This window comes from Pusillimonas noertemannii, assembly GCF_003096595.1.
Classification (GTDB): Bacteria; Pseudomonadota; Gammaproteobacteria; order Burkholderiales; family Burkholderiaceae_B; genus Pusillimonas; species Pusillimonas noertemannii.
In genome coordinates this window covers 120,735-236,077 of record NZ_QEKO01000002.1, presented here as the reverse complement: position 1 = coordinate 236,077, position 115,343 = coordinate 120,735, and the positions used below count along the sequence as shown (strand labels likewise).

Genomic DNA, 115,343 nt, shown 5'->3' with positions numbered 1-115,343 from the left:
GCGCATGGTCATCCGCGCCGGCGCGAATTTGATTGATGAGTCGAACAACACGGCGTGGGCAGCGGTGGTTAAGCCTCTTCTCAGGCGTCGCCCAGTCTTGCGGTATGTCTGTTTCTATCCGCTCCTTGCCGTCTGGGTAAATGCGCTGCATCGTGTCGCCGATCAGGCCAAGGCAGAAGCGATCCGCATGCGTCTTTTGCACCGCGAGTAGGGCATCGATCAGCGCGCGGCTAGTGTCCTGACTTTCGTCAATCAATAGAAATGGAAACTTTTCAACGAACATGCGCTGCATGAGTGGCTTCGTTAGCAGGAACGTCGAGAATATTTTAATAACTTCGCTGTGATTCAACGAATTACGTTCTCGGTTGTCGCCATTGGGGTTGTATGTGAAGGTTCTGATGTCGGCGAGCCTGTCCAACCGGCGGTGCTTGGAATCGATTTGGACCTGGCGAGCCGCCGAGGCCTTGGTGCCCGCTCGACCCTTTGCCTCTTCCGCTCGAAGATCGGTGATCTCTTGCTGTAGGTTTTCTCTTAGCCAATCGCGTATGTCGGAATTGAACCCCTGGAATTGCGACCAAGCGAAACTGTGGATGGTGCGCACAACGAATAACGGGTCATACTCCGTCCGGCGGATGATCTCGTCGCAAGCGGCGTTGGTGTAGGTGATGACGGCGACTTTGCGGCCGCGCAGATGGAGAGTGTCGCGATACGTGTTCGCCACGTGGTTCAGCGCATTCACCAGCGAGCGTGTTTTTCCCGATCCGGCGCCGGCAAAGAGAAAGAAGCTGGTTGGTTTCTCCAAGTTCAGGAATTCAGCCAGCTCACATTCAACATGATCGTCAAGCGTGATATTCGATGCCGTCATAGAATCGTTCACGCCACGGCCTCCACGGGCATGTCCCTCTCCGGTTGACCGTCATCGTTTCCGGCGGACTGGACGAGGCCAAGCTCGGACTGCTTTTGTTCAAGCTGGTCGGCCAACCAGACCAGTCCGTCCTTGATATAGTTTGGCGGCCTTAGGGAAAGCGGGTTCTCAATTTCGAGCAAATCCAATGCGAACTCGGCTTTGCCACCTCCCTGGAGAGCCGCCTTGAGCGCTTCGCTCAAGGCGGCCAAATTGGCGCTATCTGCAATGGCGGTGCGAAATTTGGCGATTAGCCCGGTTCCAGCCATGGTTGCGAACAAGTCCAGGTTCGCCATCACTATCGCGTCTTCGAGGGTGTAGGAGAGCGCTTCGGCGGCTTCCCCTTTGAACGTCGCCTGGATGGGCGACTGGTAGGCAACACGCACCGAGAAATTCTCATCCGCATAGGTTTTGACCTTTTCGTTCTCGGGTTTGTCGAGCAGTGGATCAAGTTCATTGATGAGGGGCCACCACGTTCGCAGAGTGGCGTTGCGAGTTGTATAGTTCGCCCCTCTGACCGGAGGGGCGCTGGCTCCTTCGGCATTGCACGAGTCGATGTCGGTGATGACTAGTGTGGTGAGGCCAATTTTCTCGACCAGGCTGCGCAGCTTGTGCGCGTGGCTACCTCCAATCTCAAGCCAGGTGATGTAGCTTTCCGAGAGCTTTTGGAATTCCGCATGACTGTTTACAAAATTGGGTATGAGAATACGTTCGGCCGGCCCTTCTATTAGGACCGCAGCGTCGGCGAAGAACAGGTCACAATGCGTGACACGCAGGTAGCGCGTCACGAAGCGCTTGGTGTCCAGATCTGCGCCGAACGCGTTTTCGAGATTGACGACGCAGGAGGTTGGAATAGCCTTGTCGCCACCCGGCAGGCGCCGGAAATAACGGAGGGAATCAAACTCACACTCATGCGCGATGTGGCTGGAGTGGGTGCTGACCACCATTTGGGTCACAAAGTTTGGACCGTTTCCGAGATTGGGGTGGTTGCGTAGAATTTTATGGGCCTGCCGAATGAAGACCTGCTGAACTTGAGTGTGAAGATGCACCTCTGGCTCTTCGATGAGAACCAAATGCAAAGGGGGGATGATGGTGTCATCGGAAGCTTTATGTTTCGCTTTGCCAACACGCATCCAACTGTCACGAAAGGCCATGAGGCGGAACACCATGGAGATGAGGTTCTGGTAACCCAACCCGTTGGAATCCTCGGGTAAATATAGGTTCGCGGTATTGCCGCCGTCACGTATGGGGACAATAAATTGCACGGCGGCGTCGTGGTTTAATCCTTCGACGGGGCGCAGCCGCGTCGAGATGTTCAATTTCGGGTCGGTGACACCTGGATACCCAAGTTTGTGCATCTCCATGAGCGGTCCCTTGAAGCCGTCGCTAAGCCGCAAATTGAAGGCTTGCTGGGCCTCTTCAATCGCCTTCAGAGCAAGAAGATCCTGCGCATCCGGATTCTCGTAAGGGTCGAGGTGGCGGGTGTAGTATTGCCGGAGTTGAACAGATAGTTTTCTCGACCCGCTTCTGCCGGCGGTGATGTCGTCGCTTTCGTCGTCGCGTTCTCCCTCCATGCCAAAACCGCGTTGAGCGCTGATCTCGTCGATACGGATAAGGCCATAGAACGGGTCACCGTCGATGGGCTCGCTTCCGTCCAGTGCTTGTGGCCTGGCTCTGCCGTGCTCAGGGGCGACACAGGCGGCCGGGTCGAGAATGTAGGCCCTGACAGTAAAAAGCGTCTTTAATCTACGCTGTAGAAAATCAATGAGGTTTTGAGGCCAGATCGCAACTTGAAACTCATCGACCGCTTTGCCTTGTTCGGCGGCGAGCGCGGCCCCCGCCGCTTGCAATGCCACGGCTTGGGCACGCGCATTCAGATATTCCTGTTGCAGCTGTTCCGCGTCCCTGGGCTCCAGGCGCATCCTCACGCCCAGCCGTCCGCCGTCCCAGTCCAGGGTGGGCAGGATTTTCTGCACGTAGTGCACTTCATTCACGGCAACCTGGAGCCACACGTCAAGCAGCGGTAATACCGGATCCCAGTTCGGCGCTGGCAATACCTCATTATTGGTATGCGCCTCTTCCCACGTGGTGCCCATGGCATTGATGATCGGCCAATGAGCAAGGGTGAGGTCATTAAGGCAGAACCTGGAGTGCCCGCGGTCCACGAGAAAATAACGCAACGCGGTGATCGCCGACGTCTTGCCGCTGTTATTTGCTCCGACGAAGACGGTCTTGTTGGATGAAAGACCGACCCTTGTCGAAAGTAGTTTTCGAAAATTCGCTATCTCGACGAACTCAATTCGCATAAACGCCTCCAACACCGCGTATAAGATTGGATTTCAGAGACTTGCCCAGATCCAGCGAGGAGAGCCTCTTGTTGCCCGCAGTCGTGCATTGTTTTCTTTGAATGTATCAAAAATAAACAAATGTGTGGTGCAGGCCCATTCCATGCAGCGGAAGTGGGTTCTTGCGTCTTCGCTTTGCGAACCGCGCTGCTCCAGGTTCGCTAATCGCTCATCCCCGTGGGGACGGGCATGGCCCGCCTTGCATATCACTGACGCCTGGCGCGTGCCTTGGGCACTTGCCTACCCAAGGACATATGCTGTCGGGGAAGCGGGGGCGTCCTTTGCTTTCCTGTCACGTTCCCACGCCGTTCTCGCCGTCAAGGGCGGCGCGCACGTGTGCGCTGGCGTCCTGCGGCCGTCGTTGACCCTATGACGGCTTGCGCTGCGGCGTGAGCCCTTCGGTTCCAGGCAATTTCCGCCTGATTCCGAACCGGAGGCAGTCATGCAGCAATATTCCCTTTCTCTCGATCTTGATGCGAACAACGCCGGCGCGCTGCTGATGCGCGATGCGGGCGGCGCGATGCGCCCGGCCAGCCGCCGCGAAATCCTGCGCGTGGCGCGCGAACTGGTCCAAGCGGACGAGCTGCGCGGGCAGTCGTTGACGGGGCCGGACGCGGTGCGCGATTTTCTGCGACTGCGCTTTAACACGGCGCTGGAGCATGAAGTGTGCGGCCTGATGCTGATCGACACCCAACACCGGCTGATTGACTACCTGGAGCCGTTTCGCGGCACGCTCGACCAGGCGGCCGTTTACCCTCGCGAGATCGTCAAGCTTGCGCTTTGGCATAACGCCAAGGCGGTGTTCCTGGTCCACAATCATCCCAGCGGGGCAGCCGAAGCCAGCGCGGCGGACATTCGCTTGACCCAACATCTGAAGCAGGCGCTGGCGCTCATCGACGTGCAACTGCTCGATCACTTCATCGTCGCCGGGCCGACCATCGTGTCGATGGCCGAAAAAGAGCTGGTATAGCCCGGCGTCCTCGGGAGGCTACTTGCCTCCCTTTTTTATTTGCCCTTGCTCGAACGACATGGCGTAAACGGCGTGAAGCGATGAACACCCGCCAGCGAGCCGCCTTGCGGTAAACCACAGCGGACAGTGACTCTCTGGCATCCAAAAGAAAAGCCGTGGGGCGGACGCCTGCGCGCGCCGGGCGGCGCTTGCCGTGGCATGTCCGGGGCGCTCGGTCCGTCAAGGGCCGCGACCGCCCCCCGTGTCCTCGCCTGTCGGCTACGGGCCGCGCCAGGGCCGTCCGCTTTTCCCCTTGACGGCGCACCCCCGCCGTGCCGGGTGGTTTTCATGGGCACGAAGGGCCACCCGGCCCTTCGTGCCCAGTTACCACTTCAAGGAGCATCATCATGAATACCGTCACCCCTTCCGAAATCGCCGCTGTGCAAACCGTGGCCGACCAGACCCTGAGCGATGAGGCCACGCAACAGGCGCAAGCCGTACTCGACAAGGCGCAGACCACGGCTGCCGAGGATGCCCCCGCCGTGCTGCGCTTTATCCCACTGTCGCGGCTGCGTATCTCCCGGCGCAACGTGCGCAAGACCCGCACCGACTCGCCGGAACAATTGGCCGAGAGCATTGCGCGGGTCGGTCTGCTGCAAAACCTGATCGTCATCGTGGACGGCGAGGATTACGGCGTCGTCGGCGGTCGCCGTCGCCTGCAAGCCTTGCGGCTGCTGGTCAAGCAAAAGCGCCTTTCCATGGATCAGATTATCCCTTGCTTGGAAGTGCCGGACGATAGCGCCGTCACCGTGAGCCTCACCGAAAACGTGCAGCGCGAAGCCATGCACCCGGCCGACCAGTTCGAAGCGTTTAAGGCGCTGGTAAACGAAGGCCGGCCCATCGAGGACATTGCCGCCGATTTCGGCGTGACACCCTTGGTGGTGCAGCGCCGCTTGAAGCTTGCCCGCGTCTCGCCGCGCCTGCTGGCCGATTACCGGGCCGATCAGGTTACGCTTGAGCAGTTGATGGCGCTCGCGATCACCGACGACCACACGGCCCAAGAAGCCGCCTACTACGAAGCGCCGCAGTGGGAGCGCGACGCCATCGCCTTGCGCCGCCGCCTGACCGATACCGAGGTGGACGCCTCGCGCAGCGCACTGACGCGGTTCGTCGGGATCGAGAACTACACGGCGGCAGGCGGCGGCCTTCGGCGCGACCTGTTTGCGGAGCAGGACAGCGGCGTGTACCTGACCGATGCGGGGTTGCTCAACCGGCTGGCCATGGCCAAGCTGGAAACCGTCACGGCCCAGATCAAGACCGAAGGATGGAAGTGGGTCGATGCCATGCCGACGCTGGGCTACAGCGAACTGTCTGCGTTTCGGCGGGCCGCGCAAGGTGAGCGTGAACCCACTGCGCGGGAGCGCAAGCGCATCGCCAAGCTCGAAGCCGAGCAGGCCCGCATCGAGGAGGCCTTGTTCGCCGCCGAAGAAGCCGAGGACGCCGCCGCCGCACCCCTCTACGAGCAAGGCGAACAAGTGGGGCAAGCCTTGGAAGCCCTCTATGCGTCCTTGCTGGCCTACGCGCCTGAAACGATGGCGCAGGCCGGAGCCATCGTGACGCTGGACCGCGACGGCGATCTGGTGGTGCATCGTGGACTGGTGCGCCCCGAGGACGCCAAGGCGGCGACGCAGGCGCAAAAAGCCGTCGCAGGCGGTGAGCACGACGGCACGGATGGCAATGCCGACGATGACAGCGCCGAGGGCAACGGCACCAAACCGGGCAAGACCGTCTCGGAAAAGCTGGCGCGTAACTTGAGCGCGCACCGCAGCGCCGCCTTGCAGCTTGAACTGGCGCGCAAACCCGATGTGACCTTGGTGGCGCTGACCCACCGGCTGGCCTTGCAGGTGTTTTATCGCGGGTACGGCGTTCAGAGTTTGGTGCAGATCGAAGCGCGGCAACAAGGCGATCTGTCGCGCCATGCGGCCAATCTGGAAGGCGGCAAAAGCGTGATCGAGTTCGATGCGCTGCGCAGCGCATGGCGTGAACGCCTGCCCGCCGAGGCCGAGGAATTGTTCGAGTCCTTGCTGGCCTACAAGCGGGCCGATCTGCTGGCGCTCCTGGCGGTATGCACGGCGGCGACCTTGGATGCCGTGACCAGCAGCGAGCACGACCGCCGCGCCGACCCACTGTCGCGGGCCGTCAAGCTGGACATGTCGGCGTATTGGGCAGCCAGCGCCGAGAACTACTTCGATCATGTCTCCAAGGGCCAGATACTGGATGCCTTCAAAGTGTTCAAACCGGGCGAGGTCAACCGGGTGGCCGGATACAAAAAAGCCGCGATGGCGGCCGAAGCCGGACAGTATGCCGTGGCCGCCAAATGGCTGCCTGCCATGTTGACCGTGGCGGATTGACGTATTCGGCGTAAGGCACCGCTCCCCACCTTACGCCGTGCTGCGCCCGTTGTTCTGGCAGACATGCCGGGCGGCGGGCGCTTTGCATGGCCCATCGAGGGCCAGTGCAAAACGCCGCGCCTCGGTTTGATCCGCAGCGGGTCAAAAAAGCGTACGATTAAATCCTATTTAATCATTTCGGAGCTGGTCATGCGATCCACACAACAGTTCAGCATTACCTTGCCCAACGAGATGGCGCAATTGGTGCGGGGCAAGGTCACGTCCGGCGAATACGCGACCGAGAGCGAAGTCATCCGCGATGGCCTGCGCACGCTGCTGGCCCGTGACAAGGCGGTCGAGGCATGGCTCAAAAACGAGGTCGCGCCTGCTTACGATGCCATCAAGGCGAATCCGAGCAGCGCGATCGCCGCGCCGGACGTGCGCAAGGCGCTGGCCGCCGAACAGAAAAAGGCGCTCAAGGCGCTCAAGGCGCGTTAATGGCCTACGTCCCGTCCGGGTCTGCGCATCACTCATCACAAGAAACGCACCATGATCGCGTTTGAGGTCAGCGGCGACGCCGTAGCCATATTGAACATTTTCTATGGCGACCAGGATGTGGAAGACGCCGTGCACGAAGACGAATAACCCGCGACGCCAAACGGCGGGCGCTTTGGGCTGATTATCGAGACCCTCCCAAAACGCCGCGCCCCGCCCCGATTACCCGAGGGCGTGGCGCGGAAACAATCTAAAAACCAGAGTGATTGCAGCCGCTGGCGCGAATCGCGCCATCAGGGTGTATCGCGGTCCTTCAATACGGCCTCCAGCTCCCGGCGTACCTGCGCCAGAAGCTGGTCTGTGTCGGCGGTGCGGGCGCCGGCATACGCCAGCGTCAGCAGCGTGAGCGGGTGAACGTCCATCACCTGGCACAGTTCGGCCAGTTTATTGAGCGTCGGGCTTTTCAGGTCTCGCTCCAGGGAACTCAGATAGGTGCGGCTGGACACGTCGGAGAACGCTTCCTGGCTCAGGCCGCGTGCCTTGCGAAGGGTCCGTAATGCTGCTGCGAGCGAAATCTGTTCCGACACCGAGGGTTTCCCTTGAGAAACCAAAATAACAACCGATTGCGCTCTATAGGGCTACAACCTATAGTGTTCATTTTTCTTTGATGAGATTTCTCTGCGTAATGTTGTCTTGCGCCTGGGTACGACGCAATGGGTTGCCGCGCCGCGCCTTCTCACCGACTCTGGCCCTTTGCGGCACGACGCCGAAGCGGAACGCCAATGGATGTGCCACCCCGGACCGTTGAACCTTTGGGCCAGCGCGCCGATTCGCCTCTTCATGATGCATCGGCGCCTTGTCGCTACGCGCGAACAGGCATTGACCTTGCCCTGCGACAGCGAACCAGCATAGGCCGAAATGCCGATATCGCGTCGAACGCACCCATGCCATGTTCCTTTGCGCATCGTCCCGCCCATCGCGGCCTTGTTTGGTGTGAATCCTGTCTTTGGCACGGCGGCTGGCGACCGCCTCGGGCTGATGCGGTGCAACCGTTCGGCGCAACGATTTTCCCCTGCGCGCGGCGCATTCCTCGCGAGGCAAAATCGCCGCGCCTGCCGGTCGTCCACGTTCGTTTCCGCCCCTGCGGGGTGCGCCGCGCCCGGCCTGCGACGATCGGATCACGACAAGGACGCGATGGGCGCGGACTTGCAACCTCAAAGGAGTTTCATCATGGCACTGATTGGCACATTCACCGCGCAAGACAACGGCTTTGCGGGCACGGTCCGCACCCTGACGCTCAACGTCAAGGTCAAGATCGTTGCTTCCGAGAAGGAAAGCGACAAGGCCCCAGACTACCGCATCGTGGCGGGCGCCTTCGAGATCGGCGCGGCATGGAAAAAGGTTTCCAGCAACGACCGGCCGTACCTGTCGGTCACGCTGGACGATCCGTCGTTTCCGGCGACGATCTACGCGCGCCTGGTCGAAAACGACGACGGCACGTACAGCCTGATCTGGTCGCGGCCCAAGGGCAGCTAAGCCCGCATCCTCGATGCGCCCGGTTAGCCGGGCGCTAGCACCAGCCCCGGCTTTCGTTTTCTATTGCGGGCCGGTTTTCGTGTGCCGGGCTAAAGGTCGTCAAGCCGTAAATCCGCAAATCCGTAGACCCGTAAATCCTTAGTTCCGCAGAATCGCCGATCCGTATCGGCGTAAAAGCGCTATTGCGTAAAGGCGTGAATACGCCTCTACGACAGCATGTCAATCCGTAAAAACGTATCGGCGGTTTTACGACGAGCAGGTGCTGCATCCGATGCATAAGCTATTCGCGTTCTCCCCGCATCCCCACGGACAGTGGCATACGTTGGCACGCGCCGCGCCGCCGTCAACCCCCGGCCCGCACCGGACCGTGTTGGGGGTGTGACCGCGTCGCCCGATGGCGCGCGCCCGGTTCGCCTCGCTCCGATGGGGAGCGTATTCAAGGAGAACCGTGATGCATGACTTTCTGCCCGACCATTTGCGCGAACAGCTGCTGGCCAATGGCCGCATTAGCCGCGAACGAGATCACGATCCGTATCCGGTCGTCAAATTCTTTACGCCCGACGCGGGCGCCACATGGCTGCTGACCGAGATCGATCCGGACAATCCGGAGCTGGCTTTCGGTTTATGCGATTTGGGCCTGGGTAGCCCGGAGCTGGGCTATGTGAGCCTGACCGAGCTGCAAGGCGTGCGGGGCCGTCTGGGCCTAGCGGTCGAGCGCGACGCGCATTTCGTGGCCGGGTATCCCTTAAGCCACTACGCGCGGCTGGCCCGCGCCGCGCAGCGCATCGTGACTTGATCGCGTGTGTTTTGCGCCGCCCACGCGGGCGGCGCTTATCCCATCTCTTCCCACACGAGGCGATCTATGAATCGTGCGTTGCGGATATTGTCTTGGACGGCATCTTGATCCGGCCGATATTCTAGAAAGTTGACGTCTTGCCGGCACGCCGTCGTTGACGGGTCGGTTTGCTCCATGTGCTCGGGGCCGCGTCAGCCGTTTTTAGGCAAACGCCTCGCAGGCGCGTTGCCTCGCTCTCTCCACTCTCCCGCACGCCAGCCGGGTAACCGCTCGTATCTGGCGTGACGAAGCCTTGCGCACCATGCGGGGTCGGGGGTGTTGTAACTTCCACGAGGAGCGAGGTAATGCAATCTCACAATGCGGCCGGCCTGTGGCGCGTCACGGCGGCCTATTTATACGTTGCGCATCTGGACGGGCCAGGATTGGCCTGGGAGTATTTGCGCCGCCATCCCGAGTACCGCAGGGATTGGTGTGCGCGCCATAGTTCGTCGGCGGGCGATCTCACGTGTTGGGGGCTCATGCAGTGGGAGGACCCCGCTCATAACGCCGGCTGCGCGCAGCCGGTCTGGATGCCGCAATGGCTGCCGACGCCTTGCATCGTGGGGGCCGAGGACACCGCGACGCCGCAGGGGCGTGCGTTTCGTCTCTGGGATATTCCGGGCCGCAAAGCGCTGATCGCAACCGGCAAAGGTTTTGCCCTGCAGGTCAGGCAAGGCCAGCGACGGCTGCACGCACGGCTGGATGCCGGCGCATTGGCCGGGCGGCCCTGCACTTGCATCGTGCCGTTCGATGTTGAACAGCGTGGCCGGTGGCGGGAGCTTCACGCGTTGACGCTGAGTTTGGCGGGGCAGGAAGCGCGATCGTCCGATGCGCTGCGATCACGGCTGCGCGCGGATCGCGCCAGGGCCTATCGCGCCGCCACGCTGCATCTGCGCGCTATTCAGGCGTTAGATGGTTTGCATGCGGGCGCATCGCAGCGCCAGATCGGCGAGGCGTTGTTCGGCGAGCGGGCCGTGCGCGAACACTGGCATGCCGACAGCCTGCTGCGCGCCCGAGTGCGACACACGCTTTTGCGCGGACAATTCTTCATGCGCGGCGGTTACCGGCAGTTGCTTGGCCTGCGCCACGCTTAGATGACGCTCACGGAGACGAAGGGCGCGGCCCGTTCGCCTCCCTTCCCGAGTATCCCGGGTTTGCGCAGACTGTCCCCAATCGGCCCCGCTTTGGCGGCCGACGCCACTCATCGAAGGAGACCGTCATGGCACTCGCTTACGCAACGCATCCGACGCTGGCCGCACAGGAGCGCACCGCGCCCACCCAGATTGCCGCACCGTCGGCGCGCTATCTTACCAATGACGAGGCCGGCGCGTACCTGCGGCTGTCGCCGCGCACGCTGGAGAAAATGCGCGTCATCGGCGGCGGGCCGCGCTTTCGCAAATTCGGGCGCCGCGTGATGTACGCCATCGTGGATCTGGATGCTTGGGCGGACAGCCAGGCCTACGGCATGACCTCCGATCCGGACTATCTCGATCGCCGCGCGCACCGCTGAACCGTTGCCGTTGAATCGGATAGGGTACCAGTATGGTGCGGCGCGACCCGGCATCGAGCGAACGCGAGCAGCTCGCGCTATTTCGCGCACTGCCCGGCGATATGCGTCCGCGCGATGCGCAGGACCTGATGGCGTATCCGTTTTTCTCGCTGGCCAAGACGCGGCGCACGCGGCCCATCGCCTTCGAGGCCGGTGCCGTGCGTATCCAGGTCGAAGGCGTGCCCGAACACGGCATCGCCACGATCTGGGATGCCGACGTGCTGATCTGGGCCGCTAGCCAAATCGTCGCCGCGCGCGACCAGGGCCTGCCGACTTCACGCCTCATGGCCGTGGCGCCGCGCGAAATCCTCACCTTCACGGGCCGCGGGACCGCGCAGGACGACTACCGGCGCCTGCGTGCCGCGCTGGACCGGCTGCAGTCGACCACCGTGGCCACCACCTTGCGCCAGGGCGCGAGCAAACGCCAGCACCGCTTCTCGTGGATCAACGAATGGAAGGAGACGGTGCGGCCCGATGGCCGCGCGGCCGGTCTCGAGCTCATTCTGCCCGATTGGTTTTATGGCGGCGTGCTCTCGGACGCCCTAGTGCTGGGCATCGACCCTCGGTATTTCCAGCTCACGGGCGGCATCGAGCGTTGGCTGTACCGGCTGGTGCGCAAGCACGGCGGGCGCCAGCGTGCCGGCTGGCGGTTCGAGCTGCGCCACTTGTACGCCAAATCCGGCAGCCTGGCACGCTACTCCGACTTTGCGCTGGACGTGCGCCGTCTCGCGCTGCGCCAGGCGCTGCCCGGCTATCAGTTGCGCGTCGCGCGTACGGGCGGCGGCGAGTGGCTGCAATTTCATCGGCAACCCGGCGCACCGCCATGTTAGTGAGGCCAAGATGTGGATAACTTGTGGACAAAGCTGTGAATATCCTGTGGATGGGCACGGGGTTTCGGGCGCGTGCGATACGGGGTTTCAGGCGCAAAATGCACGGGGTTTTAGGCGCAAGAACCCCTGGAAAGCCGCGCCAATATTGGCCGTGCGGGGCGCTTCTAACTCTTTAACTAAAAGACTAACTAAGATTAAAGGCGCGCACGGTCCTGGTCAAAAAATGTCCAGCGGCATTTGCGAGACCGAAAAAAGCGGTCGGCAAGCGGACCGTTTTGCCGCCTCGCTCGGCGTGCTTGACGCCGGCCTCGATGAACCCCGATCCGGCAAGGTGATCGCCGTGTTGAACCAGAAGGGCGGCGTGGGAAAAACCACGCTGGCTACGCATCTGGCGGCGGAGCTGGCCTTGGATGGCCGTCGCGTGGTGCTCATCGATGCGGACCCGCAGGGTTCAGCCTCGGACTGGGCGCAGCGCCGCGCCGAGAACGGCCACAATCGGCTGTACGGAATCTTTGGGCTGGCGCGCGAGTCCTTGCATGTCGAGATCCCCGACATCGCGCTGGCGGCCGATTTCGTGGTGATCGACGGGCCGCCACGCGTGGCCTCGATTGCCCGTTCGGCCATGCTGGCGGCGGACCTGGCGCTGGTTCCGGTGCAGCCCTCGGCGTATGACGTGTGGGCCAGCCAGGAAATGGTCAAGCTCATCGAAGAGGCGCGTATCTACAAGCCGCAGTTGCGCGCCGCGTTCGTGGTCAATCGCCGTGTCGTGGGCACCGTGATCGGGCGCGAGGCACGCGCTGCCCTGGCCGACCAGCCGCTGCCCACGCTGGCTGCCGAGGTGTCGCAGCGCATCGCGTTTGCCGACAGCGTGGCGGCCGGCTCGCTGGTGCGCGAGCGCGACGCCGATGGGTCGGCCGCACGCGAGATCGCGCGGCTGGCCGCTCAAGTGTGCGAGGCATTGCGATGAGCGCCGCGCGGCCCCGTCCCGCCATTGGCCGGCGTCCGTCGGGCGGCGCGGCTGCGTCCTGGGTGCGTCAGGGAAGCGCCCAAACGGACGCATCGCCGTTTACGGCGCGGCTCACCATCGACGTGACGCCGGCGCTGCGCGGGCGCATTAAAGTGGCCGCTTTCCGGCGGGGCGTCACGGCTGTCGCCATGCTGCGCGAGCTGTTGGAGCGCGAGTTTCCGAAGGATGCGCCATGAATCCATTTATCGGCGCCGCCGATAGCGCATTGCGCGCTGCGCCCATGCGCGTGACGCTCGCTACGATCGGCAGGCGCGTGAACATCTGGCTGCGCTTTGGCGCACCGCAGCGCATCGTCCGCCAGGACGCGTACCGGCGCGTGGCCGTGTTCCAGCCCGGCGCGGTGTGCTGCCGCGTGCGCTGGGCCGCCAACGAGTACGGCACGGTCATGTGGCAGCTCATGGTGATGCAGGCGGGCTTGCCCGGTGAAGGTATTCAGCGCGTCGCGGGCGTGTCGCCCGGCGCGCGCATTTTGCTGCGCGCCGAGGGCGAGCGCCGCATCAAGGCCGTGCTTTCGGCCATTGATGCGATCGAGGCCGCCGGCATACCGCCCGTGCGGGTGTCCACCGCCTATTGGCGCACCGTCGATAACCGGCTCGCGGCGCGGCTGGCGCTGCCGGCTTACACGGCCGAGCGTCATGCCGCGCATTGTGCGCGCAGCGCCTTAGGAGCATGACGCCATGACGACATCTTTGCTAAATCCGGGGCGATCGTGTTTCATTCTGGGCGGCATGGCGCTCGGCCTGGCCGCGCTCTTTGCGCCAGTCTTGGCAATGGCTCCGTTGCGTGTCGTCTTCAATGTCAGCGACAGCGCCCCGCGCGGCTTTTATGCGGTTTCCGCGCAGCCGATTCGGCGCGGCGATTACATCGTCACGCGCCTGCCGGCCGACATTGTGGCGTTCGCCGCCGAGCGGCGCTACCTGCCAGGCAATGTGCCGCTGTTAAAGCGCGTGGCCGCCGCATATGGGGATCATGTCTGCGTGCGAAGCGGCGCAGTCGGAATTAACGGGCGAGTCGTGGCAAGCACGCTCGCGCGCGACAGCCGAGGCCGTCCGCTTGCCGCATGGCCGGGCTGCCGGCTGCTCAGGGAAAACGAATTGTTCTTGCTGGCCGGCGAGCATCGGGCGTCGTTCGACAGCCGCTACTTTGGGCCGATCGTTCGCGCGGCGGCCTACGGCCGGGCCGCGCCGTTATGGGTGTGGGGTCCGTCATGAGATTGGTGTGCCACCACGCACGGAACCTGCTGGTTGCTTTGCCGTCCGCTGAGCATACCCAATGCGCGTTGTCCGCCATTGGCGTGACCTCGGTTTTGCCGTCAACCGTGCAGATTGCTTGTCCGGCGCCTGGCGTGCCGGCGACGCCAGGCTTGCCCGGTCTTCGACCTTTGCGCCGGCGTGTCGGCCTGGGCAGCCCACGGCCAGCTGGCGAACGAGTAGCCCGTTTGAGGCGAATCGAAAGCGGGGGCAAGATAAAAGGACCAGCACGGGGTGGATCGCAAAGCCTCGTCTGCACGGGTGGGGAGACGGCACCGCGTGAAAGCGCGCCTGTGCCGTCCGTTGGCGAGATTGCGCATGGCGGCTATGTTTGCCGGGTGCCGTCTGCGCCGTGCTGCGCTGAGCTTGTCGGAGACCTTCGTCATGGCGCGAGGTGAGGAAGATCGTTTCCGGCCGCGTCCTGCGCCGCCAAAGCATGACCGCAGCGCCGGCGGTGAGCGCTACGTTGCCAAGGTGCTGCGCCAGGTGTCGCGCTCAGGGCCGACCTGGGCCGGGGCCGCGTCTCCGCGGAGCGGCGCGAACTTTGGGCGCGGGCGGGTCGCGGCGCGGTTTGCGCCGGCTGAGCCTTCGCCACGCATGCGGCGCGTGGTCATCAAATCCCGATTTGTGAAGGTCATGCCAGGCGGCGACGGTATTGGCCGCCACTTGCGCTACATATGCCGCGATGGCGTCACGCGTGAAGGCCAGGCGGGCCGCGCTTACGGCGCGGACACGGAGGACGCCGATACGCGGGCGTTCGAGGCGCGCAGCCGGAATGATCGGCATCAATTCCGCTTCATCGTCTCGCCCGAGGATGCGCAGGAACTGGGCGACCTGAAAGCCTACACCCGCGCCTTGATGGCGCGGATGGCGGTGGACCTGGAAACACGGCTAGATTGGGTGGCCGTCGATCACTGGGACACCGACAATCCGCACACCCATATCGTGCTGCGCGGTCGGGCCGACAACGGGCAGGACCTGGTGATCGCGCCCGACTACATGAGCCACGGGATGCGTGTACGTGCCGCCGACATCGCGACCGAATGGCTCGGGCCCAGGACGCAGCGCGAAATTGCACACAGCCTGACCCGCGAGATCGAGCAGAAGCGCTATACCACCCTGGATAGAAACTTGATGCGCCAAGCCGTCGTCGATGTGGTCGATGCCCGCGAGCTGCGCGGTGATCTGCCGTATCAGGCCATGTTGCGCGCTCGGTTGCAACGCTTATCGGGTCTGGGGCTGGCGACCCGGCTAGATCCCAACCGCTGGCAACTTGATGGGCGGCTGGAAGCGACGCTGCGCGGCCTGGGCGATCGGAGCGACATTATCCGCACGCTGCACCGGGCGATGCGCGGCCAGGCACGCGAATTCGTGATTCATGCACCCGAGCGCGAATCAGCGTCCGTCATCGGCAGAATTGCCGCTAAAGGGCTGGCCGACGAACTGCACGATACCGGCTACCTGATCGTCGATGGTGTGGACGGGCGGGCGCACTATATAGGGCTGCCGTTCCAAACGGATATCGCCGACTATCCCGCCGGCGGCATCGTGGAGATTCGACCGATCCAGGACAGCGCTGCGGATTGCAACATCGCGGCGGTTGCACGCGATGGCCTGTACCGGACGACCGATCATCTGACGAGCGTCAAAGGCCGCGACAGCGACCCCGAACGCATCGTCCAGTCCCACGTCAGAAGGCTGGAAGCCTTGCGGCGCGCCGGTATCGTGCAGCGGGTGGCCGAGGGGGCTTGGAAAATTCCCGATGACTTGCGTGAGCGCGGACGCGCCTTTGACTTGCAGCGCACAGGCGGCGTGGCTGTGGCCTTGCGCACACATCTGCCGCTCGCGCGGCAAACGCGGGCTTTGGGGGCGACATGGCTGGATACGCAGTTGATCGGCGAGGGACGGGATCTGGCGGCAACAGGCTTTGGTGCGCAGGTGCGCGAGGCGATGCAGGCACGCGGTGCGTATCTTGAAACGCAAGGGCTCGCTCAGCGTCGGGGTGAGCGGTTCGTATTGGCTAGGGACCTGTTGCGCACCCTGCGCACGCGCGAGCTCGATGCGGCCGCAAAGACCATCACATCCGACACCGGGCTGGTTTATCGACCTTTGGGCGAGCGCGGCACGGCATCGGGCATCTACCGGCGCTCGATCATGGTGGCCAGTGGCCGCTATGCCGTGCTTGAGCAGGGCCCGAGCTTTACGCTCGTGCCGTGGCGTCCCGTGATTGAGCAGCGCCTGGGACAATCTCTGGCGGTGTCGATTCAGGCGGGGCGGGCGACATGGAGCATCGGGCGTTCACGGTCTTTATCCCGGTGATTCCAGTGCCCGGCACGAAACAATTTGCCTCGGCCAGGAAAGTTAAAGGATAATGGAACGATTCCCATTTAGATTATCGATTCGTTCGCATGTCCCGCCGCTCCTCACCGCCCAAAGGATGGCTCGCGCATTACCGCGAGCTGATGGGCGTGTGGGCGCAGCGTAATTCCGCGCCCCGCGACGCGGAGGATGCGGCGCATGATGTCGTGGTCAATCTGCTCAAGAATGGCGATGCGGCCGTATTGGATCAAAAAGCCTACCTGTATGGGGCCAGCCAGAACCGCTTGGCCGGCGAGTTCCGGCGCCAGCGCAGGAACGAGACAGTCAGCCTGGATGCGCTGGCCGAAGAAGACCATCCTTTGCTTCACGATCCCGAGTCGGCCATTCGCACGGCGCAATTGATGCAGGCGCTTAAACTTGCTTTGTCGGAGTTGCCTTTGAAGAGCCAGCAGGTGTTTCTGTGGAATAAAATCGAAGGCTATACCCAGGAGGAAATCGCGCAGAAACTGGGCCTGACGCAAAGCATGGTCGAGAAACACATGAAGCGCGCCTTGCGCCATATACAAGATAAGTTACAAAGTTATGCCCCACATTGATTCCGGTATTTTTGCGTGCCAAGCGTCTTATAGATGAGGGATATTGTTTTTATCACCCTTTAAGCTGGACACACGCCACGCGCAATGACCGAACTTGACGACCTGAACCCTCCTACGACACCGCGCGACCAGGCCCTGCATTGGTTTACGAAGTCGCGCCTGGGGACGCTCTCTTCCCAGGAGCAGCGCGAGTGCGAGGCGTGGCGGGCGGCTAGTCCCGAGAACGACCGCGAATACCGCTCGCTGGAAAGCCTTTGGAGGATCGCCGACCAGCTGCCCCAGGAGGAAATGCGGGCGATCATGGACCAGACGCGGGAAGACGCTCCTGCCTTTTATCGGCGCCGGCGTTTCATGATCGGCGCGGGCGCCGCCTGTAGCGCGGCGCTGGTGGCTGGCGTCGTCGGAAACCACCTCTGGCAGGGCACGCCGGAATTTACGAGGCAGTTTCTCACCGCCCGAGGCGAGCGCAGGCAATTCGACTTGCCGGACGGCTCCGTTCTGGACTTGAACACTGCTACGCAGGTTACGGTCGCCTTTTTTGAGAACCGTCGCGTGGTCGAGCTTGCCTCAGGCGAAGCGCTGTTCTCGGTCAGCCCGGACGCCAGCCGGCCGTTTACGGTAGGCGCTGGCCGCGCTGAAGTGCTGGTTACCGGTACACGATTCAATGTGCGCCGCGATGACGATGCCGTGACGGTGGCCGTCGAGGAGGGCACGGTGGAGTTTTCGGCCGGCCCTTGGTGGAGGCGTCAAACGGCGCGCCTGACGGCGGGCTACGTGTCCGGAACCTCGACGGATCATGCCTTGGTGACGCCATATCAGGATGACGTTGCGGCCTTGGTCGCTTGGCAGCGTGGGCGTTTGGTGTTTAGGGATCAGCCGCTCTCCGAAGTGGTTTCCGAATTGAACCGCTATCTTGCTCGACCGCTGCAGCTGAATGATGGGCGGGTTGGCCGGATACGCATATCGGGCACGGTTGGCATTGATGTGCCCGAATCGGTCCTGGACGTATTGCCCGAAATCGCGCCTGTTGTGGTGCTGCGCCGTGAGGACGGTGGCGCGATGCTTGCGGCCTCTCGCTAATACTGTTTCTGTATTCCTCTGAATAGTGATTTGGACGGCTCTCAATGGGCGGTTGAAACGCGTCCTTAATTAATGTTGTTTAGTCTAAGATACATTTAGTATCAATTTAATAATGAAAATCATTCCGGAAAATTTCTGTCCCTGGCGTCGTTATTAGTGAAGGGGAAGGTTTTAGCGCGGTACAGCGTAGTCCCCGGGAAGCAACCTTTGGCCAAGGTATCGGGCGCGGGACGCCTAAAACTATTTTCTGGAACATTAATTCATGATGGACAAGCAGAAGACACGAGGAGTGTCCAAGGCGGCTGGTGCCGGACTCTTTGGCCGAGGAGCATTGAAAACGTTGACGGTTTCAATCGCACTTGCGTTTGGCATCGTGCCGGCTCAGGCGTTGGCGCAGGAAGCGCCTGTGCAGATCAGCATTCCTGCGCAATCGCTAGGCAATGCTTTGATTCAGTTGGGCGAGCAAGCCTCGCTGCAGATCTTCTACTTGCCCGAGACTGTGAGTGGGTTGAATGCGCCAGCGGTTGCTGGGAATCTGACCTCCGATCAAGCATTGCAGCGCTTGCTGGCCGGTACGGGGATTGAGGTCAAGCGGAATGGCAATACCGTTTCATTATCGAAGCCTGCTTCAGGCACCACAACTCAGTTGGCTCCCATTATGGTGCACGGAACGTTAGATCCGACATCGGAGGGCTCGGGCTCATATGCAGCTGAAGCTGTGACTATAGGAAAAAGTGTATTGACTCTAAAGGAGATTCCACAATCCGTCAGTGTCGTTACGCAACAGCAAATTCAGGATCAAGGCTTTACTTCTGTCACTGAGGCACTTCATCAAGCTCCGGGTGTCATCACAGGAGGGAGAGACAATGGCGAGATCGCCATAATTCGCGGATTCGGAAGCTCAAAACAATATGACGGCATGGTTCTCCAAGAAGGGTCCGACCGTATGGGTTTGCACCAGGACTTAGCTATGTTTGATCGTGTAGAGGTTCTGCGAGGGCCAGCTGGATTGCTAACAGGGAGCGGCTCGCTTGGTGGAACGATCAACTATGTTGCCAAGCGTCCACGTCATGAGCTTGGTATATCCGGAACGGTTTCAGCAGGATCTTGGAACCATTACCGCGGCGAACTGGACATAACAGGCCCCTTGAATAAGTCTGGCACATTAAGAGGGCGTGCCGTAATGGCCCTACAGGATGAGGACAAATTCTATGATGTTGACCATAGCAGGCATGAGTTTTTCTACGGAATATTAGAGTACGACTTAACGCCTAAGACAACGGTGGGCCTTGCCTTTGATTACATCCACCGAAAATACACCTCTAGCTTTTATGGCATCCCTCTATATTCTGATGGTAGCAAGCCACCACGTACTTCCTTTGCTGGAACAGAGACTCCCTCAAGTTATGAAAGCACTGGGATATCCGTAGACCTCAATCATCGTTTTGACAACGACTGGAACCTTAAAGCCGCCTATCGGCACAGAAAAGCTGACGGGGATACTTACGACTACTACGTGACTAGCAATGGAGTGGACCCTATAACAGGACTAGCAAATATTAATGCTCAAAACACAGTCGCATGGACGAAGTGGGAAAATTTTGATATCTCTGCATCTGGACCTATTGAACTACTTGGAAAAAAACATCACTTCACATTCGGCTACGATAGATCAACGCAGAATGTTGGACTGAAACGTGCTGGTCAAGCGGTAAGCAATTGGGATGTCTTTAATAATCACGATTTAAGAGAGTATTTTGATAAGCTAAATGCTAATAATGTCCCAACAGAAAATCAAAACGCCTATATTCAATCTGGGATATACGCCTCAGGACGCATTAAGCTAGCCGATCCATTAACTCTTGTCGTTGGTGGAAGATGGACAAGCTTTGAAAGTCGAAGCCGTACGGTACCGACGGCTCAAGAATGGAGTGTAAGCGAGGCAAAAGCAAGCCGTGAATTTACGCCGTACGGTGGGCTTATCTGGGATGTGAACGATCAACTATCGTTATACACAAGCTATACCGATACCTTTGTTCCCCAAAGCCAAGTCGACTATTCGGGCAAAACACTTGACCCCCGTGTGGGCTGGCAAGCAGAAGCTGGTGCTAAAGCAACCTTTTTTGATGGCCGCCTGAATGCATCGTTGGCTGTATTTCGGATTCGAGATACAAACCGAGCAATTCCCGATCCCGATCATGTTGGGTGCGGAGGAACCGCAACTGGGCGTTGCTATGTGGGGTCTGGTTTAATTCAAAGTGAGGGATGGGAAGCGGAAATTAGCGGAAGCCCGGTTCCAGGTTGGGATATAGCGGCAAGCTATACATATACCCGTGCCAAGTATTTGAGAGATTCAAATCCAGAAAATGATGGCACTCGCTACAACACTTTCTACACACCGGTCCATCTTTTTAAGTTGTGGTCTCAGTATCGGTTCGGAAGGGATGATATGGGCGGGGCGCTACAAGGATGGACCGTTGGAGCCGGGGTATACGCACAAAGCGGCGTTTATGGATCACGCACTCTCACTGAGGCCCGGCAGAGCGGCTACGCCACCGTTGATTTCAAACTCGGCTACAAAATTAATAAAAATTGGGATGCCAATTTATATGTAGAGAATGTATTTGATCGTGAATACTTAAGCACACTTAGCAATAGCTTGATGTTCAATAATTTCTATGGGCGGCCACGAAGTGCAATGCTTTCATTACGTGGAACTTTTTAGCCAGGATGACAAGCAAGTGCCAGAATTTCGATCAAGGAGGCGGTTCTTATCACAGATTGGATGCGCGGCTATATTTCCTTTCGCAGCTATTGCAGGAAAACCCGCTGCAAATGGGGGGGAAATTATTGCGCTCAACTCTGCGATCGCACAGAGCCTATTGGCGCTCGGAATTACGAGATTTGGTATGCCAGGCGTAGCCACTTATGCCAACACAATTATCGAGCCCGCGCTTCCTTCATCTGTATTTGATATTGGCTCAAGCACCGAGCCAAATTTGGAACTATTGGCGGCTTCTCGCCCAAGCATGATCTTGTATTCCCCCGGGAGCGGACCTGAGCCTAAACGTCTGCGAGAAATTGCTCCAATCGTCGCCGTTCCTTACTATCAACCTGGAATGGATCATCTTGATATTGCCAAGAACATGCTTCATTCCATTGCCCACATAACAGGCACCCAAACCGCAGAGGCAAGATATTTAGAACACTTGGAGTGGATTTTTGAACAGGCACGTAAGCGTACAACCTTATTCCAAGGTCGGCCTCTACTCGGCATCGATATGGCGTGGGCGAGGATATTTGCCGTTTGGGGTAAAGGAAGTCCGTTCGACGGTGTCCTGCGTGAACTCGGCCTCAGCAATGCGATTACGGATCGTGATAAGGCAATCGGATGGAAGTACATGTCGTTTCAGCAGCTATTGGCAATGGACGACGCATGGGGCATAAACATCGGACCACTATCGAAAAGAACGCTCAACAGTCCCATCTGGCCAATGCTGCCTTTTGTACGGAACAATAGGCTGATCAGCGTACCTCCTAGCAATCAATATATCGCAGGGCTACCCACTATCGAGCGCTTGGCTCGCACTCTCGGTGAGGCTCTGGAGGCTCAGTCGTGAGCCCGCCTCTTGCGTTGCCAATAGCGAGGATACGATTGCCTCGCTATTCATGGCCTGTGGTCGTTATTCTACTGAGCGCGTTAATTGCTCTGTGTTTGAGCCTCCGGTCCATTGTGTTGGAAATACCGCTCGCTCAATGGTTGGCAGCTCTGACCTTGTCTAATCCGCTTGATCTTCAACAGCTTGTGGTACGCGAAATACTGTTGCCCCGCATCGCTATTAGTATTCTAGCTGGTGCGGCCTTGGCGTTATCCGGTGTGATCTTCCAGCAGATGCTGCGCAATCCCTTGGCTGAAGCCACTACCCTTGGCGTGGCGTCTGGTGCTGGTTTGGCACTGAAGATTGGGATATTGTGGTTTCCCAATTTGGTGGATACTGCACAGGAAGGGTTGACGTTTACCGGCGCGGCGCTAGCACTAGGCCTTACCTTTTTCCTTGCGTGGCGGGATGCGGCCTCGCCATTAAGGCTCATCCTGGCTGGTTTGATCGTCAGCCTGTTTCTCGGCGTGGTCAGTTCTGTCCTTGCGTTGTTCTTTCATGAGCAATTGCGCGGCATGTTCCTCTGGAGTTCGGGCACCCTGCAGAACGTCGGATGGGATGCGTCCATCTATTTGGCGCCGCGTTTCGCTCTGTGTTTTGGGCTGGCTCTGTTATTGGTACGGCCATTTTCTTTGCTGGCGCTGGCTGATGAGAATGCAAGAAGCCTGGGTATTCCCCTGGCAGCCTTTCGGATTCTCGGCATGCTTTTGGCGGTGGCCTTAGCAGCCTTTGTCGTCAGCGCGGTGGGGATGATCGGTTTTTTGGGTATTGCTGCGCCAGCCTTGGTGCGGCTGGCTGGCGTGCGTACCTATCGCGCCCGTATGCTGGCGTCGATTGCGCTGGGCGGCGTATTGCTCTGGCTGGCCGACCAACTGACGCAGGTCAATCCATTCTTTCGCAACGAGCTGCCTACCGGCATTGTCACCGCTATCCTGGGCGGCCCGCTGATGCTATGGATGCTGCCTAAGTTGCGGGGTATGCAAGGCGCCTCGGGGAACGAGTTGGGAAAATCGGTGCGCCGCTTGGCGGCACCTTGGCTAGTCGTCACGGCCGCAGTGCCAGTGCTATGCCTTGCGGCGTGGGCTGCCTTGGCATTGGGTCAAAATCTGGCAGGATGGAACTGGAGTAGTGGCGCGCAGCTTGACGCGCTGTTACCGTGGCGATGGCCTCGTGTGACGGCGGCTTTAGCAGCTGGTGCCATGATGGCCATGTCGGGCACGTTGGTTCAGCGCATGACCGGTAACGCCATGGCCAGCCCCGAAATACTGGGCATCAGTTCGGGGGCGACCTTGGGCGTGGTGATGCTCTTCTTTTTTGAGCCGGTGCCCAACCATGCGCTCAAGATCGGTGTCGCGGGCCTGAGCGCATTCGTCACCCTGGTTGTCATGCTTTCTTTGGCGCGTCGTTCGGCCTACTCGCCCGAGCGCATGATTCTTACCGGAGTGGCGCTGGGCACGGTGCTGGGTGCTTTGCTGTCGCTAGCCATGATCAGCGGCGATCCTCGTCTGGGGACGTTGCTGGCGTGGATGGGCGGCTCCACCTACGCGATTGCGCCGGTTGATGCGTTGATCGCCTGTGGGCTTGCCGTGTTCTTGGGCTTGCTGATTCCTTTGACGGTCCGATGGCTGGACGTACTGCCATTGGGTGAGGTTACCGCACGGGCGCTCGGCGTGAGTCTGGCCGGCAGCCGCCTCGCCATACTCGTCATGACCGCCATCTTGACCGGCGGGGCCGTGCTGATCGTGGGCCCATTGAGTTTTGTCGGATTGATGGGACCGCACATCGCCCGCATGGCGGGCTTTCAGCGTGCATTGTCGCAATTGGTGGCGTCCGCGATGATTGGCGCTTTGATTATGGTCGTGGCCGATTGGCTGGGACGTAATCTGCTGTTTCCCTATCAGATTCCCGCAGGCATTTTGGCCACGCTCATCGGCGGGCCGTATTTTATGTGGCTGATGTGGCGGAAAACACCATGATGATCTCCGCTGCGCCGCTTGAGTCCGCCTTCGTCGGAAGACTAAGCCGCTTGGCTGGCGGCTTGGTAGTCGGCAATGCGGATGGCAATGCCGTGCGCTGCGACCACCTCATTCTGCCAAACGCTATTGCGAATAGGCTGCAGCGGTTGACTTTAGCGCTGCCCGATGCATCCCGCCAGTCGCTGGTGGTGCTGTGGGTGCGCTTGCATGTGGCCCGTCTGTTGGCTGCCGTGATGGTGCCTGCGCTGATCCTAGATCGGTGGATTCCCGTCGGGCTCGATCAGTGCCGAGCGATCTTCAGCGTGGAGACTGGGTATCCGCAAGCGATTCAGGTCATGGATACGGCTGCCGAGTTTACGACCGACGATCCGTTTGAGCGTTTCGCTTCACTGGTCTGGCAGCACTTGGCGCCTTTCATTGCCGCATTGGCGCTCCATGGCAGAACTTCCCCCAAACTGCTTTGGAGTAATGCGGGTTTTGAACTGTACTCGCTGGTGCGGCGTACTGTTCAGGAGGCGGAGAGCCTGGATCTGCCTGTTCATTGCGACGCCCAAGCCTTGTTTCGGCAACGCTTGTGGCCAGACGGTAGGCGGAATCCGCTATTTGAGCCATGGCATCCGGAGCCTGCTGCTGATGGCGGTCCGCGCCGGCGCAAAGCCTGTTGCCTCTACTACAAGCTCAAGCCGGACAACAAGCTGTGCGGCAATTGCCCCATCGGTATCAAGCAGGAGAAAGTCCAAGCATGACGCAAGCAACACAAGCCACAGGTCTGATCGCGGAAAGCCTGCGACTGATCCGGCCTTTCTGGCCCATTGCCGCGTTTGCAACGGCGATGGGTACCGTCAGCGGGCTGGCGACCGCCTGGCTGCTGGCCAACATCAACCAGTCGCTTTATGCCGATGGCGGCATCACGAGCGCGGCAATGTGGGCGTTCTTCGGCCTGGTGGTATTGACGCTGTCGGGCGAGATCATTTCCGACCTGGGCAACAGCTTCATCGGCCAGCAGATCATCGCGGGGCTGCGCACCGACCTGGTGGGCAAGATCGTGGCCGCGCCGCTGGAGCAGATCGAGCGCTACAAGGAGCACCGCCTGCTTTCAGCGCTAGGCCAGGACGTCGATACCATATCGTCTTTTACCTACAGCTTTTCTTCCTACGCGATCGCGTTTGCGGTGTGCCTGGGCTGCATGGCCTATCTGGTGTTTCTCTCACCGCTCCTGTTTGCCTTGGCGGCTGTGGCAATCGGGTTGGGCGTCTGGATCACTAGGCTCGCGCGCAATCGCGGGCGCGTCTATCAAAAGAAGGCCCGGGCGGAGCAGGATACGCTCTACAAGTTTTATCGCGCCATCATCGAAGGTGCCAAGGAGCTGCGCATCAACCGCCAGCGGCGCGAGCAAGTGCATGGACGTCACCTGGTAGGCACGATCGAACGTGTCCGCGATCTGCGTTTTTCGGCCTTTAGGATTTTCATGTCGGCCAATGCCCTGGATTCGGCGCTGTACTTTGCGCTGATCGGCGTGATTCTCGCCTGGCAAGGTGCGTTTGGCGTAGAGCGCACGGTAGTCTCGGGCTTTATCCTGGTGCTGCTGTATATGCGCGGGCCACTGAACCACGTGCTGGGCGCCTACGGCAGCTTCGTCAATGCGCAGATATCCTTTAGTCGCATCGCCAGGCTGTCGAAGGATTTTGCCAACTCGGAACGATATCAGGAACTGGATCTCGGCCGGAACTCCGCAGATGAAAAGGATGCGCAGCCGGCGCTTATTGAGGTAATTCAGCTTGAATCGCTGACCTACACTTTTCCCACGCAACAAGGCGTTGCGCCTTTCACGCTCGGCCCCCTCGATCTGACCATCCATGGCGGGGAGCTGCTTTTCATTGTCGGCGAGAACGGCTGCGGCAAGACCACGCTGATCAAGCTTATTCTGGGTCTGTATGAAGCCGGTTCGGGGACGCTCAAGTGTAATGGCGAGCTAGTCGAGGCCCATGACCGGGATACCTATCGTCAGCACTTCTCCGCCGTATTTTTTGATTATTTTCTATTCGACGAGCTTGCCTTGCCTGAAGGGGCTGCCCACGATAGGGCAGAGCGCCATATGCAGGCGCTGGAGATTGCGCACAAGGTCTCCATCGACAACGATGGCCGGTTCTCTACCATCGATTTGTCAGCTGGCCAGAGAAAGCGCCTGGCGCTGGTGCAGGTCTATCTGGAGGGACGTCCGATCATTGTCTTTGATGAATGGGCCGCTGAACAGGACCCGACGTTTCGGCGCATCTTCTATACCGAGGTGTTGCCGGACCTCAAGCGTCAGGGCAAGACCTTGATCGTGATATCGCACGATGACCGTTATTTCAATGTGGCCGACCGGGTGGTGTATATGAAGGCGGGCAAGATATCCCGGATCGTGGTCAATGAGCCGGAGGAACGCTCCCGCGATGCGCAATTTGCTCTGGGCACGGCTTCCGCGCAGGTGGCGCCATGAGGCAGGCTGCGGAACTTATCGCCTTTCCATCAACGGCACCTGTCGCGCAGAACGACCCGGAGGTTCGGCCCGCCTTCGAGTTGGAGCAGATTACTTTTGCCGCGGGCGAGCGCACTTTGCTGCATCCGCTGTCGCTGACGCTGTTCTCCAACCGGGTCATCGGCCTGATCGGGCACAATGGTTCGGGCAAATCTACGCTGGTGAAGATGCTGGCGCGCCAGCAGCCGCCCAGCAGCGGACGGATTCTATTTGAGGGCGTGGCGCTGCCCGAGTGGGGCAACCGGCCTTTCGCGCGCAAGCTTGCTTATCTGCCGCAATCGACGGCGCCGGCCTCGGCCATGCTGGTCAAGGAGCTGGTGGCCATGGGCCGCTATCCCTGGCATGGGCCTTTGGGGCGTTTTGGCGTCACGGACCGGCGCAAGGTGGACGAGGCAATGGCGCTGACCAATACCGATGTGTTTGCCGATCGCCTGGTGGAGACGCTGTCGGGTGGCGAGCGCCAGCGTGTTTGGCTGGCCATGCTGGTGGCGCAGGACGCCGAGTATCTGCTGCTGGACGAGCCGATCTCGGCGCTGGACGTGGCACACCAGATCGAAGTGCTGTCGCTGGTGCGCAAACTCTCGCGGGACAAGGGCCTGGGCGTGGTGGTCGTGCTGCACGATGTGAACATGGCCGCCCGCTACTGCGACGATATCATTGCGCTGCACAGCGGTCGGCTGATCGCGCGCGGCACGCCCGATCAAATACTTACCAAGGCTTGTTTACAGGATATTTACGGTATCGCGATGGAGGTGGTCAGGCATCCGGTGTCCGGGCATCCGGTCGCATTGCCCGGGTAGGTAGAAGCGATACCGCACAAAGATGGAGGGGGCGTTTGCGTATCCGGAACCTTCGTTATTTTGTTGTGCTGGCCGAAGAACGGAATTTCCATAGGGCGGCGTCGCGCCTGCATATTGAGCAGTCGCCGTTGTCGCGTGCGATCAAGACGCTGGAGGATGATTTGGGTGCGCGCCTGTTCGAACGCACCCAGCGCGGCAGCTGCTTGACCGAGGCGGGCCAGGCGCTCCTTGGCGAAGCGCAGCGTGTCCTGGCCGCTTACGATCTGGCTCGCCGCAGTGTGGCTGAGGCGGTGCGGGACTATCAGTATCGCGTGCGCCTGGGACTGTCGGGCATGACGGCGGGGTTGGCGCACCCGAAGCTGGCGCGGCTGCTCGGTAACTATCGCCGGACGTCGCCCGAGGTGGACCTGATCGTATGTGAGTACGACTATGGGGCCATGCTGCGGGATCTGCGCGATGGCTTGCTTGATGTGGGGGTGACGTTGGGCGGGATACACGCCGACGACCTGGTGATTCGCCGGTTATGGGAGGACCCGATCATGGCGGCGGTATCCCACAGTCACGTGCTGGCTGCGCGCCGTGTGGTGTCGCTTGACGAGGTGCAGACTTACCCTTTAGTAGTGTGCCATCCGCGCAGTGATGCGGCATGCAGCGCGCAACTGCGCGCGCTGGTTCAGCAGAGCGATCCTGCCCCGGTAATCGGTCATTACGCCATAAGCATTTCCGGCATGCTGACGCTGGTGGCGGCCAATTTCGGCGTGGGCTTTATCGCGCGCTCGCAAGCGCGGATGATTCTTCGTGATGATGTCCGCTTCCTGGAGCTTGCCGATGCGCGGGCGGTATTCGCCACGTCGGCGATACGTCGGCCCGGTGCGGCGCGCGAACCCGTGGCGCGCTTGCTCGATCAAGCTCGGCTTTTGCGCGATGCGACCTATGAATAAGCAGGCTGGAAGCGCATTGCGGTCTCATGTGATGCGGGTTTTGTCTTTGACTTGCCATGCGTTGGTCACCAAGATGGTCTGTGAACGCGTTCGTCCTTGATGTCCTCAAGCCCGCGTGTGGACACTGCTCTTGCGCGGCAGAGGGCTTTGGCTGACTACGCGGGACTGCGCTCTTGTGGGTTTTGATTTCGGCGCTGGGAGACCAGACTGATGACGTGTTCAGACGGCACGCGCCCAGGCGCGCTGCCGGCACGACTTCGGGAAGGAGGCCAGGGTGGCTGATAAGGTGCGGGCGCATACGGGTGTGCTGATCGGGCAGGTGGCGGTGGTCTGCTCGGTGGCCGTTCTGTGCGTCTGGGGCGGCACGCAGTGGACGGCTGCTACGCTCGGCTTTTCGCCTCGCCTTGGGGCACCGTGGATGATGTGGGGCGATACCCCCATCTACAGGCCCTGGCAGCTTTTCGTTTGGTGGTACGTGTACGAGGCTTATGCGCCGCAGGTGTTCATGCGCGGCGGTGCGATTGCCTCGATGGGCGGCGTGCTATCGGCAGGGGTGGCCGTCGGCCTGTCGGTGCATCGGGCGCGCCAGGCCAAGCGGGTCACGACTTATGGCTCGGCGCGCTGGGCGAGTTTCAAGGAAGTCCAGCGGGCGGGACTGCTGCGTTCGGCAGGCGTGTTCCTTGGCCGGCTCGAGCGCAAGCGCAGGGGATACTACCTGCGCCACGACGGACCGGAGCATGTCATGGCGTTTGCGCCGACGCGATCGGGCAAAGGCGTGGGCTTGGTGGTGCCGACCTTGCTCGCCTGGCCGGGCTCGACCGTCGTGCACGACATCAAGGGTGAAAATTGGCAGCTTACCGCCGGCTGGCGCGCGCGGTTTTCGCACTGCCTGCTGTTCAATCCCACCGATCCGCGCTCGGCGGCCAATAATCCATTGCTGGAAGTGCGCCGCGGCGCGCACGAGGTGCGCGATGTGCAAAACATCGCCGACATCCTGGTGGACCCGGAAGGCGCGCTCGAGCGGCGCAACCATTGGGAAAAGACCAGCCACGCGCTACTGGTCGGGGCGATCCTGCATGTGCTCTATGCCGGGCCGGACAAGACCTTGCGCGGGGTGGCCGGCTTTCTGTCCGATCCGGCCCGGCCGTTCGAGACGACCTTGCGCGCCATGATGGCCACCCGGCATCTGGACGACGGGCCGCATCCGGTGGTGGCTTCTGCCGCGCGCGAGGTGCTGAACAAATCCGAGAACGAGCGCTCGGGCGTGCTGTCCACCGCCATGTCGTTTCTCGGGCTATACCGCGACCCGACCGTGGCCGCCGTCACCTCGCGCTGCGACTGGCGCATTGCCGATCTGATCGACGCCGAACACCCCGTTTCGCTTTACCTGGTCGTGCCGCCCTCGGACATCAGCCGCACCAAACCCTTGATCCGGTTGCTGCTTAACCAGATAGGCAGGCGCTTGACCGAATCGCTGGACGGTTCGGACGGTATCGCCCGGCGTCACAAGCTGCTCTTGATGCTCGATGAGTTTCCGGCGCTGGGCCGCCTGGATTTCTTTGAATCGACGCTCGCCTTCATGGCCGGTTACGGCTTGCGGGCCTTTCTTATTGCGCAGTCCTTGAATCAGATCGAGAAGGCCTATGGGCCGAACAACTCGATTCTGGACAATTGCCATGTGCGTGTGGCGTTCGCTTCGAACGACGAGCGCACCGCCAAGCGGATCTCCGACGCGCTGGGCACGAGCACGGAGCTGCGCGCCCAGCGCAACTACGCTGGGCATCGCCTGGCGCCCTGGCTTGGCCATCTGATGGTCTCGCGCCAGGAGACGGCTCGCGCGCTGCGCACGCCGGGCGAGATCATGCAGCTGCCGCCCGACGAGGAGATCGTCATGGTGTCCGGCCAGCCGCCCATCCAGGCCAGGAAGCTGCGCTACTACGAGGATGCGCACTTTGCCCGGCGGGTGCTGGCGCCGCCCGTGTTGGACTCGGCGGGTTATGCCGACCGGCCCGCCATGCGCGATGAGGATTGGACGGCGCTGGCGCCACTGCCTGCACCGGACGTGTATGCGGACGATGCCGGACTGGAGGAGGATGGCGGCTTGCAGGTTCGGCCGGAATTGGAGGGCGATGCTGCCGTGTCATTGGCGGCAATGCCCGATGACCTGGACGTGCTCGACGACGAGGATGACACGCCGCTGCCGTGCGAGCCCGACCGGCGGTTGCAGCGCGCGGCGCGCCTGGCCTCGCTTGACCCGGACGATGGGATCGCACTATGAGCCGCACGCGCTTGAACCTTTTTATCCAGCCCGACCATGCCCGGCGCCTAGACGATCTGTCCGCCCAGCGCGGCGTGTCCAAGTCGTCCATCGTGGCCGCCGCCTTGGCTTCTTTTCTGTCGCCGGACGCGGGCGACCAGCGCGAGGCGGCCTTCGCTCGGCGCCTGGACCGGCTCTCGCGCCAGTTCGACAAGCTGGAGCGCGACCAGAACATCCTGATTGAGACGGTTTCACTCTATATCCGCTACTTTCTGACCGTCTCGCCCGCTGTGCCGGGCGAGCATCAGGACGCCGCGCGCGCCCAGGGCAAGCTGCGCTTTACGCAATTCATCGACCAGTTGGCCCGGCGCCTTCAGCGCGGGCGCAGCCTGGTGCGGGAGGTGCACGAAGAGATTTACCCCGATCGGCAGGCGCTTTTCGGCATGGCCGATCCGCCCGTTCAAGAGACGAGCCAGGCGCAGGCCGATTGTGCCGAACCAACGGGAGACGAGGCATGACCACGACGAATCCAGATGCCGATGACGTGGCGCGATCGCGCAGCGTGCAGATGCTGCGCACGGCGATGGGGCCGGCCATTGCCGCCGCCCTGGACGATCCCCAGGTGATCGAAATCATGGTGAACCCGGACGGCAGGCTGTGGCTCGACCGGCTGGGCAGCGGTCGGGAGTTTTCAGGGTTGACGATCACAGCGGCGGACGCCGAGCGCATCGTGCGCCTGGTGGCCGCCAGCGTGCGCCAGGAAGCCCATCATGCGCTGCCGCTGCTGTCGGCCGAACTGCCGGGAAATGGTGAGCGCTTCGAGGGCGTACTGCCGCCCGTGGTGTATGCGCCGGCGTTTTGCATCCGCAAGCATGCGGCGGCTATTTTCTCGCTGGATGACTATGTGGCCGATGGCATTTTGCAGGCCGGCCAGGCGCGGTTTCTGCGCCGGGCGGTGGCCGAGCGGTGGAACATCCTGATCGCGGGCGGCACGAGTTCGGGCAAGACCACCTTTGCCAATGCATTGTTGAGCGAGATTGCCAAAGGCGGGGACCGGGTGCTGATCCTGGAGGACACGGTGGAGCTGCAATGCCTGAATGACGACCATGTGCAGTTGCGCACCAAGCCCGGCGCCGCCTCCATGGCCGATTTGGTGCGCTCGACGCTGCGCCAGCGCCCGGACCGCATCATCGTGGGCGAGGTGCGCGGCGCCGAGGCTCTGGACCTGCTCAAGGCTTGGGGAACTGGCCACCCGGGCGGCATCGCCACGCTGCATGCCAATTCCGCCTACGGCGCCTTGATGCGCCTGGAGCAGCTCACGTTGGAGGCGGCCAGCGTGCCGCCGCGCGTCCTGATTGCCGAAACCGTCAATGTCATCGTCTTTCTGGCTGGCCGAGGCCATACCCGCCGGGTCAAGGAGATCGTGCGCGTTGTCGGTTTGGAGGCAGACCGCTACCGGCTGGAGCCGGCCGACACAACGACGGGAGAGACCGTATGAAAGCGCCAAGAATGAATGAGCCATCGAATTATGCGCAGGCATTGGCTTTTCTGCGCCGGTGCGGCGGGCTGTTTGTATTGGCCTTGCTGACCGCGCAGGTGCAGGCGGCGGGCTCCAGCATGCCGTGGGAGGCGCCGCTGGAGTCGATTCTGGAGTCCGTGCAGGGGCCGGTGGCGCGCATCGTGGCTGTCATCATCATTATCATCACGGGGCTGACGCTGGCATTTGGCGATACCTCGGGGGGCTTTCGCAGGCTGATCCAGATCGTGTTCGGCTTGAGCATCGCCTTTGCCGCCTCGTCGTTTTTCCTGTCGTTTTTCTCGTTCTCCGGCGGAGCCTTGGTATGACGGCCGCACCCGACGGGTTCGAGGCGCCGCTGCATCGCTCACTCACCGAGCCGATTCTGCTGGGCGGTGCGCCGCGCACGGTGGCGATCGCGAGCGGGACGCTGGCCGCCGCCATCGGCCTGGGACTGCAGCTTTGGCTGCCCGGCGTGGTTTGCGCGCTGGTGGGCCACGCGCTGGCGGTGTGGGGCGCTCGCCTGGACGTGCAGTTCATGCCCGTGTTCGCCCGGCACGTCAAGCATCCCGCGCTCTTGGATGCCTAGGAGCGGCGTCATGATGAACCTGGCCGAATACCGCAAGCGACCCGCCCAACTGGCGGACCGGCTGCCCTGGGCGGGCTTGGTCGCGCCAGGCGTCGTGCTCAATAAGGATGGCAGCTTTCAGCGCACGGCGCGGTTTCGCGGGCCGGACCTGGACAGCGCGACCGACGCCGAGCTGGTGGCGGTGACGGCCCGGCTCAATAATGCGCTCAAGCGCTTCGGCTCGGGCTGGGGCTTGTTTGTCGAAGCGGGTCGCCGCGAGGCGGCCGGCTACCCCGTATCGCGTTTTCCCGATGGCGTGTCCTGGCTGATCGACGAGGAGCGTCGGGCCGGGTTCGAGCAGGCGGGCTCGCATTTCGAAAGCGACTACCACGCGACCGTGGTGTGGCTGCCGCCGCAGGAATCGCGGGCGCACGCGGCCAAGCTGCTGTACGAGAATCAAACCCGCAAGGGCGTGGACTGGCGCGAGCGCCTGCAGGGTTTCATCGTTGAGACGCAGCGGTTCTTGGATTTGCTCGATGGCGTCATGCCAGAAATTGCCTGGCTGGATGACGCCGCCACGCTGACCTATCTGCACGCGGCGGTGTCCACCCGCCGCCATCCGGTGGCGGTGCCCGAGGCGCCGTTTCATCTGGACAGCCTGCTGGCCGATGCGCCACTGGTCGGCGGCCTGGCGCCCAGGTTGGGGCAGTGCCATGTGCGGGTGCTGTCGGTGCGCGGGTTTCCGGCCTCGACCTGGCCGGGCCTGCTCGACGACCTGAACCGGCTGGGGTTTGCCTATCGCTGGACAACCCGGTATCTGTTCCTAGACAAAGGCGAAGCGCAGGCCGAGTTGACGCGGCTGCGCCGCCAATGGTTCGCCAAGCGCAAGAGTGTCGTGGCGATGCTGCGCGAAACGCTCTCCCAGCAGGAAAGTCCACTGGTGGACACCGACGCGGACAACAAGGCGGTTGACGCCGACGCCGCCTTGCAGGCGCTGGGCTCGGATGACGTGGCCTATGGCTACTTGACCGCGACAGTCGTGGTGATGGATGCGGAGGCTGCCGTGGCGGATGAAAAGCTGCGCCTGGCCGAGCGCGCCATCCAGGGCCGGGGATTTGTGACCATGCCCGAGACTTTAAACGCGGTGGACGCGTGGCTGTCCTCGGTGCCGGGCCATTGCTACGCGAATGTGCGCCAGTTCCTCGTATCCACGCTGAACCTGGCGCACCTCACGCCTGTGTCGGCCGTCTGGGCCGGGCAGGAGAAGAACCATCATCTGGATGCACCGCCGCTCATCCTGACGCGCACCGACGGCGCGACGCCCTTCAGACTAGTCACGCATATCGGCGACGTGGGCCATACGCTGGTGGTCGGCCCCACGGGTTCGGGCAAGTCGGTGCTGCTGGCCATGCTCGCGCTGCAGTTCCGGCGCTATGCGGATTCGCGGATTTACGTCTTTGAGATGGGCCGTTCGCTGCGGGCCTCGATCCTGGGCTTGGGCGGTGAGTATTACGACCTGGGTACGGACGGCGACATGGCGTTCCAGCCTCTGGCGCGCATAGACCAGCCCGGCTACCGCAGTTGGGCGTCCGAATGGATCGAGGGCCGGCTCGCGCACGAAGGCGTCGCGGTCGGGCCGGACGAGAAGGCCGCGATCTGGTCGGCCCTGGGAAGCCTTGCCAGCGCGCCCGTGGGCCAGCGCACGATGACGGGCCTGTCGGCGCTCTTGCAATCGAACCGGCTGCGCCAGGCGCTGGCGCCCTATGTATTGGGCGGTGCGCACGGCCGCCTGCTCGATGCCGACCAGGACCGCTTGGGTGAGGCCGCTGTCCAGGGCTTTGAAATGGAGGAGCTGATGGCGAGCCGCGCGGCGGCGACCGCGGTGCTGCGCTACCTATTTGCCCGGCTGGAGGAACGGTTCGACGGCGCGCCCACGCTGCTGATTCTGGATGAGGCCTGGCTGTTCCTGGACGATCCGGTGTTTGCCGCCCGCATCCGCGAGTGGCTCAAGACCTTGCGCAAGAAGAACGTCTCGGTGGTGTTTGCCACGCAGTCCCTGGCCGATATCCGCGATTCGAGCATTGCGCCGGCCATCGTCGAAAGCTGCGCCAGCCGCATTTTTCTGTCCAACCCACAGGCGCTCGAGCCGCAAATCCGCTCGATCTACGAGGGCTTTGGACTGAACGCCCGGCAGATCCAGCTGGTGGCGCGCGCCACGCCCAAGCCCGACTACTACTACCAGTCGCGGCTGGGCAACCGCGTCTTCGATCTGGATTTGGGGCCTGCAGCGCTGGCCTTTGCCGGCGCCGCCACGCCGCGGGACCAGCGCGCCATCGACGGGATGCTGGCCGAGGCCGGGCGCGAGGGGTTTGCCGCCGGCTGGCTGCGCCATTGCGGCCTGGACTGGGCGGCCGACATGGTTGAAGAATTTGTTCCGCAGCCTGCGGCATTGTCATTGCTTCATTCTCAGGAGGATGTGTCATGAAACGCTTGTTATTCCTGATGGTGCTGGGGGCGGCCTTGTTGAGCTCAACCCCCGCGTCCGCCCTGACGGTGTTCGATCCGTCCAACTACTCGCAGAATGTCATGACGGCGGCGCGCACGCTCGAGCAGATCAACAACCAGATACTGCAGCTTCAAAACCAGGCCAGGATGCTCACGAACCAGGCCTTGAACATGGCAGGGCTGGACTTTAACGCGATCGGGCGGCTGCGCACGGCGCTGGCCTCGACCAATCGGCTGATGGAGCAGGCGCGCGGACTCACATTCGACGTGGCGCGCGCCGATGCCGAGTTCGCGCGGCTCTATCCCGAACAGTACAGCGCGACGGTCAGCGGCGACGCGATGGCGGTGGACGCCCGCGCGCGCTGGCGCCAGTCGCTCGATGCGCTGCGCACCACAACGGCGGTTCAGTCGCAGGCTGTGCAAAACTTGGCCGACGATGAAGGCGTGCTTGCCGACCTGGTGGCGCAAAGCCAGTCGGCCGTGGGCGCCATGCAGGCCGCGCAGGCCACGAACCAGTTGCTGGCCTTGCAGGCCAAGCAATCGATTCAGCAGCAGCAATTGCAGATCGCCCAGGATCGGGCCATCGCGCTGGACCGCGCCCGGCTGGCGGCCGAAACCGCGCGCGCCCAGGAAGTGCGCCGGCGCTTCTTTCACGACAGGGCGACCTATACCCCGCAGCCCGTGCGGTTCTATCAGTAAGGAGATCGATATGAGCAATCGTTGGTTGATGGCGGCGTTGTTTGGCCTGGTGCTGGCTGGCTGCGGCAGGGAGTCGGAGCCGCCCGCCGCGTCGAACACGCCGGCCGTGGCCGAGGAGGCGGCGGCGATGAAGGACGCCCAGGAAAGGCGCGAGCGCTTTGTGGGCGACGGCAAGGCCAAGTACACGCCGCAAGAGGTCGGGGGCTTCTGAGCATGAACGACCTGGCCGTCATCGACCGCTTCACAGAGGTGTTCGCCCGCTACATCGACAGCGGCTTTGGACTCCTGGGCGGCGAAGTCGGTTTTCTGACAGCCACGCTGGTCGTCATCGATATGACGCTGGCGGGCCTGTTCTGGGCGATGGGCGGGCATGAAGACATTCTGGGCAAGCTCCTCAAGAAAACGCTTTACGTCGGCGCCTTTGCCTACATCATCGGCAACTTCAACGCGCTGGCCGGCATCATCTTCCGCTCGTTCGCGGGCTTGGGCCTGGTCGCCTCGGGCTCCACGATCACGTCGGCGCAACTGCTTCAGCCGGGCCGGCTCGCGCAGGTCGGTGTGGACACGGCCGCGCCGCTGCTGGCCGAGGTTGGCCGGCTGTCGGGCTTTACGGCGATCTTTGCCAATTTCGAGACCATCGTGGTGATGCTGCTGGCTTGGGTGATCGTGGTCCTGAGCTTTTTCGTGCTGGCGGTGCAGCTTTTCATCACGCTCATCGAATTCAAGCTGACCACCTTGGCCGGCTTTATTCTCGTGCCGTTCGCGCTTTGGAACAAGACCGCGTTTCTGGCCGAAAAAGTGCTGGGCAATGTGGTGGCCGCCGGGATCAAGGTCTTGGTGCTGGCCGTCATCGTGGGGATCGGCACGCTCGTCTTCAATGATTTCAGAACGGGTATCAGCCCCGAGCCAACGCTGGACGAGGCGGTGGCCGTGGTGCTCGCCTCACTGGCCATGTTGGGCTTGGGTATCTTCGGTCCGGGCATTGCGACCGGGCTGGTGTCTGGCGCCCCGCAATTGGGCGCGGGAGCGGCGGCCGGCACGGCGCTGGGGGTGGCCGGGGCCGCTACGGCCGGCGTGGCAGTGGCGGGCATGGCCGGACGGGCAGGTGCGGCAGGGCTGCGCGCGGGCGCGTCGATGGCCGGTGGCGCGCGCCAGGCCTATACGCAGGCAGCCAGCGCATCCGGCCAATCCGGCTTGAAAGCCGCATCCGCCGGGTTGGGTGGTGCGGCCCGCGCCGGTGTGTCCGCCGCAGGTGACACGCTGCGGGCGCGACTGGGGACCGCAGCCGGGGCGGGCGGTACGGCTGCAGCAAAGACAGGTGCCGCCTTGCCGGCCACTGATTCCAAGGGGCAGCCACAATGGGCTAAGCAGGCGCAGAGTCGGCAGCGGGCGATGCACGGCGCCGCGTTGGGCGCGCATGCGTTGCGTGCGGGCGACGCCGGCGGTGGCGGCAGTCCCAGCCCCAGCTTGCGCGACGATTCGGACTGACAGGAGGCAGGATGCGATTTAGGCGACCTTCGGTGAAGTATTCGGCTACGCCCGAACCCGTGACGCCCTACCAGAAGGCGGCGCAGGTCTGGGACGAACGGCTGGGCAGCGCCCGCGTTCAGGCCAGGAACTGGCGGATGATGGCCTTTGGCTGCCTGCTGCTGTCCATTGGCTTGGCCGGCGCTTATGTCTGGCGCGCCACCCAGTCCTTGGTTACACCCTTTGTGATCGAGGTGGAGCATCTTGGGAAAGTGAGGGCGGTGGGCAAAGCGGCCACGCCGTATCAGCCCACCGACGCGCAGACGGCGTATCACCTGGCCCGCTTCATCGGCAATGTGCGCACCATTTCCCTGGACCCCTTGGTGGTGCGCCAGAACTGGCTCGATGCGTACGACTACACCACGGATCGGGGCGCGGCATTCCTGAACGACTACGCACGGGCCAACGATCCTTTTACAAAGATCGGCAAGCAGACCGTGACGGTGGAGGTGTCGAGCATCGTGCGCGCCAGCGACCGTTCGTTTCAGGCCCAGTGGACCGAGCGCCGCTACGTCAATGGTTCGCTGGCTGAGACTGAACAGTGGACCGCGATCCTGACCGTGGCGCTGCAGCCGCCGAACACGGAGGCCAAGCTGCGCACCAATCCGCTGGGCATCTACGTCGACGGCATCAACTGGAGCCGGCAACTTTCGGGAGGCAATCGGCCATGAGTATCCTCAAAGCGTTTCCGTTGTTGATGGTGATTTTGGCGGGCTGCGCCTCGCGCGGCACGCCGCCGCCCGTAATCGCGCTCGACGATCCGCCGGGGGTGGCCGAAGCCATTCCCGTGGAGCCCGCCAAGCCGGTGGAAGTGGTGGCCGTGCCCAAACCCTTGCCGCTGCCGGGCCAGCTCAAGGCCATCGAAGACAGCAAGGCCAAGCCCGAGCCGGCCAATCCCGCCCAGCGCATCGCCCAAGCCAACCGTGAAGCGCGCATGGCGCCCAGCCGCGACGGCTTCATCAACGCCATCCAGGTCTGGCCCTACTCGCAGGGTGCGCTGTATCAGGTCTACGCAAGCCCCGGCAGGGTCACGCTGGTCCTGCTGCAGCCCGGTGAAAAGCTGATCGATATTTCGGCCGGCGACACGGTGCGCTGGATTGTGGGGGATTCGACCAGCGGCAGCGACAAAGGGATGCGGGCCAATATCCAGATCAAGCCCGTGCGCGCCGGCCTGAAAACCAATCTAGTCGTGACGACCAACAAGCGCATCTATCTGCTGGAGCTGACTTCCACCGATTCGGCATGGATGGCCTCGGTGTCGTGGGATTATCCGCAGGACCGTTTGGCGGAACTGAAGGCCCAGGCCGAGCAGGCGCGAACCGTAACGCCTTTGGCCTCGGGTGTGTCGCTGGATCAATTGCGGTTTCGCTATGCCATCACTGGGGATGCCGCTCCCTGGCGGCCGCTGCGGGCGTTTGATGATGGCAGCAAGGTGTATATCCAGTTTCCGGCTGGCATCGCGCAGGGCGATTTGCCGCCGCTCTTTCTGATAGGACCGAAAGGAGAGCTGCAGCTGGTCAATCACCGCTACCAAGCGCCGTACTACATCGTGGACCGGCTTTTTGGCGCGGTCGAACTGCGCCTGGGCGGTGATGGTGCGCAAGTTGTGCGCATCAGCCGCAACGACGTGAAGGCTGTGCGAGGCGGGTCATGATAGGCGAGCGTACTGACGATGCGAGCGACGTACCGCCCAAGGCGCCGCCCGAGTCCATGGAGTTGCGCGCCGCCGCGCCTTCTGTTACGCGGCTAAACCGGCGCACCCTGGCGGTGCTGGCAGGTTCGGTCGCCGCCGTTGTGCTGGGCGCGACCATGTGGTCATTGCAGCCCCATAAGCGGGCCTCCGGTCCCGCCGAAGAACTCTATAACGTCGATCGCATATCCCGAGCCGAAGGGTTGGCATCCCTGCCGCGCGACTACAGCCAGGTGGTGAAGCCTCCCGCAGATCCCGTTCCGGCTCCCGTCCTGGGCGATCCGCTGCCAGGCGATCTGGGCAGGCCGATGCTGCGTGCTGAGCGCGAGGCTAGCCTGCAGCCGCACGGCGGACCGGATGCGGCGGAAGTCGAACGGCAGGCCCGCCTAAAGGAGGCGCAGGATGCGGCCCGCGCGCCGCTCTTCTATAAATCCGGCCCGCGCGCCGATGCACAAGCCAGTGCATCGGCGCCAGCCTCCGGGATGTTTGGTATGAGGATGGCAGGCGTGCCAGGTGAATCCGAACGCGTCGATCCGGTGCAGACACAGAACATGCAGGACAACAAGGCAGCATTTGCGAACCAGAGTGCGGCCGCGACGCAAAGCCTGCATGGCCTGCAGGCGCCCCGTGCCCCCGACACGCTGATGGCCGGCACCATTATTCCGGGCGCGCTCGTGACCGGCATCAAGTCCGATTTGCCAGGCGACATCATCGCCACGGTGACCGAACCCGTTTATGACAGCGCGACCGGCCGGCATGTCCTGATTCCGCAGGGATCGCGCTTGATGGGACGCTACAACAGCCAGGTGGCCTACGGGCAAAGCCGGGTACAGGCCGTGTGGGATCGTATTATTTTGCCCGACACATCATCAGTGGCATTGGATAACCTGGCCGCCGCCGACCCGACCGGATACGCCGGGCTGGAGGACCAGGTGGACTGGCATTGGGATCGCATTCTGGCGGGCGCGGCGCTGACCACTTTGCTAGGCGTGGGCGCCGAGTTGGCCGCGCCGGAAAATCGCAGCGATGGCGATCGCATCATTATTGCGGGCCGCGACAGTCTGCAAGATAACGTGAATCAGGCAGGGCAGGAGATGACCCGGCGCAGCATGAATATTCAGCCGACGCTGACGGCTCGGCCTGGCCTGCCGGTGCGGGTGATCGTCAATCGGGATATCGCGCTGCGGCCGTACCGCCCGCTTTTTATCAACAGGTGATGCCATGGTGACGAAATTACGTTTAGGCCCGTTGCCCAGACAACGAATCGTGAAGATGACGATCAGTCTGCCGGTGTCGCTTAATGAAGAGCTGGATCGGTATGCCGCTGCGCATAGCCAGTTGTATGGGGAGAAGGTCGATGCAGTGACGCTCGTCCCGTACATGCTGGAACGGTTTATAACGACGGACCGGGGGTTTAGGAGAGCGCGAGCTTGATTGTATTTTCTTAGATGCCATGCGCGTTACATACTGGTTTGCACTGACGAATTGGACGATTTGCCGACGAATTGAGCCGGCTACAAAAGTGGATGCGGGACGGTTGCCAGCCCTTGCCGAAGAAGACCGACTCCCATGAAGCCTATCGCTGTGCCGCCCACCAGGCCCAGAACTTCAAAAACAATGCCCGTGTGACGCGAAGAGATGCGGCCACGCTGAAAAAAGCGCATTGCTACATGCCGAAATGACACGGCAAGGGTGGCCAGCAGGCTGACGGTTGCCGCCGTGCCGAGCGACATGGCCAGCACAGCGGCAATGCCGACCCAGCGCAAGCCGAGCGAATAGGCGACTAGCAGAATAAGGATGGCCCCCGTGCAGGGCCGCATCCCGATCGCCAGGATGATCGGCAGTGCGGTCCGCCAGCTCAGCGGTTGATTCAGATGCTGGCCCGTCAATTGATGCGGGCCGCCGCAATCGGCACAATACGGCTGTAATCTGCCGCTGTTTGAAAACAGGGAACCCGAACTGCGTTTCGGTTCACGCCACCTGCGATAGAGTCCTTTTGCGCTGCGAAGGGCCAGCACCGCGCCCAGCAGCGCAACCAGAGCGAAACTGGCGTTCTCCAACTGCCCGGCGGCGCCCTGGGTGCGTCGCAGCGAATAACCCAGCAGGTTTGCCACCACTTCGACAAGAACCACCGCCACCAGACCCTGGACGATGGCTGACGATATTGACAAGAACAGACCGCGCCGAAGCCGCGTTCTGCTTGTGCCCAGATAGGTTGTAATCACCGCTTTGCCGTGACCAGGCCCAGCGGCATGGAAGATGCCATAGAGCAGGCTAATGCCGATGAGCGGCCACGTCGCTGTCCAACCGTGATCGGCCACCAAGCGCATGGTGGAAGCCAGTTTCTGGTGCAACTCGGCCTGCGTTTTCATGATCCAGATCAGAAGCTGGCTCCATACTGCGTAGCGACTGAACAGCGCCCACATGCCGACTAGCAATGCGCCCGCGAACGTGTATCCGGCCAGCATGCGCACAGACGGTCTGCGCGTCATTTGCATTGGATATCCACCTTTTCCGCGAACAGATCGCCCAGGCCTTCTTCGGGCGTTGCACCGCGATCGAGCGCGAATGCGCGCGCAATGTTCTCAGGAGTGGGATTGGGCGGTTTTACGTGCGCCCGGCAAGCATGGCTTTTTTTGCTTCTGATGGTGGGCGGGTCCTGCGCACGATGTGTCATCTGAATGAAATAAGTGGGGTCGTATACGGAGAAACTGACCTCATCACGCATGGGACTCACAGGCTCGGCCAAAGGGGCGGTAAAAGACAACTGCAACTGCTGGCCCTTCATTTCGCTTTTGAATTGGGTGACGGTGTTCAATTTGATTGGACGGGCATTGGCGGTGATGCGCATGAAATAGCCATACGGACCCAGGTTCTCGATGACCTCGGCGGCAAAATCGCTCACCACCGCTTTTTTCTCGGGGCTGTCCTCCTTCAGACCTTCGAGTATGGCCGCACTGTACAAGTCATCGAACAGCCATTCTTCCTCAATGGCTGAAATCGACCCCTGGTCTGACATGACGATCGTGCTGCGCACGTCGATCCACGCATGCGGATGGGCATACAAGCTAAACGGTGCAAGTGCTAACGTCAGCGCCGCGAGTGTTCTATTCACGTTTTCTGGGCCTTACAACTGGCCTGAGCTGCACTTCGCTCAAGCGATTGGGCGTCTTCTGGGTTGCCGTCTCAGTGTTTTTCGAGGAGATGCCTGGTCTGAGCGGCGGGGCTTTATCGCCCCAACACCGCATCCCGGATCGTGCTGACATTATGGCGCATCATGTCGATATAGGTGGAAGCGGGTCCATCAGCGGGTGACAGGGCGTCGGAATAAAGCTTGCCGCCAATTTTCATACCTGTTTCGGTGGCAATTTGCTGGATCAGCCGAGGATTGCTGACATTTTCAAGAAAGATGGCGGATGCCTCTTGCTTCTTGATCTGCTGTATCAATGCGGCAACGCCTGCCGCGGAAGCCTCCGACCCGGTGCTAAGGCCTTGTGGCGCCAGAAACTGAAGACCGTATGCACGCCCCAGATAGCCGAAGGCGTCGTGGGAGGTGATGACCGTCCGCTGGCTGGCTGGAATCTGAGCCACCGCGGCCTTAAGCTCCGTTTCCAGCGCCTGAAGCTTTTCATCATAGGATTTGGCATTGGCCTGGTAGCTGGGGCAACCCGCTGCATCGGCCGCGCAAAAAGCCTTGGCGATGTTGGTCACGTATACCTGCGCATTGCGCACAGACTGCCACGCATGCGGATCATATTCGCCATGGTGATGATGGTGGGCATGTTCCTTTGCATGGCCGTGATCGTGTGAGTCGGTGTGTTCCTGCGCATGATCATGGTCATGATCGTGGTCTTCATGGTTGTCGTGCTCGTGCTCGTCTTCGGCGTTGCGCAGCAGCTCGACGTCTCGGGTAAGCGTGACTATCGGCGCCGTACTGTTGGAAGCCTGGACGAGGCGGTCAAGAAAGCCTTCAAAATGCAAGCCATTGGCCAGCACCACGTCGGCCTGGCCCACGGCGACGGCGTCGGCCGGCTTGGGCTCATAGGAGTGAGCGTCGCCGTTTGGGCCGACCAGAGTGGTCAGCGCGATCCGCTCACCACCCACGTTCCTGGCGAAATCGCTGACGATGGAAAACGTGGAGACGACGTGCAGTTCGTGGGCGTTGGCCTGCGGCCATGCCAGTAACGCCAGTGCGGCGATACCGGACATGAAGATGAGTTTTCCAGATTTGAACATGATGTGCCTTCCATTCTATGTTGTGGAAATGATTAATTGTTATGTTATAACATATCATTTTTTATTAATGAATGAGAGGCCCTTACATGGAACCGCAAGCCGTTAAGCTGCGTCGGAACATCCGTATCGAGAGGCGGGTAGGGGCGCTAGCCGCCGCACTATGCGCTGTTTTTGGGGCGCAGGCGGCCGAGACAGGCACGAAGGTGACGGGTGGCGGCCAAGCTGCTGCGCCCCAATCAAACGTCGCAGCAAGCACCCAAGCTCAGCCGGTGGAATTGAACCCCATCGTGGTCACGGCGACTCGCAATGCCCAGCGCCGCGACGAGGTCGCGTCTTCGATGGAGGTCGTCGAGGGCGACGTCCTGGAAGAGACCGTTGGCAACACCTTCCTGGATCAGCTCAAGAAAAATGCCAGTGTGGATGTCATTCAATATCCGAACGGCCTGGCTGGCGTCGGCTTGCGTGGCATGCGGCCGAACTTCGAGTTCACCATCAATCCGCGCACCTTGATCTTGATAGACGGGCGACCTTCGGGCTCGACCAGCTTCACCACGCTTTCGCCCGAAAGCATCGAGCGCGTCGAAGTGCTCAAAGGGCCGGCCTCGTCCCTGTATGGCGCGTCGGCCATGGGCGGCGTGGTCAACATCATCACACGGCGCTCCACCGGCCCCATCGGTGGCAGCGTCAGCCTGGGCTATGGCTCATTCGATACCCGCCAGGCCGATGTGGCGCTGGGCGGCTCCTTGTCCGACAGAACGGATTTTGATCTGGCTGTTGGCTATGTGAACCAGCATGACGACTTTCGCACCGGTGGCGGCGACACGCGGCCCAACAGCGATTTTCGCCGTGTGTCCGGCAAGGCGCGGCTGGGCAGCGACCTGACCGATATGGTGAGGGTGGACGTTACCCTGGACTGGGCGGACCTGGACAACAATGCGCCTGGCCCGCTCAGCTACGATCCGCCCAACGCATCGGCCAATGAAACCAGCCGTTTCGGGGGCGACGTCAGGTTCATGCTGACGCCGCAGGATCATGAGATCACGGCGGTGGCCTACGCTTCACGGGAGACCTACAACTACATCACTGTGCCCGCACAGGCGCCGCGCTATCGTTCCAGCCGCACCGAGTCGAGCTATGCGGGCCTGCAGCTGCAGGACGTCTGGAGCCTGAATGACCGGATGACGTTGACCTATGGCGTGGATTGGCAGCGCGTCGAGGCCGATCGTTTTTCCTTCAATGAGGCGGGCGAGAGTCGGGCGCCTTACAGCCCGAACGAGCGGCGCGACAGCCGGGGGGTTTTTGCCGAATGGGGCAGCAAGTGGCTGGACGACCGCCTGATCTTCACCTTGGGCGGCAGGGTGGATTGGATCGACGCCAGCACGCTTGTCACACCCTACAAGGACACCTTCACCCCGGGCTCCTCCAGCTTCACCAGCTTCAACCCGCGCGGCGGCGTGGTCTACAAGCTGACGGACAATTGGCGCGTGCACGGTTCGGCCGGCACGGCCTTCGCGCCGCCGCAAGGCAGTGAGCTGGCGGGCGAGAACGTAGAGTATGCGGGTATCCAGCGGCGCCTTAGCATCGGCAATGCGGGCCTGAACCCCGAGCGCAGCAAAAGCTGGGATCTGGGCGTGGGCTATGCCGACGGCTACCTGGACGCGGATCTGACCTATTTCCAGGCGAGCATCAGCGACCGCATCCGCTCGGTCATTGTCAGCGAATCGCCAACGGAGCGCATCAGCAGCTACGAGAACGCCGACGATTCGCGTATGCGCGGCATCGAGGCCAGGCTGGCGCTGGACGCCGGGCGGCTGTTCGGTCTGCAGGCCGGCCGGGTTGGCCTGTCCACCAGCCTTACGCGACTGATACAAGCCGAGGATTTCGACGCCAGCGGTCCGGTGCCGATACGCAACGTGGCCAAGTGGAAAGGTAATGTGTCACTGACGGTCAGTGATGGCCAGGCATGGTGGGCGACGCTGACGGCGCGCCATGTGGATGCGCGCTACGACAATGACAACAGCCAGGGCCGAATCTATACCGGCGGCCAGGGCGGGCTGTTCAAGAACGAGCCCTTTACGGTAGTGGATTTCAGCGCCCGCTGGAAGCTTACGCGCAAGGACACGCTGCGCTTTGACGTCTCCAATCTGTTCGATCGCGACTACTACGAGAAGGCGGACTACACCATGCCGGGCCGCGCCTTCTACCTGCGATACACAAGGACTCTGTAATCATGACATTGAAGCTCATACTGGAGCAGGTCTCCCAATTGTTGTTCCAGCCGGTGCTGGCTTTGCTGGTGGCGCTGGTGATATGGACGCTGGTGGCGCTGGGCATGTTTTTGCGTAGCCTGGCGAGCCGCTGGCGCGGGCACAGGCCGGCGGCGGCCCGGTTCACGCGTCTGGTCGACACGGCAGCGGCCGAAAAAACTTCCAATCCCGATCTTCGCATCGAGAAATTGTTGGCGCAAGCCGAGCACGGTGGCCTGCGCAGCTTGAACAGCGTGCGCTTTGCCGTGCGCGCCGGCCCTTCACTTGGCCTGATGGGTACGCTGATTCCGATGGCGGCGGGTCTGAGCGGTCTGGCACGCGGCGATTTGCCTGCCTTGGCCGAGCACATGGTGGTGGCCTTCTCCGCCACCATTGTCGGCATCGCGATCGGCGTCGTGGCGCACATGATCGCGATGGTGCGCGAAGGCTGGCTGCGCCAGGACTTGGACGACATTCGTCTGCATGCCGAGCACGTGCTGCGCGCGCATGAGACCGCTGCCGCCAGGGAGGGCGCATGAGATCGCGCCTGCGCTTTACACGATCCCGGCTGGACACGAGCCGCCACGACGATCCGTTGTCCGGCGTGGCCAACCTCTTCGATGCCAGCCTGGCTTTCATCGTGGCGATGGCGCTGGCGCTGTTTTCCGTGATGGGCTCGACCGATATGCTCAGCGCCGACGCCAATTGGACACTGACTCGCATGACTGTCGATGGCGAGATGGAGGTCGTCAGCAAGGAGCAGCAGCAGATCAAGGTCGAGCGCGTGTCCGACCGCAAGCTGTCGGGGCAGGGCGAGCGCCTGGGCACGGCCTACCGTCTGCCGGATGGACAGGTCGTGTATGTGCCCGAACTAGAGAATGAGAAGCCTTGACATGATCCACGATCTGGACATCCCCGGCGCAGGTGGGCGGAGCGATCGCCAGGCCCATCGCTTGATGCGAGATGGATGCATATGGGCCTGCTTGCTGTGTTTGCTATGCCTTTGGCCCATGAAGGCGAATGCGGCTCAAGCATCCCGTCCTCATATCGCAGTCATTTCCATAGAACTGGCGCAGCAGCCTACATTGATGCGTGAGGCGGCGGCACGCCAGGCGCCTGCCATGCAGATAGATATGTTCGGCCTGGGCGGTGGGCATTTGCCTTCGGTTAGCGACGCCGACCTCGCCGGCTACGATCTTGTTCTTGTCGAAGGCATAGGCCCCAGGCTGGCGCAATATCGTGCGCGCCTGGACGAGGCCGCGCGGCATACGAAGGTGCTGGTGCTGAACGGGCATGAATGGGTGCGCGGCAATGTAGACCCGGCCTCGGTGCCGGACGCCATCAAGTATTGGCGCAACGCCACCGCGGACAACTACACCAGCCTGTTCGATTATCTGGGCGCAGGCCTGCTGGGGCTGGACCGCAAAGTCGCCGCGCCGGTCGAATACCCTGACCACGCCTATTACCACCCCGGCCATCCCGAGGGCTTTATCGATCTGCAAGCCTATCTGGAATGGATGGGACGGCGTCATGCCGACGCCTCCGAACGCCCGCGCGTGGGCATCGTGTTCTACCGCAGCCTGGCGCTGGCCGGCAACACCGCCGTGATCGACGCGCTGATCGAGGAAACAGAGCGCCAGGGCGGACTGCCGGTGGCGCTTTGGCGCAGCGGCAGCCGCGATTCCCTGCGCGCCCTGCACGGCCACGATGGCCGGCCTGCTGTCGACGCCGTGATTCTGTGCGCCAGCCAGATCGACTACGCCGACCATCGTGCGGGGGTAGAAGAGGCCAAGGCGCTTGGCGTCGCCGTGCTCAATTGCACGACTGACTATAGCCGCACACCGCAGGAGTGGCGCGCGGACCTGGGCGGCTTTGCGCCCGATCGCAGCGGCCAGCTTGCCATGAGCGAAGCCAGTGGCATCGTCGAGCCCATGATGGTTGGCGCCCGCGTGGTGCATGGCGACGGCGCCGTACGACACGAAGCGTTGTCAGGCCAGGTGGCCTGGCGCGTGGAGCGGGCCATGGCCTGGGCGCGATTGCATCGCATGTCCAACGCCGACAAACGCCTGGTGATGACCTATCACAGCGAAGCGGCTGATCGGGCCGACGTCGGCAGCGATCCCGATACCTATCTGGACGCCCAGGCCAGCCTGGCGGCGCTATTGCGCCGACTCAGGGACGAAGGCTATGACGTGGGCGACGGCCCCTTGCCCGATGCGCAAGAGTTGGCGCGGCGCATGGCGCGCGACGGCGCCAATGTGAGCGCGGGCATGTGGGGCGCCACCGGCCATCGGGGCGAAGAGGATGCGCAGGCAGCGAACGCACAGGCCGAATTGGACAGGCGCCTGAAGGAGGGCAGCGCCGTGGCTATTCCCGAGGCGCAGTACCTGGAATGGTATGCACAATTGCCAAAGGCCTTGCGCGAGCAGACCGAGGCGCGCTGGGGGCCGCCGCCGGGCAGGCTGATGGTGCACGTCGATGAAACGGGCGCGCGTTCCATCGTCATCCCCCTGCTGCGCTTCGGCAAGGTGGCGCTGGCCCCGCATCCGGTCTGGGGCTATCTGCAAGATGCCGGCGCCTTGTCTTCCACGGGTGCCTTGCCGCCGCACCATCAATACATCGCCTTCTACTTATGGATGGCCCGAGGCTGGCAAGCTGATGCTTTTGTGCCGTTCTTCACCCAGCTTTCGCTGATGCCGGGCAAGCAGCAAGGCCCTGCGCGCGATGATTGGATAGGCACGTTGATCGGCGGCTTACCGCACATACAGCCCACACCTTTGCAAGCCAACGGTGGCATTGGCAACAAGCGGCGTGCCCATGCGGTGACCCTCGGTTTCATGCCGCCGTTGATGCAGGGCGGCTTGCCTCCGGCATTGGCGGACTTGCGTGACGACTTTGCCAGGGCGTCAGATGCGGCGGCGTCCGGTGCGGATCGGGAAGGGGCCCGGCAGGCCGTGCGCGACGTGGCGTCAGCCCATGAGCGAGAGCTGGGTATCGATCCCGCATCGGCCCCGTGGCCGGCGCTGGAAACGGCGCTTGGCAATTATCTTGCCGAGGTGGAGGCCGCCGTTATGCCGGTGGGCGGGCACGTACTGGGCCAGGCACCTGACGAAGCCACCACCGCAGGCATGGTGCACGCCATGCTGGCGGGCGACGAAGCCGAAGCGCCGGACGAAGAAACTGTGCGTGCAGTGTTGCGCGGCGATGCGACCCAGGTGACGTCCGACCAACTCGCGCGCATCCGCGACTACGCGGCCCGCATCGCCGCCGCGCCGCGGGAAATGGACGCCGTGCTGCAAGCCCTGTCTGGCGGCTACATTGAACCAGGCCCAATGGCCGACGCCGTGCGCAATCCGGATGCCCTGCCACCGGGACGCAACCCCTATACGCTGGCCACGCGCCGCCTGCCGACGCCTGAATCCTGGGAGATCGGCGCCCGGTTGGCCGACGAGTTGATCGACGCTTACCGTCAGGAGCATGGCGCAATGCCGCGCAAGGTGGCCTTCGTGTTGTGGTCGGGTGAGTCCACGCAGAACGAGGCAGCTATAGAGGCCCAGATTCTGCGCCTGCTGGGTGCCAGGCCGGTATGGAATCCGCGCGGCGAAGTCGTCGATGTGACGCTGGATGACCGTGCAACGCTGGGCCGGCCGCGCGTGGACGTGCTGGTTACGACCTCGGGCACCTACCGTGACCACTTCCGTGACAAGATCGCCCTGCTGGCCAAAGCAGCCAGGCTGGCGGCGCAGGCGCGCGAAGACGACAACCCCGTTTATCTATACAGCCAAGCGCAGGCCCAGCGCCTGCGTACAGAGGGTCTGGATGCGGACATTGCCGCGCAGCGGTCGCAGCGGCGCATTTATTCGACCGCGCCGGGCGCGTATTCGCCTTCGACGCAGTTCGCCATCCGCGCCGGTGCCGAATGGAGCGATGCCCGTCTGTCGCAGCTTTACACGGACAGGCTAGGCCATGCCTATGGCGAAAACGACGACGGTGCAGCCGACGCGGCGGGCTTCGTCGCCCAGTTGTCGTCCGTCGAGGCTACCGTTTTCAGCCGCAGTTCGAACGCCTATGGCCTGCTGGATACCAGCATGCCGGCCGCCTACCTGGGCGGCATCGGCATGGCGGTGCGTGAGCATAGTGGTCGCCAGGTCAGCAACTACGTCGCTGACCTGAAAGCCTCGCAAACCGGCCAGGCGCACCTGGAGCCGCTTGCGCGCACTTTCGGGCGTGAGCTGCAATCGCGCTACTTCAACCCCGCATGGATACGCGCCATGCAGGAAAGCGGCTACAACGGCGCGCGCTACATGGCCGATCTGCCGGCCCATATGCTGCTGTGGGATGTCACCACGCCGCAGCTCGTCGCGGACGCCGACTGGGCCGAGGTTAAGGAAGTGTATGTCGAAGACAAGTATGGTTTGGATATGGAGGCTTACTTCGAGCAGCACAACCCACATGCGCGCCAGCATCTGCTGGAAACCTTGCTGGACGCCATCGAGCGCGGCGCATGGCGAGCGAGTGAGACCGACCGTACGCAACTGGAGCAGGCGCTGGCCGAAAGCATCACACGGCACGGGTCGGATTGTGCGTTGCCGTCGTGTCAGGCCACGGAACTTGTGAAGATGGAACAGCCGGCGCCCGCCGCTGCAGCGCTGGGTGCTGCAGCGAATGCTGCGAAGGCAGCGGCTAAACCGTCGCCGGCGGCAGCGAATGTGGAGGGTTATGTGCTGGAGCCGCGTGTCGCCACGCCGATTCAGGCGGTGCAGCAAGGGGTTTGGCTCTGGCTGCTGGCCATGGTGGCGTTTGTTATAGCGGGCTGGGCGCGTCGGCCGCGATGGTAGCATTCCTGGCATTTTTGCTTGACTGAATTGGCATGCTCTATGCAGCCTAAGCTCCAACTCGTATAGTCGGTACGCTAAGACTCGACACGCTGGGTACGGCAACTGGCTTTGCTTAATCGCAAGAAGGCCGCTACGAGGTTCGTAATATACTCTGACACATGTTCGCCCTTCGACAACCCCTTCGGCGTGGAAATACAGGAGTTTGGCAAGTTTTATTTTGCCTGACTCTCTTGTCGTTTCTGTACCGGGCGGTGATCCCCGTGGGCTACATGCCGGATATTGTCGGCGCGCGCGACGGCAAATTTTCCATCACCTTGTGTACCGTCGGCGGCGGCACCAACACATTGTTGATGGACTTGGGCGGTCAGCCTGACCAGCCCTCTCCCGACGACTACTTCGATAACCAGGATTGTCCGTTCGGCATCGTCGTCTCGCAGGCGGTGATGCCCAGTCAGGAGCCGCCGGTACTGGTGCGCATGGTTGTTCACCATCCTGTTTTCCTGCCGCATCGCAACCAGGCGCAGCCACCACTGCCCGCCCTGGGCCCGCCGCTGGGCTCTCGCGCTCCCCCTCATACCTCGGTTGATTTTTCGTCCGTGATCCTGTTCGCATCGATCACTTTCTAGCGATACTTATCCCGAGGTTTTTTCATGTCCATTTTTCGCGCTCACTCCCGCGCCATCGTTACGCTGGCCGCATGCTTTCTTGCTCCCGCCGCCTATTCGCACGTCTCTCTTCAAGTCAAAACAGCGCCCATAGACAGCAGCTATAAGGCCGTTTTCCGTGTTCCGCACGGTTGTAAAGGCTCTCCCACCATCAAGATACGCATCCGTATCCCGGAAGGCGTCGTCGGCGTCAAACCCCAACCCAAGGCGGGGTGGTCGCTCGAGACTATCAAGGGCGACTATGCAAAGCCCCACACGCGATATGGCGCCAAGGTCACATCGGGCGTTAAAGAGGTTGTGTGGACGGGCGGCCCGCTGCTCGATGAACACTACGACGAGTTCGTGTTTGTAAGCTACCTGAGCGGCGAGTTGACGCCCGGCAGCACGTTGTATTTTCCTGTCGTACAGGAATGCGAACAGGGTGTAGAGCGCTGGATCGATCTTCCCTCTGCCGGCAAGAAGGCGGCTGACGATCATTCCGACTCTCCCGCACCGGGACTCAAGCTGCTGCCCAAGCAGTAGGGAAACCGGCACGCTGATGCGTCCTCAAGGGCGCATCAGCCATAAGGAGAGTAGCCATGCAAACGCATTTCATGCGTCGCGTCGGCGTACGCGCATCCCCGCCCGGTTTGCTGCAAGCGCTTGGCATACTGATGGTTGCCCTGGCGATGTTGGTCTGGGCGCCAGGCGTGTTCGCCCATGCGTCGCTGATAGCCAGCACGCCCACGGCGGGCGCCGTCTTGCCGCAAGCCCCGGCGAGCGTACGCTTGACGTTCAACGAGCCAGTCTCGCCACTTGTGTTCAAGATCATTCAACCGGACGGATCGGTAAAGGACATCGCACAGACCGAGGTGCTGCCAGCGGGCCTTGAAGTGCTTTTACCGGTATTGGATCAGCAAGGCGCCTATGGCCTGAGCTGGCGGGTGGTGTCGGCCGACGGCCACCCTGTAGGCGGCACAGTGGCGTTTTCCGTCGGCGTCAAGGGAGCCAGCAGCGGCCAGGAATCATTGACCCATCCGGGCAGGGAGGCGCTTATCTGGCTGTCCCGCCTGGGTGGATACGTCGGCCTGTTTTTCGGTATCGGGTTGGCGGTCTGCCGCGCGTTGACCTCTGTGCGAGACGATAAGCGCCGCTTGGCCTTTGGGCTGCTGATGCTGGGCGCGGCCGCCACACTGTTCAATGTGGGCCTGCTGGGTATCGATGCGCTGGATAGGCCTGTCTCGGCCCTGCTTGGTGCCGATCCCTGGCGTACGGCGTTCTCGACATCATTTGGACTTTCCGCCGCGCTGGCGCTGGCTGCCCTGACGTGCGCTGCGTTGGTCTGGCACGCGGCCGCAACGCTCACGCGAAAGCTGCTGGCGCTTGCGGCGCTAATTATGCTGGGCGCATCCCTGGCTGCCAGCGGCCATGCGAGCGGCGCGCCGCCCATCTGGCTGGCCCGGCCAGCCGTCTGGTTGCATGCCGTCGCCATCACTCTGTGGATAGGTTCGCTTTTACCTCTGGCGTATTCGCTGCAAGAACCAATGGGCAAAAACCTGCTCAAGCGCTTCTCCAGGCTGATTCCCGTTGTTTTGCTGATGCTGTTTTTCAGCGGCGGCGTGCTGATTTATTTGCAGTTCGACACGCCGTCTTCGTTGTGGCTGACTGCTTATGGGCAAGTTCTGGCACTGAAGCTCGCCTTACTGGCTGTACTCGTGGGGCTGGGCGCCTATAACCGCTATCGCCTGATGAACGCCGTGCTGGACGGGCAACGTCAAGCGCACCATGCCATGCGGCGCGTCATTTACATGGAATGCATGCTGGCCATTGTCATCCTGGCGGTGGCGGCGCTCTGGCGCTTCACGCCCCCGCCGCGCGCCCTGAATAGCACACCCGCAGCCTCGACCTTGGTTTCCGCACATATCCACACCCGCGCCGTCATGGCGAGCCTGTCGTTGACGTCTCCAGTTCGCGGCCAAGCCGCATCCTTGACGCTGTATCTGTCCAAAGCGGATCTGACCCCTCTGGTCGCGCAAGAAGTCGACGTCGCATTCTCCAGCGCCCAGGCAGGTGTCGAGCCTATCGTTTTCTCGGCCAAGCACGCCAGTGACGATACGTGGCGGGTAGCCGGCATTGAACTGCCCAACTTGCCCGCCTGGCATATCCGCATCGATGCCTTGATCACGGACTTTGAACGCATCAGTCTGGAAACCACGTTGAATATCGAAGAGTGATGACGCGCACGGGCAATCGATTTGAGAACTTAGCAGAGCACATGACATGGGAGAAACTCTAGTGAATCAACATCCAAAAACAAGAGCGGCTGATACATTGGCCCAACCGATACGCCCTACTGTATTGATAGCGGCATTCGGCCTGACGCTCGGCTTATCGGGTTCGATGACATCGGCTGTGGCACAGACCATGTTGCCGGCCATTACCGTAACCGGTTCGAGCGCCCTACAGGAAAGCTCCTTGACGGTTCCCGATACAGAGCAGGCGATTGACGACATTCAACGCATCCCGGGCGCGGTCAACGTTGTGCCGGACACCGCATTCAAGGATGGGCCGGCGCAAACGGTCAAGGATGTCCTGGGATGGGTGCCCGGCGTCGTTGCGCAGCCCCGGTATGGCGACGACGCCCGCATCTCGATACGGGGCTCGGGCTTGTCGCGCAACTACGGCAACCGGGGCTTGAATATGTATATGGACGGCATACCGATCAATACTTCTGATGGCCTGGTGGACAACTTCGAGATCGATCCGACCGCCTACCGCTATGTCGAGGTGTACAAGGGCGCCAACGCCATGCGCTACGGCGGCAACTCGCTCGGCGGCGCGATCAACTTTGTGACGCCTACGGGGCGCGACGCATCGCCCTTCGAAGGGCGGCTTGATGCGGGCAGCTTCGGCTATGCACGGGCACAGGCCAGCACCGGCGATGCAGAAGGAAAATGGGATTATTTCATCACCGGCTCGGCCCAGCGCTTTGACGGATATCGCGATCACAGCGACGGACATTCGGCACGCCTGAGCGCCAATACGGGATACCGGTTTTCCGCGGACGCTGAGACGCGCTTCTACCTGAATGTGAATTCCATACGGCAACGGCTGCCCGGCGAGGTCACCAAGGAAGTCGCGCTGAATTCACCCAGATCGGCGGCGCCTGAGTTCGTGCAGCTCGATCAGCAGCGCAATATCGACTCCGTCCGCATCGCCAACAAGACGACGCTGCGCTTTGACGATACGACGGTCGATTTCGGGCTGTTTGGCGTACATCGCCATGTCATGCATCCCATCTATCAATGGCTGGATTACCGCGTCAATGATTACGGCGGTTTTGTCCGCGCCACCGATGACCGGCAGATTGGCGATTTCCGTAACCGCCTGATCGCGGGCGTCAATCTGCATAACGGCTCGATCGACAATAAACAATACATCAATCTGGACGGCTCGAAAGGCGACCTGGCCGCCTCCAATGTCGATGACTCCAAGAACATCTCGGCCTATGTTGAAAACAGCTTTTACGTCAGGCCGGATATTTCCCTGATCATCGGGGCTCAGTTCCAGCACGCCACGCGCGAACGCCGCGACCGATACGCCTCCGATGGCGATCAGTCGGGCCGGCGAAGCTATGATCACTTCAGCCCCAAAGTGGGGGTGCTCTGGGATATTGATTCCGCGTGGCAGGCCTTCGCCAACGTGTCGCGCAGCGCCGAAGTGCCGACTTTTGACGCCAACTCGTTTTCTTCGCCCATCAGTTCGAACGTCGAGGCCCAAACGGCGACCACCTACGAGATCGGTACGCGCGGACTGCGGCCCGAGAGCTGGTGGGAACTGGCCTTGTATCGCGCCGAGATCAAGAACGAACTGCAATGCCTGACCACCGCGCCATGGAGCCCTTGCACAGTCGTCAATGCCGACCGCACCGTACATCAGGGGATCGAGGCCGGTGTTGGATTCGTCTTCCTGAAATCGGGCATCGTCCCCGGAGACCGCTTCTGGTTCAACGCGGCCTACACCTATAACGACTTCTATTTCGACGCTGATTCCCGCTACGGCAATAACCGGCTGCCTGGCGTACCGCCGCACTACCTGCGTGCCGAAGTGCTCTACAAGCATCCTGGCGGGTTCTACGCCGGCCCGAATGTCGAGTGGATGCCGAAGTCTTATTTCGCCGACAACGCCAATCAGGTGAAGGTGGACTCGTACGCACTCTTGAATCTCAGGGTCGGGTACGACGCTCCGGATTCAAAAACCTCGTTCTATCTAGAGGGACGCAACCTGCTGGATAAACGTTACATTGCCAATGTTGCCGTGGCGGGGACGGCTGATGTCTCGTCGGCGATTTTCAACCCGGGCACCGGCATCGCGATTTATGGTGGAGTGCAGTTCAAATGGTAATTCGGAACTATCTGGGCGCTCAGAATGAAATTGATCGACGAGCGGTGGGTTCGCGCCGCCGTCGCGCCGCAACATGCCATCGGCTTGAAGTAATCAGCAAACCGTGAGAAGCATGGGGATATCTCCGTGATCTGGCGCTGGCGCGGCATCTAAAACATGCCTTAGCGCATCGCGGATGCTTGCTGGATCACAACATCGTGACAGGACAGGACACGACATCGTTGGCGGAAAGAGGCCAAGTGTAAGTCTGGAGGCAGGCGGGAAACACCCCTTCTGCCGATGGAGCGCAGCGCTCTGCGGCGCAGATCGGACTTGTGATCACCGATGGTTGCCGCCCGGCCACGTGGAGAGCGCCTGTTCAACGACAGCGTCCAGCGTGTCGCGACAGAAGCCAGCCTTGGCTTGAACCGCCATGCCGTGGAGCACCGTCATCACGAATGCGGCTAACGTGGCACAGTTAACGGTCTTAGGCAGATCTCCCTCTTGCTTTGCCCGTTCGAAGCGTTCGCGCAGCGACGCCTCTCCGGTGGCACGCGCATCAATCAGGGCATGCCGAACAGGTTCAGCATCGTCCGAGCCAGCCAAAACCCCGTGAACGCCCAGACAGCCCTTGCGATCCGCGTAGCGGGTGTGCAGTTCGGCCGCTCCGCGCAGGATGTGTGCGGCCACCTCACGCGAGGTGGGCTGTTCCAGCGCCGCCGGGAAGTAATCCAGATAGTGCTCGTAATAGCGCGCCAGCGCCTGGCGGAATAGGGCCTCTTTATTGCCAAACGCAGCGTAGAGCGCGGGTCGCTGGACGCCGGTGGCCTGCGTCAGGTCGGTATACGACGCGCCCTCGTAGCCCTTGCGCCAGAACACGCAAAGGGCGGCGTCCAGCGCCTGATCCACATCGAACTCGCGGTGACGTCCCATCAGTCAGATAGTCTCACATTTTCCATAACGATCGATATTAAACCGCTTGACAGCCTACGTCCAATATCATAACGTTCGTTAACGTACTGATCGTTATGAAAAGCTACCGATTCCCGGAGGCGATGACGTCCAGTGGCGTACAGGAGATATTCATGCAGAAATCATTGACGGGCAAAGTAGTCCTCATCACAGGCGGCTCACGCGGCCTTGGCGCCGCTATGGCGCAAGCGTTTGCCGATCACGGCGCGGATGTCGCGATCAGCTACGCGGCCTCGGCCGACAAGGCGCGGGCAGTTGTGGAGAAGCTCAAGGCCACGGGTGTTCGCGCGATTGCAATAAAGAGTGATCAAGCCGACCTTTCCACCGCCAAGCCGCTGGTTGACTCGGTACTCGCCGAATTCGGCAAGCTCGACATTCTCGTGAACAATGCGGGTATCGTGAACCAGGGTCAGTCGGTCGATGACGCCAGCCTTGACGAAGAAAAGTACAACCGACAGTGGCAAGTCAATGTCATGGGGTCGATTGCCAACACGCGTGCAGCGGCATCAAAACTGACGGACGGTGGTCGCATCATTTTCATCGGCTCCCTGCTGGGTTCTTATGTGCCCTTCAAAGGTGTGGCGGACTACGCCGGAACGAAGACAGCGCTCGGCGGATACGCACGGGGCATCGCGCGTGATCTGGGCCCTCGCAATATCACGGTGAACGTCGTGCAGCCTGGCGCCATGCCCACGGACATGAACAAAGAGGTTGCCGGCGAGCTTCCGGATCTTGATAGCTTCCTGGACCTGCATCCCATCCGCCGATTTGCGACCCTGGAAGAGGTGGCGGAGACCGTCTGCTTTCTCGCCGGCCCTCACGGCGGCTACATCACGGGTGAGACCATCAACATAGCCGGTGGACTTGGCATCTAAGGCGCACGCAAGCGAAGGAAAGCAAATGAGCAATACATTCAACGCAAACTCGACCGCCGATGAGGTGCTTTCGGGTGTTGATCTCAAGGGAAAGCGGTTTCTCGTTACGGGTGCATCGTCGGGCATTGGCTTGGAGACCGTCCGCTCACTGGCCGCGCACGGCGCCAGCGTCGTCGCGGCCGTCAGAGACCTTGCCAAGGCGCAGGCCACTGCTGCATCGATACGCAAGGCCGCGTCGCGAGAAGGCGGCAGTGTGGAACTGATCGAACTCGATCTGGCATCCTTGCAAAGCGTTCGGGCCTGCGCGGATCGACTGTTGGCTGACGACCGGCGGTTCGACGCCATCATCGCCAACGCGGGTGTGATGGCGACGCCGTTCGGACTGACGGTCGACGGCTTCGAAACCCAGTTCGGCACCAATCACCTTGGCCATTTCGCATTGGTGAATCAGATCGAGCCGCTGATTGTCGATAATGGGCGCCTGGTGGTGCTGTCGTCCCAGGCCCATCGCGTTGCCGATGTTGCCCTGAACGATCCGAATTTCGAGCAACAAGCATACGACCCTTTCATCGCCTATGGCCGCTCGAAAACAGCGGTTTCTCTTTTTGCGGTGGAGTTCGACCGGCGGTACCGAAACCGCGGCATTCGGGCGGCCTCGGTAATGCCCGGAAACAGCCTCACCGATCTTCCCCGCCATTTCTCGCAGGAAGATCTGCAGGGTCTGCTTGAGACCGTTGGCAAAGCCCGGGCTGAAGCGGGTCTGCCGCCCGCGGAGCTGAAAGAAATCCCGCAAGCTGCCGCGACGTCCGTCTGGGCAGCGGTCGTTGCCGAAAAGGACGAGATCGGCGGCCACTATCTGGAGGACTGCGCGGTTGCACCTATCGACGACACGCCCAACCCGTTTGCCGACGGCGCAAGATCGTATGCGCTCGACGCCGACAAGGCCAAGCGACTATGGGCGAAAAGCGAGGAACTGATCGCTGCTATCCCAGCCAATGGCCCAAAAGTCGAGGCGGCAGAAGAGCCTGTGCAAACTCACTACCGGGTAATGGACGTGCGGGGCGTCGATGTCTTCTATCGTGAAGCCGGCTTATCGGCCGCGCCCACCGTCTTGCTGCTGCACGGGTTTGCCGCCTCGTCATACATGTTCCGTGACCTCATCCCAAAACTGGCGCAGAAATACCATGTGATCGCCCCCGACCTGCCCGGTTTCGGGCAAACCACGGTCAGGCCCGGCGTCGAGTTCGACTACACCTTCGACAATTTGACCTCGGTGATTGACGCCTTCACTGTGGCTAAAGGGCTGGATCACTACGCGATGTACGTGTTCGATTTCGGCGCCCCGATCGGCTGGCGCCTGGCGGTGGGCAATCCTCAGAAGATCACTGCCATTGTGAGCCAGAACGGCAATGCCTATGAAGAGGGGTTGAGCGCAGGCTGGGCGGACATGCGCAAGGCGTGGGCGGAACCGACCGCCGCCAATCGCGAGGCTCTGCGGCGGTTCAACACGCTCGACATGATCAAGTGGCAGTACACCGAAGGCGTCAAGGACACCACGTTGATTGCGCCGGAGACCTACCAGTTAGCTTATGCGGCAATTGAGCGAATTGGCGTCGACGCACAAATGGACCTGCTGCTCGACTACGGCCAGAACATCAAGCAGTACACGCAGCTGCACCAGTACTTCCGCCATTACCAACCCCCAACGCTGGCGATCTGGGGCAAAAACGATCCATTCTTCACGCCGGCCGGCGCCGAGGCGTTCAAGCGCGACAACCCGAAAGCCGAGGTGCATTTCCTTGATACTGGCCACCTTGCCATCGAAACCCATGGCAAGGAAATTGCGCAGGGCATGCTGGAGTTTCTGGATCGTAGCCTCGAACCCTAAGCCATACTCCCTTCACACCGACTGCTGACATGCCGATTCGGTGGAAACGCAAGGTAGGCATTGCCGGTTGTCGACCGCCGAGACGCAGAGGTTCTGTACGGTCAGGTTCTCGGCGTCGCGATGGATGGCTCGCGCAAGAAGACCTTGGGGATGGTGGCCAGGCTGCTTGCGGTTGCTAATCTCTGTATGCCACCCAGCCTTTGAAGGTGAAGGCCGCGTAGAAAAGCTCCACCTGTGAAAATCCTGCTTCGTGCAGGGCCGACACATCCTGCTCGGGCGAAAGGACCGGCAATCGCTCCTTCATGGCCTGGATGTTCAGACTGGACTGCACGCCGTCCATCTCAAACGCCGCGACATAGGCTGCGAAGCGCGCGAGCCACTTGTCCTTGCCCGCATCGTCGTTCGGGAAGCTGTGGTGGACGGTCACGAGAGGCGCGCCGGGCCTGAGGCGCCGATACAACCCCTTCAAAGTACGAACCCGCTCTTCCTGCGCAAGGAAGTGCAGCGTCAGAAGGCAGGTCGCACCATCGAAAGGGCCTTGGGGCGCGTCTTCGATATAGCCTTCGTGAAGGCTCATGCGGTCTGTGAAGTCGCTTGCGGTGACGCGCGCTTGATCGAGCATCTGCGTGGAAGGATCAACGCCGTCGAAGTGCCAGCCTGGGTGCATTCCGGCCATGGCACGCAGCTCCAGCCCGCCGCCCGCACCCAAAACGAGGAGCCGGCCATCGGCCGGCACCTTCTCTGCAAGCAGCACACCCACCATCCGGTGCAGATCGCGCAGGGCCGGAACATTGCGTTCCGCCATTCTCGCGTAGGAATCGATGGTCTTTGGATCAGAGAAGGATGACATGGTGGTTTTCCGTCACGCGCTTGCGTCGGGCCACACCAGCGAACGGTGCAGTTGCATGCCGGCCATCGCCCCATCGGCAACCGCAAAGGAGACAGAGTGCGGTACGCGCGCTACATCCCCACAAGCAAAGATGCCGGGCACGGTCGTTTGCTTGGTCTCGTCCGTATTTACCTGAAGCCCCATCGGCGTTTCCTCCAGCGTGCAACCACTCTGCGCCGCGAGCGCGCTGGCGGGCTCACAGCGGGAGGCCACGAACAGCCCCTCGAACGACAAGTCCCTTCCATCCGAAAGCTGGACGTCCGCCTTTCGGTGGACGCGCACGATCCCGGCTTCCTCAATGACCACGCCCCGGGCGAGCAGCGCCTGTCGCGCCTGTTCTTCGATGCTGATTGCGCCGTTGGTCAGCAGCGTCACATCGCCCCATTCGGTGAGCAGCTCGGCTTGGTGCACCGACATCGGGCCAGTGGCAATGACGCCGACCTGCCCGCCGTCGAGTTCGTACCCGTGGCAATAGGGGCAGTGAAAGGCGGTCTTGCCCCAGCGTTCGGCCATCCCGGGGATCGGGGGCAGTTGGTCGGCTACGCCGGTCGCGAGCAGGACGCGCCGGCCTTGGCAGGCTTGTCCGTCAGCCGTCACGACAGTGAAATCATCGGATTGTCCTTTAACCGCTTCGGCTCGGCCTTCAAGCCAGGTCAGCGTTGGATAGACTTGAAGCTGCTTGCGCGCGTTCATGGCAATCTCGCCGGCATCGACGCCGTCCTGGCCGAGAAACCCGTGTGAATGACTCGCGAAGCGATTGCGCCGCTCGCCCGCGTCGATGACCAGTACAGACCTTCGAGCCCTGACAAGCTGCAGGGCCGCGGCCATTCCCGCATAGCCGCCCCCGATAACGATTACGTCATAGAGCATGGTCAATTCCTTTTTCGCGTCGTCTCTGTTCATGCCGCTGTGCAAAATCGGAGGCCAGGTCGGCAAGCGTGATCTCCGAGAACCGCGCCAGCAACAGAGCCTCAGCGTCGGCAAATGCATTTTCAAGTGCTGCATTGACGGACTGCTCCACCAGGCAGCCCGGTGACTCGTTGCGGTGGCCCATGGCAAAGACGGCCGGTTCACCCAACGCCTCGTGCAACTGAAGAAGGGTGACGGCTGACAGGTCCGCTTTGATGCGCCATCCGCCCGCATGGCCGCGATCCGATGTCACCAGCCCCGCCTTTCGCAAATACGCCATCGTGCGCCGAACGACGACCGGGTTGGTGCCAAGGCACTGGGCCAAGGCGTCAGAGGTCATGGCCCCATCTTGTTCGGCCATATGGAGCAAAGCATGCAGGACGGAGGAAAGGCGGCTATCACGTTTCATGTAACTTATGATGTTCTATTTAAAGATGACTGTCAAGTTGCGCTACGAATGCCCGTAATCAGACGCCGGCTGTGCGCCCTCTACGAGCTTATTAAACTTGACAACTAATTTCCAATAATGGAAACTAGTTGTCATGATGAATGACACCTATCCTCCGCCTTCCGAATTGTCCGCCGATACACAAGCAATGACCGACCTGACGCTTACGGTTTTTCGTGTGCATGGCGCTTTGCTGCAATGGGGAGATAAGCTGGTCGAGCCGCTGGGCTTGACGAGTGCCCGTTGGCAAATGCTTGGCGCCATCGCACTGACGGGCAAGGCGCTCACTGCACCGCAAGTCGCAGAAGTAATGGGTGTGACGCGACAAGGGGCCCAGAAGCAACTCAACCTTCTGCTTGAGCTTGGTTTGCTTGAGTCTTGCGCCAATCCTTCGCACCGTCGCTCGCCCTTGTATGCGTTGACACCGCGCGGGGACCAAATCTACAGAAAAGCCGAAGCACTTTGGGTAAGCAAGGCCGCCGAATTTGCCGCAGGAATGAGCCTAGCTCAGCTCCAAACAGCCACGACGACGCTCGGGGCAATGCTCAGTCATTTAACCCTGCCATCTTCCCCCAAGGACTTGCCATGAAATCGAAATTCCATGCGGCGGCTGGTGCTCTTGCGCTGCTCTGCATCGTTACCTTCTGGACGTCGACCTTGGTGTCAGAGTTGTTTCTAAGCACGGCACACGTCATTACGGTCAAGAACGGGATACTGACGGCAATGTGGCTGTTGATTCCCGCCATGGCTGTAACGGGCATCAGCGGTTTTGTGCTTGCCCGGCAACGTAAAGGGCGTCTCATAGATTTGAAGCAGCGGCGGATGCGTTTTGTGGCAGCCAACGGCCTGCTCATCTTGGTTCCCTGCGCGATTGCGCTTGCCCGTCTGGCAAACGCGGGACAGTTCGATACCATTTTCTACGCAATTCAATGTGTTGAGCTTCTGGCGGGTGCCGCCAACATCCGGTTGCTTGTGTTGAACGCACGCGATGGAATGCGCCTGAGCGGCCATTTGCCGCGCCCAAGTCCTGCTAGAGCGCCCAAATGAGACAGAGTCTCTCGGAAGTGTTCAATTGAGCACATGTCCGCTATGAGGCGAGTTGAGACATAGGATATAGACTTCAATCGGCCACCAACAATCATGTGAATTCAAGCGCTGAACTTCCTCTCCGGATTGAAGGTGGAAATAGAGCAAGTCGAACGGATTCCCAGCCATTAAGTATTCGAAGGGCCCGAATTTTATTATGGAAAATAAAAAGGCCGTCTCTGCGTAAACAGAGACGACCTTTCGAAATTGGTGCCCGGGGCCGGAATCGAACCGGCACGCCTTGCGGCGGGGGATTTTCTTCCCACTTCGGCTTTCGCCGCCGACGTTTCCGAAGAAACGGCGTTCGTGGTCTGGAGCACGCCTTCACCGTAGCATCGCGTGTTACCGCTTTGCCTTAGGTGCCCGCCGTCTGCTCTCTACACCTTCCGAGGAGTCTTTCGGCTCCAGGGCTTGGCTCGGCATTAGCTCGGACTTACATCGTCCAGGGCCTTCACCGAGTTTGACGGGCTTCACCTCTGGGGTTTCCCCCGGAGGGCTCAAATTTGGTCTGAGTCCCCTGCGTCTACCAATTTCACCACCCGGGCAAAATTGTGAAGCAGTCCTACTTCACTACTACTTACTACCACCTGCTAAGAGCCAGTACGACTTCGTTTGGCTCCTATTTGGCTCCTAGAACGAAAATTAGCGCTCTCGTTACAAGATCCTAAATCCCTGCAAACCCTTATCCCATGCGGTTCGGCGAGCATTTGACCCATGCTGAAAATAGGTAGAAGCACCTATTTTTGAGTCCCCTGCGTCTACCAATTTCACCACCCGGGCTGAATGGAACGCCTGGCAGAACGCCGGGCGTGGCAGGAAAGGCGTAATTATACACGCATGTTTCAGCCCTAATTTCCCCCTCATCCCGCTACATTAGGCCCGCTACTTGCTTCCCACCCCTCAAGCGCTTCCTTATCCAAGCGCTTTGTGCTGCATGGCAGCAACTCTAGGGAGAATACTTATGAAAACACGAGTCTGGATGCCTATTCTTTTGGCGATTGCAGCCCTTACGGGTGCGTGCACGAATACGCTACACGGCGCAGGGGAAGATATTGAGCGCGGTGGGGAGAAGATTCAGCAAAAAACCCAGTAAGCGGCTGCAAGCGGCGGCGCCGCATGGTAGGGCCTTGCGGCCCTACAGCATGACGGCACCCCCGTTCACGCACAAGCTCTGCCCGGTAACGTAGCCGGCATCGTCGCTGGCCAGCAGGCACACGCCTTTGGCGATGTCCTCTGGTTGGCCGATGCGGCCCAATGGGATGCGCTTGCCGCGTTCGTACAGTTCGTTCACGGTGGTGGCTTCCAGGGGCTGGTCGGTGTGGGTTACGCCGGGAATGACGGTGTTCACCCTTATGTGGGGCGCCCATTCTTGCGCCAGCGAACGGGTCAGCGCCACCAGGCCACCTTTGGACGCGGCATAGTGAGCGCCATTTTTTGCGGCGCCCTGTAGGGCGCGGCCTGAGGCGATATTAATAATTACGCCCGAGCCGGCCTTTAGCATGCCGGGCGCAAAGGCCTGGCTGCACAGGAAGGCGCCGGTCAGATTCACGCCAATCACTTTCTGCCAGGTTTCAAAGCTCATCTCCAAGGCAGGGGCGCGCGTAAAGATGCCGGCATTGTTCACGAGCAGGCGGCAGGGGCCCAGTTGCTGGTCCACTACGGCCTGCGCCTGTTTTACGGCGCCAGGGTCTGAAACGTCCACGGGCAGGTGCAGGGCCTGTACGGCGAACGCCCTGGCTTCGTCCGCCACTTGGGCGCCGTCGCCATGGGGGTCGAGTATGGCCAGGCTGTAGCCGCGCTGGGCCAGGGCCAGGGCGATGGCGCGGCCTATGCCCTTGCTGCCGCCGGTTACCACGGCTACGTTGGGCTGCAGGGTGGGGTCGACGGCGCTCATGCCTGGCGCACGTTCTTGCTGAAGTCGTAGCTGGGGCTGGTATCGGAAAGAAATTCCCAATGCACGGTGTCTTGGGGCCATTGGCCGTTGCGCACTTCTTGCATGAAGTCCAGCAGCATCTGCCAGGCCACTTTGGTGTCGTCGGGGCGGTATCGGCCGGGCATGGTGTCGTTCATGAAGCCGTGGGGCGAGTTCTTAAGTATGCGCATGCGGTAGCTTTTGCGGTGTTCTTCAAGGGTGTTGCGAAAGCGCCGGATGTTGTCAATGGATATGCTGTGGTCGGCTTCGCCGTACACGAAGAAGGAGGGCACTTGTATCTTGGCCAGCATGTCGGGCATGGCCATGGGTTGCAATTCGTTGGCACCCCAGTCGCGCTCTTGGGTGCCGCCGTAGAACACGATGCAGGCGCTAATGTCGTGGCGGCGGCTGGCCACCACGAAGGGGTAGCGGCCGCTTTGGCACACGCCCATCAGGAAGATGCGCTGTATGTTCAGGCTTTTGTGTGCGCGCAGCAGGTCTATGGCCTGGTCTATGGCCAGGGCGATGTCGTCGTCGGGCATGACCACGCGCACTTCACCGGCCTTGAGGGCTTCTTTATCGCCCTCCCAGCGCGAGAACAGGTTGGGGGCCAGGGCCACGTAGCCGTCGTTGGCCAGCTTCTGGGCCAGGTCAAGGGTGTGCTGGGCCAGGCCGTAGCGCTCATGAAGAATGATGACGGCGTCCTCGCCGGGCTCGCCATGGGGCATGAAAAGCTGGCCTTCCAGGCCGTTGGCGTTGATCTGCTCGTTCACTGCGTCTCCTTGAATACAGGGGGGGTGGGCGCGCCGGGCGCGGGGCACCGGGCGGCGTTTATGAAAGTTCACGGCTCAGCGCGGCTGGGTATTGATGACGTCCTGGTAGATGCGCACCCATTTGTCGCCCTGGCCGATTAGCTTGGCCGGGTCGGTGGTTTCAAAGGGGAAGTCCGAAAGCGGCGAGGGGCAGTTCTTGTTGGTGGCGATGACGTCGCGCTTGGAAAGAATGCGCTGCGATTCGGTCAGCAGGAAGTCCATGAACAGCAGGGCGGCGTGGGGGTTGGGGGCGTGGCGCGAAACGCCGGTCCCGTTTACCTGGGCCAGGGTGGGCTGCATGACGAACCAGTCTATGGGGGCGCCCTTGTTCTTAAGCTGTTCCACGCGGGCGTTGTACACGGTTAGGGCCAGGGGCACTTCGCCCGAGGCGACCAGGTTGGTCAGCAGGGTGTGGCCCTTGCGTACCGAAAACCCGTTTGTTTCGCCTATTTTGCGGAACAGCGCCAGGCCGTCCTCCTGGCCCATTTTCTGCATCAGGCTGTAGAACCATTCTTCGTCCTTGGTTTCTATGCCCAGCTTGCCTTTCCATTTGGGGTCGGCCAGGTCTTGGTAGGTTTTGGGCAGGTCTTCTTTCTTGATGAGGTCGGTGTTGTAGGCCTGGGAGAAGATCAGCAGGCGGGTGCCCACCCATTCGCCGTGGGGGCGCAGGGCTTGGGGAACCAGTTCTTGCAGGTGGGGCGACTTGACGGCTTGCAGCAGGCCTTCGGTCTGCAGGGCCTCGAGCGCCTGGCCCTCGGTCTCGACCACGTCGTAGGCGTAGCGCTGGCTGGCGATTTCATTGATGATGCGCGGCACGATGCTGTCGGGTCCCGAACGCCATACTTTTACTTTCAGGCCATACTTCTTTTCAAAGGCTTCGACGACCAGGTTGGTGTCGTCCAGCTGCTGCGAGGTGTACAGGGTAAGGCCGCCTTCTTTGCGGGCGCCGTCTATCAGCATCTGTTCGCGGTCAGGGCCCTGGTAGGCGGCAAGCTCGGCCAGGGTGCTGGGCGCCTGGGCACCGGCGCTGCCCATGGCCAGCCAAGTGAAAAGCAGTAGTGCAATCTTCTTCATGCCGGTCTTCCTTGAGACTGGGTTTGAAAGCGGTTTTCTTGCTACTGGTTGCTGTCGATATAATTCTTATATATAGAACGCTGTTCTGTATTAAGAAAAGCATATAGGGAAACTCGCCCTGCGGCAAGGGCCGGTTCGAAATTGATTCGGGGAAAATCGAAGGGCGGAAGGGTCTTGGAGCCAGGGCTGCTTTGCCTGCCCCTTAGTGCGCCACCAATTTGCGCATCCAGTCGAGCAGCACGGTGGGCAGGGCCTCGGCGTGGGGCAGCAGGGCGTATTGGCGGGCGCCGAATATGCCCTGCAAATAACCGGCCGCGTGCCGGTCTATGGTCAGGCAGAAAGGAAAGACGCCCTGTAGCTTGGCTTCGTCCACGGCCTTCTTCATGTCTTCCACGCCGTAGCGTCCTTCGTATTCGTCCACGTCGTTGGGCTTGCCGTCTGAAAGCAGCAGCAGCAGGCGATGCCGGGCGTATTGTTTCATGAGCACGGCGGTGGCGTGGCGCAGGGCGGCGCCGGCGCGGGTGTAGTGCTGGGAATCCAGGGCGGCGATGCGCAGGGCGATGTCGTTGCTGTAGGGCTCGTCGAAGGCCTTGACTTCGATCAGGGTCACGCCTTGGGGCCCTTCGCCCGAGAAGGCCTGTATGGAATAGGGGGCGCCCAGCCGCTCCAGGGCGATGCACACCAGCAACAGGGCTTCGCGCTCTACGTCGATAATGCGCTTGCCGCCCGTCAGCCAGGAATCGGTGGAGCCGCTGATGTCTATCAGCAGGGTAATGGCCAGGTCGCGCGACTCGGGCCGCTGCACCCGGTACAGCGCCTGGGGCATGGGCAGGCCGGCGCGCACGTCGGCGCGGCCTTCTATATAGGCGTCCAGGTCCACTTCATTGCCGTCCATTTGGCGGCGCAGCCAAAGCCTTTCGGCGCGCAGCACTTCGAAGCGCTTGCGTATGGCTTCGAGCACGGTCTGGTATTGCTCCAGGGTCTGCTTCACCCATTGCTGTTCTCCGGCCTGTGGAGGCAGCAGGTGCACGGCGGCGCCGGGCAGACGGTAGCCGCCCTGGCGCCAGTCCCATTCGGGGTAGTACAGGCGGCGGGCCGTGGTGTCCGCGGGCTTGGCCTTGAGCAGGCTGCGCTTGTCGGGCGGGTCGTCGGAAAGCAGCACCTCTTTGGCGGCGCCGGGGGTCGAGACGAGGCGGGCTTCGTCCAGTTCAGAAAGGGCGTCGGCAAATTCCTCCGCCGGAGTGTCTTCGTCGCGGTCGGCGGGGCGCTGCATGCCGCGCGGGTCTTCGGCCTGCTCAAGCGGCGGAGCGGTCTGCACCATCCAGGTGCCCTGGCTGCGCTTGTCTTCGTCTTCGCGTGCCTTGCGTTCCTTGGGCCGGCGCGGCATGCGGGCGCTGCGGGGCGGTTTGGCGCCTTGGTCTTGAGGCGTGTTCGCGGCTTCTTGTTCGAGCAGGGCTTGGGCGCCCGGCGGGTACAGATCGCCGGTCCAGGCATCGTGAAGCAGGGCGCGGCGTTGCGGCAGTGTGTTCCGCGGGAAATTTGCGCCCAGGTGCGCGGCGAGCTCGCGGGCGACGGCCAGCGATTCTTCAGGGGTGGCGGTGTAGGGCAGTTGGGGGGATGCCTGGGCGGCGTCCATCTTCAAGACGGCCAGCTTCAATGCTTGCACGGCCTGGCAGGCGGCGGGCAGCGAAGGCGGCTTGGCCTGGTAGCCCTTCAGCACCCATTGCCGCAAGCCCCTTATGTCGCTGGCCGCGCCGGGCAGGCGCCGCAGCAGCTCGATATCGGCGGCCTGGGCTTCCAGCAGCAGATACAGGGCTGTTATCAAGGGCTCGAGGCGCGTTGCGGAAGCGGCTTCTGCGTTAGAGGCGGGAAGCTTCAAGGCGCTGCCCCGCGCGCCGCGCATGGCCTGCTGCAGCGCCATAGCGCGGTAGCGCGCAATGGCCACAGGCATGTCCACGGCGCCTACATCGTTCGGCAGCCAGATGGAATGCCCATCGGTGGCGGGTACGCTGCAACTCGTGCCGCCGCCCGTGCCGCTGCCGAAGCGATGCACATCATGGCGCCGGAACAGCCGAACCAGCATGGTGGGCGGCGCGGGGGCCTGGGCGATGCGCAGGGCATGCTGCCGGTTGAACACGGCGCTTGTCAGCAGGTCCAGCCGTTCGGCCACCTGAGCCAGCACGATGGGGCGGGGCTTGTTTTCAGGGCCGCGATGCCGCAGCCACAGGCTGCGCGCATAGATGGTGGCGTGGCGGGCTGCGTCTTGCAGTACGTCTTCGGCTTCGGCCATGGCCGCTTCAGGTAAAGCTTAGATCGACCAGGTCGCGCATGGCGCCGGCCAGCGAGGCGTCGTCCGAAAGGGGCGAGACCAGCCCGGCATAGCAGGCTTCGCGCGCGGGAATGCCGCGTGAAATAAGGCCGGCGGTGGCCACCAGCAGCCGGGTGCTGGGCACTTCGGCCAGGCCGCGGTCTTGAAAGGCGCGCAGCTTGTGCGCCAGGGCGACCAGGGCGGTGGCCTGGGCGGCGTCAATGCCGCTTTCGGCGGCCACGATCTGCGCCTCGCGTTCGGCCGGAGGAAACTCGAAATCAAGCGCGACGAAACGCTGGCGCGTGCTGGGCTTTAAATCTTTCAGCATGCGCTGGTAGCCCGGGTTGTACGAGATGACCAGCTGGAAGCCGGGCGGGGCCTCGAGCACTTCGCCGGTCTTGTCCATGGGCAGGATGCGCCGGTGGTCGGTAAGGGGGTGCAGCACGACGATGGTGTCTTGCCGGGCCTCGACCACTTCGTCAAGATAGCAGATGGCGCCTTGGCGCACGGCGGCGGCCAGGGGGCCGTCGTGCCACACGGTGTCGTTGTGCCGTATTAGAAAGCGGCCGATCAGGTCGCTGGCGGTGAGATCGTCGTGGCAGGAAACGGTAACCAGGGGGCGGCCCAGCTTCCAGGCCATATATTCCACGAAACGTGTCTTGCCGCAGCCAGTGGGGCCTTTGAGCATGACGGCCAGGCGGTTCTGGTGGCATTGCTCGAACAGCTGCACCTCGTTGCCATGGGGCAGATAGTAGGGGGGCTGCTGGCCCGGCGCCAGTCGGGCGACTGTGTTGCCGGGCGGGTTCATATCAGCTTGATCGTTGGTTGGCATAGCGGCTGTCATGCAGGGGCGGCGCCGCGCTGTGGTGGGCGCCGCCAGCCGGCTGGCCCTGGCCGTTGCCGGCCGCGCCATTGAGTATGGGCGCGTGGCGGAAGAAATCCCAGATGAACAGCCCCACGCCGACGACAAAGAGCGATGCGGTGGCCACCAGCATGAGGAAGTGCACCTGTATCTTCAGCTGCACGTCGAGGTAGCCTATGCCCAGCACGCGCTCAAGGTACACCTGGCCGATGCCGGCGGTGGCAAAGGAAAGCGTCATGCCGAACATGCCGGCGATTTGCAGCCAGAAAGCCCAATAGCCTATGCTGCTGCCTTCTTCTGGGCGGTTGCGCGTCATGGTGGGCATGGCGTAGGTGATGACGGCCAGAATGATCATGACATAGGCGCCGTAGAAGGCGGCATGGCCGTGCATGGCGGTGATCAGCGTGCCGTGGGTCCATTTGTTGATGTCCGGAAAGGTATGGGCCAGGCCCAGCAGGCCGGCGCCGAACAGCGTGAACACGGCGCTGCCGATGGTCCAGTGCAGGGCCAGCACATTGGGGTGGCGCACGCCCGATCGGCGTATGGAAAAATATGCATACATGGCCATGCCCACCAGGGCCACGGGCTCGAGCGCGCTGAAGAAGCCGCCCAGCGGCAGCCAGTAGGCGGGCACGCCCACCCAGTAATAGTGGTGGGCGGTGCCCAATATGCCGGCGATGAACACCAGGCCCACAATCACGTACAGCCATTTTTCAAGCACTTCGCGGTCGGCGCCCGAAAGGCGGATAAGCAGGTAGGCCAGGAAAGCGCCCTGGATCATTTCCCACACGCCCTCGACCCACAGGTGGATGGTCCACCAGCGATAGTAGATGGAGACGACGTAGTTCTCGTAGTGCAGCAGGGCCGGCAGGTACAGTACGGCCGAGCTGGCCAGGCCCAGCAGCAGCACGCCTTCGGTGGTGGTGAAACGGCCTGACTTTTTTATGGTCATGCCGATGTTGTACAGGAAGATGAGCATGCACACGACAATGGCTATTTTGTGCGGCAGCGGTTGCTCGAGCAGCTTGTTGCCGGTGCCGTAGCCGAAGAAATAGCCGATAACAGCCGTTACGCCCATGATGGCCCAGAGTATCAGCTGTATATAGGCCAGCTTGGCGCTGTAGAGCTCGGTGCGCGACTCATCGGCCACGATCCAGTAGGTGGCGCCCATGAAGCCCGTAAGCACCCATACGATCAGCAGGTTGGTGTGTATGGTTTTGGTAACGTCGAAGGCCATGACGTTAAGCAGCGGGTCGGGCCCCAGGTATTTGGCCGCCGAAAGCAGGCCGAACACCATCTGCAGGCCGAACAAGATCATCGCAAGAGCAAAGTACCAGTAGGCGACGGATTGGGTTTTATAACGCATGGCGACTCCAGGTTCCGATGGGCTGCTCAGTTGGGCGTTTATTTGAACGAGGCCAGATAGGCGACCAGGTGGTCGATCTGCTCTTCGGTCAGGTCTTTGCCGTACGAGGGCGGCATGAACGACACGCCATTGGCTGAATACATGGGCCCGGGATGCAGGTAGGCGCTGGGCTCGACAATGGATTCGTGGATGAATCCTTCGACCGTGGTGGCCCTGCCTTTGTACTCGGGCGAATCGATCACCTTTTGCGCGGTGGCGGCCAGGTTGGCCAGCGAGGGCCCGGCCAGGTTTACGCCGGGCGCCACCGAGTGACAGGCCGCACAGGTGGGCACGGCTTCGTGGAACAGGGCCTGCCCCAGGGCGATGGGATCGTTGGAGCTGTCGACCGGACGCGCGCCGGGGGGCTGGCCGCCGGCTTCGGCACTAGAGGGGCTTTGGTCTTGCTGCGCGATGCTGAGCTCGGTACCGGGAATGGAGCCGCCGGTAACCAGAATGGGGCGTGGCGGCCAGCCCTGGTTGTCGATATGCGAGACCCAGTCCATGAAGGCGATAAGGTCGGAGATTTCCTGGTCGGACAAATTAGGGTTGGGCATGAGGCGCCGGTGGCGCTGCTCGTCGTAGAACTGCGAGGGGTCTTTGAGAAAGGCCGTAAGATACGGTGCGCCGCGATGCTGGGTAATCTTGGTGAGGTCGGGCGCATAGTAGGCGCCTTCGCCCAGTATCGTATGGCAGTTGATACAGTTGTTGGCGTGCCAGACGTTTTGGCCGCGCACGACTTCGTCGGTAATGTTTTGCGAATTGGTCAGCTTGGGAAACTGCCGGTGGCTGTCGACAGTAAGAACAAGGAAGACCAGGCTGGCAATGGCCGTAGAGGCAATGGCGAAGATTCTTGTTTGGCGCTTGTTCATGTTGGCCCCTTTGTCAGACGCCGATGCCGGACCAGTAGCGGATGCCTGTTGCGCCGGCGTAGATAATGGCTGCCAACATCAGTAAAACAACCAAATAGCCAACAATGCGCAAAATCGAAAACAGGACGCGTGTGCCCACGGTGTACCCCCCTTGTTCTGATTCTTTACGGCGGCCTCGCTTGGCCATATCGCCTGCCGCCACTATACGCCGACATCCCTGCACCGACAACCGGCTGGGGTCTTGAAATTGCGGCGTATGCCCCCATTTCAGGGGCTGCAGCATTTTCCATGCCGCGCGGCGGCGCGGTGCCAGGCCCAGCTCCAGGCGGGGTATGTCGCTGATCTTTCTACGTTTTTAATTTTTGCCGAGCAAGCCATGACTCAAGCCGAATCGACCAACACGCCCTCCGAAACCCTGGGGTTTCAGGCCGAAGTTAAACAGCTTCTGCACCTGATGATTCATTCCTTGTACAGCAACAAGGAAATCTTCCTGCGCGAACTCGTCTCGAACGCTTCGGACGCCTGCGACAAGCTGCGCTTCGAGGCCATCGACAAGCCCGAGTTGATGCAGGGTGATGCCGAACTTCGGGTACGGGTGGAATACGATGCCCAAGCGCGCACCATCACCATTTCCGACAACGGCATCGGGCTGTCGCGCGACGAGGCGGTGGCCAACCTGGGCACCATCGCGCGTTCGGGCACCAAAGAGTTCTTCTCGCGCCTTACGGGCGACAAGCAGAAGGACGCCCATCTTATCGGCCAGTTTGGCGTGGGCTTTTATTCTTCCTTCATCGTGGCCGACAAGGTTACTGTGCGCAGCCGCCGTGCCGGGCTCGATGCCGCCGAGGGCGTGCAGTGGGAATCGGACGGCCAGGGCGAGTTCACCGTGGCCCAGGTGGAAAAGGCCGATCGGGGCACCTCGGTTACCCTGCATCTGCGCGAAGGCGACGACGAATTCCTGAGCGGCTGGAAGCTGCGCGAGGTGCTGCGCCGCTATTCCGACCACATTTCGCTGCCGGTGCAGATGCGCAAGGAAGAGTGGGACAGCGAGAAATCCGAGCAGGTAAAGACCGACGAATGGGAAACGGTGAACCAGGCCAGCGCGCTGTGGACGCGAGCCAAGTCCGAGATCACCGACGAGCAGTACCAAGAGTTCTACAAGCATATTGCGCACGATTTCAGCGACCCGCTGGCCTGGACGCACAACCGGGTGGAAGGCCGCAGCGAATATACGCAGCTGCTGTACGTGCCCAAGCAGGCGCCCATGGATCTCTGGGACCGCGATGGCCGCCGCGGCGTAAAGCTGTACGTAAAGCGCGTCTTCATCATGGACGACGCCGAACAGTTGCTGCCCAACTACCTGCGCTTCGTGCGCGGGGTGATCGATTCGGCCGATCTGCCGCTGAACGTGTCGCGTGAAATCTTGCAGGAAAGCCGCGACGTGAAGGCCATACGAGAGGGCTCGGCCAAGCGTGTGCTGTCGCTGCTTGAAGACCTGGCCGAGAACCAGGCCGAGCAGTACGCCGAATTCTGGGAGCAGTTCGGCCAGGTGGTCAAAGAGGGCACGGGGGAAGACCCGGCCAACCGCGAGCGCATCGCCAAGCTGCTGCGCTTTGCCTCTACCCACACTGAAAGCCCGGCGCAGTCGGTGTCGCTGGCCGACTATGTGGGTCGCATGAAGGAAGGGCAGGACAGCATCTACTACATCACGGCCGAATCGTACTCGGCGGCCGCCAACAGCCCGCAGTTGGAGATCTTCCGCAAGAAGGGGCTCGAGGTGCTGCTGATGTCCGACCGCGTCGACGAGTGGATGCTTTCTTTCCTGCACGAATTCGAGGGCAAGAAGCTGGTGTCGGTCGCCAAGGGCGGCCTCGACCTGGACGAGCTGGCCGACGAGGAGGAAAAGAAGCAGCAAAGCGAACAGGCCGAATCCATGAAGCCGCTGGTCGAGCGCCTGCAGAAGGCCTTGGGCGAACGGGTGAAAGAGGTGCGCGTTACGGCGCGCCTGGTCGATTCGCCGGCTTGCGTGGTGGTCGATGCCGACGAGCTCAGCCCCCATCTGCGCCGCATGCTGCAGGCCGCGGGCCAGCAGGCGCCCGAGGCCAAGCCCATACTCGAGATCAACCCAGGCCATGCCTTGGTTGCCCGCATCGACCAGGCGCAGGACGAGGCCTTCGATGAATGGGCCCGGCTTCTGCTCGACCAGGCCATGCTGGCCGAAGGCGCCCAGCTCGAGGACGCAGCGGGCTTCGTCAAGCGGATGAACAAGCTGCTTCTGGGCTGATCCGCGCCCCGGTGTGCGCCGCACGCTGCAAAAAGGCCGCCGCGCTTGTGCCCGGCGGCCTTTCTATTGATTCAGGAAAGGGGTGGCATCTGCCGCCTGAACCAGCCGTTTTCCCGGCCGTAGCGGTTCCAGTCGAAACAGGGCCCGGGGTCGGTCTTGCGTCCCGGGGCGATATGCTCATGGCCGCGCACGGCCCTTAAGGGGTATTGGTGCTTCAGTGCCTGGGTCAGGCGCTTCAGGCTGGCGTACTGTTCATCGGCATAGTCCAGTTCGTCGGTGCCTTCCAGCTCGATGCCGATGGAAAAGTCATTGCAGCGCTGGCGTCCTTCGAACTGCGAGACACCCGCATGCCAGGCGCGCTGGTCGGTGGAGACGAACTGCACCACTTCGCCGTCGCGGCGTACCAGGAAGTGCGCGGAAACAGTGAGCCCGCGCAGGCGCTCGAGCCAGGGGTGCGAGGAATAGTCCAGCCGGTTCAGGAACAGGTCGACGATCTCGGTGCCGCCGAACACCCCGGGGGGCAGGCTGATGTTGTGCAGGACGAGCAGAGAGGGCTCGGCGCCGGCCGGCCGGGCATCAAAATTGGGCGAAGGCGCGCGCTGCAGGCCCGCCCCGGGTTTCAACCACCCGTGTCTATCCAGTACGAAGGTCGTCATGACAGTATCCCCGAGCATCCTCCCATGCCTTGACACAGTGGAGCTGACCGAAAAATGGCGAGCCAAATAAAGGCGGGACGGTGGCTCGCTGTGGTGCGGGCGCGAAGCGCTTCAGGGCAAGCTGTGGTCCACGCCGTGGCATCAGCGCCGCTGGCCCAGTTTGGCGTGCTCGCTGCTGCACCAGGTTTGACCGTTGATCAGCAGGGCCTCGGAACGCGGCATGTGTATGCCGCAGTGGGCGCAGCTGACCATGGATTCGGGCTGGTTCACCGGCGGCGCCTTGCTTCGGCGCGGCAGGGGCTCGGCGCGCGGCTCGGCGGCCTGTTTTTGCTGCTGCAGCGCCAGAATACGCAGCACCAGCAGTACGGCCACGATGACGACGGCCCAGAAAATCAGTTTTCCCACATTATCCTCGGTGCAGAATGACGTCGATGACGAAGCGGCTGCCGCTGTATGAAAGCAGCACGAAGGCGAAGCCGGCAAGCGTCCAGTGCAGTGCCTGGCGGCCGCGCCAGCCGCGCAGGTGGCGCCCCACCAGCAATACGGCGAAGGTCAGCCACGACAGCAAAGTGAATATGGTCTTGTGGTCAAGCGGAAACAGCGCGCCGGTAAGCCGCTGCGACACGATGGCGCCTGAAATGACGGTCAGCGTGAGCACCGAGAAGCTGATCCAGATCAGGCGGAAGAGCAGGCGCTCTTGCACCAGAAGCGGGGGTATGGCGTCGAGCGCACGGCTGAGCGAGCCGCGTTCGCCCGCGTGCTCGACCGGGCGATGCAGGTAGCGGTCGAGCGCGGCCATCAGCATGGCCTGCAGGGCGGCCACGGTGGTAAGGCCATAGGCGGTCAGGGCGATAAGCAGGTGGATGCGCAGCCATTCGTCGCCGGCGTTGCTGACCAGATGGCCATGGTGAAACACCGCCGCCACCGCGCTGATCACCGCCGCGGCCGGGAGTAAAATAAGCAGCAGCCCATCGATGCGCATGACCAGGCTTTCAAGCCAGAATACGATCATGCCCAGCCACAGCGCGGCCGAAAGGGCCAGGGCCCAGCCCAGGTACAGATGGTTGGCGCTATGCAGGATGGCCATGTACAAGCCCGCGCCATGCAGCACGATGGCGCCCAGCAGGCAGCTGCGCCGCATGCCGCCCACATTGGTTTTTGGGTCACCGCCCCTTAGCGGCTGCCACAAAGACACGGCCAGCAGACCGTAGGCCAGCGCGGCGAGCGAGTGAAATACAATGCCAGCAGACATATATCTGTTATTCATCCCGTAGGGGCGTTAAGGCATAATGCCAGGTTGCCCCTGTATTTTAGTGCGTTAGCATAACCGTAACCGTTTCTTATTCCGGTTATGCCGACCAGCTAGTTTAAGCGAAAGATTGCCATGCTCGAAAACCTGACCCAGCGCATGTCCCGCGTCGTCAAGACCATACGCGGCGAGGCGCGCCTTACCGAGGCCAACACGCAGGAAATGCTGCGCGAAGTGCGCATGGCCCTGCTCGAAGCCGACGTGGCGCTGCCGGTGGTGCGCGACTTCATCGCCCGCGTGAAGGAAAAGGCGCTGGGCCAAGATGTGGTCGGCAGCCTCAATCCCGGCCAGGCCCTGGTGGGCGTGGTCCACAAAGAGCTGACCGCCCTCATGGGCGGCGACCTGGGCGCCGAGGCGGGCGAGCTTTCGCTGGCCACCCAGCCCCCGGCCGTCATTCTTATGGCCGGCCTGCAGGGGGCGGGTAAAACCACCACCACCGGCAAGCTGGCCAAGTGGCTGGTCGAGGGCGGCCACGTGCAGCAGGGCCGCAAGTCGGGCAAGAAGAAAGTGCTGGTGGTCAGCGCCGACGTCTACCGTCCGGCCGCCATCGAGCAGCTGAAGACGGTGGCCGCCCAGGCCCATGTCGATTTCCTGCCGTCCGACCCTTCGCAAAAGCCCGAGGCCATTGCCACGGCTGCGCTCGACCACGCCAAGCGCCACCACTACGAAGTGCTTATCGTCGACACGGCCGGCCGCCTGGGTATAGACGAAGCCATGATGCGCGAGATCCGCGCCCTGCACGACCTGCTGCGTCCCATTGAAACGCTGTTCGTGGTCGACGCCATGCAGGGGCAAGACGCCGTCAATACGGCCAAGGCCTTTGCCGATGCGTTGCCCCTTACCGGCGTGGTGCTGACCAAGCTTGACGGCGACGCCCGCGGCGGCGCGGCGCTGTCGGTGCGGCACGTTACGGGCAAGCCCCTGAAGTTCGTGGGCATGTCCGAAAAGCTCGACGGCCTCGAGCCTTTCCACCCCGAGCGCATGGCCCAGCGCGTGCTAGGCATGGGCGACATCGTCTCGCTGGTCGAGCAGGCCCAAAAGAACATCGACATCGCCGAGGCCCAGAAGCTGGCCACCAAGATCAAGTCGGGCAACCGCTTCGATCTCAACGATTTTCGCGAGCAGCTTCAGCAGGTCAAGAAAATGGGCGATATGGGCTCCATGCTTGAAAAGCTGCCCGCCCAGTTTGCCCAGGCGGCATCCCAGCTGCAGGGCGGCCAGGCTGAAAAACAGCTGCGTCGCACAGAAGGCATACTCAACTCCATGACGCCGGCCGAGCGCGCCAAGCCCGAACTATTGAAGGCCTCGCGCAAGCGGCGCATTGCCGCCGGCGCGGGCGTGCCCGTGCAGGAAGTCAACCGCATGCTGTCCCAGTTCGAGCAGATGCAGGGCATGATGAAGCAAATGAAGAAGGGCGGCATGGCCAAGATGATGCGCGCCATGGGCGGGCTGAAGGGCCTGGGCGGCGGGGGCGGCGGCTTTGGCGGTTTCCGCCGCTAAAGCGCTTTATCGTTCTTTTCCCTTCACGGCCGATATTCCATCGGCCGTTTTTCGAATTGTCGCTTGAGCCCTTTCAGCCCCCGCCCACGGCGACGACGATCTCCACGACGTCGTCATTGGCCAGCGATGTGTGCGCGTGCCGGCTTTTGGGAACAATGTCGCCATTGCGCTCTACCGCAATGCGCTTGCCCTCGTAGCCCAGGCTGCGCACCAGGTCGGCCACGCTGCTGTCCTGGTCGAGCGCGTGGGGCTTGCCGTTCAGAGTGATGTTCATGAAGTCCTCCGGAATCAACGGCCTTGCGGCACGGATGGATGTAAATATATAGATGGGGACGGCCGGCGGATTTTCACCGGCTGAACTTGTCGGTGGCCGCCATCAGCTGCGCCAGTATGCCCGGCTCGTCGAAAGCGTGGCCGGCATCGTCCACCACATGGAACTCGGCCTGCGGCCAGGCGCGATGCAGCTCCCAGGCGGTGCGCATGGGCGTGCAGGCATCGTAGCGCCCCTGCACGATGACCCCCGGTATGCCATGCAATTTGTGCGCGTCGCGCAGCAGCTGGCCTTCTTCCATGAAGCCCTGGTTCACGAAGTAATGGTTTTCGATGCGGGCAAAGGCCAGCGCCGCCCGGTCGTCGCTGTGCGACTGGTTGTGCGCGGGGCTGGGCAGCAGCGTAATGGTGTGGTCTTCCCACTGGCTCCATGCGTGGGCCGCCTGCAGCTGCACTTGGGGGTCGGGCGAGGTCAGCCGCTTGCGGTAGGCCGCCATCAGGTCGTGGCGCTCTTCGGGCGGGATAGGGGCCAGATAGCGTTCCCAGACATCGGGAAACAGCCACGACGCGCCCTCTTGGTAGAACCACAGTAGCTCTTCGCGGCGCACGGTGAAGATGCCCCGCACGATCAACGCGCTGACGCGCTGCGGATGGGCCTGCGCATAGGCCAGTGCAAGTGTCGAGCCCCACGAGCCGCCAAAGACCAGGGCCTGCTCGGCCTGCAGAATCTCCGTGCGCAGGCGCTCGATGTCGTCCACCAGGTGCCAGGTGGTGTTGTTTTCAAGGCCGGCATGCGGCAGCGAGCGGCCGCATCCGCGCTGGTCGAACAGCAGCACCTTGTAGCGCGCCGGGTCGAACAGGCGCCGATGCGTTGGCGAGCAGCCGCTGCCCGGCCCGCCATGCAGGAAGACCGCGGGCTTGCCCTGGGGGTTGCCGCAAAGCTCCCAGTACACCTGGTGGCCGTCGCCGGTTTCCAGCAGGCCCTGGCGATAGGGTTGAACAGGCGGATACATCATTGGCCCTCGCGCCTGAAGATCAGATCCCACACGCCATGGCCCAGGCGCAGCCCGCGGTTCTCGAACTTGGTCAGGGGGCGGAAGTCGGGGCGGGGCGCAAAGCCTTCGCTGGTGTTTTCAAGAAGGGGTTCGCCGCCCAGCACTTCGAGCATCTGGTGGGCGTAGTGCTCCCAGTCGGTGGCGCAATGTATGTAGCCGCCCGGCCGCAGGCGGCTGGCCAGCAGCTGCACGAAGGGGGGCTGGACGAGGCGCCGCTTGTGATGGCGCTTCTTGGGCCAGGGGTCGGGAAAGTAGATGTGCACACCGGCCAGGGAGTCGGGAGCGATCATGTCGCGCACCACCTCGACGGCGTCGTGCTGGATGATGCGCAGGTTCTGCAGCTGCGAGGCCTCGATGCGCTTGAGCATGGAGCCCACGCCCGAATTGAACACTTCCACGCCCAGGAAGTTGTCGTCCGGCCGGGCCAGGGCGATTTTCTCGGTGGTCTCGCCCATGCCGAAGCCGATCTCAAGCACCGTGGGCGCCTGGCGGCCAAACACCTGTTCGAACTTCAGGGGCGCGTTGCGGTAGGGCACGGCCCACTTGGGCATGAGCAGGTCCAGCGCTTCTTGCTGGCCGGCGGTGATGTGGCTGCGCCGATGCACAAAGCTGCGGATATGGCCGAAATCGGGATGGGCTTGCGCGGCATCGCCGTGAGCGCCTTCGGGGGGCGTGGGATCGGAAGAAGAGGGCGTTGAATTCATAGACTGAATTGTAGCCATTTGCCGGCGGAACCGACGGGCCCGAGGCCGCGGCCTTTTGACGCATGCAGGCCGCCCGACGTCATTTCATCGAAGAAATGGCCGGTTTCATCGAAAAAATCTTGTTTCATGAAAAGCGGGCCGGCAGACTGCACGGGAATTTTCCACATTGTCTGTTGCCAGGCGTCCCATGCTCCGGTATGGCGCCTGGGGCCTGCACAAGGGTGTGCCCGGCCCGCAAGCGGCAGACCAAGCAAAGAAGCCCGTCCATCATGAAAGCACATGCACGCAACAGAACGGTTTCACTTCCCCGGCCACATATTCTGCGCCTTGCCGTCATATCGGCACTGGGCGTGTATGCCGCGACATCGGCCAACAGCGCACAGGCAAGCTGCAATACGAGCGGTGACGCACACCTGGCTTACCAAGTATGCCAGGGCGCCGACGGCAAGGATGGAAGCTCTAGCGAAAAAAAGGGCAAGGACGGCGAAAGCTTTGTCTACAACGAGACCGGAACCCTGAACGCCAACGCCAGCAGCAGCCTGAGCTATCCGGTAACGGGCAATGTGCCCGGGGTGCTCATGCTGTACAGCCGTGGCGGCAAGGGGGTTGACGAAGGCGACGGGGGCAAGGGCGGGACCATCAGCCTTTCGAATCGGGGCAGCATTGCGCTGGAAGGCACGACGAATGCGGGCTACCTGCAAAGCCTGATCGCGGTAACGTCCATCGGCGGCAATGGCGACGACTACAACGACAATTACAAGTCCAGCGGCGGCGCCGGCGGAGCCGGACAAAAACTGACCATCACCAATAGCGGAAACCTGTCCATCAGCGGCACGGTGCAGCCTCATACGGGATCGGGTCAGAATGTGCCCATGTTCGGCATCAGCGCAGTCAGCGGCGGGGGCACGGGCGGAGACCAGAACGACGGAGTCGTGGGTGACCAGAAGGGCGGCGCCGGCGGCGACGGCGGGATCATCGACCTGACGAACAGTGGTTCGATCTCGCTGGGCAGCAGCGCAAGCCGGCTTACCGGCTATGCCCGGGGCGCGGGCATCCACGCCGAGTCTTATGGGGGCATGGGTGGCACCGACAATGGCCCCGCAGGCGACACCAGTTGGGTCGAGGTGGACAATACAGGCAGCATCGGCATTGCCTGGGCCGCGCAGGACGGCACGGACGTCTATGGCATTCATGCCATCAGCGGCGCCGGAGAAGGCCGGAAGTCCAACGATGACAGCAACGCCGGGGGCCGTGGAGGCTTCGGCGGCCCGGCCGTGGTCAATTCCAGCGGTACCATCTCGGTGGACCTGAGCGGCACATTCACCGGCGAGGGGGCGGGCATCGCCGCCTTGAGCCGGGGCGGCAAGGGTGGTGAGGGCCCCCCGCAGGAAAGCACCGGAGGCTGGGGCGGAATAGGCAACTACGTTTCCGTGCATTTGCAAGGTGAAAACTCCCGTATCTCGACTCGCGGCAATACGCTCTACGGTATCCTGGCGCAAAGCCTTGGAGGCCAGGGCGGCGACGGCGGCAACGGCGCGGCCATCGCGGGCCAGGGCGGCGGCGCGGGCCTGGGTGGAAGTGCCAGCAATGTTTCGGTCATTACCGACGGCGGCAGCACCATAGACACCACGGGCCATTATTCGACCGGCGTCATGGCGCAGTCCATAGGCGGGGGCGGAGGAACCGCTGGCACATTTGTGTCGGTGCTTGGCGGCCAGGCGGGCAATGGCGGCAGCGGCGGCGATGCCGGAGGCGTAACCGTCGATGCCGGCGGTTCGATCAATACGGGCGGCGACCATGCTTACGGTGTACTGGCCCAATCCATTGCGGGCAGTGGCGGTGCGGGCGGGGTCCAGGTAAGTGGCGTGGTGGCCCTGGGTGGTGATGGCGCGGGCGGCGGCACGGCAGGCAGTGTCGAGGTGTCCCAGTCGGGCAGCGTCTCAACCGCCGGCTATTCAGCGCACGGCCTGCTGGCCCAGTCCATAGGAGGCGGTGGCGGGGCATCGGGCAGCGCCATCGGTGCGCTGAGTGTGGGCGGCAGTGCCGAAGGCACCACGGGCTCCACAGGCGGAAGCGTTACTGTGCGCAATTTTGGCGGAACCATTAAAACGGCCGGCGATGCCGCACTGGGCATCATGGCGCAGTCCATCGGGGGAGGCGGCGGAAGCGGCGGCGATAGCAAGGGCATTCTTGGTCTGGGCGGCGACGGCGCCGCGGGCGGCCAGGGCGGCAAGGTTGTAGTGCAAGACCTGGGCACCATTTCTACGTCAGGCCGGTTCAGCCCGGGCGTGCTGGCCCAATCCATCGGAGGCGGCGGCGGAAACGGTGGAGACACCTTTACCGTGTCGGTGGGTGTGGCGATGGCCATTGGCGGCAGTGGGTCGGGCGGCGGCAATGGCGGCTCGGTATGCCTGGGCAATGGCGGCTATTGCGGCGAACTTTCCCCGGGCCCTATGTATCTCACCACTCACGGTGATTATTCGCCGGGCATTGTTGCCCAGAACGTGGGCGGCGGCGGTGGCAACGGCGGCAGCGCAACCAGCGCCACACTTGAATCGCTCGTATCGCTGCAGCTGGGCGGCAGTGGTGCAAAAGGCGGGCACGCCGGCACCGACGGCACGACAATCCACTACACCGATTTGAACATTCGCACGGGCGGTTCACACGCAACCGGAATACTGGCCCAAGCGATCGGCGGCGGTGGCGGCAACGGGGGCGACGCATCGCGCTTTGATGGGAGCGTCGGTTTCAGTTCTGCCGTGGTGCTGGGTGGCAGCGGAGGCGCCGGCGGCTCGGGGGCCAAGTCGCAGGTTGTGCTGGGCCGCTCGCAAATTGCAACGGGGATGGACTACAAGACGGCGGATGCCGGCACTTACGCACCCAACGATTCCTTTGGCATTCTGGCGCAAAGCATAGGCGGGGGCGGCGGCAACGGCGGAAGCGCAAGCGCCAGCAATCTGGTCATCGCCGTTCCGACCGGGGCCGAAACGCCTCCCATCTCCTTCAGTTTCCAGACGGCTGTCGGCGGCCAGGGCGGGGACGGCGGACATGCCTGCGGGTCTGGCGATGCTTCATGCACGACCGAGATTTCCTTGGTCGAAGGTACATCGGTGACGACCTTGGGCGACGGTTCCCATGCCGCGGTGGCCCAGTCTATCGGCGGTGGCGGCGGCAACGGCGGCGATGCCTCGGTATTGTCGACGGGCATCAGCTACGGCGATTCCATTTCGGGCAAGATCGGCATGGCGCTGGGCGGCAGCGCGGGCAACGCCTCGCATGGCGGCAAGGTGCTGGTGCATTTGGGAACAGACAGCACGCAGTATGTCGATTTGCCTGCCAGCATTGATTTGCCGTTGAACCTGGATGACGAGGCCAGCATTCTGGCGCCCCAATCAACTATACGCACCTACGGCGACTTCGCCAATGGCGTGCTGGCCCAGTCCGTGGGCGGCGGCGGCGGAAATGGCGGCGTCGGCAGCAGCAACTCCTATTCGGCCGGAGGCATGGTCGAGGTCGACCTGAACATCGGATTGGGCGGACTGGGAGGCGGTGGCGGCAATGGCGGAGAGGTCGATGTCTATCTTGGGCCGACATATACAGTACACACTTTGGGCTCGGGGTCGCGCGGCATCCTGGCCCAATCCATAGGCGGTGGCGGCGGCACCTCGCAGGGCGGCACGATGAGCCTGGGCGCGTCGATCGAGGGGTTTGGCGGGAAGCTGGCGCTGGGCGTGGGCCAGACCGGCGGCTCGGGCGGCAAGGGGGGCTACGTCAAGGCCAATATTGACGGGGCGATTCGAACCCAGGGCGGTGATGCCGACGGCGTTTTGTTGCAATCCATAGGCGGGGGCGGCGGCCTGGCGGGTTCCATCGGCGCCGACTCGTCTTCGAATCCCATTCTTGACCGCATCGGCAAGGCAAAGAACACCGTCGCCCGGGTTACCGACGAAGAAAGCCGGGGCTATGGCTTCGAGGTCGACATCGGCGGCCGCGGGGGCAGCGGCGGCACGGGCGGCCAGATCGACATCGATTTCGCCGGCAAGATCGCCACGGCGGGCGACTGGGCCGACGGCCTGGTGGCGCAGTCCATAGGCGGCGGCGGGGGCGCGGGGGGATCTTCCACCGCGTCGGGCAGCTCGAAATCCGCCCAGATCAATATCGCCGTGGGCGGGGCGGGCGGTGCGGCCGGCAATGGCGGGCCCATCTATACCTACTTTGACGGCGCTCACTACAACTACATCGGCACCGAGGGCTACAACGCCTACGGCGTATTGCTGCAGTCCATAGGCGGTGGCGGCGGCCAGGGCGGAGACGGCTCCGACATGGCGCACGGCGACATCTACGTCGGCGGCGGAATGGGTGGCAGCGGCGGGGCCAGCGGATCGGGCGGCGACATCCGTACCAGCGGCACGGATTCATGGCTTAGAGTCGAGACCTTCGGATCCGACGCGCCGGCCTTCGCGGCGCAATCCATCGGCGGCGGTGGCGGCATCGGCGGCGCGGGCAACAGCGATTCAGCATCCCGTTCCGACGACACCCATGAAGTGGCTCTGTCGGTGGGCGGCCATGGCGGCTCGGGCAACCATGGCGGCACGATAGGGTTGCAGCTTGGAATCAGCTCGTCGACCCAAGGAGACCGTTCCTACGGCTTCCTGGCCCAGTCCATCGGTGGAGGCGGCGGGGTGGGCACCGCCGGCAAGGCCGGCAATCTGGCCAGCGTCGGCCTGGGTGGCCGGGGCGGCGCAGGCGGCGACGGCGGCACCGTAAGCCTTACATTCAACCCGGGCAGCAGCATCGACACTTCGGGTAAGGGTTCGCACGCCATTGTGGCGCAGTCCATCGGTGGTGGCGGCGGTATTGCCGGCGACAGCTCGCTGAACCTGGGGCTCGGCTCCGACGGCTGGCTGGTGCCCGCCGGAGAAAGCGGCGGCAACGGCAATGGCGGTACCGTCAGCATCACCTCGCAGGGAAGCATCACCACTTCGGGGGCCAATGCCTTCGGCATTCTTGCGCAGTCCATCGGCGGCGGTGGTGGACTGGGCGGTAATGAAGCGGGTGTCTACGCGGGCTCTACGGGACATGGAAGCGGCTCGGGCCGCGGCGGCGGCGTGCATCTGGAGCACTGGGGCGCCATCCTGGCCAGCGGCAGCGGGGCCAACGGGATATTTGCGCAAAGCACGGGGCCCGACGGCGGAAGCGCCGTCAGCCTGAGCCTGTACGGCACAGTGCAGGGCGGGTCCGGCGACGCGGCCAGCGTGTGGATCGACGACGGCAACTACAACAAGTTCAACATTTATGAAGACGGCGAGGTGCTTCGGCCCGAAAGCGGTGTCGGCCTGCGCTACACCGGCAGGGGCACGACAGAGGCGGGCTATGTCCTTGACGTCGACCTGAGCGGACACGGCACGATAGGCGGCAACATCCTGTGCCAGAACGCCAGCGGCTCGGGTGCCGGCGGTACCGACAAGCCCTGCCGGGTCGAGTCGGGCGGCCAGACGGTGATGAAGGAAGCCACGCTGTACCAGGCCGACATCCGCAACGGCGGCCTGCTGGAGATCGGCCGCACAGGCAAGTTCGATACGCTGACGGTGGAAGGTGACTACGAGCAGGCCTCAACCGGCGTGCTGCGGGCCGACATGGATTTCGGCGGCATGCGCACCGACCGCATGGTGGTGAAGGGCGATGCCCAGCTGGACGGCGGCTTTGACCTGGCGGCCATAAGCCTGCTGCCTCGGCGCGAACTGAGCGTGCTCGATGTCGAGGGCGCGCTTGCCGGTACCCTGCAGGCCATCGACAGCCCCATCTTCGATTTCCATCTGCGCCAGCAAGGCAAATCGCACCACGTCAGTGTGAAAGGCGCCCGCTTCGACGTCGGCGGCATGGGCCTGGAGGGCAACCATCAGGGTGTGGCACGGCATCTGCAAAACATCTGGGACCAGGGCGGCACGCTTGCCTTGGGTCCGTTGTTTGCCGCCTTGAACAATGCGTCCAAGAGCGGTGCCGGCGCCTATCGCGATCGCCTCACCGACCTGGCGCCCGGCGCGGCCCTGGCGCCGGCCGGCCAGATGGCTGCGGGCATGGTCAACTTCATGGGCGCCATGATGTCGTGCCCCGCCATGGAAGGAACAGGCACCAGCACCCGCGAGCATGATTGCCTTTGGGGGCAGATAAGCCGCCGCAACACCGATCACGATGGCGGCAATGGGTCTCCGGGTTTCTCGTTCGACAGCACCATTCTTCAATTCGGAGGGCAGTGGCAATACAAGCCGAACTGGTTCCTGGGCGGGTCGGTGGCCTACCAGGACAGTAGCCTGAAAGGCAATAGCGGACGAGTGCGCGGCAATGGCGATGCCGGCTATGCGGGCATAGTGCTGAAGCACCAGGACGGGCCATGGGTATATTCCGGTTCGATTGCCGGCGGCTACGGCTCGCATCGCCTGAATCGCAGCATGGACATCAGTGGCTATGACCGTAGCGTTCATAGCAGTCCGGATGTGTACAGCGTTGGCGCCAAGCTGCGCGCGGCGCGCCACTTCGAGCTGACAGAGAGACTGTATCTCAAGCCTTATGTCGACCTTGACGCCTTCTACACGCGCATGCCGGGCTATAGCGAGTCGGGCGGCCCGCTGAGCCTTGAAGTGGACAGCAGCGACCAGTTCGTCGTGGGCCTTTCGCCCATGCTGGAATTCGGCGGTCGCATCGACTTTTCCGACGGCACGGTCATGCGGCCCTATGCCTATGCGGGCGTGTCGCTCCTGAGCAAGGACGCATGGACGACCAGCGCGCGACTGGCGGCAGCGCCCGCGGGAAGCTCATCGATCAGCACGTCTTTGCCGGGCGACAACGTGGTGGGGCGCTTCGGCCTGGGCGTGCAGCTGAACACTGCGAAGGGGCTGGATTTCAGGCTGCAATACGATGGCGAGGCTTCCAGCAAGGTTAGCAGCCACGCGGCGCAACTGAAGATGATGTATCGCTTCTGATCATGTTGGCCGCGGGCGCTCAGGCGCCTCGCGGCTGCATGCGGCTCAGGCCATGGCCCGCCGCAGGCGCAGTGATGCGGTGCGGCCCAGAACGATGGGCGCGACACCAGTGTTGAAGCTGACCTCTGTTTGCGAACCGCCCAGGTGCGACAACTGCGAGATGTGCTCGAGGTTGATGATCGTCGACCGCGACACAGGATGGAACGGGGGAGTGGGCAGTTGCTCCGCCAGTCGCTTCAGGGTGATGTGCATCAGTTCGTCGCCATGTGTGGCGCTGCACAGAAGCACGTAATCGCCCTGCGCCTGGATGATGGTCAGATCGCCGGTCTTGATGAGCTTTGTGCCGTTCTTTGTGCGGGTGGCAAGGTGGCCGCCCGAGTGGGGCCTGAGGCGTTCGAGCGCTTGAGCCAGCCGCGCGGGGCTGACGGGCTTCAGCAGATAGTCGACTGCCTCGATTTCGAAGGCCTGCGCCGCGAAATCGCTGTGGGCGGTAACAAACACGATGGCCGGCGTGTGGTCCAGGCCTTTAAGCAGGTTGAAGCCGTTGTCGCGCGTCAGCAGGACGTCAAGAAACAAGGCGTCGGGGCGGTGCTCGTGGATGACTCTGCGCGCTTGGTCGATGGTGGCGGCTTCGCCTTCGACCTGGACGTTGGGGGCGGCTTCGAGCAGGCGGCGCATATACCGCCTGGCGGGTGCTTCGTCGTCGACGATGACTACGCGCAGCATCGGTCCCCTTTTGTTTTGCGGCGCCGGTAAGGCTTGCACGGCTGGCGCCCCGGATTGACAGTGTTCTTGCTTGTGCCGCTTCAACGACGATTAATGTCGCTTCGTCGAAAAAGGGATGTCTCGCCGCGTATTCTACTATCTAATTATCAGCCACAACTACTACAACCAACCATGGAGCTGGGTGGCGACATGCGCAAGAAATTCGACCCCATCAGCCAGGAGCTCAACTTCGAAGAGTCGTCATTTGGCTTCTGGCGCGCCCAGGTGGTGGTGTGGGCGGTGCTGGGGCTTATCGGCTTCTGCATTCGCTATGTGTTCTTTGGCAGCGGCATGGCCGCCGCCTGGCTTACGCTGGCCCTCGAGCCGATCGCGTTTGCGCTGACCAGTGGCGCGGCCCTCATGCACGTGCGCTTTTTCCATAGAAGAAGTTCGTTCTTCCCCACGCTTGCCAGCGCCGCATTGCTGTGCCTGGCCGCCGCCGCGTTTGTATCGGCGATCGGCCAGCTCATACATCAGCTGTTTCCGCCAGGAACCGTCCGCGTGCTTCCGGGCAACCAATACCGCATCGGCTTCATCTACTACATGGGCATTTTCTCGATCTGGACGCTGACCTATTTCGGCGTCAATGCCGAGCTGGCGGCCCGTAACGAGCGCCTTTCGAAGATGAAGGCCGAGACGCGCGCCGTGCAGCTGGAGCTCGAGCATCTGCAGCGGCAGATAGAGCCGCATTTTCTGTTCAACTCGCTCAACGCCATCGTGGCCGAGATTTCCGAAAGGCCGGCCATCGCCGAGGAAATGACGCGCCGGCTTGCAGATTACCTGCGCTACTCTCTGGACAAGAGCGGCGGCCATTTGTGCAGCCTGGCTGAAGAGCTCGACGCGGCCGAGACCTATGTGCGCATCCAGGCCCTGCGCTTCGACAAGCAGCTTGAATACCAGAGCCAGGTCGATCCTGCCGCCCTTGACATGCGCCTGCCCCACATGACCCTGCAGGGATTGGTGGAAAACGCGATCAAGCATGGCATGTCGGCCGACCATGCCTCATTCCTGGTCACCGTGAAGGTGACGTACAAAGATGAGGAGCTCGTCATCGAGGTCAGCAACCCGGGCCGGCTGCACGCGCCCGGCGGCCTGGCGCCGGGAAACGGGCTCAGCAACCTGTGCCGCCGGCTGGCCTTGTACTACCCCGACCGCTACGAATTTTCGCTGCACGAACGGGCGGGCCAAACGGTGGCGCAGATCAAGCTGCGGGGTGCCCCGCACACGCCCTTCTAGGGCACCACTCGAAGCGGCAGGCCGGCCTGCGCCAGCCTTGACGCCGTCTGGTTCAGCCATTGCGCATGAGGAGGGCGGCGTGTCTTCAGCAAGACGATGCAACGGTGCTGTTTGCCCAGGCCGGCCAGCGCATGGGCCAGCCTTTCGGGAGCATGCTGTTCGTCTTCGTTCAGCCGGTGCCTTGCGGCATCGCGCCGCGCCAGGTCCAACAGGCCTTCGGCCCGCTCATCCTCATACACAATGGCGTCGGCTTCATGCAGTGTGCGCAGTCCGCCCAGGGTCAGGCGGGCCGGATCGGCGTGCATGGCGTTGATCAGGGCAAGCTCAGGAAGAGACTGGTCTTGCGGCCGGGCGAGCCGGGTTTCAAGGGCGCGCAGGGCCAGTTCGGGCTTGCCCTGCCGAAAAAGCCGGGCTACGGGGCCGTCGAACAGCCAATCATAGAAACCGCGGCGCGCGCCCGTGTCGGGGTAGGCAGTGCAGATCTGCTTCCGGTGTTGCTGCGCCAACTGTCCAAGGTTTCCCAAAGTATCGTCGAACAGAGACTCCAGGCGTTCGCGCAGTCGGCGTGCCAGCACGGGCGCGGCGCCGCCGGACGAAATGGCGATGACCAGGGGCGAGCGGTCGACAATCGCCGGCACATGGAATGACGAATGCGCGGGGTCGTCCACCACATTGGCAAAGATGCGGCGCTGGTCCGCCAGCTGCTTGATTTGCGCATTGAGGACGTCGTCGTTCGTGGCGGCGATGACCAGCCAGGCGCCGTCAAGCCAGTTTTCCTGGAATGTCCCGGGGTCGTGCCGCAGCAGGCCCTGATCCACCCACTCTTGCAGGGTTGCGGTCAATGCGGGCGCGCCGATGCGAACGCGGGCATTGCTTTGCAGCAGCATGCGCGCCTTGCGTTCGGCCACGGGGCCGCCGCCGACAAGCCGCACTTCGCGGCCTGCCAGGTCGGCGAATATCGGATACAGGCGATTTAGGCTGCCCATAGTGCGGCCTCCTCCGTCTGCTCGTGCCGCGCCACGCGCCGGGGATGGGCCAGGTTCACGACGGCCCCCACCACGATCAGGCAGGGCGAGGCCAGTTTCTTCGAGCATGCGGCCTGGGGCAGGGTGTCGAGTGTGCAGCGCAGAGCCTCTTGCTCTGCGGTGGCCCCGTTGGAAATCAAAGCCACCGGGGTATTGGCGGGCAGGCCGTGGCCCAGCAGCCCCGCGGAAATCTGCTGGGCCTGCGACAGGCCCATGTAGAACACCAGGGTGCGGTCGCGCCCCGAGGCCAGCTCTGCCCAGTCACAGCCCGGCGCACCGTCGCGATGATGGGCGGTAACCAGGGAGACTTCGGATGCGAGGCCGCGATGGGTAAGGGGGATGCCGGTGGCCGCGGCGCAGGCGCTGGCGGCTGTGACGCCGGGCACGACGTCGACCTGGATGCCCAGTTGGCGCAGCACCAGCATTTCCTCTCCGCCCCTGCCGAAGATGAAAGGGTCGCCGCCCTTCAGGCGCACCACGGTGCGGCCCGCCATGGCGTGCTGGGCCAGCAGCGCGTTGATCTCGGGCTGCGGCAAGGCGTGCTTGCCCGCGCGTTTGCCGACATCGATCTTTACCGCGTCGTCGCGGCACTCTGCCAGCAGGGCGGGGGCGCCCAGCCTGTCGTGCACCACGACGTCGGCGGCCCTGACCAGCTTCAGGCCCGCGACGGTGATCAGGTCGGGGTCGCCGGGCCCTGCGCCTATAAGCCATACCCGGCCCCAGGCGCGTTTTGGCGGTGCGGCGGCACGGCGGTTCAGGGCCAGAAGGTTCGAAGTATGCGGGTCAGGCGCAAGCATGGCCGTTCTCCCTCAGGGGCAGCGGCATGGCCGCGCTAATCATGCCGCCGGCGTCCCGGCGCAGCGGCCAGCTGTGCACCGACATGCTTTCGTCTTCGATGCACAGGCCGGTTTGCAGGCAGAAGTGCTGCTTGTACATAGGCGATGCGACCACCATGCGTCCCTTCAGGTCGCACACAAGGCCGCGCGCCAGTATGGCGGCCTGGCTGAAGGGATCGAGATTGTCCAGGGCGAAGAGGCCTTCATCGGTCAGGAAGATCGCGATCTGATGCCCATGGGCACGCGCGCAGACGCCCATGCCGGGAATGAGATCATCGGCATGGCATACCGCTTGCCAGGCCGCTTCTTGAGTGTCGAGGTTGGAGCCGTTCCGGGGCAGCATGGTGTTCTCCTCAAGTTTCGACGGCATCGGCCGCCAGGGCGACGCGTTCTTCGGGGCGTGCGGGGCGGGGCTGGCCGCGCTCCATGACGTGGACTATATGTTCGTCCGGCGTGTTGTCGTTGACGATCGACCGGAAGCGGCGCAGGGCCTTCTCGTCCTTCAAGGTGCGCGCCCATTCGCATTCGTAGGCGTTCACCAGGGCCTGCATCTGGGCCTCGAGTTCATCGCCTATGCCCAGGCTGTCGGCAAGCACCACCTGCTTGAGGTAGCCGAGCCCGCCTTCCAGGCCCTCGCGCCAGGTGGCGGTGCGCTGCAGGCGGTCGGCGGTGCGGATGTAGAACATCAGGAAGCGGTCTATGGCCTTGATCAGCGCTGCATCGTCCAGGTCGCAGGCCAGCAGTTCGGCATGGCGCGGACGCATGCCGCCATTGCCGCACACATACAGGTTCCAGCCCTTCTCGGTGGCGATCACGCCCACGTCCTTGCTTTGCGCCTCGGCGCATTCGCGTGTGCAGCCCGACACCGCCATCTTCAGCTTATGCGGCGCGCGCAGCCCCCGGTAGCGCTCTTCGAGACGGATGGCCATGCCGACCGAATCCTGCACGCCGAAGCGGCACCAGGTGCTGCCCACGCAAGACTTGGCCGTGCGCAGCGCCTTGCCGTAGGCATGGCCCGATTCGAACCCGGCGTCCACCAGTTCCTTCCAGATGGAGGGCAGCTGTTCCACACGCGCGCCGAACAGGTCGATGCGCTGGCCGCCGGTAATCTTGGTGTACAGCGAATATTTGCGCGCGACCTCGCCAATGACGATGAGCTTTTCGGGTGTGATCTCGCCGCCGGGAATGCGCGGCACCACCGAATAGGTGCCGTCCTTCTGCAGATTGGCCAGGAAGGCGTCGTTGCTGTCCTGCAGCGGGGCATTGGATTGGGACAGCACATAGTCGTTCCAGCACGAAGCCAGGATGGACGCCGCCACGGGCTTGCAGATGTCGCAGCCCTTGCCTTTTCCATGGCGCTCGATCAAGGTCTTGAAGTCGCGTATGCCATTGACCCGCACCAGATGGTAGAGCTCCTGGCGGCTGTGGGCGAAGTGCTCGCACAGGCTCTTGTCCACTTCCAGCCCAAGGCGCTTGAACTCGGCGTCTAGCACCTGCTTGACCAGGGGCACGCAGCCGCCGCAGCTCGTGCCGGCGCGAGTCCGGGCCTTCAGGTCTTCCAGCTTGGCGCAGCCCGATGCGATGGCGCCGCACAGCTCGCCCTTGCTCACGTTGTTGCACGAACAGATCTGGGCGCCGTCGGGCAGGGCGTCCGCACCTATCAAGGTGTCGGCGCTTGCGGCCGGGGCGATCAGGGCGGCCGGCTGCGGCGGCAGGGGAAGCTGGTTGCTGAAATATTGGTCCAGCATGCCGAAGCTCGAGGTATTGCCCACCAGCACCGCGCCCAGCAGGCGCTTGCCCGTCTTGTCCACGATGAGCTTGCGATACTCGCCCGATAGCGTGTCGTCGACCACGCAGCTGATGCTGTCGGCCGTCTTGCCGTGCGCATCGCCGATCGAGCCCACTTCCACGCCCAGCAGCTTCAGCTTGGTGGAGGGGCTGGCGCCATTGAACACGGGCTCCGTCCGCCCCAGCAGATGCGCGGCGCAGGCCCGCGCCATGTCGTAGCCCGGGGCCACCAGGCCGAAGGTGGCATTGGCCCAGCTGGCGACGTCGCCAATGGCATAGATGTTGGGGTCGGAGCTTTGGCAATGGCCGTTGATGGCCACGCCGCCCCGCTCGCCGATCGACAGTCCGCACACATTGGCCAGGTTGTCCGCCGGCCGGATGCCGGCCGAGAACACCACCATGTCGGTTTCCAGGAAATCGCCGTCGGAAAAGCGCAGGCGATAGCGCCGCTCTGCGCCGGTTTCGATGGCCTGGGTCTTGCGGGAGGTATGAACCTGGATGCCCATGGCCTCGATCTTCTCGCGCAGCAACTGCCCGCCCGCCTTGTCCAGCTGCATGGCCATCAGGTGGGACGAGTATTCGACGATATGCGTTTCCAGCTTCAGCTTGAGCAGGGCGCCGGCGGCCTCCAGGCCCAGCAGGCCGCCGCCGATGACGACGCCGCTGCGGCTGTCCCGGCCGCTTTGCTTGATGAGGTCGACGTCGCGCAATGTGCGGTAGGGCAGGCAGTGGGGCTGGCCGTAGCCCTCGGTGGGCGGAATATAGGGCACCGCGCCGGTGGCCAGCACGAGTTTGTCGTAAGGATACGCCTGGCCGTCGGCCGTATACACGCAGCGGCTGACCCGGTCTATGCCCATCGCCGCTTTGTCCAGCAGCAGCGTGATGCCGTGTTCGCGAAAGAACTCTTCCTTGGCCAGGGCGATGTCGGGCGTGTCGCCAAAGCATTGGCTCAGCTGGATCCGGTCGTAGGCGGGGCAGGGCTCTTCGCAGAACACCGTGATGTCGTAGGGCGAACCCTGGCGGGTCAGCTCTTCGAGCAGGCGCTGGCCCACCATGCCGTTGCCGATGACGATCAGGCGGGGTGCGTTGGGTTCGGCTTTGTCGGAACGCTCGTTGGATGTCATTGAAATGCTTCCTTGCTGTCTGGTGCTCAAGAACGGGATGCGGGTGAGGCCGGTGCGGCGTCCGAAGGCTGGGCCTGGATCGTCTTGCGGGCGCCCGCGCTGGCCGACCAGTAGGCCCCGCCGACAAAGACGGCGCCGCCCACGATGTTGCCCAGCGTCACCCAGCCCAGGTTCCATGCCAGGCCCGCCACGGTCACGGTTTCAGGATGATTGCCGGCCAGGGCCATCAGCAGCAGCGTCATGTTGGCCACGCAGTGTTCGAAGCCGCAGGCGATGAAGGCAAGCAGGCACCAGGCAATGACGATGCACTTGGCGCTTTCCGAAGCGACCCGCGCCGACATCCAGAGCGCCAGGCACACCAGCCAGTTGCACAGGACAGCGCGCGCGAACAGGGTGCCCGCGCCGGTGTTCATCTTTGCGGCGGCTGCCGTCATGACCAGGCCATGCTCGTCCGACAGCAGTCCGCCGCCGCCGGCCATCACGAAGAGGCCCACCAGAACCGCGGCGCCCAGCAGATTGCCCAGCCAGCTGCTTGCCAGCAGGCCGGCCGTCTCGCCCCAAGTGCCGTGGCCCGCATAGCGTCGCAGTGACATGATCATGGTGTGGCCGGTGAAGAGCTCCGCCCCGGCGATCACCACCAGGATCAGCGCCAGGCCAAAGGCTCCGCCCATGATCAGCTTGCGAAACTCATCGGGCGCCTGCGCGCCCAGCGTGAAAATAAGCAGAATCGCCACGCCGATATAAGCGCCGGCCATCATGCAGGCAATGAAGAAGGCCTGCGGCGTCTGGCGCAATTGAGCCTGTTTCTTGTTGCCCGCGGCGATGAAGCCCTCGATGGTGTCCTGGTACATGGTGTTCGCCCTTTTTTCCGGATGAAGAATGGCCGCGAAAAATTCGGCCCTGCATCAGTTGCTACGCAATAGGCGTGCCAATTTTGATCGGCCCCAGGGAAAATTGCGGAGCAAGGGGAAGCACGGAAGGACGCATCAATGGCGCGAGGCGATGCGATGGCGTCCAGGCGCAACGATCAATGCACTATCGCAGTGCAATGGCGCACCAGAGCGAACGGATCGTGGAGCTTGATGTTCGGCAGCACCGCCGGGATTCCGGACCGGCACGGCAGCCTGGTCCATGAGGCGGGTTTTTGAAGGGCGTGACTCATGCCCGCCGTGTCGTTTGCGTGCCTCTATGAAACAGGCATACAATCTTTTTCTTCGTGTGGCCTTGTTCGCAAAGCCCGGGGCTTCGGCAGCCGGGCCTGGTCGATTCAGCATGGCCACGCCGGCCCGAGCGGGCGTAGTTTAATGGTAAAACTAAAGCTTCCCAAGCTTTCGTCGTGGGTTCGATTCCCATCGCCCGCTCCAGAATCGCTCTACATGCAATGCCAGGTGGCACCTTCTTCACAGATCGCCGCATGCCGTGCGGTGATCTGCACTTATGTCTTCTTCCTCTCCTGATTCCGACGGTTTTTATCGCTTGAGCGTGCCCCTGCTGCTGACAGTGGCGATATTGGGCGTGTTTGCCTTCATCCAGGTGTATTCGGTGCAGTCGATCCTGCCCGAATTGCAGCGCGACCTGAACGCCTCCGTGGTCGAGATCGGCAACGCCGTGGGGATGACGGTGCTGGCGGTGGCGCTGATCTCGCCCTTCATCGGCATGCTGTCCGACGCCTTGGGGCGCAAATGGCTGATTGTTCTGTCGGTGTTCGCGCTGGCCATACCCACCGCATTGATGACGCAAGTGCAGACGGTGCACGGCTTGCTCGTGCTGCGGTTCCTGCAGGGCCTGGCCGTGCCGGGCGTGTCGGTGGTGGCCATCGCCTATGTCGGAGAAGAATTCCGCGGCGCCGCGATGGTGCGGCTGATCACCGGATATGTCACGGGCTCTGTGCTGGGCGGGTTCATGGGCCGCTTCCTGATGGGGCACCTGGCCGAGTTCATGTCCTGGCGCACGGCCTTTGGCGTGATGGCGGTGATCAACCTGGTGGGCGCCTGGTTGGTGTGGCGCGGCCTGCCGCCCTCGCGTCACTTCGTGGCCAATACGCGGGTTGCCGACAACCTGGCGACCCTGGGCCGGCTGGTACGCAATCCGGCCCTGCAGGTGGCCTGCTCGCTGGGCTTCACGGTGCTGTTTGCGTTGGTCGGGCTGTTTACCTTCATCAACCTGCGCCTGGCGGCGGAGCCCTATCATTTCAATTCAGGCCATCTCGCCAATATCTTCAGCGTCTATCTGCTGGGGGTGGTGATTACGCCGCTGGCGGGGCAACTGATCCCGCGCATTGGTTCGCGCCGTACGGTGCTGGCGGCCGTGATCGTGTCGGCGGTGGGCGTGCTGGGCACGCTGGCGACGCCCGCCTGGATGATCGTGCTGGCGCTGGCCGTGGCGGCCTGCGGTGTGTTCGTGACGCAGTCCGCCACGATGAGCTTCATCGCCCATCGGGTCACCAGTGGCCGGTCCCTGGCCAGCGGCCTGTACTATGGGGCGTACTACTGCGGCGGCTTCGCGGGCGCATGGGTCGGCGGCATCGCCTATACGCTGGGGGGCTGGCACGGCACCGTGGCCACGCTGATCGTGGTGCAGGTGCTGGGCTGGTTGATTGCCTGGCGCTTCATGCCCGGCCTGGCGGCGCCGCTCGCGTCGGGTCAATCGCCCTCACGGCCGGCATGACAAGCAGGCAAGTCGATCTTTTTGAAGATGCCCAGCCTCCGGCCGGCACAGCATCTCGTGCGAATCCGTCCCCCTCTGCCCGCCGAGGCACGGCCAAAGTGCGTCCCGCCCCCGCGGGGCAGGCCTGGAACGAGCTGGCTCAGAAGCTTCCAGCCCAATTGCGCTTTGGCGTCTCTACCTGGTCTTACCCAGGCTGGGAAAACCTGGTATGGGACGGCGAGTACGATTCCAGCACGCTGTCGAAGCACGGCCTGGAGGCCTACCATCGGCACCCGCTGCTGCGCACGGTTTGTGTGGACCGCAGCTTCTGGCGTCCGCTGACGACAAGTCAATATGCCGCTTATGCGGGCCAGGTCGACGACGGCTTCCGTTTCGTCGTCAAATGCCCGGCCAGCGTCACCGACGCCCAGCTGCGCGGCGACGAAGGCAAGGCGCGCGAACCCAATCCGGGCTTTCTCGATCCGAATCTGGCCATCGAACATTTTGTGCAACCGGCGCTCGAGGGCTTGGGCGCCAAGCTCGGCGTGCTCGTGTTTCAACTGAGTCCGCTGCCCTGGGGCTTGCTCAGCCACCCCGCGTCGCTGCTAAACAAGCTGGGCCATATGCTGGCTGCCGTCCGGCAAGCCTTGTCCGGGCATGCCTCGGTAATCGTCGCCGTGGAAGTCCGGGATCCCGAACTACTTAGCCAGGCGCTGGTCGATACGCTCAAGGCGCATGGCGCCACCTTCTGCCTGGGCTTGCATGGCAAGATGCCGCCGATCGAGGCGCAATTGCCCATGCTGCGCGCGCTATGGCCGGGTCCGCTGGTATGCCGATGGAACCTGAATCGCCTCTTCGGCGCCTATGGCTACGCCGATGCGCAGAAGAAGCACTATCCATTCAATGCCCTCCTCAGCGAAGATCCGCACACATGCACCGTGCTTGCGCGCACCATCCGCGGCATCACGGGCGCCGGCCAGCCGGCCTACGTGACCATCAGCAACGATGCCGAAGGCTGCGCGCCGCTCTCCATCCAGAAACTCGCCCAGGCCATCGCGGCGTAGAGCCTACGGAATAAGCGAAAAGACCAAGGCCGGCACGGGCGCGCCATGCAATTGCAGGCGATTTCGCGCAATGCATTCAAGCTGCGCCCGTACCCCTGTCACGGCAACGGCTCAGCCGCCGTTTCTGTCCGTTCGGCGATGCGCCGCCGATTCAAATCCAGCGCCTCTTTTGACGGTTCCCAATCCTTCCAGAAGTCGTCCGGTATATCGGGGAATTGACGGCGCTCGATTCCCTGGAACGAAGGTTTGTAGCCCCGGCGCTTCATTTCCCCGATCAGGTCTGTGTGCCGCCTGGCCAGATAAGCAAGCCGGGTATAGAAAAACAGCAGATGGCCTTTACCGAGCGTATAGGCGACGGGCTGTGCGAATGGCCCTCGTGCTGCGGCTTTACGGGCCAGTGCGAACACCCTGGGTAATTCGCGATACTCGGCAACGAGGTGAGGCCCGCTCAGTTCTTGCACGGGCACGCAGTTGATTCGGGTCATGGGCTCTCTCCGGCGTGCCGGATGTTCGTCACACCGTGGACTTTGAATCTCCATCAATGGGAAACAGCTGTCCCGAGATCGTCCGTGCATGCGGCCCAGCCAGGAAGACCGTCAGCGCCGCGATGTCTGCCGGGCTTGTGAACTTCTTGATCGACTGGTTGGCCATGGCTGATTCGGCTTCATCCTGAATGCTGCGGCCGGACGATTTGGCACGGCCTTCAAGTACGGATTGCAGTCGGGGGCCTTCGACAGCGCCGGGGTGGATCGAGTTGGCGGTGATGCCCAGCGGGCCCAGCTCCATGGCCAGGGTCTTGGTGAAGCCGACCAGGCCCCATTTGGTAGTGGAGTAGGCGATGCGATTGGGATAGCCGAAGCGGCCCGCCAGCGAGGACATGACGATGATGGAGCCCGCGGCGGACTCTTGCAGCAAAGGGATGGCCCGCTGCGTGACCATGAAGGTTCCGGTCAGGTTGACGCCGACGACGGCGCTCCAGGCTTCGAGCGGATACTCGGCGACGGAAGCCGTGGCGCCGGCGATGCCGGCGTTGTTCACCAGCACGTCCAGGCCGCCGAGTTGCTTGCGCACATCGCCGAACAGCCTGTCCAGGTCGTCGGGCTTGGCGACATCGCCTTCGGTCGCGGTGAGGGACGGGTTGTCCGCCGTGGCCCGGCGCAGGCCTTCCGCGTCGATATCCATGATATGCACGCGGGCGCCGCGCTCAACGAAGGCCTGGGCGGTGGCCAGCCCGATACCGCCCGCGCCGGCGGTGATGAGTACGCGTTGGGTCATGTTTTGCTCCGGTCGGCAAACGGCCATTATGCCCGATCAAAGGACACGGGCCGCAGGCCGCGCGCCGGAAAGGGGACCGGACGCGGCCTGCGCAGTGGCCCGTGTTCTGTGCGGCGGCGGGCGTTACACCGACCGGGTAATGCCGCCGTCGACCCGGATGTTCTGCCCGGTAATGTAGGCGCCGCCTTCAGAGGCCAGGAAGGCGATGGTGGCGGCCATTTCCTCGACCTTGCCGTAGCGGCCCAGGGGAATGCGGGCGCGGGATTCGGCTTTTTCGGGCAGGCTGTCGAAGAAGCCGGGCAGCACATTGTTCATGCGCACGTTGTCGGCGGCGTACTGGTCGGCGAACAGCTTGGTGAAGGCGGCCAGGCCGGCGCGGAACACGCCGGAAGTGGGAAAGGCAGGGTCGGGCTCGAAGGCGGCGAAGGTGGAGATATTGATGATGACGCCCGACTTTTGCTTGACCATGGTGGGCGCGACCAGGCGCGCGGGGCGCACGGCGTTCAGGAAATACACCTCCATGCCCTTGTGCCAGTCTTCGTCGCTCAGGTCAAGTATGGGCGCGCGCGGGCCGTGGCCGGCGCTGTTCACCAGCACGTCGATGCGGCCCCATTTCTCGAGGGCGGCGTCGACAAGCGCCTTGATGTCGTCGTTGGACTGGTTGGAGCCGGTAATGCCGATGCCGCCTAGTTCTTTGGCCAGGGCTTCGCCTTTGCCCGAGGATGAAAGTATGCCCACGCGGAATCCGTCCTGAGCAAGGCGCCGCGCGGCGGCGGCGCCCATGCCGGAACCGCCGGCGGTGATAAGGGCTACTTTTTCTACTGACATGCGAAATCTCCCGGTCGGGGCCGACAATGGCTCGTCGGCCTTCAATAAAGCTATGATAGGAGATAAGGCATATATATTCGAGTGATAATATTTTGCTTGATTCAATAGAAAATCTATCGATAAGCAGCTCAGGACAAAGGAAAGGATCTTCATGGCATCCGGCAACGCACGCCTGCCGCCGCTGAATGGATTGCGCGCCTTCGAGGCGGCGGCAAGGCATCTGAATTTCCGGCTGGCGGCCGAAGAGCTCAGCGTTACCCAGGCGGCGGTGGCCCAGCAGGTGCGGGGGCTCGAGGCCTATCTGGGGGTCAAGCTGTTCGAGCGCCTGCCGCGCCGCCTGGCGCTTACGGACCAAGGCCGGGCCTATGCGCCGGACGTCCGCAGGGCCTTCGAACTGCTGGCCGATGCGACCCAGGCCTTGCGCCCGGCGCCCGAGCGGCTGACGATCAGCGTCACGCCCACCTTTGCTTCAAAGTGGCTCATTCCCCGCCTGCCTGAATTCGTCGAGGCGCATCCTTTCGTCGACCTGCGTATCCTGGCCAGCGAGAAGGTCTCGGATTTTCGTGGTGATGACGTCGACATTGCGGTGCGCCAGGGAAATCCGCCCTTCGGGCCCGACCTGGAGTCCGACTTGCTGTTCACGCAAGAGCTTGTCGCGGTGTGCAGCCCGGCGCTGTTGCCCAAGGGCAGGTCGTCGCTTCGCCTTGCCGAAGTGGGCGGGCGGGTGCTGCTGCAGGACGCCCACGACCTGTGGCCGCGCTTTCTGAAAGAAACCCAGAATGCCGGGGTGCCGGCCGGTGCCAGGAAGCTGCGCTTCAACCAGACCAGCCTGGCCATCGACGCGGCCGTGGCAGGCCAGGGCATTGCGCTCGTCAGCCGTTTCCTGGTCGAGCCCGAACTACGATCGTCGCGTTTGGTTCCGGCCCTACCGGGCACGCTGCGCGGCATGGCCGACTTTCATGTGGTCGTGCCGCGCAATCCGCGCCGCCGCGAGCCCACCGGCATGGTGCGGGACTGGCTGCTGGAGCAAAGGCCCGAACCGTGAGGCTGGGCCCAGCATTGGAGGTGCGCTGGCGTGCCTGGCTCGCGGCCGGTCGGGCTGGGCAAGCCGCTACACGCCGCCCAGCGCCAGATACTTCAATTCCATATAGTCTTCCAGCCCATGGCGCGAGCCTTCACGGCCCAGGCCCGACTGCTTGACGCCGCCGAAGGGCGCCACTTCGGTCGAGATCAGGCCGGTGTTGATCCCCACCATGCCATACTCCAGCGCCTCGGAAACCCGCCAGATGCGGGCCATGTCGCGGCTGTATAAGTAAGAGGCCAGGCCGAATTCGGTGTCGTTGGCATGTGCGATGGCTTCTTCTTCAGTGTCGAAGCGCATCAGCGCCGAGACCGGCCCGAAGATTTCCTGCCGGGTCAGGTCCATGCCGGGCTCTATGCCGGTGAGCACGGTGGGCTGGTACCAGAGCCCGCCCAGTTCATGGCGTTGGCCGCCGGCCAGCACCTTGGCGCCCTTGTTCGTGGCGTCGGCGACCAGTTCCTCGACTTTCTCAAGGGCGGCTTGATTGATGAGCGGGCCCTGCACCACGCCTTCGTCCAGGCCCGAACCCACCTTGAGCGCCTGGCTGGCGGCGGCAAGCTTGTCGGCGAATGAATCGTAGATGCCGCTTTGCACCAGGAAGCGATTGGTGCAGACGCAGGTCTGGCCGGTGTTGCGGTACTTGGACGCAACGGCGCCCGCCACGGCCGCATCGACGTCGGCGTCATCGAAGACGATGAAGGGCGCATTGCCGCCCAGCTCGAGCGACAGCTTCTTGAGCGTGGGGGCGCTTTGCGCCATCAACTGGCGGCCGATTTCGGTTGAGCCGGTGAAGGAAAGCTTGCGTACGACGGGGCTGCGGGTAAGCGTTTCGCCTATGGGGCCGGAGTCGCCGGTGACCACGTTGAACACGCCTGCCGGGATACCGGCCCGAGCAGCCAGTTCGGCCAGGGCCAGCGCCGAGAGCGGCGTGGCGCCGGCCGGCTTGAGCACCATGGTGCAGCCCGCGGCCAGAGCGGGGCCCGCCTTGCGGGTGATCATGGCCGAGGGGAAGTTCCAGGGCGTGATGGCGGCGCACACGCCGATGGGCTGCTTCAGCACGAGCAGCCTTTTGTCGGAAAATGGCGAGGGAATGATCTCGCCATAGGCCCGCTTGCCTTCTTCGGCGAACCATTCGATGAAGGATGCGGCGTAGGCGATTTCGCCGCGCGATTCGGCCAGGGGCTTGCCTTGCTCCAGGGTCATCAGGCGGGCCAGGTCTTCCTGGTTCTGCATCAGCAGTTCGTACCAGCGGCGCAGCACGCGTGCCCGGTCGGCGGCCGTGCGGGCGCGCCAGGCGGGCAGGGCGCGCTCGGCGGCGTCGATGGCGCGCTGGGTCTCGGCCGCGCCCGCCCTGGGCACGCAGCCCACGACTTCGCCGCTGGCGGGGTCGCGCACCTCGATGTGCTTGCCGTTGTCCGCGTCGACCCATTGGCCGTCTATATGGCATTGCTGCTGGACGAGGTTCGGATCTTTCAGTTTGAAATCAAAAGCCATGGTTCCTCCGTATTGCGGCGGGTCGGCATTGCGCCGGCACGATGGCTTGATTGTAGACCCGGGCGCGTGGGATGCACGGAAAGCGCGGGCGGCGCTACTGCCGAAACCGCGCCTCGTCGGGGTCGACCGGATCGAAATGCGTCATCACGTCGAGCACGTGCTCGTTCTCCATGACGCGGGCGCGTGCCTGCACGGCGATTTCGTGTCCTTCGGCGATGGACAGGCTGCCGTCCATCTCGATGTCCACTTCCACCCAGATCATGTCGCCCAGCTTGCGGGTCTTGAGGTCGTGGATGCCCAGCACGCCGGGCGTGGCCAGCAGGTGACCACGGATGCGGGTTTCGGTTTCGGTGTCGACGGCGCGATCCATCAGGTCGGCAAACGAGGTAGAGAAGAATTTCCAGCCCATGCGGGCGATCATCAGGCCCACCACCAGCGCGGCCAATGGGTCGGCCATTGGGAAGCCGGCCAGGCTGGCCACGATGCCCAGCGCCACGACGAGGGAAGAGGCGGCGTCCGAGCGCGCATGCCAGGCGTTGGCGATGAGCATGGTCGAGCGGAAGCGTTCGCCCACTTTGAGCATGTAGCGAAACAGCGATTCTTTGCAGGCGATGGCCAGCAGGGCGACGACCAGGGCGGCATAGTGCACAGGGGGCATGCTGCCCGGATCCTGCAGATTGCCGAAGGCTTTCCACAGCATGCCGATGCCCACGGCCAAAAGCAGGACACCCAGGATCATGGACGCGGCGGTTTCAAAGCGCAGGTGGCCGTACTGGTGCTCGGCGTCGGGCGCTTTGCCGCTTTGGGCATTGGCCACCAGCACCACGCCATCGGCCAGCAGGTCGGAAAGGGTGTGGATGGCGTCGGCCACCAGGGCCTGGGAATGCGCCAGCAGGCCGACGATTACCTGGATGATGGTGAGCACCAGGTTGACGGCCACGCTGACCAGGGTGGTGGTGCGCCCCGCCCGGTAGCGTACGGGATCGAGCCCGTTCTGCATTACGAGATGCGCATGCCCGGCTCTGCGCCAGGCCAGGGTTCGAGGATGTGGATGCCGGGATGCGATTTTTCGTCGGCGTGGCTGGCGGCAAGCACCATGCCTTCGGAGACGCCGAAACGCATCTTGCGCGGCGCCAGGTTGGCCACCAGCACGGTCAATTTGCCGGTAAGGTCTTCGGGCGCATAGGCTGCCTTGATGCCCGAAAACACCTGGCGATGGCGGCCTTCGCCCACGTCGAGCGTAAGGCGCAGCAGCTTGTCGGAGCCTTCGACCGCTTCGCAGGCCACGATGCGGGCAATGCGCAGGTCGACCTTGGCGAAATCCTTGATGTCGATGACTTCGGCGATGGCTTCGCCGCCCGGCGTGGGCACGGCCGCCGCGGGCGGCTCGAACAGCGCGTCCAGCATGGCCGGTTCAACGCGCTGCATCAGGTGCTTGAATTTTGCGATGCGCTTGGGCAACTGGGCGGCGTCGTGCCAGCCGTAGGGGGCGGCATCGCCGAAAAGCTCTTGGGCCACCCGGGCGGTAAGCGCCGGCAGCACGGGCGCAAGCATGACCGAAAGGGCCTTGAAGCCGGCCAGCGCACGAGAGCAGATGTCTTGCAGGGCAGCGCGGCGCTCGTCGTCGGGCGTAAGGCCCTTGGTCAGCACCCAGGGCTGGGCCGCGTCGAAGGCCTGGTTGACCGTATCGGCGTAGGCCATCAGGCGCCGGATGGCGCGGCCGTATTCGCGCGCCTCGAAGTCGCCCTGCACCTCGGCCGCCACGGCGGCGATGTCGCTGGACAGCGGCGTTGAGTCGCCCACATAGCCCAGCTGGCCGTCGAAATACTTGCTGATGAAGTTGGCGGCGCGGCTGGCGATGTTGACGTATTTGCCGACCAGGTCGCTGTTGACGCGGGCGACGAAGTCGTCGGGGTTGAAATCCACGTCTTCGACATGGGAATTGAGCTTGGCTGCGATGTAGTAGCGCATCCATTCAGGATCCATGCCGAGCTCGAGGTAGCGCAGGGGCGAGATGCCCGTGCCCCGGCTCTTGGACATTTTTTCGCCGCTAAGCGTGATGAAGCCGTGCACATGAAGGCCGTCGGGCGTTTTGCGGCCCGAGAACTTCAGCATGGCGGGCCAGAACAGGGCGTGGAAATACACGATGTCCTTGCCGATGAAGTGCACTTGCTCGGTATCGCCGGCGGGGTCGAGCAGGGCGTCGAAATCAAGCCCCTGCTTGTCGCAGTAGGCCTTGAGCGAGGCCAGGTAGCCCACCGGCGCGTCGAGCCAGACGTAGAAGTACTTGCCCGGCGCGTCGGGAATCTCGATGCCGAAGTAGGGCGCATCGCGCGAGATGTCCCAGTCGGCCAGATTGGCTTCGCTGTCTTCCTTGCCGGTGCCCAGCCACTCGCGGGTCTTGGCCAGCACTTCGGCCTGCAGGCGTTTTTTGCCGCGGCGGTTGTCGCCGGCTGTCCATTCTTGCAGGAACTCGACGCAGCGGGGGTCGGACAGCTTGAAGAAGAAGTGCTCGGACGACTTGAGCACCGGCCGGGCCTTGGTGAGCGTGGAATAGGGTTCGATGAGCTCGGTGGCTGCATAGACGGCGCCACAGGCTTCGCAGGCGTCGCCGTACTGGTCTTTAGTATGGCAGACCGGGCATTCGCCCTTGATGTAGCGGTCGGGCAGGAACATGCCCTTGACCGGGTCGTAGAACTGCTCGACCTCGCGAGAGCTGATGAAGCCGGCCGATTTCAGGCTTTTGTAGATGTCGTGCGACAGCGCGACGTTTTCGGGCGAATCGGTCGAGTGCCAGTGGTCGAACTTGACCTGGAAGCCGTCAAGGTAGCGCGGACGTTCGGCGGCGTAGCGCGCCACCAGCTTTTGCGGCGTGATGCCCTCGCTTTCGGCCTTGAGCATGATGGGGGCGCCGTGGGCATCGTCGGCGCCTACGAAATGCACGGTATGGCCGGCCATTCGCATGGTTCTTACCCAGATGTCGGCCTGGATGTATTCCATGATGTGGCCGATGTGGAAGGAGCCATTGGCGTAGGGCAGGGCAGTGGTGACAAATATCGTGCGCGACATGAACAATGCGTAAAAAAGGGTAAGGAGGGCTTCCGGCCGGGCCGGCAGAATGCACAATAGAACGGCCCTGGCGCGCGGGGACGCGCCAGGGCCGTTCTATTGTAATGAATCGCCGGGGCTTTGGGCGCCGCGCCCAGGGCTGCTTATGGAATTTCGCGCATCTTGACGTCGACGACGTCTTCCTTGCGGAATGCCGAGGGCCGGCTACGGGGCTGGCGGCGTTCGTCCCAGTAGGCGCGCACGCCGAAGGGACGGCCCTTGACGCGGGCCACAATGTACAGGACGCCGATCGCAATGGCGGTAGACACCATGAATACGAATGCCATGGCCATGCCGCAAATGGCGAGGATGAGAAACAATACGCCGCGGAGAATTTGTGTGAGTGTATTCATATTGCTGGATAGACAGCCAAGGCAGAAAATAATTCCCCGATCCGCTATTCTTGAGGCTTGAGTCGAGAGTTATTTTTTACAAGGCATGAAAATGAGTCCCACTTCTGAGCGAGTCAGTGCCGCACTGGCCGAAGTCGTCGATCCGGCGACCAAACGCAAATTGGGCCCGGCGACCATCAAGAACAGCACGGTTCAACTGAACGGAAGCAATCTAGATCTTACTGTAGCGCTTGATTATCCTTTATACAATGACCAGGCCGAATTGCGGAAACAGCTTGAAACCGCTCTGGCCGCGCTGGGGGTCACCTTGAGCTCGCTGCAGTTCACCACGCATATCCAGACGCACGCGGTGCAGCCCGGCCTCAAGCCGCTGTCCACTGTGCGCAACATCATCGCCGTCGCGTCGGGCAAGGGAGGGGTCGGCAAAAGCACCACCTCGGTCAACCTGGCCCTTGCGCTCAGCGCCCAGGGTGCAAAGGTGGGCCTGCTGGATGCCGACATCTATGGCCCCAGCGTGCCCATCATGCTGGGCGTTTCGGGCAAGCCCAAAAGCCTCGACAACAAATCCATGGAGCCTCTTGAAGGCCATGGCCTGCAGGCCAATTCCATCGGCTTTCTCATCGACCAAGATGCGCCGGCCATATGGCGCGGCCCCATGGTCAGCCAGGCGCTCGAGCAACTGCTGCGACAGACCAACTGGCGCGACCTTGACTACCTCATCATCGACATGCCGCCGGGCACCGGCGACATCGCGCTTACGCTCTCCCAAAAGGTGCCCCTTACCGGCGCCGTCATTGTCACTACGCCACAAGATCTGGCGCTGGCCGACGCCCGCAAGGGCCTGCGCATGTTCCAGAAGGTCGACGTCCCGGTGCTGGGCATCGTCGAGAACATGTCGGTGCACGTGTGCTCCAACTGCGGCCATGCCGAACCCATATTCGGCGAACACGGGGGGCGCGACATGGCGGCCGAATACCACCTGCCCTGGCTGGGCGCCTTGCCCCTGGCCATGGATATCCGCCTGCAGACCGACTCGGGCAAGCCTACCGTGGTGGCCGACCCCCAAGGGAAAGTGGCCAGCCTGTATCACGACATTGCGCACAAGGTGGCTCTTCAGGTGGCGGCCCTGCCGCGCGACTTCTCGGCCAAGATGCCCACAGTCGTGGCCCGACACTAGGCAAGCCGCATCTTGAAGCGCCTGGCGATTGCGTCCACTGTTCTCATGTTTGGCCTGGCCCAGCAGGCGCTGGCGGCCAGACCCGAGGTCACGGTCGACCCGGGGGGCGTTCCCCCCGAGGCCCTGCAGTCCATCATGGGCGCGGTCGATGCCATTACCCGCCTGGCCGAAGACCAGGACGGCGGCGAAGTGTCGCGCCTGCGCCGCCGCGCGCGCGACGCCACGCTTTCGGCGCTCGAGACACAGGGCTTTTTTTCGGCCGTGGTCGATCTCGAGGTGGGCTCCGACGTGGCGGGCGAAACCTGGGACATCACTATTGATCCGGGCCCGCGCTCCGTGGTCAACAGCGTCGACCTGGCTTTTGCCGGCCAGATAGCCACGCCGGAATTCGCCGACCGGGTCGACGCGCTGGAAAACGCATGGCCTCTTACCAAGGGCATGCCTTTTATAAACGACGAATGGCACGACGCCAAGACCGAGCTCATCGACAGCGTCAGCCGCAAGGATTTCTACCTGGCCCGCGTCACGGCTTCGCAGGCAACCATACAGGCCGACGAGGCGCAGGCCGATCTGCATGTCGCGATCGATAGCGGCCCGCGCGTGCGCATGGGCGAAATCACGGTCAACGGGCTCGAGCGCGTACCGCGCAAGCTCATCGACCGCTATATCAGATACACCCCGGGCGACCCCTACGACCAGGACCTGCTCGATGAATGGCAGCAGGCGCTGGATTCCACTTCGTTCTTCCGGGGGGCGTTCGTGATGCTCGACGATAACCCCGAGCATCGCTACACCCGGCCCGACGGCGAGGTGGAAATGCCGCTGGCCGTGCGTGTTACCGAGGCGCCCGCACGGCGGCTGTCGGGGTCGCTGGGCGTGGACAGCGACAACGGGCTGAGGGTCGAGACCCTTTACCGGCAGAACGTGGTTTTTGGCCAGCCGGTCTGGATCGAAACCGGCTTCGGGGTCGACAGGCACCGACAGCGGGCCTTCTTCGATGTGCACCTGCCCCCCACCGAGCGCGGTTACCAGGACAGCGTGGGCGTGCTGTTCAACCATTCCGACATCGAGGGCCTGGACACTACCCGCTATGGCCTGGGCTGGAAGCGGGTGCAGCAGCGCAGGGCGGCCGGCGACAGCCGGGTCGAGTTCGAAACCAGGTGGGGTCTGATCGCCGCCTATGACAAGACCAAGATCGAGGGGGCGGAAAGCTACGAGGTGCCGTCGCTGGTGGCCACCTGGCAGTGGCTGCGTCGCGACGTCAACGACAAATACGATCCGCGCGAGGGCAATCTGGTCGACCTGGGCCTGGGCACGGGCATTACGCTGGACAAGGGCGAGCCCTTCCACCGCGCCAGCCTCAGGCTGCAGCAATGGTGGCCGATGGGCAAGCACGACGTCCTGACGGTGCGGGGCGAGGTCGGCAAGGTGTGGTCGAAAACATCCCGCCTGCCGGAAGACTTCGGCTACCGTACCGGGGGCGCGCGCACCATACGCGGCTATAAGTTCCAGAGCATAGGCCTGCCGCGCGGCGACGCCATCATCGGGGCGCCGGCCCTGGCGGTCGCCAGCGTCGAGTACATCCGATACTTCACGCAGACCATCGGCATGGCCGTCTTTGTCGACTTCGGCGACGCCAGCGAGTCGTTCGGCGACATGGACCTGGCCTTCGGCTACGGCGTGGGCGCGCGCGTGCGCACGCCGGCGGGGCCGTTCGGCATCGACCTGGCCTATGGCCAGCGCGATCGCAGGCTGCGCCTGCACTTCTCCCTGGGGATCGCGTTTTGAGGGGGCTCTTGCGCTGGATGCTGGTATGGCTGGGCCCGGCCCTGGTCCTGCTGCTGGTCGTGCTCTGCGGCTTTCTGGCCTGGACGGTGGGCTCCGAGCCCGGCACCCGCTGGGCGCTGAGCACGGCCGCGCAGCAGATGGACGGCCGGATCAAGGGCGTCGAGGGTTCGATATGGCGCGGCCTGAAAGTCGGGGAGCTGAACCTGCGCGTGCCCGCGGCCGACATACACATCAAGGATTTCGAACTGCGCGTCGAATGGCGCGAACTGCTCGACCGGCGCCTGCGCGCCACCAACCTGTCCGTCGGCCTGCTGGACATCGACGTGCTCAGCGACGCCGAGAAGCAGCCCAGGACCGAGCCTTTTTCCATGCCGGCGATCCCCTTCCGCATTGCGCTCGATCGCTTCTACCTGGGCGAGCTGGACGTCAAGCTCGACGGCGAGCCTCTGCTGCTCGACGTTCGAGACCTGCAGGCTTCGCTGGCCCTGACCGAAAGCGACGCCCAACTGGTCTTCCAGAACCTCAACCTGGGTCGCGACGGCATCGAGGCCGACATCAAGGGCGACTTCCGCCTGCTCGAGCTTGCCGACCCCTGGCCGCTGGCGCTGCATATCGAAACCCGCGCCCATAGCGAGCAGCCCAATTCGCCCTTGTGCCTGCGCCACTTCATGCCCGACCTGCCCATGGCGGTGCCCACGGTGGGGCTGTCGGAGCCCGAAGCAGGGGAAGCGCGGCGCGGCAGCCCCGATGGCGAGGGCGATGGTTCGAACGGGAAGGAATCGGACGACACGATCAGCCCCAATCCGCTTACCGACCTGGCGGGCATCAGTTCCGCCTGCGCACTGGATCTCGAGATCAATGCCCGCGGCAGCCTCGACGAACTGGCCCTGGACCTGAAAGGCGAGGGCCAGGACCTGAATCTCGACTCGCACGCCGAGCTGACGCCTCGTGCCGGATTTCCCCTGAAGCGCGGCGACCTGGCCCTGAGGCTGGCCGACGGCTCGTCGTTCACGGGCGAGGTCGCCTGGAGCCTGGCCGAGCAGGACGGCGTCACGCAAGACCACGTCGTGGGGTCGTTTACCGCGGACAAGCTCAATTTTCTGTTGCTGGCGGGCGATGCGGTCCCACCCGGCTCGCTTACCGCCAAGCTGGACTTCGACGCGCAACTGCTGGAACATCGAGAGCCCTTGTCGGCCAGCCTGAACCTGCGGGTGGACCCTGCTTCGCGCTGGAACGAGCAAGAGCTTTCCGGCGGCATCCGCGCCACGGTGGTCAATGTGGCATCGGCCAGCCAGCGCAAGCAGGAACTGGCTGCTGGAACACTGTGGCAAAACCTGCAACTGCCCGAGTTCGACATGGATCTGAGCGTGGGCCGGCACAAGCTGGCCGGCCAGGGATCGCTGGGCACGCCCGGCAGCCGCCTGAACCTGGACCTTGCCGTGGCTGCGCTGGCGGACCTGTGGCCGGGGCTGCCCGGAGGCGCGCAAGCACAAGGCTGGATCGGCGGCACCCTGCAACAGCATGCTGCCGACCTGCGGGCCACCTACACGCCCGAAGAATCTGAAGCGAACAAGGTGGGCAGTGCGCCGGTCGAAGCCCACTTCGCCCTGCAGGGCCAGTGGGGCCCCTTGCAGCAGGGCGGGCAGCAGGAAGGCTGGCGGGGCCGTATTACCGCGTTGAACGCCACGCACGCGGGCTTGGGGTTCGATATGCGGTCTCCGCTCGATCTGGTGTTTGCGCCGCAGGCGCAGGCGCCCGACTGGCAGTGGCGGATCGGCGCCACTTCGCTGGGCATCAAGCTGCCTTCGGGCAGCGAGGCGGTGGTGCAGCATGGGCGTTCCAACGTGGGCGGCGGGCGCTGGGAAACCCAGGGAAGCATCGACAAGCTCGTGATCTCGCGCGACATCGTCAAAGAGTTCGAGGCCCTGATTCCCACCGGCGACGCCGCCCAGGACAGAGGCCGCATCATCGTCGCCGAGGACGACAAGTTCTCTTCGGTCGAACTGGTTTTCAATGCGGACTGGAACCTGAGCTTCGCCGGCGCGCTGGCCGGCTCGGTCGATGTGCGCCGCCTGTCCGGCGACTTCATCGTTCCGGCCGAGCCCGAGTTCCCGCTGGGCTTGCGCAACCTCGACCTGCACCTTACCGCCACGCCCAATGGCGGGTCCGCCAGCAGCCGGCTTGCGGCCGAACTCAACGTCGCCACCGAGAAAATGGGCCAGGTCAGGGCCACGGCCGGCGCCGTGCTGCGCAGCCCGCCCGGCGGAGGTTTTGTCCTGGATGCGACGCCGCGCACCTTCAATCTGCTTGCCGATATCAACGACCTGAGCTGGCTGGCGTTTTTCACGGGCGACGCCATGGACATAGGCGGCATCCTGCATGCCGACGTGAGCGGCAACGCCCGGGCGGACGGCACCTGGACGACCGAGGGCAGCGTAACGGGACGCGAGATCCGCGTCGTGCGCATCGACGACGGCGTGCGCCTGCTCGATGGCGAACTTTCGGCCCGCCTGGAAGGCGACCGCTTCATTCTGGAAAGCCTGCGCTTTCCCGCCCGTCTGCGCGTGACGCCCGACGAGTGGCGTACGGCGGAATGGGTATCCACCAACCCGGACGCCCAGGACGGCAGCCTTACCCTGAGCGGCAGCTGGAACCTGAGTGAGTCGGTGGGCGAGATAGACATAGACCTGTTCCGCTACCCGCTCTTGCAGCGTTCCGACCGATACGCCATGGTAAGCGGCAAGCTGCGCGTCGATGCGCCCCTGCCGCGGTTTTCGCTGTCGGGCGAGATCACCGCCGATGCGGGCTGGATCGACCTGGACATGCTCAGCAGCGTTCCCACGGTGGACAGCGACGTGGTGGTGGTGCGTTCGGGCGTCAAGCCCAAGGCCAGTACGCCCATGGACATCGAGCTGGATCTGTCCATCGACCTGGGGCCGCGCTTCTATATCACGGGCTTTGGCGTCAACTCGGGCCTGGTGGGACAGATGCGCCTGCTGATGCACGAGGGCAAGCTTACCGCCGAGGGGGCGTTGCGCACCCGGGGCGGGGCCATCGATATCTATGGACAACACCTGCAACTGCGGCGCGGCACCATCACCTTCCAGGGCGACATCGCCAACCCGGTGCTCAATATCGAAGCGCTGCGCACCGGCCTCGCGGTCGAGGCGGGCGTGCGAGTTGCTGGCACGGCCAAGAGGCCGCGCATCGATCTGGTTTCCTACCCGGAAGTCAGCGACGTGCAGAAGCTGTCGTGGCTGCTGCTGGGCCATGGTCCGGATGATTCCGGCGGCGACGCGGCACTGCTGTTCTCGGTGGGCACCTCTTTCCTAAGCGGCGACGAACCGTTCTATCGCAAGTTCGGCATCGATGAGCTCACCATGCGATCGGGCGAACTGGGCAGCACCGGCAGCATCTTGCCGGTCGAGAGCGTGGTGCGGGGGCTGGACTCCGGCACCAGCAACATCGAGAACCAGTTCATCGTGGCAAGCCGGCGCATTACCGACGGCATGACGGCCAGCATCGAGCAGGCGCTGTCCGATACCGGCACGGTGGGCCGCCTGAGCTATCAGATCGCGCGACGGCTGTCGGCGCAGCTGAGCGTGGGCACCGTGAACGGTATTGCCTTGATCTATCGGACTATTTTCCGCGATTAGCGGTTTTCCACCCACAGACGCCCGCCAGCCATGGCGAAGGGATAAAATAGGCGCCCACGTCATAAGGGAATGGGCAATGAGCATAAAAAGTGATCGCTGGATTCGAGAGAGTGCGCAAAAGCAGGGCATGATCGAGCCTTTCGAGCCGGGCCAGGTGCGCCAGGCGGCCGACGGTTCGCGCATTGTCAGCTATGGCACAAGCAGCTACGGCTACGACGTGCGCTGCGCCAACGAGTTCAAGATCTTTACCAACATCAATTCCACCATCGTCGACCCCAAGGCCTTCGATGAAAAGTCCTTTGTCGACTTCGTGGGCGATGTGTGCATTATTCCGCCCAACTCTTTTGCGCTGGCGCGAACGGTCGAGTACTTTCGCATTCCCCGCAGCGTGCTGACGATCTGCCTGGGCAAAAGCACCTATGCGCGCTGCGGCATCATCGTCAACGTCACGCCGCTCGAGCCCGAATGGGAAGGCCACGTTACGCTCGAGTTTTCAAATACCACCCCTTTGCCCGCGAAAATCTATGCGGGCGAAGGCTGCGCCCAGATGTTGTTCTTCGAAGGCGACGAAGTTTGCGAAACTTCGTATCGCGACCGTGGCGGCAAGTATCAGGGCCAGCAAGGCGTCACCTTGCCCCGCACGTAGCGCACATTGCATCAACAGGCCCTAGCAGGGAGTCCATGGCATGAAATTCCGTTTTCCCATCGTCATCATCGATGAAGACTATCGCTCCGAGAACGCCTCGGGTCTTGGCATCCGCGCCCTGGCGTCGGCCATCGAGGCCGAGGGCGTCGAGGTGCTGGGCGTTACCAGCTATGGCGACCTGAGCTCGTTCGCTCAGCAGCAGAGCCGCGCCAGCGCCTTCATCCTGTCGATCGACGATGAAGAGTTCGACGTCGATTCGCCCGAGGACGTGGCCAATGCCATCAAGAACCTGCGTTCCTTCATCGGCGAGCTGCGCTTTCGCAACGAAGACATTCCCATCTACCTGTATGGCGAAACCCGTACCTCGCAGCACATTCCCAACGACATCCTGCGCGAGTTGCACGGCTTCATCCATATGTTCGAGGACACGCCCGAATTCGTGGCCCGCCACATCATCCGCGAGGCGCGCGCCTACCTCGACAGCCTGGCGCCGCCGTTCTTTCGCGAGCTGGTCAAGTACGCTTCCGACGGTTCGTACTCGTGGCACTGCCCGGGGCACTCGGGCGGCGTGGCCTTTTTGAAGAGCCCCGTGGGCCAGATGTTCCATCAGTTCTTCGGCGAGAACATGCTGCGCGCCGACGTGTGCAATGCCGTGGACGAGCTGGGCCAGCTGCTGGACCACACCGGGCCGGTGGCCGAATCAGAACTCAATGCCGCGCGCATCTTCAATGCCGACCACTGCTTTTTCGTGACCAACGGCACGTCTACCTCGAACAAGATCGTGTGGCACGCCAACGTGGCCATGGACGACGTGGTGGTGGTCGACCGCAACTGCCACAAGTCCATTCTGCACGCCATCACCATGACCGGCGCCATCCCGGTGTTTCTGCGCCCCACGCGCAACCACCTGGGCATCATCGGCCCGATCCCGCTTTCAGAGTTCGAGCCCGAGAGCATCCGCGCCAAGATCGAGGCGCATCCTTTCGCCAGCAAGATCAAGAACAAGAAGCCGCGCATTCTTACCATTACGCAAAGCACCTATGACGGTGTCAGCTACAACGTGGAAATGATCAAAGAGAAGCTGGGCTCCGAGATCGACACGCTGCACTTCGACGAAGCTTGGATACCGCACGCGGCCTTCCACGAGTACTACAAAGACATGCATGCCATCGGCAAGAACCGGCCGCGCAGCAAGGACGCCATGATCTTTGCCACGCATTCCACGCACAAGCTGCTGGCGGGTTTGTCGCAGGCTTCGCAGATCACGGTGCAAGACTCCGAGACCCGCAAGCTCGATCGCAACGTGTTCAACGAAGCTTTCCTCATGCATACGTCCACCTCGCCGCAATACGCCATTATTGCGTCCTGTGACGTGGCGGCGGCCATGATGGAGCCGCCCGGCGGCACGGCGCTGGTCGAGGAAAGCATCAGCGAGGCCCTGGATTTCCGCCGTGCCATGCGCAAGGTCGAATCCGAGTTCGGCAAGAACGACTGGTGGTTCAAGGTCTGGGGGCCCAAGCGCCTGGCAAGCGAAGGCATAGGCCATCGCGACGACTGGATGCTCGAGGCCGACGACGAATGGCACGGCTTCGGCTCGCTGGCACCGGGCTTCAACATGCTCGACCCCATCAAGGCCACGGTGGTTACGCCCGGGCTCGACATCTCGGGCACGTTCGCCGAAACAGGCATTCCCGCCGCCCTGGTGTCCAAGTATCTGGCCGAGCACGGCGTTGTCATTGAAAAGACGGGCCTGTATTCGTTCTTCATCATGTTCACCATCGGCATCACCAAGGGCCGCTGGAACACGCTGCTGACCGCCCTGCAGCAGTTCAAGGACGACTACGACCGCAACCACCCGATGTGGCGCATACTGCCCGACTTCTGCAAAGAGCATCCGCGCTACGAAAGAATGGGCCTGCGCGACCTGTGCCAGCAGATCCACGAAGCCTATCGCGCCCACGACGTGGCGCGGCTGACCACCGAAATGTATCTTTCCGACATGGTGCCGGCCCTGAAGCCCTCGGATGCCTATGCCAAGATGGCGCACCGCGAAGTCGAGCGGGTTTCCATCGACGAGCTCGAAGGCCGCGTCACGGGCGTTCTGCTTACGCCGTATCCGCCGGGCATCCCGCTGCTCATCCCGGGCGAGCGCTTCAATACGCGCATCGTGCATTACCTGCAGTTCGTGCGCGAGTTCAACGCACGGTTCCCGGGTTTTGAAACCTATGTGCACGGCCTGGCCGAAGACATCGGGCCCGACACGCAGCCGCGTTACTACGTCGACTGCATACGCGAAGAAGACTAAGTGAGCGGGGCGGGGCGGCAGGCCTTCGACGTCGCCGTAATCGGCGCGGGGGCGGCCGGCATGATGGCCGCGTCGGTGGCGGGGCAGAGAGGCTTGCGGGTGGTGCTGGTCGACCACGCGCAGCGGCTGGCCGAAAAAATCCGCATTTCGGGCGGAGGGCGCTGCAACTTCACCAACATCGGTACCACCCCCGCCCAGTTCATTTCCCAGAATCCCGACTTCTGCCGCTCGGCGCTTGCGGGCTACACCCCTCGCGATTTCATCGACCTGGTCGAGCGGCATGGCATCGCCTGGCACGAAAAGCATCGCGGGCAGCTGTTTTGCGACGACTCCAGCGAAGCCATCATCCAGATGCTCCGGCGCGAGTGCGATGCGGGCCGCGTCAGCTGGCGCATGCCCTGCCAGGTGCTTGGGGTGGACAAAGGGCCCGGCCATTTTTCAATAGCGACAGACGGCGAGCCGATAGAGGCCGCCCAGGTGGTGATGGCCACCGGAGGCATGGCCATTCCGCAGCTGGGCGCCACCGACTTCGCCCTGAAGCTGGCCCGGCAGTTCGGCCTCAAGGTGGTCGAGCCGCGTCCGGCGCTGGTGCCGCTGACCTTTGACGCCGAGCAATGGAAACCTTTCGGCGCGCTCAGCGGGGTTTCGCTCGAGGTCAGCGTGAGCTGCGGCCAGGGCAAGCGCAAGACAGTGTTTCTGGAAGACCTGCTGTTCACGCATCGCGGCCTGTCGGGGCCGGCCATACTGCAGATATCCAGCTACTGGAACCCGGGCGAGGCCATAGCGCTCGACCTGGCGCCCGGGCAAGACCTGGCTCAGGCGCTGCTGGCGGCCAAGCCCGGCAATCGCCAGCAGCTCGATACCGCCCTGGCCGCCATCTGGCCCAAAAGGCTGGCCGAGCAGTGGCTGGCCACGGCCCCTGGACAGCCGGGCGCGATGCGCATGGCCGACATCCCCGACAAGACGCTGC

General features: G+C 62.8%; 99 protein-coding genes, 1 tRNA gene and 1 pseudogene (2 of these 101 cut by a window edge). 63 read left to right on the top strand and 38 right to left on the bottom strand.

Annotated features, from left to right (window positions below; translation table 11 throughout):
- Both C7440_RS08140 and C7440_RS08135 read right to left on the bottom strand, forming a co-directional pair.
- Positions 1-877: the 5' end (the start) of a UvrD-helicase domain-containing protein gene (locus C7440_RS08140; RefSeq protein ID WP_207775389.1), read on the bottom strand. 1,016 nt of this gene lie to the left of the window's left edge; the window shows 877 of its 1,893 coding nt (coding positions 1-877); the start codon lies at positions 875-877; its stop codon lies off the left edge, out of view.
- A complete protein-coding gene (locus C7440_RS08135) occupies positions 874-3,210 on the bottom strand; it encodes an AAA family ATPase (protein ID WP_116518126.1) in 2,337 nt (778 codons plus the stop codon). Before C7440_RS08135 ends, C7440_RS08140 begins: the two co-directional genes overlap by 4 nt.
- 481 nt (positions 3,211-3,691) lie before the next feature.
- Here C7440_RS08135 and C7440_RS08130 point away from each other — a divergent pair, with 481 nt between their 5' ends.
- From C7440_RS08130 to C7440_RS08120, 3 genes are all read left to right on the top strand, one after another.
- Entirely contained in the window at positions 3,692-4,219 is a 528-nt protein-coding gene (locus C7440_RS08130; protein ID WP_116518125.1) for a JAB domain-containing protein, read from the top strand.
- A gap of 386 nt (positions 4,220-4,605) precedes the next feature.
- Complete coding sequence (locus tag C7440_RS08125; RefSeq protein ID WP_116518124.1) at positions 4,606-6,609, top strand: ParB/RepB/Spo0J family partition protein; 2,004 nt, start codon at positions 4,606-4,608, stop codon at positions 6,607-6,609.
- A 189-nt stretch (positions 6,610-6,798) separates the two neighbouring features.
- On the top strand, positions 6,799-7,086 hold the full coding sequence (locus tag C7440_RS08120; protein WP_116518570.1) for a ribbon-helix-helix domain-containing protein: 288 nt from the start codon (positions 6,799-6,801) through the stop codon (positions 7,084-7,086).
- Positions 7,087-7,376: 290 nt separating this feature from the next.
- Here the strand turns inward: C7440_RS08120 and C7440_RS08115 are convergent, their stop codons facing one another.
- The gene (locus C7440_RS08115; protein ID WP_116518123.1) at positions 7,377-7,670 is read right to left on the bottom strand and encodes a helix-turn-helix domain-containing protein; all 294 of its coding nucleotides are present in this window, start codon (positions 7,668-7,670) and stop codon (positions 7,377-7,379) included.
- 643 nt (positions 7,671-8,313) lie between these two features.
- Between C7440_RS08115 and C7440_RS08110 the strand changes: the two genes are divergently transcribed.
- The 32 genes from C7440_RS08110 (at position 8,314) to C7440_RS07955 (ending at position 40,198) form a co-directional block, all read left to right on the top strand.
- A complete protein-coding gene (locus C7440_RS08110) occupies positions 8,314-8,619 on the top strand; it encodes a DUF736 domain-containing protein (RefSeq protein ID WP_116518122.1) in 306 nt (101 codons plus the stop codon).
- A 451-nt stretch (positions 8,620-9,070) separates the two neighbouring features.
- Positions 9,071-9,415, top strand: coding sequence for a DUF2958 domain-containing protein (locus C7440_RS08105; RefSeq protein ID WP_116518121.1), 345 nt, complete (start codon positions 9,071-9,073; stop codon positions 9,413-9,415).
- 344 nt (positions 9,416-9,759) lie between these two features.
- The gene (locus C7440_RS08100; RefSeq protein ID WP_116518120.1) at positions 9,760-10,548 is read left to right on the top strand and encodes a DUF2285 domain-containing protein; all 789 of its coding nucleotides are present in this window, start codon (positions 9,760-9,762) and stop codon (positions 10,546-10,548) included.
- A 125-nt stretch (positions 10,549-10,673) separates the two neighbouring features.
- The gene (locus tag C7440_RS08095) at positions 10,674-10,964 is read left to right on the top strand and encodes a helix-turn-helix transcriptional regulator (protein ID WP_116518119.1); all 291 of its coding nucleotides are present in this window, start codon (positions 10,674-10,676) and stop codon (positions 10,962-10,964) included.
- Positions 10,965-10,996: 32 nt separating this feature from the next.
- Complete coding sequence (locus tag C7440_RS08090) at positions 10,997-11,833, top strand: replication initiator protein A (protein ID WP_116518118.1); 837 nt, start codon at positions 10,997-10,999, stop codon at positions 11,831-11,833.
- A gap of 223 nt (positions 11,834-12,056) precedes the next feature.
- Positions 12,057-12,800, top strand: a complete 744-nt coding sequence (parA, locus tag C7440_RS08085; protein WP_116518117.1) for a ParA family partition ATPase — start codon at positions 12,057-12,059, stop codon at positions 12,798-12,800.
- Positions 12,797-13,036 carry a chromosome partitioning protein ParB gene (locus C7440_RS08080; RefSeq protein ID WP_116518116.1) on the top strand — a complete coding sequence of 80 codons (240 nt, stop codon included), beginning with the start codon at positions 12,797-12,799 and terminating at the stop codon, positions 13,034-13,036. The genes parA and C7440_RS08080 overlap by 4 nt, the downstream gene beginning before the upstream one ends.
- Complete coding sequence (locus tag C7440_RS08075) at positions 13,033-13,533, top strand: DUF2840 domain-containing protein (RefSeq protein WP_165832500.1); 501 nt, start codon at positions 13,033-13,035, stop codon at positions 13,531-13,533. Before C7440_RS08080 ends, C7440_RS08075 begins: the two co-directional genes overlap by 4 nt.
- Positions 13,534-13,537: 4 nt before the next feature.
- A complete protein-coding gene (locus C7440_RS08070; protein ID WP_116518115.1) occupies positions 13,538-14,071 on the top strand; it encodes a S26 family signal peptidase in 534 nt (177 codons plus the stop codon).
- Positions 14,072-14,428: 357 nt separating this feature from the next.
- Positions 14,429-16,429 (top strand): DUF3363 domain-containing protein, encoded by a 2,001-nt coding sequence (locus tag C7440_RS08065; RefSeq protein ID WP_425327362.1) that lies wholly within the window; start codon positions 14,429-14,431, stop codon positions 16,427-16,429.
- Between the two features lie 89 nt (positions 16,430-16,518).
- Positions 16,519-17,025 (top strand): RNA polymerase sigma factor, encoded by a 507-nt coding sequence (locus C7440_RS08060; RefSeq protein WP_116518114.1) that lies wholly within the window; start codon positions 16,519-16,521, stop codon positions 17,023-17,025.
- An 84-nt stretch (positions 17,026-17,109) separates the two neighbouring features.
- Positions 17,110-18,105 (top strand): FecR family protein, encoded by a 996-nt coding sequence (locus C7440_RS08055; RefSeq protein WP_116518113.1) that lies wholly within the window; start codon positions 17,110-17,112, stop codon positions 18,103-18,105.
- 262 nt (positions 18,106-18,367) lie between these two features.
- Positions 18,368-20,830, top strand: a complete 2,463-nt coding sequence (locus tag C7440_RS08050; RefSeq protein WP_116518112.1) for a TonB-dependent siderophore receptor — start codon at positions 18,368-18,370, stop codon at positions 20,828-20,830.
- Positions 20,817-21,725 carry an ABC transporter substrate-binding protein gene (locus tag C7440_RS08045; protein ID WP_165832499.1) on the top strand — a complete coding sequence of 303 codons (909 nt, stop codon included), beginning with the start codon at positions 20,817-20,819 and terminating at the stop codon, positions 21,723-21,725. Before C7440_RS08050 ends, C7440_RS08045 begins: the two co-directional genes overlap by 14 nt.
- Positions 21,722-23,740, top strand: coding sequence for a Fe(3+)-hydroxamate ABC transporter permease FhuB (gene fhuB / locus C7440_RS08040; RefSeq protein WP_341476773.1), 2,019 nt, complete (start codon positions 21,722-21,724; stop codon positions 23,738-23,740). The genes C7440_RS08045 and fhuB overlap by 4 nt, the downstream gene beginning before the upstream one ends.
- On the top strand, positions 23,737-24,486 hold the full coding sequence (gene fhuF, locus C7440_RS08035; protein ID WP_116518110.1) for a siderophore-iron reductase FhuF: 750 nt from the start codon (positions 23,737-23,739) through the stop codon (positions 24,484-24,486). Before fhuB ends, fhuF begins: the two co-directional genes overlap by 4 nt.
- A complete protein-coding gene (locus C7440_RS08030) occupies positions 24,483-26,222 on the top strand; it encodes a cyclic peptide export ABC transporter (RefSeq protein ID WP_116518109.1) in 1,740 nt (579 codons plus the stop codon). The genes fhuF and C7440_RS08030 overlap by 4 nt, the downstream gene beginning before the upstream one ends.
- Positions 26,219-27,061, top strand: a complete 843-nt coding sequence (locus C7440_RS08025; protein WP_116518108.1) for an ATP-binding cassette domain-containing protein — start codon at positions 26,219-26,221, stop codon at positions 27,059-27,061. The genes C7440_RS08030 and C7440_RS08025 overlap by 4 nt, the downstream gene beginning before the upstream one ends.
- Before the next feature lie 35 nt (positions 27,062-27,096).
- Positions 27,097-28,002 carry a LysR family transcriptional regulator gene (locus tag C7440_RS08020; RefSeq protein ID WP_165832498.1) on the top strand — a complete coding sequence of 302 codons (906 nt, stop codon included), beginning with the start codon at positions 27,097-27,099 and terminating at the stop codon, positions 28,000-28,002.
- A 274-nt stretch (positions 28,003-28,276) separates the two neighbouring features.
- Positions 28,277-30,280, top strand: a complete 2,004-nt coding sequence (locus tag C7440_RS08015) for a conjugal transfer protein TraG (protein ID WP_116518106.1) — start codon at positions 28,277-28,279, stop codon at positions 30,278-30,280.
- Positions 30,277-30,777: a CopG family transcriptional regulator gene (locus C7440_RS08010; RefSeq protein WP_116518105.1), complete on the top strand. Its 501-nt coding sequence runs from the start codon at positions 30,277-30,279 to the stop codon at positions 30,775-30,777. The genes C7440_RS08015 and C7440_RS08010 overlap by 4 nt, the downstream gene beginning before the upstream one ends.
- Positions 30,774-31,757, top strand: a complete 984-nt coding sequence (gene trbB, locus C7440_RS08005) for a P-type conjugative transfer ATPase TrbB (protein ID WP_243410868.1) — start codon at positions 30,774-30,776, stop codon at positions 31,755-31,757. Before C7440_RS08010 ends, trbB begins: the two co-directional genes overlap by 4 nt.
- A gap of 11 nt (positions 31,758-31,768) precedes the next feature.
- Positions 31,769-32,104 (top strand): TrbC/VirB2 family type IV secretion system protein, encoded by a 336-nt coding sequence (locus C7440_RS08000; RefSeq protein WP_207775387.1) that lies wholly within the window; start codon positions 31,769-31,771, stop codon positions 32,102-32,104.
- Positions 32,101-32,364, top strand: coding sequence for a VirB3 family type IV secretion system protein (locus C7440_RS07995; protein ID WP_116518103.1), 264 nt, complete (start codon positions 32,101-32,103; stop codon positions 32,362-32,364). The genes C7440_RS08000 and C7440_RS07995 overlap by 4 nt, the downstream gene beginning before the upstream one ends.
- A 10-nt stretch (positions 32,365-32,374) precedes the next feature.
- On the top strand, positions 32,375-34,828 hold the full coding sequence (trbE, locus tag C7440_RS07990) for a conjugal transfer protein TrbE (protein ID WP_116518102.1): 2,454 nt from the start codon (positions 32,375-32,377) through the stop codon (positions 34,826-34,828).
- Positions 34,825-35,547, top strand: coding sequence for a P-type conjugative transfer protein TrbJ (gene trbJ / locus C7440_RS07985; RefSeq protein WP_116518101.1), 723 nt, complete (start codon positions 34,825-34,827; stop codon positions 35,545-35,547). The genes trbE and trbJ overlap by 4 nt, the downstream gene beginning before the upstream one ends.
- 10 nt (positions 35,548-35,557) lie before the next feature.
- Entirely contained in the window at positions 35,558-35,758 is a 201-nt protein-coding gene (locus C7440_RS07980) for a hypothetical protein (protein WP_116518100.1), read from the top strand.
- A gap of 2 nt (positions 35,759-35,760) precedes the next feature.
- On the top strand, positions 35,761-37,035 hold the full coding sequence (gene trbL / locus C7440_RS07975) for a P-type conjugative transfer protein TrbL (RefSeq protein ID WP_116518099.1): 1,275 nt from the start codon (positions 35,761-35,763) through the stop codon (positions 37,033-37,035).
- An 11-nt stretch (positions 37,036-37,046) separates the two neighbouring features.
- Complete coding sequence (gene trbF / locus C7440_RS07970) at positions 37,047-37,745, top strand: conjugal transfer protein TrbF (protein WP_116518098.1); 699 nt, start codon at positions 37,047-37,049, stop codon at positions 37,743-37,745.
- The gene (trbG, locus tag C7440_RS07965; protein ID WP_116518097.1) at positions 37,742-38,728 is read left to right on the top strand and encodes a P-type conjugative transfer protein TrbG; all 987 of its coding nucleotides are present in this window, start codon (positions 37,742-37,744) and stop codon (positions 38,726-38,728) included. The genes trbF and trbG overlap by 4 nt, the downstream gene beginning before the upstream one ends.
- Entirely contained in the window at positions 38,725-39,981 is a 1,257-nt protein-coding gene (locus C7440_RS07960) for a TraB/TrbI/VirB10 family type IV secretion system protein (protein ID WP_116518096.1), read from the top strand. The genes trbG and C7440_RS07960 overlap by 4 nt, the downstream gene beginning before the upstream one ends.
- Before the next feature lie 4 nt (positions 39,982-39,985).
- A complete protein-coding gene (locus C7440_RS07955; protein ID WP_116518095.1) occupies positions 39,986-40,198 on the top strand; it encodes a DUF2274 domain-containing protein in 213 nt (70 codons plus the stop codon).
- Positions 40,199-40,278: 80 nt separating this feature from the next.
- On the opposite strand, the gene C7440_RS07950 is transcribed toward C7440_RS07955, so the two are convergent.
- The 3 genes from C7440_RS07950 to C7440_RS07940 all read right to left on the bottom strand — a co-directional run bounded on the left by C7440_RS07950 (position 40,279) and on the right by C7440_RS07940 (position 43,000).
- Complete coding sequence (locus tag C7440_RS07950; RefSeq protein ID WP_116518094.1) at positions 40,279-41,262, bottom strand: nickel/cobalt transporter; 984 nt, start codon at positions 41,260-41,262, stop codon at positions 40,279-40,281.
- Positions 41,253-41,879 carry a DUF1007 family protein gene (locus tag C7440_RS07945; RefSeq protein ID WP_116518093.1) on the bottom strand — a complete coding sequence of 209 codons (627 nt, stop codon included), beginning with the start codon at positions 41,877-41,879 and terminating at the stop codon, positions 41,253-41,255. The genes C7440_RS07950 and C7440_RS07945 overlap by 10 nt, the downstream gene beginning before the upstream one ends.
- A 113-nt stretch (positions 41,880-41,992) precedes the next feature.
- On the bottom strand, positions 41,993-43,000 hold the full coding sequence (locus C7440_RS07940; protein ID WP_116518092.1) for a metal ABC transporter solute-binding protein, Zn/Mn family: 1,008 nt from the start codon (positions 42,998-43,000) through the stop codon (positions 41,993-41,995).
- 269 nt (positions 43,001-43,269) lie between these two features.
- On the opposite strand from C7440_RS07940, the gene C7440_RS07935 reads away from it, so the two are divergent.
- From C7440_RS07935 to C7440_RS07900, 8 genes are all read left to right on the top strand, one after another.
- Positions 43,270-45,228 carry a TonB-dependent receptor gene (locus C7440_RS07935; protein WP_207775386.1) on the top strand — a complete coding sequence of 653 codons (1,959 nt, stop codon included), beginning with the start codon at positions 43,270-43,272 and terminating at the stop codon, positions 45,226-45,228.
- A 2-nt stretch (positions 45,229-45,230) separates the two neighbouring features.
- On the top strand, positions 45,231-45,785 hold the full coding sequence (locus C7440_RS07930) for a MotA/TolQ/ExbB proton channel family protein (protein WP_116518090.1): 555 nt from the start codon (positions 45,231-45,233) through the stop codon (positions 45,783-45,785).
- The gene (locus C7440_RS07925; RefSeq protein WP_116518089.1) at positions 45,782-46,138 is read left to right on the top strand and encodes a DUF2149 domain-containing protein; all 357 of its coding nucleotides are present in this window, start codon (positions 45,782-45,784) and stop codon (positions 46,136-46,138) included. The genes C7440_RS07930 and C7440_RS07925 overlap by 4 nt, the downstream gene beginning before the upstream one ends.
- A gap of 229 nt (positions 46,139-46,367) precedes the next feature.
- Positions 46,368-50,084 carry a cobaltochelatase subunit CobN gene (locus C7440_RS07920; protein WP_165832497.1) on the top strand — a complete coding sequence of 1,239 codons (3,717 nt, stop codon included), beginning with the start codon at positions 46,368-46,370 and terminating at the stop codon, positions 50,082-50,084.
- 230 nt (positions 50,085-50,314) lie between these two features.
- Positions 50,315-50,710 (top strand): DUF2946 family protein, encoded by a 396-nt coding sequence (locus tag C7440_RS07915; RefSeq protein WP_116518087.1) that lies wholly within the window; start codon positions 50,315-50,317, stop codon positions 50,708-50,710.
- A gap of 24 nt (positions 50,711-50,734) precedes the next feature.
- Positions 50,735-51,271, top strand: coding sequence for a YcnI family copper-binding membrane protein (locus tag C7440_RS07910; protein ID WP_116518086.1), 537 nt, complete (start codon positions 50,735-50,737; stop codon positions 51,269-51,271).
- Between the two features lie 56 nt (positions 51,272-51,327).
- A complete protein-coding gene (locus C7440_RS07905) occupies positions 51,328-52,962 on the top strand; it encodes a copper resistance CopC/CopD family protein (RefSeq protein ID WP_116518085.1) in 1,635 nt (544 codons plus the stop codon).
- Positions 52,963-53,203: 241 nt separating this feature from the next.
- Positions 53,204-55,132, top strand: a complete 1,929-nt coding sequence (locus C7440_RS07900) for a TonB-dependent receptor family protein (RefSeq protein WP_207775385.1) — start codon at positions 53,204-53,206, stop codon at positions 55,130-55,132.
- Between the two features lie 318 nt (positions 55,133-55,450).
- On the opposite strand, the gene C7440_RS07890 is transcribed toward C7440_RS07900, so the two are convergent.
- Positions 55,451-56,020 carry a TetR/AcrR family transcriptional regulator gene (locus C7440_RS07890; RefSeq protein WP_341476771.1) on the bottom strand — a complete coding sequence of 190 codons (570 nt, stop codon included), beginning with the start codon at positions 56,018-56,020 and terminating at the stop codon, positions 55,451-55,453.
- Positions 56,021-56,196: 176 nt separating this feature from the next.
- Between C7440_RS07890 and C7440_RS07885 the strand changes: the two genes are divergently transcribed.
- The 3 genes and pseudogenes from C7440_RS07885 (at position 56,197) to C7440_RS20300 (ending at position 58,846) form a co-directional block, all read left to right on the top strand.
- Complete coding sequence (locus C7440_RS07885) at positions 56,197-56,958, top strand: SDR family NAD(P)-dependent oxidoreductase (RefSeq protein ID WP_116518082.1); 762 nt, start codon at positions 56,197-56,199, stop codon at positions 56,956-56,958.
- A 25-nt stretch (positions 56,959-56,983) separates the two neighbouring features.
- Positions 56,984-57,652 (top strand): annotated as a pseudogene (locus C7440_RS20305) (SDR family NAD(P)-dependent oxidoreductase); the annotation flags it as partial.
- A 354-nt stretch (positions 57,653-58,006) separates the two neighbouring features.
- Positions 58,007-58,846 carry an alpha/beta fold hydrolase gene (locus C7440_RS20300; RefSeq protein WP_116518565.1) on the top strand — a complete coding sequence of 280 codons (840 nt, stop codon included), beginning with the start codon at positions 58,007-58,009 and terminating at the stop codon, positions 58,844-58,846.
- Positions 58,847-59,021: 175 nt separating this feature from the next.
- On the opposite strand, the gene C7440_RS07870 is transcribed toward C7440_RS20300, so the two are convergent.
- Genes C7440_RS07870 through C7440_RS07860 form a run of 3 tightly spaced genes read right to left on the bottom strand, consistent with a single transcriptional unit; the run spans position 59,022 to position 61,053 of the window.
- Entirely contained in the window at positions 59,022-59,696 is a 675-nt protein-coding gene (locus tag C7440_RS07870; protein WP_116518081.1) for a class I SAM-dependent methyltransferase, read from the bottom strand.
- 12 nt (positions 59,697-59,708) lie between these two features.
- Complete coding sequence (locus C7440_RS07865; protein WP_425327363.1) at positions 59,709-60,638, bottom strand: NAD(P)/FAD-dependent oxidoreductase; 930 nt, start codon at positions 60,636-60,638, stop codon at positions 59,709-59,711.
- Complete coding sequence (locus tag C7440_RS07860; RefSeq protein WP_116518079.1) at positions 60,595-61,053, bottom strand: Rrf2 family transcriptional regulator; 459 nt, start codon at positions 61,051-61,053, stop codon at positions 60,595-60,597. The genes C7440_RS07865 and C7440_RS07860 overlap by 44 nt, the downstream gene beginning before the upstream one ends.
- A 133-nt stretch (positions 61,054-61,186) precedes the next feature.
- Between C7440_RS07860 and C7440_RS07855 the strand changes: the two genes are divergently transcribed.
- The 3 genes from C7440_RS07855 (at position 61,187) to C7440_RS07845 (ending at position 63,271) form a co-directional block, all read left to right on the top strand.
- Entirely contained in the window at positions 61,187-61,681 is a 495-nt protein-coding gene (locus C7440_RS07855; RefSeq protein WP_243410867.1) for a MarR family winged helix-turn-helix transcriptional regulator, read from the top strand.
- Positions 61,678-62,139: a hypothetical protein gene (locus C7440_RS07850; protein ID WP_116518078.1), complete on the top strand. Its 462-nt coding sequence runs from the start codon at positions 61,678-61,680 to the stop codon at positions 62,137-62,139. The genes C7440_RS07855 and C7440_RS07850 overlap by 4 nt, the downstream gene beginning before the upstream one ends.
- A gap of 973 nt (positions 62,140-63,112) precedes the next feature.
- Entirely contained in the window at positions 63,113-63,271 is a 159-nt protein-coding gene (locus C7440_RS07845) for an entericidin A/B family lipoprotein (RefSeq protein WP_423814296.1), read from the top strand.
- A 42-nt stretch (positions 63,272-63,313) separates the two neighbouring features.
- Here C7440_RS07845 and C7440_RS07840 read toward each other — a convergent pair whose 3' ends face one another.
- The 8 genes from C7440_RS07840 to C7440_RS19730 form a co-directional block, all read right to left on the bottom strand.
- The gene (locus C7440_RS07840; protein ID WP_017523870.1) at positions 63,314-64,072 is read right to left on the bottom strand and encodes an SDR family NAD(P)-dependent oxidoreductase; all 759 of its coding nucleotides are present in this window, start codon (positions 64,070-64,072) and stop codon (positions 63,314-63,316) included.
- Positions 64,069-64,863, bottom strand: coding sequence for a dienelactone hydrolase family protein (locus C7440_RS07835; protein ID WP_017523871.1), 795 nt, complete (start codon positions 64,861-64,863; stop codon positions 64,069-64,071). Before C7440_RS07835 ends, C7440_RS07840 begins: the two co-directional genes overlap by 4 nt.
- A 75-nt stretch (positions 64,864-64,938) precedes the next feature.
- The gene (locus C7440_RS07830) at positions 64,939-65,976 is read right to left on the bottom strand and encodes an ABC transporter substrate-binding protein (RefSeq protein WP_116518076.1); all 1,038 of its coding nucleotides are present in this window, start codon (positions 65,974-65,976) and stop codon (positions 64,939-64,941) included.
- A gap of 202 nt (positions 65,977-66,178) precedes the next feature.
- The gene (locus C7440_RS07825) at positions 66,179-68,266 is read right to left on the bottom strand and encodes a nitric oxide reductase activation protein NorD (RefSeq protein ID WP_116518075.1); all 2,088 of its coding nucleotides are present in this window, start codon (positions 68,264-68,266) and stop codon (positions 66,179-66,181) included.
- Between the two features lie 7 nt (positions 68,267-68,273).
- The gene (locus C7440_RS07820; protein WP_116518074.1) at positions 68,274-69,092 is read right to left on the bottom strand and encodes a CbbQ/NirQ/NorQ/GpvN family protein; all 819 of its coding nucleotides are present in this window, start codon (positions 69,090-69,092) and stop codon (positions 68,274-68,276) included.
- A 1-nt stretch (position 69,093) separates the two neighbouring features.
- The gene (locus C7440_RS07815) at positions 69,094-70,512 is read right to left on the bottom strand and encodes a cbb3-type cytochrome c oxidase subunit I (protein WP_116518073.1); all 1,419 of its coding nucleotides are present in this window, start codon (positions 70,510-70,512) and stop codon (positions 69,094-69,096) included.
- A gap of 38 nt (positions 70,513-70,550) precedes the next feature.
- On the bottom strand, positions 70,551-71,420 hold the full coding sequence (locus C7440_RS07810) for a c-type cytochrome (RefSeq protein ID WP_116518072.1): 870 nt from the start codon (positions 71,418-71,420) through the stop codon (positions 70,551-70,553).
- A 13-nt stretch (positions 71,421-71,433) separates the two neighbouring features.
- Positions 71,434-71,703 (bottom strand): hypothetical protein, encoded by a 270-nt coding sequence (locus tag C7440_RS19730; protein ID WP_118984235.1) that lies wholly within the window; start codon positions 71,701-71,703, stop codon positions 71,434-71,436.
- Positions 71,704-71,796: 93 nt separating this feature from the next.
- On the opposite strand from C7440_RS19730, the gene htpG reads away from it, so the two are divergent.
- On the top strand, positions 71,797-73,704 hold the full coding sequence (htpG, locus tag C7440_RS07805) for a molecular chaperone HtpG (RefSeq protein ID WP_116518563.1): 1,908 nt from the start codon (positions 71,797-71,799) through the stop codon (positions 73,702-73,704).
- Positions 73,705-73,775: 71 nt separating this feature from the next.
- Here htpG and ampD read toward each other — a convergent pair whose 3' ends face one another.
- From ampD to C7440_RS07790, 3 genes are all read right to left on the bottom strand, one after another.
- Positions 73,776-74,360, bottom strand: coding sequence for a 1,6-anhydro-N-acetylmuramyl-L-alanine amidase AmpD (gene ampD / locus C7440_RS07800; protein WP_116518071.1), 585 nt, complete (start codon positions 74,358-74,360; stop codon positions 73,776-73,778).
- A gap of 141 nt (positions 74,361-74,501) precedes the next feature.
- Entirely contained in the window at positions 74,502-74,765 is a 264-nt protein-coding gene (locus tag C7440_RS19830) for a PP0621 family protein (protein WP_017523880.1), read from the bottom strand.
- 1 nt (position 74,766) lies between these two features.
- The gene (locus C7440_RS07790; protein ID WP_017523881.1) at positions 74,767-75,612 is read right to left on the bottom strand and encodes a cytochrome C assembly family protein; all 846 of its coding nucleotides are present in this window, start codon (positions 75,610-75,612) and stop codon (positions 74,767-74,769) included.
- 132 nt (positions 75,613-75,744) lie between these two features.
- Here C7440_RS07790 and ffh point away from each other — a divergent pair, with 132 nt between their 5' ends.
- Positions 75,745-77,169: a signal recognition particle protein gene (gene ffh / locus C7440_RS07785; protein WP_116518070.1), complete on the top strand. Its 1,425-nt coding sequence runs from the start codon at positions 75,745-75,747 to the stop codon at positions 77,167-77,169.
- A gap of 73 nt (positions 77,170-77,242) precedes the next feature.
- Here the strand turns inward: ffh and thiS are convergent, their stop codons facing one another.
- The 4 genes from thiS to C7440_RS19825 all read right to left on the bottom strand — a co-directional run bounded on the left by thiS (position 77,243) and on the right by C7440_RS19825 (position 79,365).
- On the bottom strand, positions 77,243-77,443 hold the full coding sequence (gene thiS, locus C7440_RS07780) for a sulfur carrier protein ThiS (RefSeq protein WP_116518069.1): 201 nt from the start codon (positions 77,441-77,443) through the stop codon (positions 77,243-77,245).
- A gap of 73 nt (positions 77,444-77,516) precedes the next feature.
- Positions 77,517-78,455 carry a prolyl aminopeptidase gene (gene pip / locus C7440_RS07775; RefSeq protein ID WP_116518068.1) on the bottom strand — a complete coding sequence of 313 codons (939 nt, stop codon included), beginning with the start codon at positions 78,453-78,455 and terminating at the stop codon, positions 77,517-77,519.
- Positions 78,452-79,198 (bottom strand): tRNA (guanosine(46)-N7)-methyltransferase TrmB, encoded by a 747-nt coding sequence (trmB, locus tag C7440_RS07770; protein WP_165832495.1) that lies wholly within the window; start codon positions 79,196-79,198, stop codon positions 78,452-78,454. Before trmB ends, pip begins: the two co-directional genes overlap by 4 nt.
- On the bottom strand, positions 79,195-79,365 hold the full coding sequence (locus tag C7440_RS19825) for a hypothetical protein (RefSeq protein ID WP_017523886.1): 171 nt from the start codon (positions 79,363-79,365) through the stop codon (positions 79,195-79,197). The genes trmB and C7440_RS19825 overlap by 4 nt, the downstream gene beginning before the upstream one ends.
- A gap of 102 nt (positions 79,366-79,467) precedes the next feature.
- Here C7440_RS19825 and C7440_RS20180 point away from each other — a divergent pair, with 102 nt between their 5' ends.
- Positions 79,468-86,178, top strand: a complete 6,711-nt coding sequence (locus C7440_RS20180) for an autotransporter outer membrane beta-barrel domain-containing protein (RefSeq protein ID WP_116518066.1) — start codon at positions 79,468-79,470, stop codon at positions 86,176-86,178.
- A 45-nt stretch (positions 86,179-86,223) separates the two neighbouring features.
- On the opposite strand, the gene C7440_RS07760 is transcribed toward C7440_RS20180, so the two are convergent.
- Positions 86,224-86,904 carry a LytR/AlgR family response regulator transcription factor gene (locus C7440_RS07760; RefSeq protein ID WP_017523888.1) on the bottom strand — a complete coding sequence of 227 codons (681 nt, stop codon included), beginning with the start codon at positions 86,902-86,904 and terminating at the stop codon, positions 86,224-86,226.
- Between the two features lie 189 nt (positions 86,905-87,093).
- On the opposite strand from C7440_RS07760, the gene C7440_RS07755 reads away from it, so the two are divergent.
- Complete coding sequence (locus C7440_RS07755) at positions 87,094-88,179, top strand: sensor histidine kinase (protein ID WP_243410866.1); 1,086 nt, start codon at positions 87,094-87,096, stop codon at positions 88,177-88,179.
- Here the strand turns inward: C7440_RS07755 and C7440_RS07750 are convergent.
- Genes C7440_RS07750 through C7440_RS07730 form a run of 5 tightly spaced genes read right to left on the bottom strand, consistent with a single transcriptional unit; the run spans position 88,176 to position 93,803 of the window.
- The gene (locus C7440_RS07750) at positions 88,176-89,165 is read right to left on the bottom strand and encodes an NAD(P)-dependent oxidoreductase (RefSeq protein ID WP_165832494.1); all 990 of its coding nucleotides are present in this window, start codon (positions 89,163-89,165) and stop codon (positions 88,176-88,178) included. The genes C7440_RS07755 and C7440_RS07750 overlap by 4 nt on opposite strands.
- Positions 89,153-90,001, bottom strand: coding sequence for a uroporphyrinogen-III C-methyltransferase (gene cobA / locus C7440_RS07745; RefSeq protein ID WP_116518063.1), 849 nt, complete (start codon positions 89,999-90,001; stop codon positions 89,153-89,155). The genes C7440_RS07750 and cobA overlap by 13 nt, the downstream gene beginning before the upstream one ends.
- The gene (nirD, locus tag C7440_RS07740; protein ID WP_017523892.1) at positions 89,988-90,383 is read right to left on the bottom strand and encodes a nitrite reductase small subunit NirD; all 396 of its coding nucleotides are present in this window, start codon (positions 90,381-90,383) and stop codon (positions 89,988-89,990) included. The genes cobA and nirD overlap by 14 nt, the downstream gene beginning before the upstream one ends.
- A 10-nt stretch (positions 90,384-90,393) precedes the next feature.
- Positions 90,394-92,952 carry a nitrite reductase large subunit NirB gene (gene nirB / locus C7440_RS07735; protein WP_116518062.1) on the bottom strand — a complete coding sequence of 853 codons (2,559 nt, stop codon included), beginning with the start codon at positions 92,950-92,952 and terminating at the stop codon, positions 90,394-90,396.
- Between the two features lie 26 nt (positions 92,953-92,978).
- A complete protein-coding gene (locus tag C7440_RS07730; RefSeq protein ID WP_116518061.1) occupies positions 92,979-93,803 on the bottom strand; it encodes a formate/nitrite transporter family protein in 825 nt (274 codons plus the stop codon).
- A 439-nt stretch (positions 93,804-94,242) separates the two neighbouring features.
- On the opposite strand from C7440_RS07730, the gene C7440_RS07725 reads away from it, so the two are divergent.
- The 3 genes from C7440_RS07725 to C7440_RS07715 all read left to right on the top strand — a co-directional run bounded on the left by C7440_RS07725 (position 94,243) and on the right by C7440_RS07715 (position 96,662).
- Positions 94,243-94,316 (top strand) — tRNA-Gly (locus C7440_RS07725).
- Between the two features lie 73 nt (positions 94,317-94,389).
- Complete coding sequence (locus C7440_RS07720) at positions 94,390-95,619, top strand: MFS transporter (RefSeq protein ID WP_116518060.1); 1,230 nt, start codon at positions 94,390-94,392, stop codon at positions 95,617-95,619.
- Positions 95,616-96,662, top strand: coding sequence for a DUF72 domain-containing protein (locus C7440_RS07715; RefSeq protein ID WP_116518059.1), 1,047 nt, complete (start codon positions 95,616-95,618; stop codon positions 96,660-96,662). Before C7440_RS07720 ends, C7440_RS07715 begins: the two co-directional genes overlap by 4 nt.
- Positions 96,663-96,760: 98 nt before the next feature.
- On the opposite strand, the gene C7440_RS07705 is transcribed toward C7440_RS07715, so the two are convergent.
- The 3 genes from C7440_RS07705 to C7440_RS07695 form a co-directional block, all read right to left on the bottom strand.
- Positions 96,761-97,147, bottom strand: coding sequence for a pyrimidine dimer DNA glycosylase/endonuclease V (locus C7440_RS07705; protein ID WP_116518058.1), 387 nt, complete (start codon positions 97,145-97,147; stop codon positions 96,761-96,763).
- 28 nt (positions 97,148-97,175) lie between these two features.
- Positions 97,176-97,937, bottom strand: coding sequence for an SDR family oxidoreductase (locus C7440_RS07700; RefSeq protein WP_116518057.1), 762 nt, complete (start codon positions 97,935-97,937; stop codon positions 97,176-97,178).
- Positions 97,938-98,060: 123 nt separating this feature from the next.
- Positions 98,061-98,765: an SDR family oxidoreductase gene (locus C7440_RS07695; protein ID WP_116518056.1), complete on the bottom strand. Its 705-nt coding sequence runs from the start codon at positions 98,763-98,765 to the stop codon at positions 98,061-98,063.
- A 151-nt stretch (positions 98,766-98,916) separates the two neighbouring features.
- Between C7440_RS07695 and C7440_RS07690 the strand changes: the two genes are divergently transcribed.
- A complete protein-coding gene (locus tag C7440_RS07690) occupies positions 98,917-99,810 on the top strand; it encodes a LysR substrate-binding domain-containing protein (RefSeq protein ID WP_017523900.1) in 894 nt (297 codons plus the stop codon).
- Between the two features lie 66 nt (positions 99,811-99,876).
- Here the strand turns inward: C7440_RS07690 and C7440_RS07685 are convergent, their stop codons facing one another.
- The 4 genes from C7440_RS07685 to C7440_RS07670 form a co-directional block, all read right to left on the bottom strand.
- Positions 99,877-101,340, bottom strand: coding sequence for an NAD-dependent succinate-semialdehyde dehydrogenase (locus C7440_RS07685; RefSeq protein ID WP_116518055.1), 1,464 nt, complete (start codon positions 101,338-101,340; stop codon positions 99,877-99,879).
- A gap of 94 nt (positions 101,341-101,434) precedes the next feature.
- Complete coding sequence (locus C7440_RS07680) at positions 101,435-102,340, bottom strand: cation diffusion facilitator family transporter (protein WP_116518054.1); 906 nt, start codon at positions 102,338-102,340, stop codon at positions 101,435-101,437.
- Positions 102,340-104,409 carry a methionine--tRNA ligase gene (gene metG / locus C7440_RS07675; RefSeq protein ID WP_116518562.1) on the bottom strand — a complete coding sequence of 690 codons (2,070 nt, stop codon included), beginning with the start codon at positions 104,407-104,409 and terminating at the stop codon, positions 102,340-102,342. Before metG ends, C7440_RS07680 begins: the two co-directional genes overlap by 1 nt.
- 143 nt (positions 104,410-104,552) lie before the next feature.
- The gene (locus C7440_RS07670) at positions 104,553-104,801 is read right to left on the bottom strand and encodes a hypothetical protein (RefSeq protein ID WP_026067831.1); all 249 of its coding nucleotides are present in this window, start codon (positions 104,799-104,801) and stop codon (positions 104,553-104,555) included.
- A gap of 91 nt (positions 104,802-104,892) precedes the next feature.
- On the opposite strand from C7440_RS07670, the gene apbC reads away from it, so the two are divergent.
- The 6 genes from apbC to C7440_RS07640 form a co-directional block, all read left to right on the top strand.
- Complete coding sequence (apbC, locus tag C7440_RS07665; RefSeq protein ID WP_017523905.1) at positions 104,893-105,978, top strand: iron-sulfur cluster carrier protein ApbC; 1,086 nt, start codon at positions 104,893-104,895, stop codon at positions 105,976-105,978.
- Positions 105,979-105,990: 12 nt separating this feature from the next.
- Positions 105,991-107,766 (top strand): autotransporter assembly complex protein TamA, encoded by a 1,776-nt coding sequence (locus C7440_RS07660; RefSeq protein ID WP_026067832.1) that lies wholly within the window; start codon positions 105,991-105,993, stop codon positions 107,764-107,766.
- Positions 107,763-111,422, top strand: coding sequence for a translocation/assembly module TamB domain-containing protein (locus C7440_RS07655; protein WP_243410865.1), 3,660 nt, complete (start codon positions 107,763-107,765; stop codon positions 111,420-111,422). Before C7440_RS07660 ends, C7440_RS07655 begins: the two co-directional genes overlap by 4 nt.
- A gap of 76 nt (positions 111,423-111,498) precedes the next feature.
- Positions 111,499-112,068 carry a dCTP deaminase gene (gene dcd / locus C7440_RS07650; RefSeq protein WP_017523908.1) on the top strand — a complete coding sequence of 190 codons (570 nt, stop codon included), beginning with the start codon at positions 111,499-111,501 and terminating at the stop codon, positions 112,066-112,068.
- Positions 112,069-112,108: 40 nt separating this feature from the next.
- Positions 112,109-114,373, top strand: coding sequence for an arginine/lysine/ornithine decarboxylase (locus C7440_RS07645; protein ID WP_017523909.1), 2,265 nt, complete (start codon positions 112,109-112,111; stop codon positions 114,371-114,373).
- A gap of 60 nt (positions 114,374-114,433) precedes the next feature.
- Positions 114,434-115,343 carry the 5' portion of a BaiN/RdsA family NAD(P)/FAD-dependent oxidoreductase gene (locus tag C7440_RS07640; protein WP_218940667.1) on the top strand. Its footprint extends 251 nt past the window's final position, so only the first 910 of its 1,161 coding nucleotides appear in the window; its start codon is at positions 114,434-114,436; the stop codon falls past the right edge of the window.

Excerpts from the sequence above, each read along its gene's own strand:
- C7440_RS07905 (WP_116518085.1), top strand. The coding sequence starts at position 51,328 with ATGCAAACGCATTTCATGCGTCGCGTCGGCGTACGCGCATCCCCGCCC.
- C7440_RS20300 (WP_116518565.1), top strand. The coding sequence starts at position 58,007 with ATGGACGTGCGGGGCGTCGATGTCTTCTATCGTGAAGCCGGCTTATCG.
- parA (WP_116518117.1), top strand. The coding sequence starts at position 12,057 with ATGTCCAGCGGCATTTGCGAGACCGAAAAAAGCGGTCGGCAAGCGGAC.
- C7440_RS07680 (WP_116518054.1), bottom strand. The coding sequence starts at position 102,340 with ATGCAGAACGGGCTCGATCCCGTACGCTACCGGGCGGGGCGCACCACC.
- nirD (WP_017523892.1), bottom strand. The coding sequence starts at position 90,383 with ATGCTGCCCCGGAACGGCTCCAACCTCGACACTCAAGAAGCGGCCTGG.
- C7440_RS07910 (WP_116518086.1), top strand. The coding sequence starts at position 50,735 with ATGTCCATTTTTCGCGCTCACTCCCGCGCCATCGTTACGCTGGCCGCA.
- dcd (WP_017523908.1), top strand. The coding sequence starts at position 111,499 with ATGAGCATAAAAAGTGATCGCTGGATTCGAGAGAGTGCGCAAAAGCAG.
- C7440_RS07960 (WP_116518096.1), top strand. The coding sequence starts at position 38,725 with ATGATAGGCGAGCGTACTGACGATGCGAGCGACGTACCGCCCAAGGCG.
- C7440_RS07920 (WP_165832497.1), top strand. The coding sequence starts at position 46,368 with ATGCAGATAGATATGTTCGGCCTGGGCGGTGGGCATTTGCCTTCGGTT.
- nirB (WP_116518062.1), bottom strand. The coding sequence starts at position 92,952 with ATGACATCCAACGAGCGTTCCGACAAAGCCGAACCCAACGCACCCCGC.
- trbL (WP_116518099.1), top strand. The coding sequence starts at position 35,761 with ATGAACGACCTGGCCGTCATCGACCGCTTCACAGAGGTGTTCGCCCGC.
- C7440_RS08130 (WP_116518125.1), top strand. The coding sequence starts at position 3,692 with ATGCAGCAATATTCCCTTTCTCTCGATCTTGATGCGAACAACGCCGGC.
- C7440_RS07815 (WP_116518073.1), bottom strand. The coding sequence starts at position 70,512 with ATGCGTTATAAAACCCAATCCGTCGCCTACTGGTACTTTGCTCTTGCG.
- C7440_RS08135 (WP_116518126.1), bottom strand. The coding sequence starts at position 3,210 with ATGCGAATTGAGTTCGTCGAGATAGCGAATTTTCGAAAACTACTTTCG.
- C7440_RS08075 (WP_165832500.1), top strand. The coding sequence starts at position 13,033 with ATGAATCCATTTATCGGCGCCGCCGATAGCGCATTGCGCGCTGCGCCC.
- C7440_RS08030 (WP_116518109.1), top strand. The coding sequence starts at position 24,483 with ATGACGCAAGCAACACAAGCCACAGGTCTGATCGCGGAAAGCCTGCGA.
- C7440_RS07850 (WP_116518078.1), top strand. The coding sequence starts at position 61,678 with ATGAAATCGAAATTCCATGCGGCGGCTGGTGCTCTTGCGCTGCTCTGC.
- C7440_RS07820 (WP_116518074.1), bottom strand. The coding sequence starts at position 69,092 with ATGAACCCGCCCGGCAACACAGTCGCCCGACTGGCGCCGGGCCAGCAG.
- C7440_RS07980 (WP_116518100.1), top strand. The coding sequence starts at position 35,558 with ATGAGCAATCGTTGGTTGATGGCGGCGTTGTTTGGCCTGGTGCTGGCT.
- C7440_RS07645 (WP_017523909.1), top strand. The coding sequence starts at position 112,109 with ATGAAATTCCGTTTTCCCATCGTCATCATCGATGAAGACTATCGCTCC.
- C7440_RS08050 (WP_116518112.1), top strand. The coding sequence starts at position 18,368 with ATGATGGACAAGCAGAAGACACGAGGAGTGTCCAAGGCGGCTGGTGCC.
- C7440_RS08070 (WP_116518115.1), top strand. The coding sequence starts at position 13,538 with ATGACGACATCTTTGCTAAATCCGGGGCGATCGTGTTTCATTCTGGGC.
- cobA (WP_116518063.1), bottom strand. The coding sequence starts at position 90,001 with ATGCTTGCGCCTGACCCGCATACTTCGAACCTTCTGGCCCTGAACCGC.
- C7440_RS08055 (WP_116518113.1), top strand. The coding sequence starts at position 17,110 with ATGACCGAACTTGACGACCTGAACCCTCCTACGACACCGCGCGACCAG.
- pip (WP_116518068.1), bottom strand. The coding sequence starts at position 78,455 with ATGATGTATCCGCCTGTTCAACCCTATCGCCAGGGCCTGCTGGAAACC.
- C7440_RS07685 (WP_116518055.1), bottom strand. The coding sequence starts at position 101,340 with ATGGCTTTTGATTTCAAACTGAAAGATCCGAACCTCGTCCAGCAGCAA.
- C7440_RS07670 (WP_026067831.1), bottom strand. The coding sequence starts at position 104,801 with ATGAATACACTCACACAAATTCTCCGCGGCGTATTGTTTCTCATCCTC.
- htpG (WP_116518563.1), top strand. The coding sequence starts at position 71,797 with ATGACTCAAGCCGAATCGACCAACACGCCCTCCGAAACCCTGGGGTTT.
- C7440_RS07825 (WP_116518075.1), bottom strand. The coding sequence starts at position 68,266 with ATGGCCGAAGCCGAAGACGTACTGCAAGACGCAGCCCGCCACGCCACC.
- C7440_RS07925 (WP_116518089.1), top strand. The coding sequence starts at position 45,782 with ATGAGATCGCGCCTGCGCTTTACACGATCCCGGCTGGACACGAGCCGC.
- C7440_RS07690 (WP_017523900.1), top strand. The coding sequence starts at position 98,917 with ATGGCATCCGGCAACGCACGCCTGCCGCCGCTGAATGGATTGCGCGCC.
- C7440_RS07940 (WP_116518092.1), bottom strand. The coding sequence starts at position 43,000 with ATGTTCAAATCTGGAAAACTCATCTTCATGTCCGGTATCGCCGCACTG.
- C7440_RS07865 (WP_425327363.1), bottom strand. The coding sequence starts at position 60,638 with ATGAACAGAGACGACGCGAAAAAGGAATTGACCATGCTCTATGACGTA.
- C7440_RS07855 (WP_243410867.1), top strand. The coding sequence starts at position 61,187 with ATGATGAATGACACCTATCCTCCGCCTTCCGAATTGTCCGCCGATACA.
- C7440_RS08105 (WP_116518121.1), top strand. The coding sequence starts at position 9,071 with ATGCATGACTTTCTGCCCGACCATTTGCGCGAACAGCTGCTGGCCAAT.
- C7440_RS08110 (WP_116518122.1), top strand. The coding sequence starts at position 8,314 with ATGGCACTGATTGGCACATTCACCGCGCAAGACAACGGCTTTGCGGGC.
- C7440_RS07695 (WP_116518056.1), bottom strand. The coding sequence starts at position 98,765 with ATGTCAGTAGAAAAAGTAGCCCTTATCACCGCCGGCGGTTCCGGCATG.
- C7440_RS08125 (WP_116518124.1), top strand. The coding sequence starts at position 4,606 with ATGAATACCGTCACCCCTTCCGAAATCGCCGCTGTGCAAACCGTGGCC.
- C7440_RS07700 (WP_116518057.1), bottom strand. The coding sequence starts at position 97,937 with ATGACCCAACGCGTACTCATCACCGCCGGCGCGGGCGGTATCGGGCTG.
- C7440_RS07810 (WP_116518072.1), bottom strand. The coding sequence starts at position 71,420 with ATGAACAAGCGCCAAACAAGAATCTTCGCCATTGCCTCTACGGCCATT.
- C7440_RS08100 (WP_116518120.1), top strand. The coding sequence starts at position 9,760 with ATGCAATCTCACAATGCGGCCGGCCTGTGGCGCGTCACGGCGGCCTAT.
- trbE (WP_116518102.1), top strand. The coding sequence starts at position 32,375 with ATGATGAACCTGGCCGAATACCGCAAGCGACCCGCCCAACTGGCGGAC.
- C7440_RS08000 (WP_207775387.1), top strand. The coding sequence starts at position 31,769 with ATGAATGAGCCATCGAATTATGCGCAGGCATTGGCTTTTCTGCGCCGG.
- C7440_RS07730 (WP_116518061.1), bottom strand. The coding sequence starts at position 93,803 with ATGTACCAGGACACCATCGAGGGCTTCATCGCCGCGGGCAACAAGAAA.
- C7440_RS19825 (WP_017523886.1), bottom strand. The coding sequence starts at position 79,365 with ATGTGGAAAATTCCCGTGCAGTCTGCCGGCCCGCTTTTCATGAAACAA.
- thiS (WP_116518069.1), bottom strand. The coding sequence starts at position 77,443 with ATGAACATCACTCTGAACGGCAAGCCCCACGCGCTCGACCAGGACAGC.
- ampD (WP_116518071.1), bottom strand. The coding sequence starts at position 74,360 with ATGACGACCTTCGTACTGGATAGACACGGGTGGTTGAAACCCGGGGCG.
- C7440_RS08010 (WP_116518105.1), top strand. The coding sequence starts at position 30,277 with ATGAGCCGCACGCGCTTGAACCTTTTTATCCAGCCCGACCATGCCCGG.
- C7440_RS07755 (WP_243410866.1), top strand. The coding sequence starts at position 87,094 with ATGCGCAAGAAATTCGACCCCATCAGCCAGGAGCTCAACTTCGAAGAG.
- C7440_RS07830 (WP_116518076.1), bottom strand. The coding sequence starts at position 65,976 with ATGAAGAAGATTGCACTACTGCTTTTCACTTGGCTGGCCATGGGCAGC.
- C7440_RS07840 (WP_017523870.1), bottom strand. The coding sequence starts at position 64,072 with ATGAGCGCCGTCGACCCCACCCTGCAGCCCAACGTAGCCGTGGTAACC.
- trbG (WP_116518097.1), top strand. The coding sequence starts at position 37,742 with ATGAGTATCCTCAAAGCGTTTCCGTTGTTGATGGTGATTTTGGCGGGC.
- C7440_RS19730 (WP_118984235.1), bottom strand. The coding sequence starts at position 71,703 with ATGCTGCAGCCCCTGAAATGGGGGCATACGCCGCAATTTCAAGACCCC.
- C7440_RS08060 (WP_116518114.1), top strand. The coding sequence starts at position 16,519 with ATGTCCCGCCGCTCCTCACCGCCCAAAGGATGGCTCGCGCATTACCGC.
- trbJ (WP_116518101.1), top strand. The coding sequence starts at position 34,825 with ATGAAACGCTTGTTATTCCTGATGGTGCTGGGGGCGGCCTTGTTGAGC.
- C7440_RS08080 (WP_116518116.1), top strand. The coding sequence starts at position 12,797 with ATGAGCGCCGCGCGGCCCCGTCCCGCCATTGGCCGGCGTCCGTCGGGC.
- C7440_RS07885 (WP_116518082.1), top strand. The coding sequence starts at position 56,197 with ATGCAGAAATCATTGACGGGCAAAGTAGTCCTCATCACAGGCGGCTCA.
- C7440_RS07715 (WP_116518059.1), top strand. The coding sequence starts at position 95,616 with ATGACAAGCAGGCAAGTCGATCTTTTTGAAGATGCCCAGCCTCCGGCC.
- C7440_RS08025 (WP_116518108.1), top strand. The coding sequence starts at position 26,219 with ATGAGGCAGGCTGCGGAACTTATCGCCTTTCCATCAACGGCACCTGTC.
- trmB (WP_165832495.1), bottom strand. The coding sequence starts at position 79,198 with ATGAATTCAACGCCCTCTTCTTCCGATCCCACGCCCCCCGAAGGCGCT.
- C7440_RS07995 (WP_116518103.1), top strand. The coding sequence starts at position 32,101 with ATGACGGCCGCACCCGACGGGTTCGAGGCGCCGCTGCATCGCTCACTC.
- C7440_RS07790 (WP_017523881.1), bottom strand. The coding sequence starts at position 75,612 with ATGTCTGCTGGCATTGTATTTCACTCGCTCGCCGCGCTGGCCTACGGT.
- C7440_RS07955 (WP_116518095.1), top strand. The coding sequence starts at position 39,986 with ATGGTGACGAAATTACGTTTAGGCCCGTTGCCCAGACAACGAATCGTG.
- C7440_RS07950 (WP_116518094.1), bottom strand. The coding sequence starts at position 41,262 with ATGCAAATGACGCGCAGACCGTCTGTGCGCATGCTGGCCGGATACACG.
- metG (WP_116518562.1), bottom strand. The coding sequence starts at position 104,409 with ATGTCGCGCACGATATTTGTCACCACTGCCCTGCCCTACGCCAATGGC.
- C7440_RS07845 (WP_423814296.1), top strand. The coding sequence starts at position 63,113 with ATGGCAGCAACTCTAGGGAGAATACTTATGAAAACACGAGTCTGGATG.
- C7440_RS08065 (WP_425327362.1), top strand. The coding sequence starts at position 14,429 with ATGGCGGCTATGTTTGCCGGGTGCCGTCTGCGCCGTGCTGCGCTGAGC.
- C7440_RS07930 (WP_116518090.1), top strand. The coding sequence starts at position 45,231 with ATGACATTGAAGCTCATACTGGAGCAGGTCTCCCAATTGTTGTTCCAG.
- ffh (WP_116518070.1), top strand. The coding sequence starts at position 75,745 with ATGCTCGAAAACCTGACCCAGCGCATGTCCCGCGTCGTCAAGACCATA.
- C7440_RS08095 (WP_116518119.1), top strand. The coding sequence starts at position 10,674 with ATGGCACTCGCTTACGCAACGCATCCGACGCTGGCCGCACAGGAGCGC.
- fhuF (WP_116518110.1), top strand. The coding sequence starts at position 23,737 with ATGATGATCTCCGCTGCGCCGCTTGAGTCCGCCTTCGTCGGAAGACTA.
- trbF (WP_116518098.1), top strand. The coding sequence starts at position 37,047 with ATGCGATTTAGGCGACCTTCGGTGAAGTATTCGGCTACGCCCGAACCC.
- C7440_RS07720 (WP_116518060.1), top strand. The coding sequence starts at position 94,390 with ATGTCTTCTTCCTCTCCTGATTCCGACGGTTTTTATCGCTTGAGCGTG.
- C7440_RS07760 (WP_017523888.1), bottom strand. The coding sequence starts at position 86,904 with ATGCTGCGCGTAGTCATCGTCGACGACGAAGCACCCGCCAGGCGGTAT.
- C7440_RS07750 (WP_165832494.1), bottom strand. The coding sequence starts at position 89,165 with ATGGGCAGCCTAAATCGCCTGTATCCGATATTCGCCGACCTGGCAGGC.
- trbB (WP_243410868.1), top strand. The coding sequence starts at position 30,774 with ATGACCACGACGAATCCAGATGCCGATGACGTGGCGCGATCGCGCAGC.
- apbC (WP_017523905.1), top strand. The coding sequence starts at position 104,893 with ATGAGTCCCACTTCTGAGCGAGTCAGTGCCGCACTGGCCGAAGTCGTC.
- C7440_RS08090 (WP_116518118.1), top strand. The coding sequence starts at position 10,997 with ATGGTGCGGCGCGACCCGGCATCGAGCGAACGCGAGCAGCTCGCGCTA.
- C7440_RS20180 (WP_116518066.1), top strand. The coding sequence starts at position 79,468 with ATGAAAGCACATGCACGCAACAGAACGGTTTCACTTCCCCGGCCACAT.
- C7440_RS07870 (WP_116518081.1), bottom strand. The coding sequence starts at position 59,696 with ATGTCATCCTTCTCTGATCCAAAGACCATCGATTCCTACGCGAGAATG.
- C7440_RS07705 (WP_116518058.1), bottom strand. The coding sequence starts at position 97,147 with ATGACCCGAATCAACTGCGTGCCCGTGCAAGAACTGAGCGGGCCTCAC.
- C7440_RS08120 (WP_116518570.1), top strand. The coding sequence starts at position 6,799 with ATGCGATCCACACAACAGTTCAGCATTACCTTGCCCAACGAGATGGCG.
- C7440_RS07860 (WP_116518079.1), bottom strand. The coding sequence starts at position 61,053 with ATGAAACGTGATAGCCGCCTTTCCTCCGTCCTGCATGCTTTGCTCCAT.